Source organism: Nocardioides antri (genome assembly GCF_008373765.1).
In the GTDB taxonomy this organism is placed as follows: domain Bacteria; phylum Actinomycetota; class Actinomycetes; order Propionibacteriales; family Nocardioidaceae; genus Nocardioides; species Nocardioides antri.
On the sequence record NZ_VUJW01000010.1, the window covers coordinates 109923 to 218424 of the forward strand.

Consider the following 108502-nt stretch of genomic DNA (forward strand, 5'->3'; position numbering starts at 1 on the left):
CCGCCGCCGCGATCGAGCCGATCTGGCCGGTGCTGCCGGTGAGCTGGGTGACCAGCGGGATCTGCCGCGACCCGAACCAGCTGCTCACCAGCCGCAGCACGCAGATGAAGGTCATCGCGTCGCCGAGGCCGACGAGGACCCGCGCCGCCAGGGCCTCGGGGTACGACGTCGCCAGCGCGAACCCGGCCTGGGCGAGGCTGATCGTCACCACGCCCGCCGTCAGCACCGTGCGCGGTCCGAAGCGGTCGACCAGCAGGCCGACCGGGATCTGCATGCCGGCGTACACGAAGAGCTGGAGCATCGTGAAGGAGCCGAGCTGGCTCGCCGACAGGTCGAACCGATCGGTGGCCGCCAGGCCGGCCACCGCGAGGCTGGTGCGGTGGAAGACGGCCATCACGTAGATGGCGAGCCCCACGCCCCACACCAGCCAGGCGCGCCGCGGCGTGTCCGTCATCCCCGTCCTCCTTCCGGCAAGAGCACATCATGGGGGTGGCGACCCGACGACAGCGGAGGCACCATGACACACACCGCACCCCTGCTCGTCGTGATGGGGGTGTCCGGCTCGGGCAAGTCCACGGTCGGGGCGGCCCTGGCGCAGCGTCTCGGCGTGCCCTTCGTCGATGCGGACGACCTCCACCCGCCGGCCAACATCGCCAAGATGACGGCCGGCGAGCCGCTCGACGACGACGACCGGGGCCCCTGGTTGGACACGATCGGCGCCTGGCTCTGCCGCCACGACGCGGAGGGCGGCGTCGTCAGCTGCTCCGCGCTCAAGGTCGCCTACCGCGACCGGCTGCGGACCCACGCTCCGCGGGTGAGGTTCCTCCACCTCAGCGGCTCCCGCCAGGTCATCGCAGGCCGCCAGGCCGGTCGCCCGGGGCACTTCATGCCTGCGTCCTTGCTGGACTCGCAGTTCGCCGTCCTGGAGCCCCTCGGTCCCGAGGAGGACGGCGTGGTGATCGATGTCGGTCTGACCGTCGACGCCATCGTCCAGCAGTACGTCGACGGCACCCTCGAGCCGCCGTCCTGAGGGTCAGCGCACGCCCACCGGCAGCGAAGCCGGGCCGCGCACCGTCGTCGACGGTCGCATGGTCGGCTCGCCGACGACCCGCAGCTGAGGGACTCGCTCGGCCAGCGCACGCAGCGCGACGGTGGCCTCGAGGCGGGCGAGGGGCGCGCCGATGCAGTAGTGCGCGCCGCCGGAGAACGCGAGGTGCGCCGGGGTCGCCGCGTCGGCGTACCTGTCGATCCGGAACTCCGCCGGCGCCTCGAACACCCCCGGGTCGCGGTTGGCGCCGCCGATCAGCGCGACCACCCAGGTGCTCCTCGGGATCGGGTGCCCGCCGAGCGTCGTGTCCTCGAACGCCGCCCGGATCGTGCGTTGGACCGGTGGGTCGTAGCGCAGCGTCTCCTCGACCGCGAGCGCCGCGAGGCCCGGGTCGTCGACCAGCCGCTCCCACGCGCCGGGCGTGCGGTGCAGCGCGAGCACCGCGTTGCTGATCAGGTTCACCGTGGTCTCGAACCCGGCGACCAGCAGGAGCTGGCACATCGCCAGCAGCTCCCGCGGGGTCAGCTGCCCCTCCTTCTCGGCCGCCACCAGCGAGCTCACCAGGTCGTCGCGCGGGTCCGTGCGGCGCAGCTCGAACAGCCGCTCCAGGATCCGCTCCACCCGGAACGACGCGGTCGCGCCGCGCCGCGCGTGGTTGAGGCTGGTGATCCCGTCGAGGATCGACGCCAGCGTCTGGCCGTACTTCTCGAACGCCGCCACGTCCGCGTCCGGCAGGCCCAGCAGGTCGCTGATCACGCCGATCGGCAGCGGCGCGGCGTACGCGTGGACCAGGTCGAAGGAGCCCCGTCCCTCCACCGCGTCCAGCAGGTCCTGCACCCGCTTCTCGATGGCGACCTCGTACGACGCCAGCTGTTTCGGGCTGAAGCCGTGGGCCGCGAGCCGCCGGAGCCGGGTGTGGTCGGGTGGGTTGAGCCCGAGGATCGAGCGGTCGATGCTGTTGCCCTGGTAGACCGCGCCGTGCACGACGTCGGTGTGGGGGTCGCGGACGCCGAAGTCGCGGCGGCGCACCAGGTCGTGGCAGAGCTCGTAGTCGGCCGTCGCCGCGAAGCCGGGCATTCCCGGCACGACCCGGCCGAGCGCCCGCACGTGCTCGTGGATCGGGTACGGGTCGCGGCGGCCCTCGTCGGTGTCGAACCCCACCAGTGGTGAGCCCGACCGCTGCGCCTGCCACTCCCACGCCCGCGAGCGGAAGATGCCGACGACGAAGGCCGCGGCTTCCTTCGGGCTCTGGGGTCCCTGCCTCATGAAAGGACGGTACGGCGCCCGACAGCTCGCCGCATCCGACCGCGGTCGCAACCTCGCCCCGGACAGCACCAGTTGACCAGTCCTTCTGGCCTGAACGTGCCATGGTCCGGCGTGGTGGCTGGTGCGACCATCAGGCATGCAGCTCTTCGACGTCGCCGCCGACGCGTACGTCCGGTTCATGGGGCGCTTCTCCGGGCCGCTGGCCGAGCCGTTCGCCGAGGTCGGGCTCGTCGACGTGAAGCCCGACGCGAAGGTGCTCGACGTCGGCTGCGGTCCCGGGATGCTCACCAGCGTGCTGGCGCGCCGGCAGGGCGAGGCGAACGTGATCGCCGTCGATCCCGTCGAGGCGTTCGTGGAGGCGACCGCGGCAGCGCACCCGGCGGCCGTCGTACGCCGTGCCTCGGCGGAGGCCCTGCCGTTTCCCGACGACACCTTCGGTGCCGCGCTCGCACAGCTCGTCGTGCACTTCATGAGCGATCCGGCTGCCGGGGTGGGGGAGATGGCGCGCGTGACCGCTGCCGGCGGGCGGGTCTCGGCGTGCGTGTGGGACCACGCAGGAGGAAGAGGGGCGCTGTCCGGCTTCTGGGGGGTCGTGCAGCGCTACGACCCGACGGCGGCGGGCGAGCGCGCGCTGCCCGGGTCGACCGCCGGCGACCTGACCCGGCTGTTCGAGGAGGTCGGGTTGCGCGAGGTCGAGGAGACGCTGGTGACGATCCACCTGGAGGTCCCGACGTTCGAGGAGTGGTGGCAGCCGTTCACCCTGGGTGTCGGCCCGGCCGGGGCGTACGTCGACAGCCTCAACCAGATCGAGCGCGCCGGCCTGATGGCCGCGATGCGCGAGGAGTACGGCGACGGGCCGATCGAGGTCCATGCCGGGGCCTGGACCGCGACCGGCCTCGCCTGACGGGGTCAGGGCGGCGCTTCGGTCTTCTTCACGCGTCATGGACTAGGCGGACGTCCTACGGTCGGGGCCGTGGAAGACCCCGACCGCAGGACGTTGGCGACGCCCGCGCCAGCCGGGATCACCTTCGGCCACGGCGCGGGCGATCATCCGGCCCGCGTGCGCCACCTCCTCTCCGTTCCCGGCTGGGTGGTCAGGCCGCGGAACCGACCTTGGGAGGCCGGCCCCGCCGGGGTACGGCGGACTGCGGCTTGCCGTTCTCCAGCAGCACGCCGCCCCAGACGCCGTACTCGTCCCGCCGCAGGCCGAGCTCGAGGCAGAGCTCGCGCACGGGGCAGTCGGCGCAGAACGCCTGTGCCGCGGCGAGACCCGCCTCGTCGGTCGGGTGGAACAGGTCGGGGTCCGGGTGGTCCGCGCAGGCCCACACGAGCTTCGGGTCGTGCGGGGTCGGTGCGGTGAAGGCGATGGTCACGCCCTTCGTCTCGAACCGGTCCTCGTGGGCCAGGATCTTCCGTGCAGTCATCGCCGTTCACCTCCTTGTCGTGGCTTGGGTCGTGGCTTGGGTCGTGGCTGGCGATGGGGGATCGAAAAATGCAGAAGGGCCGCTTCTGCGCGGTTCGCGCTGAAGCGGCCCGGTGTCCGGGTGCTCTGACAGTCAGTACACCTACACGGGCAGCTCCAGCGCCGAGGGCAGCTCCAGACCTTCGGTCCTGCGCGAACGCTTTCCGAGGTCGAAGCCACCGAGCTCCGGGCACTGGTGGGCAGCACCCAGCGCGCGGACCGCACTGCGGTTCGCGTCGAGGTGGATGCGGTAGGTGCCCACGTCACTGCTCCTGTTCGGCGTGCGTGCCTGGTGGCGCGCCCGGGTCCTTCCCGGACGGGTGAAGGGTAGATGCCCCGTTCCCGGCGGGCCTAACGGATTAACGACGGTCAGATCTCGCGGCGGGCGCCGGGCATGCCGGGTGTCCCCTTCCCGCCGCTCTGCGACTTGGTCAGTCCGGTCAGCCCCAGCCGTCCCAGGAAGACAAGACCATCCGGAAGAGCCATGCAGGGGCGGGCGTCCTGCCCTAGTTTTCGACCATGGCAGACCAGCCGGATCCTCCCGACCAGTGGCGCGTCTACGAGGGTGACGACACCCCCGACCCGGAGCCACCGCAGGCCGGCGAGGCGCCGAAGACGCCGGTCGTCGTACGTCGTCGGTCCGGCGCGGGCGCGCTGATCGGGGTGATCCTCGCGGTCGTGGTCCTCGGGGTGGTCGTGGCCACCGCCGTCGCGATCTTCGTCGCCGTCGGGGGCGGCATCGACGCCAAGGACCCCGAGGACGTCGCGAAGCTGACCGAGACGCTCGAGGACGAACGGGACAGCACCGAGGTCTACTGGGTGGGTCTCTACACCGACTACGTCATCGTCGACGTGCCCTACTCCCGCGACCCGGGCGACACCCGGGAGATCAGCTACCGCTGGTCGGGCGGCGGCCTGGACGAGTCGACCAAGGGCACGTCGACCGACCAGCGGTTCGACCTCGCCGACCTCGACCTCGACGTCATCGACGGCATGTGCGACCCGGTGCTCGACCTGGCCCAAGGCGCCACGGAGGACGACTGCTACATCTTCATCTCGAAGCCGACCGGGGACGACACCAGCTGGTTCCACACCTCGGCGAGCGACGAGTTCAACCGCTCCTTCTCCATCGAGTACGACGAGAACGGCGTCGAGGTCAGCAGGTACGTCCCGACACCCTGAGTCAGTCCACGACCCCCGCGGCACGGGCGACCTCGGCGTACGCCGTCGCCAGGCTCGTGACCGTCTCGTGCGCGTTGAGGCCGCTGGGGTTGGGCACGACCCACAGCTCGGCGCCGGCCAGGTCCTCGGGCTGGCGTCCCATGACCGCCTTGGGTCGGCCGAACGCGACCCGGTAGGCGGTGATCCCGGCGACGGCGACCACCTTCGGCCGGAGCCGTTCGACGAGCGCGATGAGGGTCGCGCCGCCCTCCCTCAGCTCGGCGGTGCCGAGCTCGGACGCCTTCGCGGTCGCCCGGGGGACCATGTTGGTGATGCCGATCCCGCGGTCCCGCAGCAGGTCCCGCTCCGCCTCGGTCATCCCGGAGGCGGGGTCGATGGGCTCGGTGATCACCCCGCCCAGGTGGAGCGCCGGGTAGAAGCGGTTGCCCGGGTGGGCGAAGTGCGTCTGCGTCGCCGCCGTCCAGAGGCCGGGGTTGATGCCGACGAACAGCAGCCGCAGGTCGTGGTCGGGCCGGGTCGGCAGCAGGTCGGGCACGACGGCGTCGCGGAACGAGTCCAGCTCCGCCCGGGAGAACATACGGCGCACGGGGTCAGTGTGCCGGGCCGGAGCGGAACCCGCCGCAGACGGGTACCGTCACACTCCTATGACCCGTGTGCTTCTCCTCCTGACCCTGTCGCTGGCGCTGACCGCGTGCGGCGACGAGGCGGGCGACAGCGCCGACGACGCGGCATCGGTGCCGCCGTCGGCGACGCCCTCGTCGGACGTGGGAGAGCCGGAGGTCATCACCATCCTCTCCGGATCCGCTGCCGGCGGGGAGGTGGCCGAGGAGGCCACGCCTCTCGAGGACGAGCAGGACATCACGCGCTACGTGGAGCAGTTCGAGTCCCCGTCGTTCGCCGCCGACCTCGCCGACGCGGTGCGGGTGGTGCCGCTGGCGGAGGGCCGGGTGGCCGGTGCCGCGGTGATCGCGATCGGCTGCGACGTCCCGTCGAAGGCGACGGTCACCGAGGAGGACGGCGCGTTCGTCGTCACCCCGGGCAAGATCGTCAAGCCGCACCAGGAGTGCTACGCGCCGGTCACGAGCGTCGCGGTGCTGGACCTGCCGGTCCGCTAGCCACCGGGCTTGTAGACGACCTCGAGCCCGTTGGGCACCGACCGCTGCACGCCATCGGAGGGGGAGTTGATCACCTTGAGCGATCCCTTGCGCATCGCGGCGAGCGTGGTCGAGCCGCCGCCGTCAAGGTTGAGCGCGTCCTCGGCGCCGAGCCGCAGCATCATCTTGCCCAGCTCGACCATCGTGTAGCCGCGGCTGAAGTCCTGCCGGCCGTCGACCACGAGGAAGATCAGCTCCTTGCTGTCACGGTCCACGCCGACCGCCGTACGCGGGTGCATCTCGCCGTCGTCGCTCACCAGCAGCTGACGCTTCTTGACCAGCAGCGCGTTGCCGGTGATGGCCATCGCGACGTCGCCATCGAGCCGGTGGCGGAGCCGGACCCGGGTGCCGACGGTGAGCGCCTGCAGCCGGTCCTCGGCCTGGTCGCCCCGTGCGATGAGGAGCTTGCCGTCGATGCCCGTGCGGCTCGGGAGCGCGGTGCTGTTGGCGACGACCCTGCCGTCGACGATCTTGACGCAGCGCACCTGCCGTCGCTGGCCGTCGGTCCACCCGTAGCCCGCGGCACGGCCGAACCGCCAGTCGTAGATGCCGGTGCCGCCGATCTTGACCCGCGGCGAGTTGTAGTTCGTCACCACGATCCGGGGCCGGTCCACGACCTCGGCGACCATGGGCAGCTCGCCCACATGCCACCGGCCCGCGGTGTTGACGGAGATCGCGTTGTTCCATCCCTCGTCGATGGCGTTCCAGAGGATGCCGCCGCGCTCGCGGCCGACGCCGAGCGGGGCGCCGGTGTCGTAGATGTCGAAGAAGTCGCCGTTGATGCCCGCGACCACCTTGGGCGTCGTCGAGATCATCTCGGTCACCGGCTGCCGGCTCCGGGTCCGCTTGCCGTGGGCGTAGTCGACCGAGATGCCCGGCGCCCGCCACTTCACCCGGGTCACGAAGTAGCGCACCGGGCCGCGCCGGGTCCGTGAGTCCCAGCCGGTGATGGTCACGCCCGGCGCCGGCTCGTAGCTGAAGCGCTTGGTGCGCGACAGCACGACCCGCTGCCCGGGCTCGAGCGGCGCTGCGATCTCGCCGGGCACCTGGTCGGAGGTCTGCCACGTCCGCGGGTCGTCGGGGTCGGGCGCCGGCCCCGTGCGCGGCCCGGTCGGCGCGGTGGCGTGCTCGGCCGCCGGCGGCTCGGAGTGGTCCGCGGGATCGTCGTCGACGAAGACCAGCGCACCCGCCGCCGCCAGGAGGGAGAGCACCAGGAGTTCGGGAAGTCGGCGACGCATGGGCTCCACGCTAAGAAATTACCGGGCGCAGTCCGGGATGATGGGGCGCGTGTCGGGTCCGTGGAACAGCTTTGCCGAGGGCGACAACCTCGCCGTGCTCGCCGACCTGCCCCCAGCGTCGTACGACCTGATCTACCTCGACCCGCCCTACAACACCGGCAACGACTTCGCCTACCGCGACCGTTTCGCCTCCCACGCGGAGTGGGTCGCGATGATGCGCCCCCGGCTCGAGGCGGGGCGACGGGTGCTGGCCGACACCGGCGCGATCTTCGTCAGCATCGACGACAACGAGGTGGCGCACCTCCGGCTGCTCCTCGACGAGGTGTACGGCGAGCAGAACCTCCTCGCGCAGGTCGTCGTCAACCTCAACCCGAAGGGGCGCCAGCTGGGGCGGGGCTTCGCGACGTCGCACGAGTACCTGCTGGCCTACGCGAAGGACGCCCGACGGTGCGTGCTCGACGCGTCCAGCCCGGACCTGGTCGTGGAGGCGGACTTCCCGCTCGTCGCCGAGGACGGGCGGCGCTACCGACGGCTGCCCTTGCGCAACACCAACAAGAAGTTCAACCCGCTGACCGCGCCGACCCTCCACTTCGCGATCTGGGGCGACCCCGACACCGGCGAGGTGCGGACGACGCCGTTCGAGGGGGCCGTCGAGGTCAAGCCAGTCTTCGGCGACGGCTCACCGGCCGTCTGGCGCTGGTCGCGGCCGCGGATCGACGAGCGTCCCGGCGACCTCGTGTGCCGCCGCGTCCGAGGAGCGGTGGGGGAGCGGGTCGACGTGTTCCAGCGCGACTGGCTCCACCCCGTGGCCGGCGTACGCCGCAAGAAGCTGCGCACCATCTGGCTCTCCGAGGAGATCGGCTCGACCGACACCGCGGTCGCCGAGCTCAAGGACGTCCTCGGCCACGTCTTCGAGTCGCCGAAGCCGACCGGCCTCGTGCGGCGGATCCTCGACACGATGCCCGCGGACGCGCGCGTGCTCGACTACTTCGCCGGCAGCGGCACGACCGGGCACGCGGTCGCGCTGGCCAACGCGGCGGACGACGGGCGGCGTACCTGCCTGTCGGTCAACCACTCCGAGCCGGTGCGGCCGGGCTCCAACGCGGACCTCGCCGGCTACCGCACGGTCGCCGACATCACCCGTGCCCGGCTCCGGGCCGTCGCGGAGCGGGTGGGTGGGGGATACGCGGAGCGGGCCTAGATCCCGGCGGCCTTCTCGAGCGCCGCGATCTCGTCGTCGAGGAAGGTGAGCAGCCGCTGCAGGTGCGGCACCGTCCGGCGGCAGCCGGTCAGGCCGAAGCCCATGTCGCCGTCGTAGGACGTGCAGGTGATGTTGAGCGCCATGCCGTTGATCGGGATCGAGAGCGGGTAGTTGCCGACCAGCTTCGCGCCGTTCCAGTAGTGCGTCGTGCGCGGGCCGGGGACGTTGCTGATGATCAGGTTGTACGGCGACCGGATGATGCCCTGCAGCTTCAGTGCCGGACCGAGCAGTGCCGGTGCCTGGCCGATCGCGCTCATCGCCAGGATCTGCACGGGCGTGAGCGACTTGAGGGCGTCCTTGCCGTCCTTCATCGACTTCTGGACCGCCCGGAGCCGGTCGGCGGGATCGGCCTGGTCGGTGCCGAGCCGGGCCATGACCGCGCCCACCGCGTTGCCGCCCTCGGCCGACGGGAGGTGGGACTCCTTGGCCTTGAGCCCGATGGGGACCATCGCGACCAGCGGCGCGTCCGGGAGCGCGTCGTGCTCGATGAGGTAGGTGCGGATCGCACCTCCGCACATCGCCAGCACCACGTCGTTGATCGTCGAGCCGGTCGCCTTGCCGATGGCGCGCATCCGCTCGATCGGCCAGTCCTGGGCAGCGAACCGCCGGGCGCTGGTGATGTTGCGGTTGAACATCGTCCGCGGGGCGTGGAGCGACATCGTCGACGTCTCGTTGCGGACGCCCTTGCTGAGCGTCTTGATCAGGGCGCCCGGCATGCCGGCGGCCTCGGCGGTGACGCCGAGGGCGGTGCGGAGCGCGTCGGCGGGGAGTCCGGCGAGCCCGCGTGCGGCCTCGACGATCGGCGCCTCCGGCTCGGGCTTCTGGCTGGAGCGGAGCGCGCGCTTCGCCCACGGCGCGGCCATGTCACGCTCGTCGGGGTTGGTGGACAGCGTGCTCTGCATCAGCCGCATCGCCGAGATGCCGTCGACGAGGCCGTGGTGGATCTTGGTGTACATCGCGACCCGCCCGTCGGCGAGTCCCTCGATCAGGTGGGCCTCCCACAGCGGGCGCTCCCAGTCCAGTCGGGTGCTGTGCAGGCGCGAGCACAGCTCCAGGAGCTCGCGGACGCGGCCCGGGCTCGGCAGCGCGTTGTGGCGGACGTGGTGCTCGATGTCGAACTGCTGGTCCTCCCGCCAGAACAGCTGCCCGGCGGTCTTGACCGAGCGGTAGGGGTGCTTGAGGAAGAGCGGCATGACCTCGTCCCCGCCCGAGGTCGCGAGCTCGAAGAGCTCACGCACGAAGTCGGGACCGGCGTCCTCCGGCTTCTCGAACAGCTGGAGCCCACCGACGTGCATCGGCTGGTTCTTGCTCTCGGCGAGCAGGAAGGCCGCCGAGGGAGGGTCGATCGGCCGAGGCTTGGGGAGTGTGACCACAGGAGCACCTTTCGTTCCTGCGGATCCTCCCGTGCCGTGCCGGTCGCCACAAGTGGGCTGTCCTCGGCGTTGGCTGTTTGTCCGAGCGCCGCGCGTGGGACGATGCGCCTCATGACGATCGGTGACGGAGGCTCGGGAGCTCCGCCAGGTTGGTACCCCGACGGACCTGGCTGGGAACGACGCTGGGACGGCGCCGCGTGGACGGCGGACCGGCGGCCGGTGCCGCCCCCCTCCCCCCAGCGGCCCGGGCCGCCGCCGGGACCTCCGGGGGACAGTGCCGCTCCGCCGACCGCGTTCCGTCCGGTCGCGCCCAACGCGGGGCCGGGGCCGGTCGCTCCCAGCGGGCCGCCGCCGGGCGCGCCCTTCGGCGCGCCGGGCCCGTCGCCGTACTCCACTCCGCCGCCGGCGCGGAAGAAGAGCCTGCTGTGGCTCTGGATCGCGCTCGCGGTCGTGCTCGTGGTGGTGATCGCGAGCGTCGCGACGCTGCTCGTGGTGCAGCCGTGGTCCGACGACGACGGCGGCGAGAAGGAGGCGGGCGGCGGCGAGGAGACGACCGAGCCGACCGACGGACCGACCGACGCGGCGGTCCGCGGAGACCTCGACGGCGACGGCCGCGGCGACGTCCTCGGTCGCTACTACGACGACACAGAGAACCGGCTCACGCTGACCAACGCCGACGGCACGTTCGAGCTCGCCCAGGAGCCGACCCAGCAGGAGGAGAACCTCATCGTCGGTGACTTCGACGGCGACGGCGCCAGCGACATCGGGTCCTGGTTCGACGCCAGCGGGACGCTGCAGTTCGAGGTGGAGGACACCGAGCTGTCGCTGACGCAGGAGTTCGACCTGTGGTTCAAGGTCGCGGCGATCAAGGCCGCGTTCGGCGACTTCGACGGCGACGGCCTCGTGGACATCGCGGCCTACGGGCAGCAGCACCGCAGCCAGGTCGCGGTGTGGGTGCTCCACAACAACGGCGAGGGGTTCGACGAGCCGGAGAAGTGGGCGGCGCTGCCGAACGCGACCTACGGTTCCACCGAGCTGATCGTCGGCGACTTCAACGGCGACGCTTCCGACGACGTGATGGCCGTCGTCCCCAACGAGCCGGTGGTGCGTGGCGACTTCGACTCCTACTACTGGTACGGCGACTTCGGCGTCACGCCGCTCATCGCCGGGCCGGGATCGTTCGCCCGCGGCGGGATCGCCGCGATCGAGACCGACCTCTACGACCAGGAGTACGCCGTCGGCGACTTCGACGGCGACGGCAAGGAGACGCTGGTCGCCGACAACTACTTCGAGGACTCCTTCGTCTTCTACGAGTACGACGGCACGACCCTCCGCCCGACCGGCAGCGAGCTGTCCTACGCGGTCGCCGGTGACGGCGTGATGGACGGAGTGGTCGCCGTCGACCTCGACGGCAACCAGCTCGACGACCTGGTGTTCACCAGCGTCGACATCGACGACTACACGTTCCTCGGCGCGTGGGCGGCGCTCGCCGACCCGGAGGGCGGGCTCGACACCCCGACGGAGTGGGCGCAGATCCCACCGTGCTCGGGTGACTACTGCGAGGTCGACTACTTCGAGGCGCAGTAGTCCGGCTGGTCGCGGCCAGGAACCGTCCACAGCCGCACGGTCGGCGCCGGCCGTCCACAGCGGGACGGCCGGTGCGGCGCCGTCGTCGGCCATCGCTCCTAACGTCCGTCGCGACGCCGGAAACCGCCGGTGCGTGACTCTCGGGAGCAACCCATGCCGATCTTCGTCCGTGTCCTCGCCGCCGTCCTCCCGGTGGCCCTGCTCGCCGCCGGTGGCGCCGCCACCGCGGCCGACCCCGCTGCCGTCGTGACCGACCCCTACGTCCCGCCGCCGGACACGATCGTCCTCGTCGAGGGCGATGCGGCCAACGGCTTCGGCATCCATCGCTACGACGGATCGTGGGAGTACCCACCCACCGACTCCGAGACGATCGCGGAGTGCAACGAGTACGACCGCCGGGTGCGCCGCATCCGGTGCCGGGTCAGCACCCGCACGTGGTACCGCGCGCTCGCCGGCTTCAAGGAGACGACGCGCTACTACCGCTCGCTGCAGTAGGCCGGTGCTGGTCGAGCTTGTCGAGACCCGGCACGATCGGCCCATGGGCTGGGTGCTGCACGTCGACCTCGACCAGTTCATCGCGGCCGTCGAGGTGCTGCGGCGCCCGGAGCTGGCGGGCCTGCCGGTCGTCGTGGGCGGCCGGGGTGACCCGACCGAGCGCGGCGTCGTCGCGACGGCCTCCTACGAGGCCCGCCGGTTCGGCGTCGGCTCCGGGATGCCGCTGCGGCTCGCCGAGCGCAAGCTGCGCAAGTCGAGCACCGAGGCCGTGTTCCTGCCCGTGGACGCCGCCGCCTACGACGCGGCGTCCGCGGAGGTGATGGACACCCTGCGCAGCCTGGAGTGGGGAGGAGCTCCGGTCCTGGTCGAGGTGCTGGGCTGGGACGAGGCCTTCGTCGGGCCGGCGCCGGGGCACGGCGACCTCGACGACCCGGTGGTGTTCGCGGAGCTGATCCGCGCGACGCTGCTCGACCGCACCCAGTTGGCGAGCGCGGTCGGGATCGGCGACAACAAGCTCCAGGCCAAGCTCGCCACCGGCTTCGCGAAGCAGCGAGTCGAGGGTGCGCTCGCACGCGAGGCGGGCGCCGGGATCGGCGAGACGGCCGGACCGGGCGGCCAGGAGCGCGGACGCGGGACCTACGTCATCACCGACGCCAGCTGGTACGCCGAGATGGGCGAGCGCCCGACCAGCGCGCTGTGGGGGATCGGCAAGAAGACCGCCGACAAGCTGGCAGCCCTCGGGATCGCCACGGTGGAGGACCTCGCCCGTGCCGACCCGGCCCTGCTGGCCGAGCGGCTCGGCCCGACCACCGGGCCGTGGCTGCGCCGTCTCGGTCGCGGGGTCGCGTCGAGCGAGGTCGACGCGACGCCGTACGTCGCCCGCGGCCACGGCCGCGAGGAGACCTTCCAGGAGGACCTCACCGACTGGGCCGACGTCGAGCGGGAGACCGCCCGCATCGCCCGCCGGGTGGTGGAGGACATCGAGAAGGAAGGACGCCACGCGGTCCGGGTCGAGCTCAAGCTGCGCTACCGGCCCTTCTTCACGCTCACCCGCAGCCACAAGCTCCCGGCGCCCACCAGCGACCCCGACCTGCTCGCCGCCGAGGCCGTCGCCCTCCTCGACCGGGTCGAGAAGGACCGCCCGGTCCGTCTGCTCGGCGTCCGCCTCGAGATGGCCGACCCCGACTGACGATCGACCAGCGCCTTTGGTGTTCGAGCGTTGCTGGTCGAGCTTGTCGAGGCCCAACTCGTGCCTTGCTGGTCGAGCTTGTCGAGACCCAACTCGTGTGTTGTTGGTCGAGCTTGTCGAGACCCAACTCGTGCGGCGATCCACAGGTCCGAGCGCGCGGGTTTCAGAGCATGGCGTGCGTGACGAGATTCAACGAATGATCGGCTATTGCTACATGCTGCGGTGCGCGGACGGATCCTTCTACGTCGGCAGCACCATTGACCTCGAAGCCCGCGTTCATCGACACCAGATTGGCGAGGGTGCGGCCTACACGAGCCGGCGCAGGCCTGTCGAGCTCGTGTGGTTCGAGAAGTTCGACAGGATCTCGGACGCGTTCGCCCGGGAGAAGCAGATCCAGAACTGGGGGCGGGCCAAGCGCATCGCGCTCATCGAACAGAGGTACGCCGACCTGCCCGCCCCTTCTCAGAACTACGTTGACCGGTTCGGTACCGAATCTAGCTAGTGCGGGGTCTCGACAAGCTCGACCAGCAAGCGGGTCTCGACAAGCTCGACCAGCAAGCGGGTCTCGACAAGCTCGACCAGCAAGGGGCGAGTCGTCAGCGGAGGTCGGCCCGCAGCTCCTGGACGACGGAGTCGACGACGGCGACCAGGTCGCCGTCGGTGCGGCCGGAGACTGCGCGCTGACGCTGGTACGACGCCCCCCGCCGCGGGATGTCGAGCACGGACGCGAGCTCGGCGGAGCAGCCCAGCCGTTCCGCGACCGGCTCGAGCGCGACCACGAGGTCGGCGAGGTCCTCGGTGACGAGCCGCTCGTTGGAGTGGGCGTCGAGGATCACGATGGCGTCGACGCCGTACCTCGCGGCCCGCCACTTGTTCTCCTGGACGTGCCAGGGCGGCATGGTCGGCAGCTTCTCGCCGGCGGCGCACCGCTCGTCGAGCCAGACCACGAGGCAGTGCATGAGGGCGACGAGGGCCGCCATCTCGGCGAAGGTCGAGACGCCGTCGCAGACCCGGTTCTCAAGGGTGCCGTGGCCGATCGCGGGACGAACGTCCCAGCGGATCTCGGTCAGCTCCTCGATCACGCCGGTCTTGAGCTGGTCGCCGACGAACGCCTCGAACTCCTCCCACCGCTCGAACTGGAACGGCAGACCGGCCGTCGGCAGCTGTTGGAACATCAGCGCGCGGTTGGAGGCGTAGCCCGTGTCGACGCCCGCCCAGATCGGCGACGAAGCGGACAGGGCCTGGAGGTGGGGGTACCAGTTGAGGAGCGCGGAGAGGACCGGCATCACCCGCTCCTTCGCGGGCATCCCGACGTGCACGTGGACGCCCCAGATGAGCATCTGCCGGCCCCACCACTGGGTGCGGTTGATGAGCTCCTCGTAGCGGTGGCCCTCGGTCAGCTGCTGCCCGGTCCAGGAGGCGAACGGGTGGGTGCCGGCGCCGTACAGGTCGAGGTCGAGCTCGTCGCAGGCGGGCACGACGTACTCCAGCGCGCGGCGCAGGTCGCCCATCGCCTCGGGCACGTTGTGGCAGATGCCGGTCACGACCTCGACCGTGTTGCGGAGCAGCTCCTTGTGCAACCGGCCCGGGTCGGGCATCCGCGCCTTGGCGCGGGCGAACAGGTGGGCCGCGTCGTTGCGCAGGTCACGGGTACGACGGTCGACGAGGGCGAACTCCCACTCCACGCCGAGCGTCGGCTCCGGAGATCCGTGGAAGTCGATCCGCACCTACCCAGCGTTCCATGGCAGTGGTCGAGGTGCGAGCGCAGCGGGCTTCGAAACCAAGGCGTGGGACGATCGGCGCGTGGAGGTGCCGCTCGACCGGATGTGGGAGCGCAGCCGGCTGTCGGTGCGGGGCCGGGTGCAGCGGTGGCGCGGCAAGCTGTTCGCGATCGTCCAGTGCGCGATCGCCGCCGGCGTCGCCTGGTGGGTCGCTGCCGACCTGCTCGACCATGACACCCCCTTCTTCGCGCCCATCGCGGCGGTGGTGTCGCTGGGGACGTCGTACGGCCAGCGCCACCGGCGCGTCGTCGAGGTCGCCCTCGGGGTGGCGATCGGGGTGTTCGTCGCCGACGTGCTGGTGATCTGGATCGGCTCGGGGGCGTGGCAGCTCGCGCTCATCGTCGGCCTCGCGATGTCGACGGCTCTGCTGCTCGACGCGGGCACCCTGTTCGTCACCCAGGCCGCGGTGCAGTCCATCGTCGTCGCGACGCTCGTGCCCGACCCGGACGCGGCGCTCACCCGGTGGACCGACGCCCTCATCGGCGGCGCGGTCGCGCTCGTCGCGGCCACCGTGGTGCCGGCGGCTCCGCTGCGGAAGCCGCGCGAGCAGGCCGCGGAGGTGGCCCGCAAGATCGCCGAGCTGCTACGTGCCGCGAGCCACGTGATGGTCGACGGGAAGGCCGACCCGGCTCTCGACCTGCTGGCCGACGCCCGTGCCACCGACCGCATGGTCCGCGAGCTCCAGGCGGCCGCGAACGAGGGCATGTCGGTCGTCCGGTCCTCGCCGTTCCGGCGCCGCCACCGCGCGGGAGTACGCCGGATGGTGGAGCTCGTCGACCCGCTCGACCGCGCTCTCCGCAGCACCCGGGTGCTCGTCCGGCAGGCGGCGGTCGCGGCGTACCGGCACCGGCCGGTCCCGTCGTCGTACGCCGACCTGACGGCCGACCTCGCCCTGGCCGTCGAGGCCGTCGCCGACGAGCTCGCTGCCGAGCGGCTGCCGGAGGCTGCGCGCCCGCAGGTGCTCGCCGTGGGCCAGGCCACCAGCCTGGTCGAGCGGAGCGAGTCGCTCGCCGGCGACGCGATCCTGGCCCAGCTGCGCTCGATCGTGGTCGACCTGCTGCTCGTCACCGGGATGGGCCAGCTCGAGTCGACCGACGCGCTGCCGCCGCCACGACGCTGATCTGACGCTGATTTGGCGCTGACCCGACCGCGCGCATTACCCAGCCCGGAGTTTGATATCCGGGTTGACCTCTTCGGTGCACAGTTGTTCTCTGGAACGCATGGCGAGCACGATCCCCTGGGAACGGGTGCGGCGGTCAGCCTCGAAGCTGACCACGCCCCTGCACCCCGACGACTACCTGCGACTGGTGAACCCGCTCTGGAGCGCGCGTGAGCTGCGCGGCCGGGTCGAGGAGGTGATCCCGGAGACCGAGGATGCCGCGACGCTGGTGATCAAACCCGGCTGGGGCTGGCGCTACAACCACAAGCCGGGCCAGTACGTCGGCATCGGCATCCAGGTCAACGGCAAGTTCCAGTGGCGGTCCTACTCCGTCAGCTCGCCGCCCGAGCGGGGGCGGGGCACGATCACGATCACGGTGCGCGCCATGCCGGAGGGGAAGCTCTCCAGCCACCTGGTCAAGGGCCTCGAGCCGGGCACTATCGTCCGGCTCGCACTGCCGGAGGGCGACTTCGTCCTCCCCGACCCGCCACCCCAGCGGATCCTCTTCCTCGTCGGCGGCAGCGGTGTCACGCCGGTGATGGCGATGCTGCGCACGCTCGATCGGCGCGGAACGATGCCGGACGTCGTCATGCACTACTCCTCGCCCACCGAGGACCGGATGATCTTCCGCGACGAGCTCGACCGGCTCGAGCAGAAGCACGACGGGCTGACCCTCCACCGCCTGCACACCGACATCGACGGGATGCTCGACCTCGCCGACCTCGACCAGATCTGCCCCGACTGGCGGGAGCGGGAGACCTACGCCTGCGGGCCCGGTCCGATGCTCGACGCGATCACCGAGCACTTCGAGAGCAACGGCCTGGAGGAGCACCTGCACCTCGAGCGGTTCTCCCTCGAGCTCGGTGGCGAAGGCGGCGAGGGCGGCACGATCACGTTCCAGAACTCCGGCAAGACCATCGAGGCCGACGGCGCCACCACCGTGCTCGAGGCCGGCGAGGAGGCCGGGGTCGGGATGCCCTACGGCTGCCGGATGGGCATCTGCCACACCTGCACGCTGACCCTCATCTCGGGCAAGGTGCGCGACCTGCGCAACGGCAGCGAGTTCGACAGTCCCAACGAGCCCGTCCAGACCTGCGTCACCGCCGCTGTCGGTGACTGCACGCTCGACATCTGACAAGGAAGGAATCCCATGGCGATCTCCGACGTCAAGGAGTACACGCACCTCACCGAGGACGAGGTGGACCAGATCGGGCGCGAGCTCGACCAGATCCGCACCGAGATCGAGGAGTCGCGCGGCGCGTCCGACGCGGCGTACATCAACCGTCTCATCAAGATCCAGCGCGGCCTCGCCGCGGCCGGTCGGGTGACCCTGCTGGTGGGCACCCAGTTCAAGGAGACCCGGAAGCCGGCGTGGGTCCTGGGTGCCGGTCTCCTGGGGTTGCACAAGATCCTCGAGAACATGGAGATCGGCCACAACGTCATGCACGGCCAGTGGGACTGGATGAACGACCCGGAGATCCACTCGTCCAACTGGGAGTGGGACACCGCGCAGCCCGCCGAGCAGTGGAAGCACTCGCACAACTACATCCACCACCAGTTCACCAACGTCCTCGGCTACGACAACGACATCGGCTACGGCATCCTCCGGATGGCGCGCGAGCAGAAGTGGTCGCCGTACAACCTGGGGCAGCCGATCTACAACAGCCTGCTCGCCACGCTCTTCGAGTGGGGGGTCGCCCTCCACGACCTCGACATCGAGCGGATCCGCAAGGGCGAGAAGGACCCGAAGGAGATGAAGCGGCAGCTCAAGCAGATCTTCCGCAAGGGCCGCAACCAGATCCTCAAGGACTACGTCGTCTACCCCGCCCTCGCGGGCAAGCAGTGGAAGACCGTGCTGACGGCCAACGTCGCCGCGAACATCACGCGCAACCTGTGGTCCTACATGATCATCTTCTGCGGTCACTTCCCTGACGGGGCGGTGCACTTCACCGAGGAGGAGATCGAGGACGAGACGCGGGCGGAGTGGTACCTGCGCCAGATCCTCGGCTCGGCGAACTTCGAGGGCGGCCGGATGCTGCACATCCTCTCGGGCAGCCTCGGCTTCCAGATCGAGCACCACCTCTTCCCGGACCTGCCGAGCAACCGGTATCCCGAGATCGCCGAGAAGGTGCAGGCGCTGGCCGCCAAGTACGACATCCCCTACACGACCGGTCCGCTGTACCGGCAGTACGGTCAGGCGCTGCGCACCATCATGAAGCTCTCGCTGCCGAACTCCTGGACCTCGAGCGACCAGCCCGAGCCGCCGACGCCCTCCCACGACCGCAAGCGGCGCGGCGACGACGAGCGGCCCTCACGCAGGACCGAGCTCGGAGGGTGGTCCCGCTCGCACTCGGAGGCGCGGGGTTGATGGCGATGCAGACGCCGAACGGAATGGACGGCCCGTTCGCCTGGGACCCGTCGCCTGAGGGCGGGCTCGGCGAGCTGGTCGGGCGGCGGGTGACCCAGTGCGCGCTGAGCCGGATCTGCGGTGTGTGTGCGGAGTCGCTGGGCCGGCCCGTGGTCTTCGTCGGTACGCCGGAGGAGATCGGCCGCAACGCCTTCCATGCGCCGCCGCTCCACAGCGCCTGCGCCGACGCGCTGCTCCGCGACCCGGGCGCCGATCCCGACTGGCAGGTCGTCACGACTGCCGGCTTCGAGTTCGTCCGTCCGACCCGCGAGGACGTCGACCGGCGGCCGACGTTCCAGCCGAACTCGCTGCTCAGTACGCCGTAGCGAGCTTCGCCCGCCAGGCGTCCGCCGTGCCGTCGTACGGCGCCGCACCCTGTCGCACCGCGGCGAACACCGACGCGGCGGACTGCTCGGCCATCGCGACGACGTCCGGCGGGTAGCCGAAGACGACCCGGTGCTCGGCGAACTCGTCCTCGTCGTCGACGTACACGGTGCCGTCCTGCCGCTCGACCACGTCGAGGTCGAGGTCGACGGCCCGCAGGACCGCGCCGTCCCAGACCGCCGGCGTCGTCATGTCGACGTAGGTCCGGGCCTGCGCGTGCTCGTCGTTGAAGGCGGCCAGGTACGCGGCCCCGCGCGCCGGCACGAGCACCACGCCGCTGAACGCCGCGACGAACTCCATGCCGGGCCGGCGGTAGTGCGTGCCGGTCGGGCAGCCCAGCCACTCCCCATGCTCGTCGGAGCCCAGGTAGACGGCGTCGTACTCCCAGTGCGGCCGGTCGCCCCACTTCGTCATCACGACACGGATCGGCTGGCCGGGAGTCACCCCCCGGTGTCTACCAGAGCCATGCCAGCATGGCGCGCATGGTCGACGCCCGGGAGCTGACGCAGCGCCTCGACCTCTGCCTGCGCGTCGGCGAGATGCTGCTCGCGTCGGGTGCCGGCGCCGCCGACGTGACGGCGACGATGCGGGCCCTGGCGCACGGCCTCGGCGTCCGGCGGACCGAGGTCGACGTGACGTTCACGCAGCTGGCGATGAGCGCGCAGGCCGAGCCGGACGAGCCGGCGATCGTGCAGATCCGCTCGGTGACCCAGCGCGAGATCGACTACGACGACCTCACCAAGGTCGACCACCTGGTCCGCGACGTGCTGGCCGAGCGGGTCGGCCTGCGTGAGGCACGCGCCGAGATCGCCCGGATCGCCTCCTCCGGCCACGCGCGGCCGCGGTGGGCCGCGACGATCGGCTGGGGCCTGATGTGCGCGGGGATCGGCCTGCAGCTGGGCGGCTCACCCGCCGTGGTCGCGGTGGCGTTCGTGGCCGCGGTCTGCATCGACCGGCTCCAGCACGCGATGACGAAGCGGCGGCTGCCGGTCTTCTACCAGCAGGTCGCCGGAGGTGCGGTCGCGACGCTGCTGGCGGCCGTCGTCACCCGGGCCGCGGAGCCGGTGGTCACCATGGACGCCTCCCTCGTGGTCAGCGCGAACATCATCATGCTGCTCGCCGGCATCGGGTTCATGGGGGCGATCCAGGACGCGATGTCGGGGTTCTACGTCACCGGCAGCGCGCGGCTGCTCGAGGCCGTGCTGGCGACTGCCGGGATCATCGCGGGCGTCAGCGGTGGGTTGAGCCTCGCGACCGCCGTCGGGCTCGACCTGCCGCCGCTGGAGCCAGCGCGCGGCGACCTGGTCGGCGTCAGCGTCGCGGCGCTCGGGGCTGCTGTCGCGGCGGCGGCGTTCGCGTTCTCGTCGTACGCGCCGCTGCGGACGCTGGCGCCGGTGGGCCTGCTGGCCGGCGGCGCGCTCGGGATCACCGAGGCGGTGGCGCGCCAGGACTTCGGCCGGCCGTGGGCGGTCGGCATCGCGGCGTTCGCGGTCGGCCTGGTCAGCTACACCGTGGCCGGACGGCTGCGGGTGCCGCCGCTGGTCGTCGTGGTCTCCGCCGTGGTGCCGTTGCTGCCCGGTCTGTCGATCTACCGCGGGCTCTCGCTCCTCGGTGCCCACACCGATCCCGCCCCGGCCCAGGGCCTGCTGGCCATGGTGACGGCGGCCTCGGTGGCCACGGCGCTCGCGGCCGGCGTGATCCTGGGGGAGTACGTCGCCCAGCCGGTCAAGCGCGAAGCCCGCCGGGTCGAGACCCGGCTCGCCGGGCCGCGCCTGGTCGGCGTGACCCGGCACCGCCGGCGACGCGGGCGGGGCAGCGGGCAGTCCGAGGACTAGGGCCTCAGAGCGGCTTGGCGGGGAGGATCCGCTTCGAGCCGTACGCGACGACGTCCTGGTAGCGCGAGCCGGCCAGCTTGGCGAACGTGTGCAGCGCATGGGCGTCGAGGCCCACCAGGACCCGGGCGTGGTTGCGCTTGATGCCGCGGACGATGATCTCGGCCGCCCGCTCCGGGGTCATCCGTGCGAGCTTCTCGTCGAAGAGCTTGGCCGTCGCGGCCTTGTCCTCGTGCTCGGAGACCCGGGCGTTGCGGGCGATCGCCGTCTTGATGCCGCCGGGGTGGACGGCCGTCACGCCGACCTTGTGGCCGGAGATGAGCATCTCCTCGCGGATCGCCTCGGTCATGCCGCGGACGGCGTACTTCGATGCGTTGTACATGCTCTGCCCGGGCATCGAGACCAGGCCGAACAGCGAGGAGATGTTGACCAGGTGGCCGTCGCCGGACTCGATCAGGTGCGGGAGGAAGAACTTCGAGCCGTGCACGACGCCCCAGAAGTTGACGCCGATGATCCAGTCGATGTCCTTCATCTCGAGGTCGACGAAGTCGCCGGCCAGCGCGACGCCGGCGTTGTTGATCGCCACGTTGACCTGGCCGAAGTGCGCGGCGATCGCGGCGGCGTACGTCTCGAAGGCCGCGCGGTCGGCGACGTCGAGACGGTCGCTGCGGACCTCGGCGCCGGCCTTCTCGGCGAGGACGACGGTCTCCGCGAGCCCCTCGTCGTTCACGTCGGAGAGGGCGAGCCGGGCGCCGTTCTCGGCGAGGTTCAGGGCGAGCGCCCGGCCGATCCCCGAGCCGGCGCCGGTGATGACGACGACCTTGTCCTGCAGCGACTTCATGCGAGTGCCTCCTCGGCGACGGTGATCGGGGCCTGCGGGTAGGTGTCGTAGCGGTCGACGTCGAAGCGGGACAGGTGCCGGCGGAACGTGAACGTCTGCCCCGGCCAGAGTGTCGTGTTGTTGCCGAACTTGTCGAGGTACCAGCTCGCGCAGCCGCCGGTGGTCCACACCGTCGGCTTCATCCGCTCCCGGATGGTCGCGGTCCACTCCGCCTGCGCCTCCGCGGTCGGCTCGACCGCAGCGAGGCCCTCGCGTCGCAGCGTGCGCGCCGCGTCGACGATGTAGCGCACCTGCGACTCGATCATGAAGATCATCGACGAGTGGCCGAGAGCAGTGTTGGGCCCGACGATCTGGAACAGGTTCGGGAACCCGTGGAGGGTGGTGCCCTTGTAGGCGGCCATCCCGGCCTCGTCCCAGACCTCCGCCAGCGTCCGGCCGTCGCGCCCGGTGATGTGCTGCGCGATCGGCGGCTCGGTGACGTAGAAGCCGGTGGCGACGACGAGTACGTCGATCGGCCGCTCCGTGGTCCCTGAGCCTGTCGAAGGGTCGGCGCTCACCACGGCGTCGCCGGTGATCTTCGCGATCGGGTCGGTGACCAGGTCGACGTTGTCAGCCGCGAGGGCGGGGTACCACGCGTTGGAGATCAGGATCCGTTTGCAGCCGGCGCGGTAGTCGGGCGTGACCTTCGCGACCAGCTCGGGGTCCTTGATCGCCTTGCGGATGTTGGCCTTGCCCTGCCGCTCGACGACCTTGAGCAGCGCGGGGAAGCGGGCGAACGCCGGGACCCGCCCCTCGAGGGTCGTGTAGACACCGGCGCGGACAGCGCGCTGGAGGCCCGGCACGTGGCGGAACAAAGCCTTCTCGATGCCGGTGAACTCCCGCTCGTTGCGGGGGATGATCCAGTTCGGCGTGCGCTGGTAGACATCGAGGTGGCTGACGATCTTCTGCAGCTCGGGGACCAGCTGGACGGCCGAGGCGCCGGTGCCGATGACGGCGACCCGCTTGCCGGTGAGGTCGACGTCGAGGTTCCACCGAGCCGAGTGGAAGATCTCGCCCTGGAACGAGTCGATGCCGTCGATCTCCGGCAGTCGCGGCTCCGAGAGGCCGCCGGAGCCGGAGATGAGCGTGCGGGCGTCGTACTGCCTGGTCTCGTTGGTCGAGCCTGTCGAGACCGTGACCCGCCAGCGCTGCGCGGTCTCGTCCCAGGTCGCGTCGACGACAGCGGTGTCGAACACGAAGCGGTCGAGGACGCCGGACTCCTCGGCGACGCGCTTGGTGTAGTCCCAGATCTCCTGCTGGGGGGAGTAGACCTTCGACCAGTCCGGGTTGAGCGCGAAGGAGTAGCTGTAGAGCTGGCTCGGGACGTCGCACTCCGCGCCGGGGTAGGTGTTGACGTGCCAGGTGCCGCCGACGTCGCTGTCCTTCTCGATGACGACGAAGTCGCGCTCACCCGCCTCGTCGAGCTTGATCGCAGCGGCGAGGCCTGCGAAGCCGGCGCCGACGATCAGGTGGTCGACGGGCGTGGCTGTCGTCGTCGGGTGGGTCTTCCGGGTGGTCTTCTCGGCCATGCCCTGACCGTATTGGCGCTATTGAACATTCGTCAATAGACTGTGGACGTGACCGCCACCACCCGCACCCGGCTCTTGCCGGAGGAGCGCCGCGAGCAGCTGCTCGAGCTGGGCCTGCGGCTGTTCTCCGGCAGCACGATCGACGAGATCTCCATCGACCGGCTCACCGAGGAGGCCGGCGTCTCGCGCGGGCTGATCTACCACTACTTCGGCAGCAAGCAGGGCTTCCGGGAGGCGGTCGTGCAGCGGGCGGCCGACGACCTCATCGCCCAGACCGCGCCCCCGGAGGGTGACGACCCGATCGCCAAGCTGCTCGCGTCGCTGACGGCGTACGTCGACTACGTGATCGCGCACCACGAGGGCTACCGCTCGCTCGTGCTGGCCGCGGCCGGTGGCAACGAGGCGGTGCGCGGGATCTACGAGCGCGCCCGCGCCGCAATGATCGACCGGACGTTTGAGACGCCCGGGGTCGAGGACCTGCTCGCGGACACGCCGGCGACCCGGCTCGTCGTGCGGGGATGGGTCGCGTTCGTGGAGGACACCGTCCTCACCTGGTGCGACTCACCTCAGGGGGTCACCCGCGGGGAGCTCGCGCGGATCGTCACCGACGCGCTGCCGGCGCTCGTCGGCATCGTCCGCTGACGCGGGCTACTTCGACGGCTTCGGCGTCTTGCACTCGACCTTCGGGTTGACCCCGAAGTAGTTCAACGGGCCGGCGATGATCGTCAGCGACGTGTCGCTGAAGGTCCGGCAGTTGACCTCCCGGTCGTCCCCGAAGTAGCCGCGCTGGAACGCCGCGAGCACGCCGATCACCAACCAGATGATGACAATGGCCCCGACGATCCCACTGCTCCGATACATGGTGATTCCTCCTGGGCCGGAGGTACCCACGTCGGAGGCGGGCAGCCGTGCTGGCCTCGCCGTGCCGCCGGAGCAGCGGTCAGGTCAGCACCGCGGCGAGCTGGTCGACGCCCCAGTGCAGGTCCTCCTCGGTGATGACCAGCGGGGGAGCGAGGCGGATGGTGGAGCCGTGGGTGTCCTTGGCGAGGACGCCGCGCTCCATCAGCCGCTCGCAGACCTGGCGGCCGGTGCCGAGGGCGGGGTCGATGTCGAGGCCGGCCCACAGCCCGCGAGAGCGTACGGCGACCACGCCGTTCCCGACGAGGGCGTCGAGCCGCTCGCGGAGCACCTGGCCGAGGGTCGTCGCGCGGTCCTGGAACTCACCGGTCGCGAGCATCTCGACGACCTCGCTGCCGACCGCGCACGCCAGCGGGTTGCCGCCGAACGTGGAGCCGTGCTGTCCGGGCTTGAGGACCCCGAGCACGTCCTTGTCGCCGACGACCGCGGACACCGGGACGATGCCGCCGCCGAGCGCCTTGCCGAGGACGTAGAGGTCCGGGACGACTCCCTCGTGGTCGCACGCGAAGGTGCGGCCGGTGCGGCCGAGGCCGGCCTGGATCTCGTCCGCGGCGAAGAGGACGTTCTCGTTGGTGCAGATCGCGCGGACGTCGCGGAGGTAGCCGTCGGGCGGGATGATCACGCCGCCCTCGCCCTGGATCGGCTCGATCAGGACGGCGACGGTGTCCGGGGTGATCGCGGCTGCGAGAGCGGCGCTGTCGCCGTACGGCACCATGTCGAAGCCCGGGGCGAACGGGCCGAAGCCGTCGCGCGCGTCCGGGTCGTCGGAGAAGCCGACGATGGTCGTGGTGCGGCCGTGGAAGTTGCCGCTCGCGACGACGATCCGGGCTCGGTCGGCGGGCACGCCCTTGACCTCGTAGCCCCACTTGCGGCTGACCTTGATCGCGGTCTCCACGGCCTCGGCGCCGGTGTTCATCGGCAGCACGAGGTCCTTGCCGCACAGGTCGCCGAGGGCGGCGCAGAAGTCGGCGAACGCGTCGTGCACGAACGCGCGGCTGGTGAGCGTGAGCTTGTCGAGCTGGGCGTGCGCGGTCGCGACCAGGCGCGGGTGGCTGTGGCCGAAGTTGAGCGCGGAGTAGCCCGCGAGCAGGTCGAGGAACCGGCGTCCGTCGACGTCGGTCATCCAGGCGCCCTCGCCGTGCGCGAGCACGACCGGAAGCGGGTGGTAGTTGTGAGCGGTCCGCGCCTCGGCGCGCTCGATCTCCGACGGGGTGTTCGCCGTCGTCGGGCTGGTGATGCTCATGTTCCGCCTCCTTCGCTGCTCGTGCTCTCGTGGGTGGAGCCTTCGGGGACTGTCTATCACGGATTGTCAGACAATCTGCAAACCACGATAACGGAGTGGTGGTGAGCCGTCAGCCGATCAACCGGTTCGCGCGGCTCCCGGCCGGCGGGGGAGAATGCCCGTGCCGTGGACATCACCTACCCGCCGGAGCTGCCGGTCAGCGCCCGACGCGACGACATCGCGCGGGCGATCCGTGACCACCAGGTCGTGATCGTCGCCGGCGAGACCGGGTCGGGGAAGACGACCCAGCTGCCGAAGATCTGCCTCGAGCTCGGCCGGGGCGCGCCGGGACCGGACGGCCGGCCGCGGATGGTCGGGCACACGCAACCGCGGCGGATCGCGGCCCGCGCGGTGTCCGAGCGGATCGCCGAGGAGCTCGGCACCGCGCTCGGCGACCTGGTCGGCTACCAGGTGCGGTTCACGGACCGTACGTCGAAGGCCAGCCGGGTCAAGGTGATGACCGACGGCATCCTGCTCGCCGAGCTGCAGCGCGACCGGATGCTCAAGCGCTACGACACGATCATCATCGACGAGGCGCACGAGCGGAGCCTCAACATCGACTTCCTGCTCGGGTACCTCAAGCAGCTGCTGCCGAAGCGTCCCGACCTCAAGCTGATCATCACCAGCGCCACCATCGACCCCGAGCGGTTCGCCGCACACTTCGAGGCGGCCGACGGCACGCCCGCGCCGATCGTCCAGGTCTCCGGCCGCACCTACCCGGTCGAGGTCCGCTACCGACCGCTCGTCGAGCTGCCGGAAGCAGACGAGGAAGGCGAGCCGATCGTCCGCGACCAGACGGAGGCGGTCGTCGACGCGGTGAAGGAGCTGTCCGCCGAGGGGCCGGGCGACGTACTCGTCTTCCTGCCGGGCGAGCGCGAGATCCGCGACACCGCCGAGGCGCTCCAGCCGCTCACGATCGAAGGACGCGGCAGCCGCTCCATCGAGATACTCCCGCTGTACTCGCGGCTCTCCGCCGCCGACCAGCACCGGGTGTTCGCGCCGGCGCGCAGTTCGCGGCGCCGGGTGGTGCTGGCGACCAACGTCGCGGAGACGTCGCTGACGGTCCCCGGCATCCGCTACGTCGTCGACACCGGCGTCGCGCGCATCTCCCGCTACTCGTCGCGCACCAAGGTGCAGCGGCTGCCGATCGAGGCGATCAGCCAGGCCTCGGCCAACCAGCGCTCCGGCCGCTGCGGGCGCGTGGCCGCCGGTATCGCGATCCGCCTCTACTCGGAGGAGGACTTCGAGGGCCGGCCGGAGTTCACCGACCCCGAGATCCTGCGCACCAACCTCGCCTCAGTGATCCTGCAGATGACTGCTCTGGGACTGGGCGACATCGCGCGGTTCCCCTTCGTCGAGCCGCCGGACCGGCGCAACGTCCAGGCCGGCGAGCAGCTGCTCGAGGAACTGGGGGCGATCACCACCACAAGTCCCGACTCGGGCCGCCACAAGTCACGATTCGACCCACCACGAGGGCCGATTCGACGGTTGACGAAGGTGGGGTCGCGGCTGGCGAGGCTGCCGATCGACCCGCGTCTCGGCCGGATGCTCCTCGAGGCGGAGCGGCTGGGCTGCGTGCGCGACGTGCTCGTGATCGTGGCCGCGCTCTCGCTGCAGGACCCGCGCGAGCGGCCGGGGGCCGACCAGCCGGCCGAGCAGGCCAAGGCCGTCCAGGCGCACGCCCGGTTCAAGGCCGAGGGGTCGGACTTCCTCACCTGGCTCAACCTGTGGCGCTACCTGCGGGAGCAGCAGCGCGAGCTGTCCGGCAGCGCGTTCCGGCGGATGTGCAAGCGGGAGTACCTCCACTACCTGCGGGTGCGGGAGTGGCAGGAGTTCGAGGGCCAGCTCCGTCAGGTCGCCAAGGAGATGAAGATCCGCATCGACACGCCCGGCGGGGAGCCCGACGCGGACGGGATCCACCAGGCCCTGCTCTCCGGGCTCCTCAGCCACATCGGGCTGCGCGAGGAGCGTGAGTCTCGACAGGCTCAGGGGTCTCGACAGGCTCGACCAGCAAAGCGGCCCGGTCCCCGGGAGTACCTCGGCGCCCGTGGCGCGAGGTTCGCGATCTTTCCCGGCAGCGGGCTGGCGCGGAAGAACCCGCCGTACGTCATGGCGTTCGAGCTGGTCGAGACCGGCCGCCTGTGGGCGCGGCAGAACGCTGCGATCGAGCCGGAGTGGGCCGAGCGGCTGGGTGCGCACCTGGTGAAGCGCACGTACTCCGAGCCGCACTGGTCGGAGAAGCGGCAGTCCGTGATGGCGCGCGAGCGGGTGACCCTGTACGGCGTACCCCTCGCCACCGACCGCCTGATCTCCTACGGGAAGGTCGACCGGGAGCTCGCGCGCGAGATCTTCATCCGGCACGCCCTCGTCTACGGCGAGTGGTCGACCCGGCACGAGTTCTTCCACCACAACCGCTTGCTCCTCCAGCAGGCCGAGGAGCTCGAGCACCGTGCGCGGCGCCGCGACCTGGTCGTCGACGAGCACACGCTGTTCGACTTCTACGACGCCCGGATCGGCCCGGACGTGGTCAGCGGGGCTCACTTCGACCAGTGGTGGAAGGGCGCCCGCCGCGAGCAGCCCGACCTGCTGACCTTCGACCCGGCGATGCTCACCCACGACGCGGCGGCGGAGGTGACCGAGCAGGACTACCCGGAGCACTGGGTCGCCGACGGCGGCCTGACGTTCGACCTCGCCTACCACTTCGAGCCGGGTGCTGCCGACGACGGGATCACGGTCGACGTGCCGGTGGCGGTGCTCAACCGGGTCGGCGACGAGGACTTCTCCTGGAACGTCCCGGGCCTGCGCGAGGAGCTGGTCACGAGCCTGATCCGCAGCCTGCCCAAGCACCTGCGGGTGAGCTTCGTCCCCGCTCCCAACACGGCCCGCGAGTTCCTCGCGAACGTGCCGGCGGGGGAGGAGCCGCTGCTCGACGCCCTCGAGCGCTACCTCCGCTCGACGACCGGCGTGCACGTGCCGCGCGAGGCGTGGGGGCTCGACACCCTGGCGCCGCACCTGCGACCGACCTTCCGGGTCGTCGACGACAAGGGCCGCGAGCAGGCCCGCGGCAAGGACCTGGCCGCGCTCAAGGCGCCGCTCCGGCCGCGGTTCGAGAAGGCCATGGCGGAGGTGGCGGCCGACAGCGGCGTCGCCCGCACCGGCGAGAGGACGTGGGCGTTCGGTGAGATCGCCGCGACCGCGACGTGGACCCGGGCCGGCCACGAGGTCGAGGCCTACCCGGGGCTGGTCGACGAGGGCACCACCGTCGGGCTCCAGGTGTTCGGCTCCGCCGCCGAGCGCGACGCCCGGCACCGGCTCGGCCTGATCCGGCTGCTGCTCATCGCTCTCGACGGTGCCGCCAGGCTCGACCAGCAGGAGCTCTCCAACGAGGAGAAGCTGCGACTGGCCGGCACGACGTACCCCTCCGTGCCGGAGCTCCTCGACGACTGCCTGCGGGCGGTCGTCACCGACGCGGTCGACGCCGCGCAGGAGCAGGGGATCTTGCGTTCCGAGGAGCAGTACGACGCGCTGCTCGCCTCGCTCAGGGCCGGTCAGGGTGGCGCGGCGGGCGCCGTACGCGCGCTGCTGCCGGACCTGTTCCGAGTGCTCGACGCGCACCGCGAGACCGACCGGCTGCTGAGCGGCCGCGCCGAGATGGCGCTGCTGCCGGCCCTCTCCGACATGCAGGCCCAGCTGGGCAGGCTGGTCCCCGCCGGCTTCGTGGGCGAGGCCGGCGCTGCGCAGCTGCGGCGCTACCCCGTCTACCTCGCCGCGATCCGGCGCCGTCGCGAGCAGCTGGGCGAGGGCGGCCCGGCCGTGGCGCGCGACCGCGAGCGCCTCGACCGAGTTCGGCCGCTCCAGGAGGCCTACCTGCACCGGATCGACGCGCTCCCCGTGGGACGTCCGCCGGATGCTGCCCTCCGGCAGGTGCGCTGGCAGCTCGAGGAGTTCCGGGTCTCGCTGTGGGCGCCCCAGCTCGGCACCGCCGGCAAGGTCAGCGACGTCCGGATCCGCAAGCTCCTCGACGCGTAGTCTTGCCGGATGGGTGAGGGAGCCAGGTCGCACCACCGGCCGATCGCGCGGTCGGCGCACTTCTTCGACGCGTTCGCAGCGGGCAGTGATCCCGAGCTACTGCAGGAGGCGGCGGACCGCGCGGCGACCCTGCTGGTCCGCGGTGCTCGGGAGAGCACGGACTCCGCTGTCGCCGACCGGTTGGTTCACCTCGCCGACAGCGAGGGCATCGAGGCGATCGCCGAGGTGTGGTCGGGCTCCGCGCCCGACTCGCTCGCCGGCTGCCTGTGGCGGCTCTACCTCCTCCGGTCGTGGGTCTACGCCGAGCCGGCCGGCGTGGCGCGCGAGTTCGAGGCCGGTCGCGGCGCGGCACAGGTGGCGCGGGTCGTCGCCGGGGTCGCGGACCCGCCCGGTCCCGACGAGCTCCGGGCGATGATCGACGCGGTGCTCCGCGGGATCGCCAGCGCCGACTTCGCCGACGTGCTGTTCCGCGCCGCCGCGTTCGCCCGGGTCGTCGCGACGGGCCGGGCGACCCTGCCCGGCACCAGCGATGACGGCGTACGCCGCATGCTCGGCCTCGCCGAGCAGCTCGAGGCTGCCGGGCACGTCGAGCTCGAGCGTGGGCTGGGCTGACTGGGCTGACTGGGCTGCGGCGGACTGGGCTGAATGGCCCGCATGTCACCGCGCGTCCCTTACAGTGGACCTTCGAGTGCGCCGGGTCGCGGCAGCCCCGGGTCCCAAAATCAGCCGCTACGAGCGGCCACGCGCCGTGAGGCGCTCCCGGCCCGGCGCACTCGAACACCGCGGGGTGCGGCGCGGCATTCTTTCGGCGGCTGTCCTTACTGCTGGGTAGGGTGACGCCGGACCACGACAGGGGAGAGAGACCGCGATGTTCAGCCTGGGCCGCTTCGACTGGCGCACGTCCGCCGCCGTCGTCGTCGTGGCGATCGCTGTCGTGGTCGCGATGGTCCTCTACTCCGACGGCGAGGGTCCCGTCCGCAACGGCGGCGACGGACCGACGACGAGCACGCACGGGATGTCGCGGCTTGTGTTCGCGGTCTGGGGCAACGACGCGGAGGTCGCCGCCTATCGCGAGGTGGTGGAGGACTACAACCACGATTCGACCGTGGTCGACGTCCACGTCGAGGCCTGGCCCGACGCGAAGTCCATGCTCGCCGACATCCGGTCCGGCGAGGTGACGCCGGACCTCTACCTCCTGCCGCGCGACGAGCTCGCCGAGACGCTCGAGGCTGATCGCAACCGGCCCCTGCTCGACCTGCTCGACCCGCGCGGGGTGTCCTTCGGCGACGAGTTCCCGCGCGACGTGCTCTCGGCGTTCGCCGCCGAGGACAACCTGCAGTGCATGCCCTACGCGAGCTCGCCGATGGTCATCTACTACAACACCGACCTCATCGACTTCGAGAAGATGGCCAACCGCGACCTGCCGGTCCCGCCGGAGGACCAGGAGTACTGGTCGCTCGAGATGTTCCGTGCGGCGGCGACCTTCGCGAGCCGGCCCCGGATGGACTCCAAGGGCGTCTACATCGAGCCGACGCTGGAGGGCCTGGCGCCGTTCGTCTACGCCGGCGGCGGCCAGCTGTTCGACGACGAGGGTGACCCGTCCTCGCTCGCGCTCTCCGACGAGGACTCGGTCGACTCGCTCCGGCAGACCCTCGAGGTGCTCCGCGACCCGACGATCACCCTCACCAACCGGCAGGTGCGCCAGAAGACGGCGCTCGAGTGGTTCCAGGACGGCCGCCTCGGCATGATCGCCGGCTACCGCGACCTCACGCCGGTGCTCCGGGAGACCGAGGGCCTCGACTTCGACGTGATGCCGATGCCCGAGCTCGACGGCGACGCGACCGTCGGCGACCTGATCGGCGTGTGCGTCGCCGACGGGCCGCAGGAGCGCGTCGAGCAGTCCGCGGACTTCCTGGTCAACCTGCTCAGCAACGAGGCGCTCAGCACGATCGCGTCGACCGGCTACCTCATGCCGACGAAGATCGACGTCGCCTTCTCCGACGCGTTCCTCCAGCCGGGCCGGCAGCCCGCCAACGCCCGCGCCTTCGTGGCTGCGACCCGCTCCATCGTCCTGCCGCCGCTCCTCGACGTCTGGCCGCAGCTCGAGGCCGCGGTCGACCCCGACCTCACCCGCCTGCTCACCCAGCCGCTGTTCGAGGAGGAGCTCGACGCCGAGCTCGAGGCGATCGACGAGAAGTCGAAGGCGGTCCTCGACCCGGAGGAAACCGAGCCGACGGACGAGCAGAACCCGTCCGGATCGGTGACCTCGACTCCCTAGCCGGCGGCTACGTCTCGCTCGTCGGGGCCTCGGCGAGGAGCACGGCCTGCGCGAGCGCCGGAGCGGTGAGGCCGATCTGCCAGCTGCGCGAGCCGAGGTCGCCGAGCTGGTCGATGATCCGCTCGAGCAGCTCCACGGGGTCCCGCGTGGCCGGCGGCTCCCACATCACGCGGCGGAGGTGGTCGGGCGTCAGCAGGTTCTCGGCCGGGAGGTCGTGCTTCTCGGCGAGCGCCGCGACCGCGGCGCGCGCCAGCTCGAGCCGGCGGGCGGCCACCGGGCTCTTCTCGGCCCACGCCCGCGGCGCCGGCGGGCCGTCGCCGCGAGGGGTGCGGCTCGGCAGGTCGGCCTCGTCCATCTCGGCAGCCTTCCGCAACGCCTCCAGCCAGACCGGCGCGAAGCGCGACGCGCCGCGGCCGTGGAAGCCCGGCGTGGACATCAACGCGGCCCGGCTGGTCGGCATCGCGGTCGCGGCCGCGATGATCGAGGCGTCCGGGATCAGCCGGCCGGGCGTGACGTCCCGCTCACGGGCCAGCGCGTCGCGGGCCTCCCACAGCGCCCGGACGGCGGCGAGCGCGCGGCGCCCCCGCACCTTGTGCAGCCCCGACGTACGACGCCACGCCTCTGCCCGGACGGTCGGCTCGAACGAGCGCAGGTTGTCGAACTCCTGACGTGCCCAGTCCTCCTTGCCGGCCGCGACGAGCTGGTCGGCGAGCAGCTGGCGCAGCTCGACGAGCACCTCGACGTCGAGCGCGGCGTACTCCAGCCACGGCTCGGGCAGCGGCCGCGTCGACCAGTCGACGGCGGAGTGCTCCTTCTTCATCCGGGCGCCCAGCAGCGTCTCGACCAGGGTGGCGAGCCCGACCCGCGGGTAGTTCAGCAGCCGCCCTGCGAGCTCGGTGTCGAACAGCGACGCCGGCGTGAGGCCGACCTCCGCCAGGCAGGGCAGGTCCTGCGTCGCGGCGTGCAGGATCCACTCCGCGTCCCCGATCGCCTCCTGCAGCGGGGCGAGCGACGACAGCGGGATGGGGTCGATCAGCCCGGTGCCGGCGCCCTCCCGGCGGACCTGGATCAGGTAGGCGCGATTGGAGTAGCGGTAGCCCGACGCCCGCTCGGCGTCGATCGCGACCGGCCCGGTGCCGGCGGCCACCTTGGCGGCGTACTCCGCCAGCGCCTCGTCGGTCTCGATCACCGGTGGCAGGCCGTCGCCGAGCGCGAGCAGCGCCACCTCGGGCTCGACCTCGGGCTGGGCTTCGGGCTGGGCTTCGGGCTGGGCCGCCTCGGCCTCCGGATCGGTCTCGGGGGCGGGGACGTCTTCCGACGGCATCAGAGCGTTGAGCCTCGCTGGCCACGTCGCGAGGGCATCACCGCGACCCCGTCGGGCACCGGCTCGAGCCCGCCTGCCGTGCAGAGCAGCTCGCCCCAGGCCTCGACGTGGGCGGCCAGCTGCGGCGCGTCGGTCGGCGTCCACGACGCCCGCACCTCCAGCTGCGCCGAGCCGCCGTCGCCGGCCATGGTGCCGTAGCTGTCCGTCGCGACCCTGGTGACCGTGCCCGACAGCATGATGTGCGCCGCGCCATGCGACTCGAGCGCGTCGGTCAGCCACGTCCACCCGACGTCGGTCAGCATCGGGTCGGTCGCGAGCGCGTGGTCGATCTCGGCGCGGCAGTAGGCCACGCAGCGGTAGGTGCCGTCCCACGCGTCGTTGCCGGCAGGGTCGTGCAGCAGCACGATCCGGCCGGTCGCGACCTCCTCGCCGTCCACCGTCACATCGGCGGAGAGCGCGGTCGCGTAGGGCGCGATCCGCTGCGGCGCCGGCATCTCCTCGCAGAAGACCTCCGGCCGCAGGACAGCCGCTCGCATGCTGGCCACGGCGGCAAGGAACTCCGGGGGCTCGCCGGCAGCGCCGGACCCCTGGTGCGTCTCCTGCCGGGCGACCATAGGGCCACCATAGGAGACGCCGCGGGGATCCGACCCGCGGCGCGCCGCCCCGCAGGCCCGGTCCAGGGGCTGCGGCGGGGTCGGCAAGCGCCGCCGGCGATGTGCGCAGGACGAGGCAACCTGAGAGCCTTTCCCTGACATGGGACAGCCTCACGACCTCAGCGACAGCGCATTCCTCAAGGCGGTGCGTGGCGAGCCCGTGCCCCACATCCCGGTGTGGTTCATGCGGCAGGCCGGCCGTTCCCTCCCGGAGTACCTCGCGGTCCGCGAGGGCACCAACATGCTCGAGTCGTGCATGAACGCCGAGCTGGTGACGGAGATCACGCTCCAGCCGGTCCGCCGCTACGGCGTCGACGCCGCGATCTTCTTCTCCGACATCGTGCTGCCGCTGAAGGCAGTCGGTGTCGACCTCGACATCAAGCCCGGGGTCGGTCCGGTCGTCGCCCGCCCGGTCCGGACCGTGGCCGACGTCGAGGCGATCCCCGACCTCACGCCCGACCACGTCCCGTTCATCACCGAGGCCGTTCGCACCCTCACCGGTGAGCTCGCCGGCATGAACGGCGGCACCCCGCTGATCGGGTTCGCGGGAGCGCCGTTCACCGTCGCGTCCTACCTCGTCGAGGGCGGCCCGTCCAAGGAGCACGCCAAGACCAAGGCCCTCATGTTCGGGGCGCCCGACGTCTGGGACGCGCTGATGCGCAAGATCGCCGGGATCTCCGCTGCGTTCCTCGAGGTCCAGGTCGCAGCGGGCGCCTCCGCAATCCAGCTCTTCGACTCGTGGGCCGGCGCGCTGACGCCCGGTGACTACGAGCGCCACGTGATGCCGCACTCCGCGTCGGTGCTGGAGCGGGTGGGCGCGCTCGGCGTACCCCGCATCCACTTCGGCGTCGGTACGACGAACCTGCTCACCCTCATGGGCGAGGCGGGTGCCGACGTGGTCGGTGTCGACTGGCGCACGCCGCTGCCGACGGCGATCCCGATGGTGGGCGACCGCGCCGTGCAGGGCAACCTCGACCCGACGCTGGTGTTCGCCCCGACCGACGTGATGACCGCCCGCGCCGCGGAGATCATCGAGGCCGGCCGCGCCGCGAAGGGCCACGTCTTCAACCTCGGCCACGGCGTGATCCCGACGACGGACCCCGACCAGCTGGCCCGGCTGACGGAGTTCGTGCAGAGCTACCCGCTCCGCTAGGCCTTCTTCCTCGCGGTCGCCTTCCTCGCCGACGCCTTCTTGACGGGGGCGCTCGTCGCGGGCGCTCGTGACTTGAGGCTGACCTGCATCCCGCTGCCGCTGCCGGTGACGGTCAGGTAGGGCTCGCCCTGGAGCAGCGTCGACAGCTTCGGCTTCCCGTAGAGGCGCGGGTCGAACGACGCGCTGGCCGAGCGGAGGTAGTTGCCCAGGGCGCTCACCGACACCGCGCCGTCGTCGCCGGACGTCGCGTTGATCGCCCGGGTCAGCAGGCTCTGCAGGTTGGGCAGCGGAGCCTCGTCCGAGGTCGGGTCCCCGGTGTCGGTGGTGTCCCCGGCCTCGGCCGGCCTGCTCTGGCTGTCGTTGTCGCCGAGCACCTCCAGGTAGATGAACCGGTCGACCGCCGCCACCAGCGAGGCCGGGGTCTTCTTCAGACCGATGCCGTAGACGGTCTTGCCCGACTCCCGCAGCCGGGTGGCGAGGCCGGTGAAGTCGCTGTCGCTCGACACCAGCGCGAAGGCGTCGACGTTGCCGGTGTAGAGCAGGTCCATCGCGTCGATGATCAGGGCGGAGTCGGTGGAGTTCTTGCCGGTGGTGTAGGCGAACTGCTGCTTCGGCGCGATCGCGTGCTGGTTGAGCTCCTTCTTCCAGCCGCTGAGCTGCGGGGTCGTCCAGTCGCCGTACGCGCGCTTCACCGTCGCCACGCCGTACGACGCCAGCTCGTCGAAGAGAGCCCGGGCATGCTTGGGCGAGGTGTTGTCGGCGTCGATGAGGACCGCCAGGCGCGCGTTGGGGGTGGACATGCCCCCATCATGGCCTGCGCGTCGTCTGCCACGCTTGACCCGTGCGGCGGTTCATCGTGGTGGGTGGCGGGATCAGCGGGCTCACCGCTGCCCGCGATCTCGCGGACGCCGGCCACGACGTCCTCCTCCTCGAGGCGACCGACCGGCTCGGCGGCAAGCTGCGGCGTGGAGAGGTCGCCGGCGTGACCGTCGACGTCGGCGCGGAGGCGATGATCAACCGCCGGCCGGAGGCGGTCGCCCTCGCGACCGCGGTCGGGCTACCGGTCACGCATCCCACCGCGGCCACCTCGCGGGTCTGGACCCGCGGCGCGCTGCGTCCGCTCCCGCGGACGCTGATGGGCGCCCCCCTCGACCTCGACCAGCTCGAGGCCAGCGGGATCCTCTCCCCGGAGGGCGTCACCCGCGCGCGCCACCAGCAGGTCCCGCACCCGGACGGCGACGTCTCCGTCGGCGACCTCGTCGCCGCGCGGTACGGCGACGAGGTGGTCGATCGTCTCGTCGAGCCGCTGCTGGGCGGGGTGTACGCCGGACAGGCCCGCGCCATCTCCGCCCGCGCTGCCGTCCCGCAGCTCCTCGACCTGCTCACTCGCGACCAGATCAGCGTCCCGGATCCGCCGACGGCGGCTGCGCCGGTCTTCGCCGGCGTCCCGGGAGGGATGTGGCAGCTCCCGGAAGCGGTCGCCGCAGCCCTCGCCGGAAGCGGCCGGGTCGACGTCCGCCGGGACGTGGTCGTGCGGGAGGTGCGGCGTACTCCCGAGGGCCTCGCCGTCGTCGCCGACCAGCTCGGGATCGTCTCGGTGGAGGCCGCGGACGGCGTCGTCGTCGCGACCCCTGCCGCGCCCACCGCACGGATGCTGGCCGACCTCGCGCCGGTCGCGGCGCGTGAGCTCGCGGGGATCGACTACGCGTCGTCCGCGCTCGTCACCTTCGCGTTCCGCGCCGACCCCGACGTCACCGCCGCGATCGACGTCGGCGCCTCCGGGTTCCTGGTGCCGCCAGTCGACGGCCGCGCGGTGAAAGCCGCGACGTTCTCGTTCGCCAAGTGGGAGTGGGTGCGGGCGGCGGGTCTCGACAAGCTCGACCACCAAACGGACCTCTTGTTGTTCCGCACCTCGCTCGGCCGGCACGGCGAGGAGCAGGCCCTCCAGGTGCCCGACGACGAGCTGGTCCGGGCTTCTCTCGAGGACCTCGCTGCCGCGACCGGCTTGACGGCGGCGCCCGTCGACGCCGTCGTCCAGCGGTGGGGCGGGGGACTGCCGCAGTACGCCGTCGGCCACGTCGAACGGGTCGCCCGGATCCGGGCCGCCGTCGCCGAGGTGCCGGGCCTGGCCGTCTGCGGAGCGGCCTACGACGGCGTCGGCATCGCCGCCTGCGTCGCATCGGGGCACCGGGCGGCGGGCGAGGTCGCCGCCGCTGGTTGAGGTGCGAGCGGAGCGAGCCTCGAACCAAGGCGACGGAGGTTTCGAGGCTCGGCGCCGGGGCGCCTCGCACCTCAACCACCGACGGCGCCACAATGGAGGCATGAGCGACCCGCAGGCGCACATCAAGTCCAACGCCGCCAAGATCAACGAGCTCAACGACACCGTCCGCTTCACGATGTGGTCGGTGTTCAGGCTCGAGCGTCCGCTCGGCGGCGACGACGTCGTGCGCAAGAGCGAGGCGGCCGAGGTCGAGGCCCTGCTCGCCGATCTCGCCGGCGAGGACGTCGTGGTGCGCGGGGTCTACGACGTCGCCGGTCTCCGCGCCGACGCCGACCTCATGGTGTGGTGGCACGCGGAGTCCAGCGACCGGCTCCAGCAGGCCTATCACCGGCTCCGCCGTACGGCGTTCGGCTCGCGGCTGGCGCCGGTGTGGTCGCAGATGGCGCTGCACCGGCCGGCGGAGTTCAACCGCAGCCACCTGCCGGCCTTTCTCGCCGACGAGCGCGCCCACGCCTACGTCGCTGTCTACCCCTTCGTCCGCTCCTACGAGTGGTACCTCCTCGAGGACGCAGAGCGTCGCCGCCTGCTCGCGGAGCACGGCCAGATGGCGCGCGACTACCCCGACGTCCGGGCCAACACGGTGCCGTCGTTCGCGCTCGGCGACTACGAGTGGATCCTCGCGTTCGAAGCCGACGACCTGACCCGGATCGTCGACCTCATGCGCCACCTGCGCGGCTCCGAGACCCGCCGCCACGTGCGCGAGGAGGTGCCGTTCTACACCGGCGCCCGGGTCGACGTCGCCGACCTGATCGACCGGCTGCCCTGACCGGCCCGTGGCGGCGATTCTTTACCCGAGGCCGGCGTGATCGCACCGGCCGCTGGGTAGCCTCGGCGACATGACCTACAACGTGGAGAAGACCGACGAGGAGTGGCGCTCGGAGCTCACTCCCGAGGAGTACGCCGTGCTCCGCAAGGCCGGCACAGAGCGGGCGTTCACCGGTGAGTACACCGACGTCGAGACCAAGGGTGTCTACCGTTGCAAGGCGTGCCAGGCCAAGCTCTTCGAGTCGGACACGAAGTTCCACTCCGGTTGCGGCTGGCCGAGCTTCTACCAGCCCCTCAGCGACACGATCGAGTACATCGAGGACAACTCCCACGGGATGAAGCGCACCGAGGTCCGCTGCGCGAACTGCGGCTCGCACCTCGGCCACGTCTTCCCCGACGGCTACGGCACCCCGACGGGTGACCGCTACTGCATCAACTCGATCAGTCTGACCCTGGAGCCGGCCGACTCGGAGTGACGCGGGCTCAGCGCTCGCAGCTCTCCTCGACCTCGGCCCTGCAGAGGTCGCGACCGCGGTCGCCGGTGGCGGTGTCGCGGCCGAGGCCGCCGTACAGCTCGTCGTTCCCGGTGGTGCCGACCATCAGGTCGTCCCCACCGCCGCCCTGGGCGACGGTCCGGACCCGCTCGCACCCGCCGCTGCCGGCTGCCTGCAGGCGGTCGTTGCCGCCGCGGCCGAGCAACGAGCTGCGGCAGGCCGCGACGGAGACGTGGTTGGCGTCGTTCCCCCCGCGCACCGTGACCGCCGGCACGACGTGGGTGCCGGCGCGGACGACGTCGAGCACCTGGAAGCCGGTCGCCTCGCCGCTCGCCTTCCCGTCGATCGCGATCGTCCCGGTCTCGAGGTCGAACGACGCCGTGGAGCAGCCGCGGCAGGTGGTGGTGAGCTCGTCGGGCCCCTCGTCGCCGTCGACCACGAGCCCGGCCCGCGGGCGGTCCGCCGACAGCGTGTCCCCCTCCTTGCCCAGCTCGGCCACCACGTCGCCCGGGTACTGCCGGTCGACCTTGACGTAGTCCTTCCCGCCGTCGGTCCGGACCAGCTTGCGGTCCGCGGCCACGCCCGACCGCACGTACACCCGGTCGACCTGGGGGCCGCCGAGGAACCGGTCATCACCCGAGCTGCCCTCGACACCCGTCTCGCCGAGCACCGTCGCGAGGCGGTCGCCGCGGAACCGGGTCGCGTCGACCAGGTCGTCGCCCCCGCCGGGAACGACGTAGGCGGGGCGCAGGCGCGTCACGCAGATGACGTCGGCGCCGTTGAGCGTGCGTACGACGCTCGCGCCGTTCGTCACCACGACGTCCGGACCGGGCGTGGTCGTGAGCTCCTCGCCCGAGATGCCGACGTGGGTCGCCACCTCGCCGCGACAGGTCGGCTGGCCGGGAGCGTGGGCCTCGACGGGCTGGGGCAGGACAGTGAGGGCAGCCAGCACGAGGGCCGCCGAGAGTGTCGCCTTCACACAACCTCCGACGCGTCCTGCCGTGCAGAGGTTGCACGGCGGTCCTGGGATTTTGCCGATGATAGGGGGATACCCCTGATTCGGGATCCGGTATCCGCTTCCTAACGTGACCGGCATGACCTCGATCCTCCCGCTGCGCCGCGGGCTCTGCGCCGCCGCTCTCGCCCTCACCACTGCCGGCACCCTCCTCCCGGCGTCGCCTGCTTCGGCGGCGCCTGCCGTCGACGGGGACCTCGGCGCGTTCGCCTACGGCAGGGTCAACGTCGCCGGATGTGTCGTCGACCGGCCGCCGGCCGACGAGCAGCGGACCTTCAACGCCGCGACCGGTCGCCGGACGGCGAGCGTGGCGAGGAACTTCGTCGCGAGCGACCCGACGACCATCAGCGCGCGCGGCCGGGTCGAGAACGCGACCTCGGGCGTCGCCGACGCCGCCACCGGGGCGTTCGACAAGGTCGTGTTCTCGGCCGACCAGCTGGTCAGGGTCAACAACCTCGACCCGGTCGACTGCCGGTTCGGGGCGATCGCCGACTCGCAGTCGAGCGCCGGCCTGCACGTCGAGCGCCGTGGCCGGGTCGTCCTCGAGTGGGACCGGGGACGCGCCGGACAGATCGAGCAGATCTTCGTCTCACGCAACGGCAACCCGATCGTCGACCGGATCCGTCCGCGTCCGCACGGCGACCTGACCTTCCGGGTGCGGCCGGGCGACTACACGATGTTCGTCCAGTTCCAGACGCGTGCGAACGAGACCGACATCCCGGTCGGCACCACGCTGACCAAGCGTGCGCACTTCCGGGTGGTCGCCGACTTCCGTCGCTGAGCCGTAGGTGCCGGCCGTTAAGGTCGGCGGCATGGCGAAGAGCACTGCCGTCGAGGTGCAGGCCGGTGACCGTGCGGTGCGGATCTCCAGCGCCGACCGGGTGATCTACGAGGCCACCGAGCGCACGCCCGAGGTCACCAAGCTGATGGTGGCGGAGTACGTCGCCAGTGTGGCCGACGGTCTCATGCGGGCCCTGCGCGACCGGCCGACCGCCCTGGAGCGGTGGCCGAACGGCGTACGCGAGGGCTTCAAGCTCGCCACGGGCCCGTGGGACAAGGACGCCGAGGCGTTCTACCAGAAGCGGGTCCCGAAGGGCGCTCCCGACTACCTGGAGTCGGTGCAGATCACCTTCCCGTCCGGTCGGACGGCCGAGGAGATCTGCCCGACCGAGATCGCGGTGCCGGTGTGGTGCGCCCAGATGGGCGCGCTGACGTTCCACCCGTGGCCGGTGCGTCGTACCGACGTCGACCATCCCGACGAGCTGCGGATCGACCTCGACCCGCAGCCCGGCACGACGTTCGATGACGCGGTCCGGGTGGCCGGCCTCGCCCGCGAGGTGCTCGAGGAGCTCGGCATCCGGGGCTACCCGAAGACCTCGGGCAACCGCGGGATCCACATCTACGTGCGGATCGAGCCGCGCTGGACGTTCGAGGACGTACGGCACGCCGCGATCGGCTTCGGCCGCGAGCTCGAGCGCCGCGACGACGGCGTGACGACGGCGTGGTGGAAGGAGGAGCGGGGCGAGCGGATCTTCGTGGACTACAACCAGAACAACCGGGACCGCACGATCGCCTCTGCCTACTCCCTGCGACCGATCCCTGGCGCCCCCGTCTCCACGCCGGTGACCTGGGACGAGCTCGGCGAGCTCACCGACCCGCGTGAGTTCAACCTGTTCACCGTGCCCGACCGGGTCGCCGACGGCGACCCCTGGGCGACCATCGACGACGAGGCGTTCTCGCTCGAGCCGCTGCTGCGGCTGTGGGAGGAGCTGCCCGGCGGCGAGCTCAACTTCCCGCCCGACTATCCCAAGATGCCCGGCGAGCCGCCGCGCGTGCAGCCGAGCAAAAAGGTCGCCGAGCACTGGGACGACGAGGGCAACTGGATCGGCGGGGAGCGCCGATGAGCGAGGACCAGCGGATGGCGCGCAACAGCGAGGAGCCACCGAAGTCCGGCCCGGCCGGCGCTGCGCGCTGGGCTGACTACCTCGACTGGATCCGCAGCGAGATGATCCGCGGCGTCCTCGGGCTGACTCCCGAGCAGCAGCGCACCTCGCTCGTGCCCTCGGGCTGGACGCCCGTCGAGCTGCTCAGCCACGTCCTCCACATGGAGCAGCGCTGGTTCGTCTGGGGCTTCCTCGGCGAGCCGGTCGCCGACCCGTGGGGCGACTGGGACATCGAGGAACCCTGGCGCGACGGCGTCGAAGGCAGGTGGCAGGTGGCCGACGGCGTCAGCGCCGAGGAGCTCGCCGACCGGCTCGAGGCGATCGGAGCCCGCACCCGGGAAGTGCTCGCGTCGTACCCCCTCGACGCGCTGTCCTCCCAGGGCGGGCGCTTCGCGGCCGACCCGCCGTCGCTGGAGTGGATCTGCTTCCACGTCCTCGCCGAGTACGCCCGGCACGCCGGGCACCTCGACATCGTGGTCGAGCTGGGCGGATAGTCCGCCTGCCTGTGGACGAAGGGTCCGGGCGGCCGCTGGACGTGCGAGTCTCGGCCGGTGGATCCGTTCCTCTACGACAGTGCTCTCGACCGCGGGTCGATGCTCACCGACGCGGTCGTCCGCGTCCTCGACGCGCGAGGCGTGCAGGGTGCGGGAGGCGAGCAGTCTCGCGCTCTCGGCTGGAACCTCCGCCGCCGCCATCACCCCCTGGCGACGAGCTTCCTTGCAGGTAAGGACGTCGCGTGTGGCCACGCGCGTTGATCGTCGTGCGTCACGCAGCCATGTCGCCGACCGCGCCCCGCCAGCGACTCAGACGCCGGTCACGCCTTCGCCGCCTCCGGCCTGCTCGTCGAAGTTCTCGTGCTCGAGCAGGTGCAGCACGGGCACCCCGAGCTTGCGGCGGGCACGGGAGGTCCAGTCGACGTGGAAGAACTCCGCGACGACGTGGGGCCGGGTGAGGACGATCGCCTCGCGGCCGTCGACGGCGGCGACCTTCGCGGCGAGAGCGTCGACAGGAGGGTCGGTCACGATCGCGGCGCTGCCGATCTCGGCGCCGGCGGCGCGGAGGGCGTCGATGGTGACGACCAGGTCGTGGTCGGCCTGCTCCCGCTGCTCCTCGCGCAGGCTCGCGAGCTCGTCGGGACTCGGGGTCATCGGTGGAGCCAGCAGGTCCGCCCCGCCGATCGCGCCGAGGGACGCCTCGACGGCGGCCGCCGCGTCCACGAGCGGCATCAGCACGTGGTAGACGAGGTCGGCGTCGAAGTCCCGGTGCAGCGACCGGACCTGCTCGGCATCGCCCGCGGTGAGGGGCTGCTCGATGAGGAGGACGACGTCGTACCTCTCGGCGATGGACTCCATGATCCAGTAGTACACCCGCGGAAGGCGCTGGTCGACCTCACCCGCCGAGCACGTCCGAGAGGTCGTAGGACACCGGCTGCTCGAGCTGGTCGTACCCGCACGACTCGGGGTCGCGGTCGTCGCGCCAGCGCTTGAAGTGGGCGGTGTGCCGGAAGCGGCGACCCTCCATGGCGTCGTACTTCACCTCGAGCACGCGCTCCGGCCGCAACGGGGTGAACGACAGGTCCTTGCCCTGGCTCCAACGGCTCTGGGTGCCGGGCTGGCGGCCCGGGTTGGCCACCAGGAACTCCTGCCACCGCCCCCACGGGTGGTCCTCGATCGGTACGACGAGGGCCTGCATCTCCTCCCACAGCTCCGCCCGCCGCTTCTCGGTGAAGCTGGCGCTGACGCCGACGTGCTGGAGCTCGCCGTCGTCGTAGAGGCCGAGCAGCAGGCTGCCGAGGAGCGGTCGCTCGGGGGTGCTGGTCTTGTGCTCGCGCATGCCAGCGACCACGACGTCGGCGGTGCGCTCGTGCTTGATCTTGAGCATAGTGCGCGCGTTGGGCTGGTACGGCGCACCCATCGGCTTCGCGACCACGCCGTCCAGGCCGGCGCCCTCGAACTGGTGGAACCAGCGCTCGGCCACCGCCGGGTCGCGGCTGGTGCGGGTCAGGTGGCACGGGCCCTCGATGCCGAGGCCGGCGAGCGCCTGCTCGAGGGTCGCGCGACGATCGGCGAACGGCCGGTCGACGTACGACGTGTCGTCGAGGGCGAGCAGGTCGAACGCGACGAAGCTCGCCGGCGTCTGCTCGGCCAGCAGGTCGATCCGGCTCTTCGCGGGGTGGATCCGTTCCTGCAGCACCTCGAACTCCAGCCGTCGCTTCGCGCCGTCCCTGCTGAGGGCCACGAAGATCTCGCCGTCCAGCACGCACCGCGCGGGCAGCTGCTCGCGCGCGGCGGCCACGAGCTCAGGGAAGTAGCGGGTCAGGGGCTTGGTGTTGCGACTGGCCAGCTCGACCTCATCGCGGTCCTTGAAGAGCAGGCAGCGGAAGCCGTCCCACTTCGGCTCGAAGCTCAGCCCCAGTCCGTCGTACCGGCCTTCGGGGTCGAACTTGGCCGGATCCGGCACGCCGGTCACCGCCTTGGCGAGCATCGGCTGGACGGGCGGCATCACGGGCAGGTCCACGACGCTTGAGACTAGTCGGACGCCACCAACTCATCGGGCCGCGTCGGCAGCACCGACGCGATGTAGTCGGCGGCGGACTCGAAGATGTCGATCTCGTGCCCGGCCCGCTCGGAGAGGAACCACCGGTGCACCAGCACCTCGTGGAAGAACTCGGCCGGCTCGAGCTTGCCGCGCTGGTCCGCCGGCATCATCGCGACCAGCGGCTCGTAGACCGTTGTCAGCCACTGGTTGGCCACGACCGCGCGGTCCTCCCGGCCGAGGTCGTGGTGGGCGGTGTAGGCCGCCAGGTCGTTGAGGAGCCGGCGCGCCTGGGCGTCCTCGACGCCGAGCCCGGTCAGCCCCTGCAGCTCGCGGGAGTAGTGGCCGGCCTCGACGACCTTCGGCTGGATCCGCACGGTGTCGCCGCCGAGGTCGGTCACGATGTCGAGCTCGTCGACGTCGAAGCCGAGCTCGTTGAGCCGCTCGATCCGCTGCTCGATCCGCCACATCTCGTCGGTCCCGAACTCCTCGGCGGCGGTGAGCTCGTTCCACAGTGCGTGGTAGCGCTCGTCGAGCAGGTCCACGATCTCGTGCGCCCGCACGTCGGGGTCGAGCTCCTCTCCGGCCTGCAGGTCGAGCAGCTCGGCGAACACGTTCTCGCAGGCCACCGTGACGTCGTACTCCCGCATCTGGTCCGACAGCGTCGGCTTGAGCTCGCCGGTCTCGGCGTCGACGAGGTAGGCGGCGAAACCCCCGGCCGCACGGCGGAACAGCACGTTCGAGAGGGAGACGTCGCCCCAGAAGAAGTCGGCGAGGTGCAGCCGCACGAGGAGTACGACGAGCGCGTCGACCAGTGCCGGCAGGTTCTCGGCCTCCAGCCCGTGCCGGAACAGGCTGCGGTAGGGGAGCGAGAACCGGAGGTGCTCGGTCACCAATGCAGCCGGAAGCCCCTCGCCCGCGGGGTCGGTCCGCCCGGTCACCACGCCCTTCGGCACCACCGTCGGCAGCTCCAGCCGGCGCAGGTCGCGGAGCAGCCGGTACTCCCGCAGCGCGATGTCCGGCTCGGTCTCCTTCACCGCCAGGGTCTGCTGACCGGCACGCACGATGCGGACGACGTGCCGCGACAGGCCGCGCGGCAGCGGCACGAAGTACTCCTCCGGCCAGTCCTCGAGCGAGGTCGACCAGGGCAGGGTCAGCAGGGCCGTCTTCTCGGCCGGCCCGGCCCGGCTGGCGATCACGTGCAGCGCCATACCGGCACCGTACGCCGTCACGGCTCCAGCAGCACCGCGCCCTTGCCGCCCTGCTCGCCGACGACGTCACCGGGGTTCATCAGCGAGCAGCTCTTGAGGCTGAGGCACCCGCACCCGATGCAGCTGTCCAGCCGCTGCTCCAGGAGCCGGATCCGGCGGATCTGCTCCTCGAGCCGCGGCTTCCACTCCCGGCTGATCTTGTGCCAGTCGGACTTCGTCGGGGTCCGGTTGTCCGGCAGCGTCGCGAGCGCCTCCGCGACCTCCTCGAGCGTCAGCCCCACCCGCTGCGCGGCTCGCACGAACGCCACCCGTCGCAGCGTGGACTGCGGGTAGCGGCGCTGGTTGCCCGTCGTCCGCGTCGAGTGCACCAGTCCCTTCTCCTCGTAGAAGCGAATGGCGCTCGTCGCGACGCCTGCGCGCTCCGCGAGCTGGCCGATGGTCAGCATGGTCATGGCTGCGATCGTGCCGTGGCGGACGCCATTCTTCAAGTGAGGTTGAAGATGGTGGGGAGCCGGTGACAGGAGTCGAACCCGCGACATCCTCTTTACAAGAGAGGCGCTCTACCAACTGAGCTACACCGGCGCGCGCCTCGTCGAGGCGCGCGGACATCGTAGTCAGCGCAGCTGCCGGGCGCCGAACCGCACGCGTGGATCGGCGATGAAGTCCTGGGCCTCGACCAGCTGCAGCTCGCGGGTGGCGGCGGCCAGCGTCGCCTCGAGCACGGCGAACACCGCGCCGGTCGTGCGCTCCAGCGCGCTCGCGGGCGAACCGGTGTCCAGCAGGTGCGCGAGGTAGAGCGCGGCCGTCAGGTCGCCCCCTCCGTTGGGGCTGATCGGAAGCAGGGGAGTGGTGACCGCCCAGGCGCCCCGGTCCGACACCGCGACGACGTCGATCTCGCTCGCGGCCTCCGGGTAGCGGACCGAGGTCACCAGCACGTCCCGAGGTCCCACTGCCCGCAGCTCGTCGACGGCCGCGAGCACCTCCTCGGGCGTCGTGGTGGTCCGGCCGGTCAGGAAGTCGAGCTCGAAGTGGTTGGGGGTGAGGATGTCGGCCATCGGCACCACCGAGTCCCGGATGAACTCCGGGATCCCCGGCCGCACGAACACCCCGCGGCCGACGTCGCCGATCACGGGGTCGCAGCAGTAGACCGCCGCCGCGTTGAGCGACTTCACCTCTGCGACCGCCTCCAGGATGACCGCGCCCATCGCGGGGTCGCCCTGGTAGCCGGAGAGGACGGCGTCCGCCGTACCGAGGACCCCGCGGTCCCCGATGCCGGCGATCACCTCCCGGACGTCGGCTGGCGCGAGCAGCGGCCCGCGCCAGGCGCCGTAGCCGGTGTGGTTCGAGAAGTGAACGGTCAGGACCGGCCACACCTCGTGGCCCAGCCGCTGGAGCGGGAACACCGCGGCGGAGTTGCCGACGTGGCCGTAGGCGACCGAGGACTGGATCGACAGGATGCGCACCCGATGATCCTCTCAGCGTCGCAATACGAAACCCTTTCGTAAGAGAACTAGAACAAGTTACAGTTATCGGACGCCGGTGGACGACGAGCAGGAGACAAGCAGCCAATGGGCCAGCGAATGGGCAGGGCACAGCGCGCAGCGCAGCGCAGCAACGAGGCCGACTACGTGGTGGTCGGCTCGGGGAGCTCCGGCTCGATCGTCGCCGCCCGGCTCGCCCAGTCGGGCGCGAGCGTCATCCTGCTCGAGGCGGGCAAGACCGACGAGCAGATGCTCACCAAGATCCCCGGGATGATCGGCCCGATGCACTCCGAGCCCAAGCTCAAGAGGCTCAACGACTGGGGCTTCTACTCCGTGCCGCAGGTGGGCCTGGACGGTCGACGGATGCCGACCCCGCGCGGCAAGGTGCTCGGCGGCTCGAGCTCGGTCAACGGGATGGTGTACGTGCGGGGCAACCGCGCCAACTACGACTCCTGGGCGGCCGAGGGCAACACCGGCTGGAGCGCCGACGAGGTCAACGACGCGTTCAAGCGCTACGAGGACTTCGAGGACGGTGAGAACGACTACCGCGGTGCCGGCGGGCCGATCCGGATCACCCGCAACAAGACCCCGCAGGAGGCCAGCCTCCAGTTCATCCAGGCGACCGCCGACACGCTCGGGGTGAAGATCCTCGACGACTACAACGCCGCCGAGCAGGAGGGGATCGCCCGGATGCAGCAGAACGCTGCTGACGGGCTCCGCTACTCCTCGGCGCGCGGCTACGTCCACCACCTCGCCCCGCCGACGCTCGAGGTGCAGACCCGCGTCCAGGCGACGCGGGTCGTGATCGAGAACGGCCGGGCAACCGGCGTCGAGGTGGTGGAGCTGGACCGGGCCGGGGGGCTGCCGAGGGGCGGCGGCGTACGCCGCTTCATCCGCGCCGGCAAGGAGGTCGTCCTCTCCGCCGGCTTCATCGGCAGCCCGCAGCTGCTCATGCTCTCCGGCATCGGCCACCCCGACCACCTCGCCACGGTCGGCATCGACTGCGTCGCGGACCTGCCGGTCGGCGACAACCTGCACGACCACCTGTTCCACCCGCTGACGTTCCACGTGCCGACCGTCCAGCACCGCGGCACGCCGCTCTACTTCGGCAAGGCGCTGCTCAAGGAGAGGGCCCGCGGCGGCTCGTTCCTGGGCAACTCGGTCTTCGAGTCGGTCGGGTTCGTGCGGACGTCGTACGCCACCGACGTCCCGGACCTGCAGCTCCACATGCTGCCGTGGTCCTACCCCACGCCCAACCAGGACGCCCCGATCCGGCACCAGGTCGACCCGCGGCCGAGCGCGACCGTGTTCTCGACCCTGATCTACCCGCGCAGCCGCGGCACGCTCCGGCTCGCCTCGTCCGACCCGCTGGCGGCCCCGCTGATCGACTACGGCTTCCTCCGCGAGAAGGACGACGTCGAGGTGCTCGCCGAGGGCACCGAGATGATCCGCGAGATCATGGCCGGCGCCGCGTTCGGCGGCACGGTCAAGGAGGAGATCCACCCCGGCGCGGGTCTCAAGGGCGCGGAGCTCCGCAAGGCCCTCAAGCTGCGCTCGACGTCGGTCTACCACGGCGTCGGCACCTGTCGGATGGGCGTCGACGAGCGTGCGGTGGTCGGTCCCGACCTCAAGGTGCGCGGCGTCGACGGGCTGCGGGTCGCCGACGCGTCGATCATGCCGTCGATCACCGGGGGCAACACGAACGCGCCGTGCTACATGATCGGGGAGAAGGCCGCCGAGATCATCCTGGGCGGCGTCCGATGAGTACGACGACCCGCCCCGCCACGGTCACCGACGAGCTCCTCGAGCGCCTCGTCGCCCGGGTGCCCGGCTCGTCGGGTGCGACCTGGAAGCTCACCGAGGTCTACACCGGCGAGGTGCTCGTCGAGCTCCCGCAGTCGACGCCGGAGGACATCGAGCGGGCGTTCCACGAAGCGCGCGCGGCCCAGCGCCTCTGGGCACAGTGGCCGGTCCGGAAGCGGCTGGAGGTCTTCGAGCGGGCGCACACCCTGCTCATCGACAACGCGCTCACGACGGCGGACCTGATCCAGGTGGAGAGCGGCAAGAACCGGCGGATGGCGATCGAGGAGACCTGCGACCCGCCGATGGTCATCAGCCACTACCTGAAGCGCGCGCCCAAGCTGCTCGCGCCGAAGAGGCGCGGTGGCCCGGTCCCGTTCCTGTCCACCTCGACGGAGGTGCACGTCCCCAAGGGCGTGGTCGGGATCATCGCCCCCTGGAACTTCCCGTTCGCGACCGGCCTGTCCGACGCCATCCCGGCGCTGATGGCCGGCAACGCCGTCGTCGTGAAGCCCGACAACAAGACCGCCCTCAGCCCGCTCTTCGGCATCAGCCTGCTCGAGGAGGCCGGCCTGCCGAAGGGCCTGTTCCAGGTCGTCTGCGGCGAGGGCCCCGACGTCGGCCCGACCCTCATCGACAACGCCGACTACGTCATGTTCACCGGCTCCACCGCGACTGGCCGGGTGATCGGCGAGCGCGCCGGCCGCAACCTCATCGGCTGCTGCCTGGAGCTCGGGGGCAAGAACCCGATGGTCGTCCTCGACGACCTGGATGACGCAGCCGTCGAGGAGTGGGTGGAGTCCGCAGTGTTTGGCGTCTTCGGCAACACCGGGCAGATCTGCATGCACATCGAGCGGATCTACCTCCCCGAGAGCCGGTACGACGAGCTGCGGGACGCCTTCGTCCGGCGGGCCTCCGGGCTGCGGATCGGTGCGTCGTACGACTTCGGGCCGGAGATCGGCAGCCTGGTCTCCACCGACCACCGCGACCGGGTCGCCTCCCACGTGGAGGACGCGGTGACGAAGGGAGCGACCGTCCTGACCGGTGGCCGCGCCCGTCCCGACCTCGGGCCGGCGTTCTTCGAGCCGACGGTGCTCGAAGGCGTCACCAAGGACATGCTGGCCGGAAAGACCGAGACGTTCGGCCCGGTCGTCGGCCTCTACCGCTACCGGACCGTCGACGAGGCGATCAAGCTCGCCAACGACACCGACTACGGCCTCAACGCCTCGGTCTGGAGCGGCGATATCGCTCGCGCCGAGGAGGTCGCCGCGAGGATCGAGTCCGGCAACGTCAACGTCAACGACGCGCTCGCCACGGCGTACGCGTCCAAGGGCACGCCTTCCGGCGGTGTGAAGAGCTCCGGCGTCGGCGCCCGCCACGGCGACCAGGGCCTCCTCAAGTACACCGACGTCAAGAACGTCGCGGTGCTGAAGAGGCAGGTCCTCGGGGCCCGGCCGGGCCAGAACTACGATGCGTACGTCAAGCAGATGCTCAGCTCGCTGAAGCTGATGCGACGACTCCGGGTGCGCTGAAGACAGACTCCAGGCCCGGTCGAGCGTGTCGACCGAGCCTGGAGTCAGCCGATCAGGCCTCGATGGCCTCCGTGGTCGGCGTGGCGCCGGCGATCTCGACCTTGCGCGGCTTCGCCTTCTCGGCGACGGGGACGACGAGCCGCAGCACGCCGTTGTCGTAGCCGGCCTCGATCCGGTCGAGGTCGAGGTTGTCACCCAGGACGAGCTGGCGGCTGAACTGGCCGTGGGTGCGCTCGGACGCGAGCCGCTGCCAGTCGCCGTTGCCCGCCACGCGCTCTGCCTTCACCGTCAGCACGTTGCGCTCGACGTCGATGTCGATGCTGTCCTTGCTGGCGCCCGGGAGGTCGAACTCGATGACGAAGCGGTCGCCCTCACGCCAGGCGTCCATCGGCATCACGGCGGGCCGGTTGGTCGTGCCCCAGCTGTTGCCGAGCAGGTGGCCGGCGAGGCGGTCGAAGTCGCGGAACGGGTCGGTGGTGCGCAGCAACATGGTTCCTCCTTCGAGTGGGTCGGACGGGTCTCGTCCGATTGCTTCAAGATCTGTAATGACTGTTATAGATTATCTGTCCCGCTAGAATCAAGCCCCAATCCGGAGGAGGTGCCCATGGCTGGTGAGCAGGCGCGCGGGGTCTACGCGATCTCGGTCGCTGCCGACCTGGTCTCGATGGAGATCCAGAACCTCCGCGTCTACGAGCGACGCGGCCTGGTGGCACCGTCGCGGACGCCGGGAGGGTCGCGGCTCTACAGCCGTGCCGACATCGAGCGTCTCCACCGGATCCGCGAGCTGCTCGCGGACGGCCTCAACCTCGCCGGCATCGGCCGGGTGCTCGAGCTCGAGGCAGAGGTCAAGCGGCTCCGGCGGGAGAACGCATCGCTCCGCGGCCGCCGGTGAGCGGCCGGACGGTCAGGCGACCTCGAGCGAGCGCTTGGACAGACCCATCCAGAAGCCGTCGATGACCTGGGTGCCCGGTGTGCCGGGATCGGTCGCGGCGCCGAGGGTCACGAACAACGGGCTGTAGTGCTCGACGGTCGGGTGGGCGTAGGGCATGCCCGGCGCCTTCGCGCGGTACGACGCCAGCTCGTCCACGTCGCCGCGCGCCATCGCCTCGCCGGCCCAGGCGTCGAAGTCGGCGGACCACTGCGGGACGGAGGCGTCGATCCGCCACTCGGTGAGGAACGGCAGGCCGTGGGTGAGGAACCCCGAGCCGATGATGAGCACGCCCTCGTCGCGGAGGGGACGCAGCCGCTCGCCGAGCTTGAGGAGCCGCTCGGGGTCGTGGGTGGGCAGCGACATCTGCAGGACCGGGATGTCCGCGTCGGGATACATGATCTTGAGTGGGACCCAGGCCCCGTGGTCGAGACCGCGTGAGGTGTGCTGGTGCACCGGCTCGGTGTCCGGCATCAGCTGCGCGACCTGCGCCGCGAGCGCGGTGGCGTCCGGGGTGCGGTAGGTCATCTGGTAGTACTTCGGCGCGAAGCCGCCGAAGTCGTAGACGAGCTCGGCGCCGCTCGCGGTGAGCGAGACGGGCGCGGACTCCCAGTGCGCGCTGACGATGAGGATCGCCTTGGGCCGCGGCAGTTCGGACGCCCAGTGGGCGAGCTCGGAGGACCACGCCGGGTCGTCCAGCAGCGGCGGTGCGCCGTGGCCGATGTAGAGCGCGGGCATGCGCTCGATCGCGGTGGTGCCTGCAGTCATGTCCACCCCAATAGTTGAGGATTCAACTTTATTCCATCGGGAGCGGCCAGTCCACCGGATCGCCGCCGCGCTCGACGAGCAGCTGGTTGACCCGGCTGAACGGACGCGACCCGAAGAACCCGCGGCTCGCGGACAGCGGCGACGGGTGTGCGGACTCCACCCACGGGATCGGCCCGAGGTGCGGCTTGAGCGTCCCCGCGTCCCGCCCCCACAGGATCGCGGCGATCGGCGCACCGACCTCCGCGCGTCGTACGACGGCCGCGATCGCGCACGCGGTGACGTGCTCCCAGCCCTTGCCGCGGTGCGATGCGGGCCGGCCGGGCTCCACGGTGAGCACCCGGTTCAGCAGCATCACGCCCTGCTCGGTCCAGGCCGTCAGGTCGCCGTGCGGCGGCGGCGTGACGCCGACGTCGGTGGCCAGCTCCTGGTAGATGTTCGCCAGGCTGCGGGGGATCGGCCGCACGTGTGCGTCGACCGCGAAGCACAGCCCGATCGGGTGGCCGGGTGTCGGGTACGGGTCCTGCCCGACGATCAGCACCCGCACGTCGGCCAGCGGGCGACGGAAGGCGCGGAACACGGCGTCCCCCGCCGGGAGGTACGGCCGTCCCGCCGCCAGCTCGTCGCGGAGGAACCGGCCCAGGGCACCGATCCGGTCGTCCACCGGCGCCAGCGCCTCCGCCCAGTCCGGAGCCATCAGCCCCTTGTCGACGAGTCCAGCCAGCGCGCTCATCGGGCCATTCTCGCTGCCCCTAGGCTCGAGTCATGACCGACACCCAGGTGAGCAACAACGTCGAGCGCAACAGGTTCGAGATCCACGCCGAGGACGGGCGAATGGCCGGCTTCACCGAGTATGTCGCCGGCGAGGGCGTCCGGGACTTCGTGCACACCGTCGTCAAGGACGAGTTCGAGGGGCAGGGCATCGGTAGCAAGCTCGCCCGTGCGGCGCTCGACCAGACCCGCGCCGACGGCCTGAAGGTCAAGGCGACCTGCCCGTTCATCAAGGGCTGGATCGGGAAGCACCCGGACTACGAGGACCTGCTGGCCTGAAAAGCCGTTCAGCGGCGCCCCTCTCCCTCCAAGGGGCGCCGCCGGTTGGCTAGCTCCGACACGGGCCACGAGGAAAAGTTCCTGGACCACCGGCAGCGCACGAGGCGCCAGCCTGGCGGGCTCCCTCCAGGGAGTCCCCGTGGCCCGCGTCGGTGATGTCGACTCTAGGGGCGGCGGACCTATCCGGGGATCGGGCAGCCGGTCCGAACGTATAGTCAGAATTGACTAGGTCACTTCTTCAGTGCTCGCGAGGCTGACGAGGTGTGCCGGCGCTGGGGATTGGTGCCGATCCCGGAGCCGGACTTCGAAGAGGCGGACTTCGCGGAGGAGCTCTTCGTGGACGACCGCTTCGTCGTGGCGGTCTTCTCGTCGGTCGACCACTGGGTGATCCACTCGTCCATCACGACCCAGGTCGTCTGGCGTGCGGCCCGGCCGGTCAGCATGCCGAGGTGGCCGCCGGGGACGATGTCGAACCGGACCTCGGCCGAGCCGGTCAGTAGTGGGGCGATCGCCTCCACGGCCGGGACCGGGGCGATGCCGTCGGTCGAGCCGCCGAAGATCAGCACCGGCACCTTGATGTCGGCCAGCCGGATGGTGCGGTCGTCGAGGTCGAACTCGCCCTGGGCGAGCTGGTTGCCCTTCGCGAAGCGGTGGTAGAGCTGCCCGAACGTGCGGCCGGGGTAGGCGATCATGTTCTCGGTGAACCGGTCGACCGCCTCGATCTGGGCGAGGAACTCGGTGTCGTCGATGTGGGTGGCGATCGCGAGCGGCTTCGTCACCATCTTCTGGAACGACGAGAGCTGGAACGCCCACTTCACCAGCGGCTTCGGGGCTCCGCCGAGCAGCTGGTAGCCCTTCGTGATCGGGCCCCTGCCGTTGACCCAGTTGAGCAGCGGCCGCAGCGGCGCGACCAGCGGCACGAGCGACACGTCGATGGGCGACCCGACCGCGGTCAGCGACGCGATCGGCAGGTCCGGCTGGTCGGCGGCGGAGAGCAGCGAGAAGATCCCGCCGAGGCTCCACCCGATGACGTGCACCGGGCGGCCGCCGGCGTGGGCGGAGACCTCACGGATCGCGGTGGGCACGACCTCGTCGATCCAGTGCTCCATGCCGAGGTTGCGGTCGCGGAAGGACACCTCGCCGTACTCCACGAGGTACGTCGGCCGCCCTCCGGTCACGAAGTGCTCCACCAGGGAGCACCCGCGGCGCAGGTCGTAGCAGATCGCCGGGGCGGCCAGCGGCGTCACCAGCAGCACCGGGTCGCCGGTCTCCTTGACGGTGCCGGACGGACGGTAGTGGTAGACCTCGCGGAGGATCCCGTCGTCGATCAGGGTGCGCGGCATGGGGCGCAGGTCGGCGAGGCCGCCGTAGAGCATCTTGTGCGCCACGTTGCTGGCCGCGGACACGACCTGATCAGGCTTGGGGATCAGATCCATGGGCGAAAAGTACCCTCCGCGGCCCGTCCTGGGCAGCAGGGTCCACCGGCCGGTGCGGCCCCGCTCAGGAACGGCTGATCGGCCGCGGGTTCTTCGTGTGGTGCGGGACGTCCTCGAGCTCGGTCATGAAGCTCGCGGCCCACGCCTTCACGTCGTGCTGGCTGATCGTCTTGCGCATCGCCCGCATCCGGCGGCTGAGCTCCTTGCCGTCGGCCCTGTAGGCCTCGAGCAGCGCCGCCTTCATGCCGTTGATGTCGTAGGGGTTGACCAGCCAGGCCTGCTTCAGCTCGTCGGCAGCGCCCGCGAACTCCGAGAGCACGAGCGCGCCGTCCTCCTCGACCCGGCAGGCGACGTACTCCTTGCAGACGAGGTTCATCCCGTCGCGGTACGGCGTCACCACCATGATGTCGGCCGCGCGGTAGAGCGCGGCCATCTCGTCGCGGGGGTAGGACGTGTGCAGGTAGCTGATCGCGGGCCGGCCGATCCGGCCGAGGTCGCCGTTGATCCGGCCGACCAGGCGCTCGATCTCGTCGCGCAGGATGCGGTACTGCTCCACCTGCTCGCGGGACGGGACGGCGACCTGGACGAAGACGGCGTCCTCGACGTCGAAGTGGCCGTCGTTGATGAGCTCGCTGTAGGCACGCAGTCGGGCGTAGATGCCCTTCGTGTAGTCGAGCCGGTCGATCCCGAGGAAGATCCGCCGGGGGTTGCCGAGGGCCTCGCGGATCGCCTTGGCCCGCTCGACGACCTCGGGGGAGCGGGCGAGCTCCTCGAAGCCGGCGGAGTCGATCGAGATCGGGAACGCCGCGGCCCGGACCGTGCGCCCGTCGGGGAGGTAGACCAGGTCGCGGTGCGTCTTGTGGCCGACGCGCTGCCGGACCAGGCGGACGAAGTTGGCGGCGGCCTCGGGCAGCTGGAAGCCGACGAGGTCGGCGCCGAGCAGCCCCTCGAGCAGCTGGCGCCGCCACGGCAGCTGCCGGAACAGCTCGGCCGGGGGGAACGGGATGTGGAGGTAGAAGCCGATCCGGAGGTCGGGGCGGAGGTCGCGGAGCATCTGCGGCACCAGCTGGAGCTGGTAGTCGTGCACCCACACGGTGCCCTTCTCGGCGGCCAGCTCCGCGGCCTTCTCGGCGAACCTCCGGTTGACCTTGACGTACTCGTCCCACCACTCGCGGTGGAACGCCGGCTTGGCGACGACGTCGTGGTAGAGCGGCCAGAGGGTGGCGTTGGAGAAGCCCTCGTAGTGGCCCTCGATCTCCTCGGCGCTCATCGACATCGGGACCAGGGAGAGGCCTTCGTCCTCGAACGGCTTCAGCTTCTGGTTGGTGCCACCGGCCCAGCCGATCCACACGCCACCGCCGTGGGTGCGCATCACCGGCTCGATCGCGGCGACGAGGCCGCCGGGGGACTTGCGCCAGACCTTCCGGCCGGACGGCAAGGTGACCCGGTCGACCGGCAGGCGGTTGGCAACGATCACGAGGTCGTGGGCCACGTCGGTCACCTTAACCATCTCTGGAGCTCAAAGCGCGGCAGCGTGTCGCACGGCGGCGAAGCCGCGACGTATGCGACACGCTCGCGCAAGTCTGATTGTCGGGGTGGCTGGCTGGTACCCACTCGGGCGAGTTCCTAGCGTCGAGGTCATGACCGAGACGATGCTGATGCCCGTGGTCCCCCTGCCCGCCCGATCCGCGACGCACCGCGTGGTGCTCGACAGCGCCTACGCGTTCTCGGCCTTCGTCCTCGCGCTACCGGCGTTCGTCGTCGTGGTCGCGGGCCTCGCCGCCGGCACCGGGACGCTCGTGGTCGCGGGTGTCGGGCTGCTCGTCCTGGTCGCCACGGGGTACGCCGCCCGCGGGTTCGCGCACGTCGAGCGGATCCGGCTCCGCTCGATGGCAGGGGTCGCGGCGCCGTACCCCTCCTACCTGCGGGCAGCGCCGGGCGACGGCCGGGTCCGCGCCCTGCTGACCCCGCTGCGCGACGTGCAGACCTGGCTCGACTGGCTCTGGTGCCTGGTCGCGCTGCTGACGGCGGCCTTCGCATCCGCCGTGACGGTCGCGTGGTGGGCGGCGAGCCTCGGCGGACTCACCTACTGGTTCTGGGAGCGGTTCATCCCCCGCGGCCCGGACGGCACCTCGCTGGCCCAGCTGATCGGGCTGGGCAGCAGCCGCAGCGCGGACATCTTGCTCCAGACGACCATCGGTGTCCTCGCGCTCCTCACCCTGCCGGTCGCCGTGAGGTTCGCCGCCGCCACGCATGCCGCGGTCTCCCGGGTGCTGCTGTGCAGCCGCGGGGAGCTGGTCGGACGGATGGTCCGGATGGAGGAGAGCCGGGAGTCGGCGCACCGCGCGGAGGCCCGGTCGCTGCGAAGGCTCGAGCGGGACATCCACGACGGGCCGCAGCAGCGGCTGATCCGGCTCGGCATGGACCTCGGCCGCGCGCGGCGGCAGCTCGCCGACGACCCGGACCAGGCCGCGACGACGATCGACGCCGCGCTCACGCAGACGCTGGAGACGGTCGAGGAGCTGCGGGCGCTCTCCCGCGGGATCGCCCCGCCGCTGCTCGTCGACCGGGGCCTCGCGGTCGCCGTCCGCGAGATGGCGTCCGGACAGGCGATCCCGGTCCACGTCGTCGCCGAGGCGGAGCCGCTGCCCCCGCAGGCCGAGACGGCGGCGTACTTCGTCGTCGCCGAGGCGCTGACCAACATCGCGAAGCACAGCCAGGCGAGCCGCGCCGACGTCGCACTGCGGGTCGACGACGGCCGGCTGGTGGTGACCGTCGACGACGACGGGCGGGGTGGGGCGCAGGTGGCCGCCGGACGCGGTCTCGACGGCCTCCGCGAGCGGCTCGCCGGCGTCGACGGCACGCTCGAGGTCGCGTCCCCCGACGGCGGGCCCACCCGGGTCCGCGCCGAGGTGCCGCTCGGGTGAGGCCTGCCCTGTGAGGATCGTGCTCGCCGACGACTCCGTGCTGCTGCGCGAGGGTCTCCAGCTGCTGCTCGTCGAGGCCGGCCACGACGTCGTCGGCGCGGTCGGCGACGGGCCGTCGCTCGTCGAGGCGGCGCTGGCCGAGCGGCCCGACCTGCTCGTGGTCGACGTACGGATGCCCCCGACCCACACCGACGAGGGGCTGCGCGCCGCGTTGGAGGTGCGCCGCCGCTGGCCGGAGGCGCGGCTCCTCGTGCTGTCGCAGTACGTCGAGGTGTCGTACGCCGACGACCTGCTCGCGACGGGCGCCGCCGGCATCGGCTACCTCCTCAAGGACCGGGTCACCCACGTCGACGAGTTCCTCGGCGCGGTCGAGGCCGTCGCGGCCGGCGGCAGCGCGCTCGACCCGCTGGTCGTCCGTCAGCTCATGACCCGGCGCGCCGACCCGATCGCGCGGCTGACGCCCCGCGAGCGCGAGGTCATGTCGCTGATGGCGGAGGGCCGGTCGAACTCCTCGATCGCGGAGGCGATGTTCATCTCGCTCGGTGCGGTCGAGAAGCACACCCAGCGGATCTTCGCCAAGCTCGACCTCCCGCCGGACGACGACGCGGCCCACCGGCGGGTCCTCGCGGTCGTCCGTTTTCTGTCCCGCGCCTACACGCCGGGGGTTTGAATGACATCCGTGTGATTCGCCGTCTACAGTGGGGCCAGACCACTGTCGACATCGGGGGAGAAGAGCATGGACCCGCAGCGGAGCAATCCGGCGCCGGAGTCAGCCGCAGCCCACGGGGCGGCTGGTGCATCCGGGACCGAGCTGAGCGACCGCGATCGCGAGATCCTGGAGTTCGAGCGCCAGTGGTGGAAGTACGCCGGCGCCAAGGAGACCGCGGTCCGCGAGAAGTTCGGCATGAGCTCCACCCGCTACTACCAGGTCCTCAACGCGCTGATCGACCGTCCCGAGGCGCTCGCCTCCGACCCGCTGCTCGTCCGGAGACTGCGCCGGCTGCGCTCGCAGCGGCAGCGGCAGCGCTCCGCCCGCCGTCTCGGCTTCGAGGTCTGAGAGGTCTGAGCCCATGAATGGTCGTCCTTCCCCCGACCAGAACCGCCCGTCCGGCCGCTCCCGCCGCGACCAGCGCGGCGCCGTGCTCCCGTCGCCCGTGGTGCTGCTGAGCATCGTCGCCGTCGTCGTCGCCGCGGTCGCCTTCGTCGTCACGCGCGACGAGGCCCCGAACGAGCGCGAGATCACGACCTCCTCGGTCAACGAGGAGCCGTCTGCCACGCAGACGACCGACGACGAGGTGACCGAGCCGAGCGAGACCGAGACCCCGGAGGAGCCGAAGAAGACCAAGCCGCCGGTCGAGCGCGGCGAGGTCGGCGTGGTCGTCTTCAACAACACCAGCATCACCGGACTCGCGAGCGAGGTCCTGGCACAGGTCGACGAGATCGGGTGGAACGCCGTCGCCGCCGACAACTGGTACGGCACCATCCCGGCGACCACGGTCTACTTCCCGCAGGGCATGCGCGACGCCGCGCAGAAGCTGGCCCTCGACCTGGGTGTCCAGCGGATCATCCCGGCGGACGCGGGGATGAGCGACACCAACCTGACCGTGATCCTCACGGGCGCGCTCGCCTGATCCCGATCGCGGGATCGGCGGGACATCGACCCTGCGGCGAGCACCCGCACCCGCTTCCGTGATTGGCTGGGGGCGTGCAGTTCTCGTCCTTGGAGGGTGAACATCGCTACGCGGACCTGGTCCGCGTGGCCGACCGCACGATCGTCGGGCTCGACTTCGACGGCACGCTGGCCCCGATCGTCGACGACCCGACGAAGGCTCACATCCACCCCGACGCAGCCGACGCCCTGACCGAGCTGGCGCCACAGGTGGCGGCCATCGCGGTGATCACCGGCCGCCCGGCCCGCCAGGCGCTCGACCTCGGCGGGCTCGAGGAGCTGGGCGACGCCATCCAGGCCGCCGGCAAGGAGCTCCACCTCTACGGCCAGTACGGCAACGAGCGCTGGACCTCGAGCCACCGCCGGATCGTCAGCCCGCGGCCGCCGCGCGGGCTGGCCACCTTCGAGCGCGACCTGCCGCGGACCCTGCGCCTCGCCGGCGCGTCCGACGCCTACGTCGAGGACAAGGGCCTGGCGGTCGCCGTGCACACGCGCCGACTCCCCGACCCGCAGGACGCCTTCGAGCGGCTGCTGCCGCCGCTGCGCGACCTCGCCGGCCGGCACGGCATGGTGATCGAGCCGGGCCGCAACGTCATCGAGGTGCGCTCCCCGGGGGCCCACAAGGGCATGGTCGTGGAGAAGCTCGCGGCCGAGCTCGGGGCGCTCGGCTTCCTCTTCGCCGGGGACGACCTCGGCGACCTCGAGGCGTTCGAGGCGGTCGTCGAGCTCGAGAAGCAGGGGCTGGCCGCGCTCCGGGTCTGCTCGGCGTCGGAGGAGCAGAGCGCGCTGCTTCCGCTCTCCGACGTCGTGGTCAAGGGGCCTGCGGGTGTGGTCGACTTCCTGCGCCGGCTGCGGCTCGACATCCTGCAGGGCTCGGAGCCAGGCTGATTCAGGCCCCCAGGAGCGCGCGGCGGCGCTCCAGGTGGGCGCGCTCGGCGGCGTTGCCGCAGAGGGCGATCGCGGCGTCGTACGACGCGCGCGCGGCCTCGGGGTCGCCGGTCCGGGCGAGGAGCTCGGCGCGGGCGGCGGGAAGCCGGTGGCCGCGGAGGGCGACCCCCTCGAGTGCGGCCAGCCCCGCCTCCGGCCCGTTCGCCTCGGCGACCGCGATCGCCCGGGCCAGCCGCACCACCGGGCTGTCGCGGAGCGCCAGCAGCTCGTCGTAGCGGGCGACGATCCGGTTCCACGCCGTGGTGTCCGACGAGGCGGCGACGGCGTGCTCGGCGGCGATCAGGGCCTGGAGGAGGTAGGGCGCCGGCGGGGCGGCCGTGAGCGGCCGGAGGATGTCGACCGCCTCCAGGATCTCGTCGTGGTGCCAGCGGGAGCGGTCCTGGTCGGGCAGGAGCACGAGCGCGCCGTCGGCGACCCGTGCGTCCCGCCGCGAGTGCTGGAACAACATCAGCGCCTGGAGCGCGGCGAGCTCCTGGTCGTCGTACGGCAGCAGGGTGCGGAGCACGCGGACCAGCCGGATCGCCTCTCCGGCGAGGTCGGCGCGCACGACGTCGCTCCCCGAGCCAGGTGCGTAGCCGGCGGTGAACGCCAGGTAGGCGACGTCGGCCACCACGCCGACCCGGTCCACCAGGTCGGCTCCGGAGGGTACGGCGAACGTCTCGCCCGCCAGCTTCTTGCGGGCTCGCGTGAGGCGGGCCGCCATCGTCGCCGTGCTCTGCAGGAACAGCCGCGCGACGTCCTCGGTGCTGATGCCGAGGACCAGGCGGAGCGTGAGCGCGGCCGCCGCCTCCCGGGACAGGCGCGGGTGCGCGCAGAGCAGCACCAGCCGCAGCCGCTCGTCGAGCAGCTCGTCACCGGGATCGGCCATCGCCCGCTGCGCCTGCTCCGTCAGCTCGGCCTCGACCGCGAGGAGCGGCATCGACCGGGCGAGCACCGCGTCCGACCGGAGCCGGTCCAGAGCCCGGCGGCGTGCCGCGGTGAGCAGCCAGCCGGCCGGGTTGCCGGGGACGCCGTCGCCGGGCCAGGTCCTCGCGGCCGCCTCGAAGGCGTCCGCGAGCGCGTCCTCGGCGAGGTCGAGTCGGCGGAACCGCGCGACGAGCAGGGCCAGCAGCCGGCCCCACTCGTCGCGCAGCGCCCGGTCGAGCGCGTCGTCGGCGCCGTTCAGGTCAGACCTCGCTGTCCCCGCTGTGGTCGACGGCGGCTCGCACCTCGACCGGCGGCCCGCCGACGTCGGCGAGGATCGCGCAGACCTGGACCAGGTCGTCGAGGTCGTCGGACTCGACCAGGTAGAAGCCGCTCAGCTGCTCGACCGTCTCGGCGTAGGGGCCGTCGGTCACGGCCACCCCGCCGTCGGCGTTCCTTCGCACCTGGCGGGTGGTGCGCGAGTGGGTGAGCTCGGCTCCGCCGGTGACGGTGTGGCCGCGCTCGGCCAGCGCTCGGCTGAACTCCTCGTGCCTGGCGAATACGGTGCCCTGCTCCTCGGGGGAGAGCGCCTCCCAGGCGTCCTCGTCACCGGGCAGGAGTACGACGTAGGTGGTCATGGTGGCAACCTCTCAGCTGTCGGTCGGATCTGTCACCGGGATGACGTGCGGGAGACCACGGGATCGACAACCGCCCACGGGAAGTCCCGCGCCGACAGATGATCTCGAATGGTGGACGCCCATCTCGGATGCCGGGATCTCGATTCGTTCGGGCGACCGCCCTCCCGATAGTTTGTGAACCGCTCATCCAGAGGGACTGAGGGAACGGCCCGTTGAAGTCCCGGCAACCGCCACGAGCCTCCGCCTCCCGGCAACGGGGATCGGACGTGGAAACGGTGCCAAATCCGACCCGCACGACGGACGTGCCGGGGCAGATGAGAAGGAGGAACTGTGAGCGCTGTCGTGACCGAGGCCGACTGTCCCGTCGAGGAGACCCCGGCATCCGGACCCCGTGAGGGCGCGTTCGGCAATGCCGTCGGGCTGGCCTGCCGGGAGTGTGGCCACCAGGTGGCGCTCGGCCCCTTCTACGCGTGCCCGGAGTGCTTCGGCCCGCTCGAGGTCGCCTACGAGTTCCCGGAGGTGACCCGCGAGCAGATCGAGGCCGGCCCGCGCAACATCTGGCGCTACAAGGCGCTGCTGCCGGTGCCGACCGACATCGAGGCCAGCCCCAACACCGAGCCCGGCTTCACCCGGCTGCTCCGGGCGGACAACCTCGGCCGCGAGCTCGGGATCGAGACCCTGTGGGTCAAGGACGACTCGACCAACCCGACGAACTCCTTCAAGGACCGGGTCGTCGCCTGCGCGCTGAGCGCCGCCCGTGAGCTCGGCTCGAAGGTCTTCGCGTGCCCGTCGACCGGCAACCTCGCCAACGCGGTCGCCGCCGCCGGTGCCCGCGCCGGGATCAAGACCGTCGTGTTCATCCCGAGCAACCTCGAGCAGCCCAAGCAGGTCAACTCGGCGATCTTCACCGAGAACCTCGTCGCCGTCGACGGCAACTACGACGACGTCAACAAGCTGGCCTCCGAGATCGCCGGCGAGGAGGACGGCTGGGCGTTCGTGAACGTCAACGTCCGGCCCTACTACGCCGAGGGCTCCAAGACGCTCGGCTACGAGATCGCCGAGCAGCTCGGCTGGCGGCTGCCCGACCAGATCGTCATCCCGGTGGCTTCCGGCTCCCAGCTGACCAAGGTCGACAAGGCGTTCCAGGAGCTCATCAAGCTCGGCCTGGTCGAGGAGAAGCCCTACCGCATCTTCGGCGCGCAGGCCGAGGGCTGCGGCCCCGTCGCCACGGCGTTCAAGGCCGGCACCGACGCGATCCGGCCGGTGAAGCCCGACACGATCGCCAAGAGCCTCGCGATCGGCAACCCGGCCGACGGCATCTACGTCCTCGACATCGCGCGCCGCACCGGTGGCGCGGTCGAGGAGGTCACCGACGAGGAGATCCGCGCGGGGATCGTGCTGCTCGCCCGGACCGAGGGCATCTTCACCGAGACCGCCGGCGGCACGACGCTCGCCGTCACCAAGAAGCTGGTGGAGACCGGCGTCCTCGACCCGACCCAGGAGACCGTGGTGATCAACACCGGTCACGGGCTCAAGACCCTCGACGCGGTCTCCGGCCAGGTCGGCGCGGCGGCCACCATCGCCCCGACGTACTCCGCCTTCAAGGCCACCGGTCTCTGACCGCGCCGTCCCCCAACGAAAGAGAGAGCAAGCGAATGAGCGTCAGCGTCCGGATCCCGACGATCCTGCGCACCTACACCGGCGGCGAGTCCGAGGTGAGCGCCACCGGCGCGACCCTCGCCGAGGTCCTCGACGACCTCGACGCCAACTTCGCCGGCATCAAGGGCCGGATCGTCGACGAGGACGGGAAGCTGCGCCGCTTCGTCAACGTCTACGTCGGCAACGACGACGTCCGGTTCCAGGACGACCTCGCCACGCCGACGCCGGACGGCACCGAGATCTCGGTCATCCCCGCCGTCGCCGGGGGCTGAGCGAGACTGGTCCGGTGACGGACCACCACTACGCCCTCGGGCTCACCTGGCAGGGCAACCGCGGCACCGGCACCAGCGGCTACCGCGACTACAGCCGCGACTGCGTGCTCACGGCGGACGGCAAGCCGGACCTGCTCGGGTCGGCGGACGTCCCGTTCCGCGGCGACGGCAGCCGGTGGAACCCCGAGGAGCTCCTCCTCGCGGCGCTGTCGCAGTGCCACCTGCTGTCCTACCTGCACTCGGCGGTCAACCACGGCATCGTCGTCACGGCGTACGACGACGCGCCGGTCGGCACGATGAGCCAGGTCGGGCAGGGCGGCCGCTTCACCTCGGTCGTGCTGCGACCGCGGGTCACCATCGCCGACCCCGCCCAGCTCGACCTCGCGCGGGAGATCCACCGCGAGGCGAGCGAGAACTGCTTCATCGCCGCCTCGGTGAGCTTCCCGGTCACCCACGAGCCGGAGATCCTGGTCGCCTGACACCGGCGCGCCATCGCACTGCCACCGCCGGTTCAGGTTCCTCTGATTGACAGGCGCCATGATGCGCAAGCGCACGGTGGCCGGAGCGGCGGTCGTCCTCGCCGGCCTCGGCGTCACCGCCGGCGGCGGCCGGGAGCTGCTGCGCCGGCAGGCGGCGATCGCTCGCCGCCGGATCGGAAAACCGCTGGGTGAGGACGCGATCGACGCCGACAAGGTCTGGAAGAAGACATACGGCGACCCGCTGCGACTCCTGCTCCTCGGCGACTCCATCGCGGCCGGGCTCGGCGCCGAGCGACGCAAGGACACGCTCGGGGCGCGGGTCGCCCGCGGGCTGGCCAAGGAGCTGCACCGATCCGTCGACCTCCGCACCGCCGCCGTCGTGGGCTCGGAGTCGTCGGCGCTCGCGGGACAGCTCGACGGGCTTCCGGCGTCGTACCGCCCCGATGTCGCGATCATCGTCATCGGCGGCAACGACGTCACCCACCGGGTGCCGGTCGGCGAGTCGGTGCGGCACCTCGAGGACGCGATCACCCGCCTGCGCGTCCTCGGCGCGGTGGTCGTCGTCGGGACCTGCCCGGACCTCGGCGCGCTGCGCGAAGTCCCCCAGCCGCTCCGTGCCCTCGGCTCGCGGATGTCACGGCAGCTCGCGATCGCCCAGCGGGACGCCGCGGTCCGCAGCGGCGCGCACGCGGTCGCCCTCGCCACCATCGTCGGGCCGTTCTTCATCACGAACCCCGACGAGATGTTCAGCCTCGACCGGTTCCACCCCAGCGCGCTGGGCTACAAGCGCACGGCGAAGGCCTTCGTCCCGTCGGTGCTCACCGCCCTCGGGCTGCGCGACGACGTCCCGTTCGGCCACCACCTCCCGCGTCCTGCCTAGGATCGCCCGCATGCCCTCGGTCCTCCTCGTCACGTTCAACCTGATGCCCGACGGCGAGCCCGGCGGCTCCGTCCTGGTCCCGGCGCTCGAGGAGCGCGGGATCGACGCCCGGTGGGTGTGCTGGGACGACGCCGACGTCGACTGGGCAGACGCGGACCTGGTCGTGGTGCGGTCGACCTGGGACTACCACCGCCGGCTGCCCGCCTTCCTGGCCTGGGCGCGCGACGTCGAGGCGGTCACCCCGGTGCTCAACGGCGCTGACGCGTTCGCCTGGAACGCCGACAAGGCCTACCTGATCGAGCTCGGCGAGGAGGTCCCGGTCGTGCCGACCGCGCTGGTCGACGACGCCTCCCTGATCACCGGGCTGTCGGCGGCGTTCGAGCGGTGGGGGACCGCCGTGATCAAACCGCGGGTCGGCGCGGGCGGGCGCGGAGTGGTGGTCGTCGAGGCGCTCGACGACTGGCGGCTCTTCGACCTGGCGGCCGGCCCGTGGGTGGTGCAGCCGCTGGTGGAGTCGGTGCGGACGGTCGGCGAGACCTCCGTCTACGTCCTCGGGGGTCGTGCCGTCTCCCAGGTCGACAAGGCGGTGGCGGGCGACGAGGTGCGGGTGCACGAGGCGTACGGCGGCAGCAGCCGTCCCGTCCCGCTCGACCCGGATCGCGCCCGGACCGCCGAGACCGCCGTCCGCTGCGCTGCCGCGCTGCGCGACGCCGACCTCGCCTACGCGCGGGTGGACCTGATGATGTGGGAGGGGCAGTGGGTCGTCAGCGAGCTCGAGCTGATCGAGCCCGGGCTCTACCTCGACGTCGAGCCGGGGATCGCGGAGCCGTTCGCCGACCTGGTGGCCTCCCGCCTCTGACGCCCTCGGAGCGCCCGACCTCTTCTTGCACTCTCGGGGGTCGAGTGCTAAACATGACGCTGGCACTCTCCTCACGAGAGTGACAACGAACCTGGCTCGGAGAGTCGAGGTCAGCAGCGACGGCGGGAAGGGTCCGCCGGTCGGTCTGATCGTCCGTCGCGGGCGACGATCCGGGCTCGCCAGACATCTCTATTGCGAAGGAATCGCAGGAGTCATGCCGAAGCTGATTGCTTTCAACGAGGAGGCCCGGCGCGGTCTCGAGCGAGGAATGAACACCCTCGCCGACGCCGTCAAGGTCACCCTCGGTCCCAAGGGCCGCAACGTCGTGCTCGAGAAGAAGTGGGGAGCCCCCACGATCACCAACGACGGTGTCTCCATCGCCAAGGAGATCGAGCTCGAGGACCCCTACGAGAAGATCGGCGCCGAGCTGGTCAAGGAGGTCGCGAAGAAGACCGACGACGTCGCCGGTGACGGCACGACGACGGCGACCGTCCTGGCCCAGGCGATGGTCCGCGAGGGTCTGCGCAACGTGGCCGCGGGTGCGAACCCGATGGGCCTGAAGCGCGGCATCGAGGCTGCCGTCGAGGCCGTGTCCGAGCAGCTGCTCGGCATGGCGAAGGAGATCGAGACCAAGGAGCAGATCGCCTCCACCGCGTCCATCTCCGCTGCTGACACCACGGTCGGCGAGATCATCGCCGAGGCGATGGACAAGGTCGGCAAGGAGGGCGTGATCACGGTCGAGGAGTCGAACACGTTCGGCCTCGACCTGGAGCTCACCGAGGGCATGCGCTTCGACAAGGGCTACATCTCGGCCTACTTCGTCACCGACCCGGAGCGTATGGAGACCGTGCTCGAGGACCCCTACGTCCTCATCGCCAACTCCAAGGTCAGCAGCGTCAAGGACCTGCTGCCGCTGCTGGAGAAGGTCATGCAGTCCGGCAAGCCGCTGGTCATCATCGCCGAGGACGTCGACGGCGAGGCGCTGTCGACCCTGGTCGTCAACAAGATCCGGGGCACCTTCAAGTCCGTCGCCGTCAAGGCTCCGGGCTTCGGTGACCGCCGCAAGGCCATGCTGCAGGACATCGCGATCCTCACCGGTGGCCAGGTCATCTCCGAGGAGGTCGGCCTCAAGCTGGAGTCCGCCGGCATCGAGCTGCTCGGCCAGGCCCGCAAGGTCGTCATCACCAAGGACGAGACCACCATCGTCGAGGGTGCCGGCGACGCGGCCCAGATCGAGGGCCGGGTCAACCAGATCCGGGCCGAGATCGAGAAGTCGGACTCCGACTACGACCGCGAGAAGCTCCAGGAGCGCCTCGCCAAGCTGGCCGGCGGCGTGGCCGTCATCAAGGTCGGCGCGGCCACCGAGGTCGAGCTCAAGGAGCGCAAGCACCGCATCGAGGACGCCGTCCGCAACGCGAAGGCTGCTGTCGAGGAGGGCATCGTCGCCGGCGGTGGCGTCGCCCTGCTGCAGGCCGCCGAGGGTGCGTTCGGCAAGCTCGAGCTCGAGGGTGACGAGGCCACCGGCGCCAACATCGTGCGCTACGCGACCGAGGCCCCGCTCAAGCAGATCGCGATCAACGCCGGCCTCGAGGGCGGCGTCGTGGCGGAGAAGGTGCGCAACCTGGAGGCCGGTCACGGTCTCAACGCGGCCACCGGTGAGTACGTCGACATGATCGCCGAGGGCATCATCGACCCCGCCAAGGTGACCCGGTCCGCGCTTCAGAACGCCGCCTCCATCGCGGCGCTCTTCCTCACCACGGAGGCCGTCGTGGCCGACAAGCCGGAGAAGGCTGCCCCCATGGGTGGCGACCCGACCGGCGGCATGGGCGGCATGGACTTCTGAGCCCAGCGAAGAAGCATCGGCTCAGCTGAGTCCGACCGTTTCGTCAGCATCACCACAGGGCCTCTCGCTCCGGCGAGGGGCCCTGTGGCATGTTCGACGCATCGTCACCGGTCTGCTGCTCGCTGCCGGTGCCGGGCGGCGCATGGGGTTGCCGAAGGCTTGGTCGACACCTACCTCTGCGACCGGTGATCGCCGCTCACCAGTTGTACTCGGAGTAGTCGCGCTCGCGGTCTGCCTCCTCGTCGTCGTGCTCCTGCTCCTCCTCGATCGCTTCCTCGTTGCGCTCCTCGAGCCGACGCTCCTTGCGCTCCTGCTCGCGTTGCTCCTGGCGCTCCTCCGGTGTTTGCGGCTGGTTCGGTGGCTGGTTCTCCTGCTCCTGCTGCTCCTGCTGTTGCTGCTGCTTGGCCCGCAGCCGCTGGTCGACGGTGGCGGCGTCCTCGGTCTGGGCCTCGCCGCCGCCGGCATCGGTGGGGCAGTCGCCCTCGGCCAGGGTGTCGATGCCGGCCTGCCAGTGGCGGGTGGCCTGGTCGGCGTCGCCCTCCTCCGCGGCGAGGTCACCGAGGGTCTCGTGCGCCAGCGCCTCGTTGATCCGGACCGTGCACTCCTCCTCGACCGGCACGTCCTCGAGCGCGCGGACGTAGAGGTCGATCGCGCCCTCCAGGTCGCCGTCGGCGTGCCGCGAGGCACCCTCGTCGAAGGAGGCGATCCACGTCTCGAACCAGTTGAGGGAGCCGTTCGCCGCGAACTCGTCGGCCGCGGCGACGAAGTCGCCGGCGTCGAACTGGGTGCGGCCGTCGCCGTCGTGGGACAGCATCGTCATCACCTTGACTGCGAACGCCAGGGCCACCAGCGCCGGCAGCAGGCCGGCGAGCACGAGGACCATCCGCAGCCGGGCCCTCGTCGGTCGAGCCGGTCGAGACCTCACGTGACCTCCCGGCGTGGCTGGAGCACGGTGTGGGACGTCCAGAGCGCGCGCCACCACGTGCGCAGCTCGAGCAGCACCAGGCCGAGCAGGACCAGCCCGAAGAGCCAGGTCAGGTCGTGCTTCGCCGGGGCGCCGTCGCCCTCCTCGAAGGCGTACGTCGCCTCGAAGTCCTCCGCGACGGCACCCATGCCGCCGGGCTCGGTGCGGTGGGCGTAGTCGATGCCGAGCTCGTCGGCGATCGCCTGGAGGTTGTTCTCGTCGATCCTCGAGATCGCGTCCTCGCCGCGGTCCTGGTCGTAGACGTAGCCGTCCTCGGTCGAGAGGTCGGCCGCCTGCGGCATCTTCGCGCCGTCCTCGGTGCCGTAGCCGAGGACGATGCCGCCGTCGACCAGGTCCTCGAGCTCCTCGTAGGAGCGCTGTTCGCCGTCGGCGGTGTTCTCGCCGTCGCCGACGAAGACCACCATCCGGCGCCGTTCGGGATACTGCGCGTCGGCGCGCTCGAGGACCTCCCGCATCGCGTCGAGCGGCCGGTCGGCCATCGAGCCGCTGCCGTCGAAGGGTCCCTCCAGCCGGAGCGTCTCGACCGCGGTGGCGAACGTCGTCCCGTCGCTGGTGAACGGCAGCTCGAGCGCGACGTCGCTGCCGTAGGTCAGCAGCGAGAACCGGGCCCCCGGCAGCGCCTCGCTGAGGTCGGCCAGGTCCTGCTGGGCGCCGTGGATCCGCGGGCCGCCCTGGTGGTCGAGCGCCGCCATCGACCGGGTCCGGTCGACGACGACGAGGACCTCGATGTCGGCCGCCTGGCTGGGGGCCGCTCGGGTCCCGAACCCGGGCTGCAGCAGCACCACCACGAGGACGACGAGGATCGCCGCCCGGCGGACGAGGGTGAGGACGGCGGGGGTCATCGTCCCGACCTCCGCCCGGCCATCGAGATCAGGCCCTGCAGCGCCCACACCAGCACCAGGAGCGCCACCCCGATCCCCGCGAGGACCTGCCCCGCGCGCGGCTCGTCGAGCGTCTGGACCAGCGGCGGCCGCTCGATCTTCGCGGCCTCGAGCTCGTCGATCTCCTCGACGACGTCCTCGGCCGACCCCCCGGTGCCGAGCTGGGCGAAGGTCCCGCCGGTCACCGACGCGGCGGCCTGGAGGCCGTCGATGTCGCCGTCCGTGTCGGGCTCGCCCGGGTTCGCGATCACGTGGACGACGACGTCGTCCTCGGCGGCGTACGCGCCGGCCTCCTCGAGGTCGTAGACGCCGCGCCCGCGCTGCTCGCCGTCGGTCGCGAGGATCAGCGCGCGGCCTCGGTCCTCGTCGAGGCGGTCGAACCGCTGGACGCAGGAGACGAGGCCGTCGGCGACCAGCGAGGACTGGTACTGCCGCTCCTCGCTCCACGTGCCGGCGGTGTAGTCGTCGAACTCCTCGCTCGGGTAGACCTCGCTCCAGCTCGCGAACGCGTCCTCCGCCTCGTCGAGCCGGTCGAGGACGAACGCGTAGTCGTCGGTGAGCGGGAACTTCGTGATCGCGGCGTTGTTCCACACCGTCAGCCCGATCCGCTCGCCCTCGAGTTCCTCGACGATGTGGCGGAGCTCCTGCACGACGTCGACGTTCCACGGCGCCGTCGACCCGGAGGCGTCGAGGCAGAGCATGATGTCGCGCGCCACCTCGTCGCGGTCGATCACCTGGGTCTCCTGCACCCGGCCGCCGAGGACGATGCCGCCGACGCAGGCGACGAGGGCGGCGACCGAGCCGAAGCCGCCCAGCAGCTGCCGCTGCTGCACCAGGGCGCGGTAGCGGGGGAGGGAGCGGAGCCGCGCGGTGTGGGCGACGTACGCCGCCCCGGCCGGCCGCCGTCGCCGCCAGGTGCGCACCCACGCCACCAGCAGCCCGACCAGGAGCAGGGTGAGCAGGACGACGAGCCACGGCCACCGGAGCTCGGTGCCGCTGGTGACCCAGGTGGTCCGGATCAGCTCCACGACGCCACCAGCCCTCGGGCCTGGGCGACCGCGTCGTCGAACCGCTCCCGTGCCTGGCCGGCGTCGTCGGGGGCGAACTCCGGCGGGTACATGAGTGCGATGGCGTCGACGAGCGGTCGCGGCGCCTGGCGCCGGAAGTCGGCGAGCGTCATCGTCGGCGCCGGCAGCGTGCTGACCGCGGCGACGTAGGAGCGGACCGTCTCGCTGAGCTGCTGGTGACCGACCCGCGCCGACAGCTGGCCGGACCGGACCTCCGCCTCGATGCGCTCGATCCGGTCGAGGTGGAGCCGCCGCGCGGATGGCACGTCGGCGCGGCTCCACGAGACGGCCGGGGCCGGCGCGCGGTCGCGGGTCAGCCAGATCACGGCGAGGTAGTAGGCCGCCACCAGCACCAGACCGAGCAGGGCGAGCCACAGCCACCGGTCGGCGTAGGCCACCGGACCGTTGAACTCCTCCTGGAGCTCGGCCGGCGCGAGGCTAGCGATGGCGGGCATGGCGGTGCCTCTCGAGCACGCGGAACACCGCGCGGATCGCCGACTCGGTGTCGCGCACCCGCTCGTGGACCACCGCGAGCTGGTCGAGCCGGCGGCGCAGCTGCGACTCCTCGCCCGCGACGAGCGCGGCGTACTCCTCCTGGAGCCGGACGTCGCCGCGCAGCCAGGACGGCACCTCGGTCGCCACGTCGACGTCGACCAGGCGGCGCGGGGCTCCGGCCGTGATCGTCGGGTCGAGGTCGCCGATGGTCAGGAAGAGCACCTCGTGCTGGGCGGTGAGCCGGCGCAGCGACTCGGCAAGCTCGTCGGAGACGTGCGTCTCGTCGGACACCACCACCAGGATCGCCCGCCGGCGGATCGCGCGCGCCACGTAGTCGAGCACCGCGGTCAGGTCGCTGGCGGGCGCGTCCGGGCTGATGGCGTCGTGGACCAGCCCCAGCAGGCGCTCGAGGTAGAGCTCGCCGTTGTCGGGCGGCCGCACGTGCTGGCGCCGCGCGTCGCCGTACACCAGCGCGACGAGGTCGCCGTGGCGTACGGCGAGGTAGCCCATCACGCCGGTCACGAAGACGGCGAGGTCGCGCTTGGAGTGCTGCGCGTCGTTCATCGCCGCCATGCTGCGGCCGGTCGACACCGCGAGGACGACGGTGTGCTTCCGCTCGGCGACGTAGCGCCGCACCAGCAGCATCCGGCTGCGCGCCGACGCCTTCCAGTCGATGTCCTTCACGTCGTCGCCGCGGACGTACTCGCGCAGGTCGTTGAAGTCGATGCCGCGCCCGACCTGGAGCGCGGCGTACTCGCCCTCGAGGAGGCCGCGCACCTTGCGGTGAGCGTGGATCGAGAGGCGGGTCTTGACCCTGGTCAGGTGAGCCGTCATGGTGCGGCTCCCCTCATGGCGTCGGCACGGCCCGGAACACCGCGTCGATGATGCTCTCGGGCTGCACCCGGTCGGCCAGCGCCTCGAAGCTGAGGTGGAGCCGGTGCCGGAGCACGGCGTGCCGAAGCTCGCGCACGTCCTCGGGGATCACGTAGTGACGGCCCTGGACGATGGCCATCGCCCGGGCGGCCTGGAAGAACGCGATGCTGCCGCGCGGGCTCGCGCCGATCTCGACGTAGGCACCGAGCTCGCTGCCGAGCAGCTGGCCGACGTGCCGGGTCGCGCGGACGAGCGTGACGACGTAGCGGCGGATCGCCGGGTCGACGTAGACCCGGCGGACCATCGCCTGCAGGTCGATCACGTCGGCGATGGTGGCGACCGGCACGACCTGCTCCGCGTGCTGGCCGAGGGTGCCGTCACCGATCCGGTCGAGCACCATCAGCTCGTCGGACTCGTCGGGGTAGTCGACGACCTCCTTGAGCAGGAACCGGTCCATCTGCGCGTGGGGGAGGACGTACGTGCCCTCCTCCTCGATCGGGTTCTGGGTGGCCAGCACCATGAACGGGCTCGGCAGCGGGTGGATCGTCCCGGCGATCGACGTCTGCCGCTCCTGCATCGCCTCGAGCATCGCGGACTGGGTCTTGGCGCTGGCCCGGTTGATCTCGTCGAGGAGGACGAAGTGCGCGTGGACCGGCCCGAGCTGGGTCTCGAACTCGTGGCTGCGGGGGTCGTAGACCTGGGTGCCGATGATGTCGCTCGGCAGCAGGTCGGGCGTGCACTGGATGCGGGAGAACTCGGCGCTCACCGCCTGCGCCAGCGTCGAGGCGGCGAGGGTCTTCGCCAGGCCGGGCACGCTCTCGAGCAGGACGTGTCCCTCGGAGAGCAGCGTGACCAGGAGGGCGGTTCGGATCCGCTCCTGTCCGACCACCCGGCTCGAGAACGCTGCGGAGATCCGGTCGACGGCATCCGTCGCGCGGGCGACGTCGTCCGCGGACAGCGGAGCACTGGGGACGGTCCGGGTGGTGGTCATCGCGGCCAACCTACCCGGGCCGGGTGCGGCTCATTCCCGGTTGGCGAGGCGGGACCGGAACTCGTCGTCGCGCCGCAGCCGGGCGAGGTCGCGCTCGCGCCGCTCGGCGATGACGGCGGCGAGGACGACCTCCGGGGGAGCGTCGCTCGGAGGGGCCGGAGCGACGTACCTCCGCACCTCGGTGAGCAGGTCGAGGCCGACCCGCTGGCGGGAGTGCGGGTCGAGGGTGGGGACCCGCCCGAGGTACTGGCGTACGGCGAGCGCGAGCCCCGTCGGCAGCGTCGTCAGGTCCGCGGTGCGGGCCCACTGCGCGAGCGCCGGCGGCATCGGCGGCGGCAGCGGGAGGCGGAGCGCGACCCGGTCGCGGACGACGTAGGTGCCGGCTGCGAGGTCGCCGAGCCGCTTGCCGCGCTGGTTGATCAGCACGCAGAAGAAGTAGGGCACGCCGAGGAGGAGGAAGACCTCGATGAACCCGACCAGCGCCCGGACGAGCGCGTGGTGGAAGGTGACCGGGCCGGCGTCGTCGCGGACCACGCGCAGCCCGAGGGCGAGCTTGCCGAGCGACCGGCCGCGGGTGAGCGTCTCGAGCAGGGTCGGGAAGACCGCGAAGGTGACGATCGCCGCCGCCACGCTGGTCAGCTGGACGAGCGCGTCGGACGCGCTGATCGTCGCGATGAGGAGCACGAACAGGCTGGCGAGGAAGATCGCCACCGTGACGACGTAGTCGATGAGTCCGGACGCGAGCCGCAGGCCGAGACTGGCCGGCGGCAGGTCGAGCGCGACGCCCTCGCCGGTGACGAGGTCGTCGGTCGTGACGGTGGCGAACTCCGACACGGAGGGGGCCGGTCCCTGCGTCGACATCGCTCACAGGGTAGGCGACGCGAACGCCGTACCCTGTCCCCGTGCCGCGCATCGACCTCGACGCCTACGTCGTCGCCCATGCGCACGAGTGGGCGCGGCTCGAGGAGCTGGTCCGGGTCCGCCGGCCGAGCGGTCCCGAGAGCGACGAGCTCGTCGACCGCTACCAGCAGGTCGCGACCCAGCTGTCGGTGATCCGTACGTCAGCGCCCGATGCCGAGGTGGTCGCCTACCTGTCCTCGCTGCTCCACAAGGCGCGGATCTCGATGCTCGCGGCGCGGGTGCTCAGCTGGCGGGCGGTCGGGCTGTTCTTCACCCACCAGTTCCCGGCCGCGCTCTACCGGCTGCGCTGGTGGTGGCTGGGCTGCATGGCCGGCAACATCCTCGTCACCGCCGTGCTGATGTGGTGGCTCGTGGACCATCCCGAGGTGGAGCAGACCCTGCTCTCGCCCGAGGAGGTCGACCGGCTGGTCAACAGCGACTTCGAGAGCTACTACAGCGAGAACCCGGCTCAGGACTTCGCTGCCCGGGTCTGGATCAACAACGCGTGGGTGAGCGCGCTGGTCCTCGTCTCCGGGATCACCGGAGTCCTCGCGATCTACTTCCTCTTCACGAACGTGCTCAACCTCGCGGTGGTCGGCTCGATCATGACCCGCCACGACCGCGCGGACCTGTTCTGGGGGCTGATCCTCCCGCACGGGCTCCTCGAGCTCACCGCGGTCTTCGTCGCCGGCGGGGTCGGGCTGCGGCTGTTCTGGTCGTGGGTCGAGCCGGGCGGGGTGAGTCGCACCAACGCTCTCGCCCAGGCGGGTCGGATCACCATCACCTGCGCCCTGGGGCTGGCGGCGGTCCTCTTCGTCAGCGGCATCATCGAGGCGTTCGTGACGCCCTCGCCGCTGCCGACCTGGGCCCGGATCGGCATCGGCGTGCTGGCCGAGGTGGTCTTCTTCCTCTACGTCTTCATCCTCGGCCGGCAGGCGGTCCGCCAGGGCCACACCGGCGACATCAGCGCCGACCTGCTCGAGGACCGGGTCGCCACCCAGGCCTGACCCCGCCGCTACAGCAGGCCCTGCGCCTTGAGGGCGAGGTAGTGGTCGGCCAGGGCGGGCGGGAGCCGCTCGGCATCGGCGTCGACGACGTGCACGCCGAGCCGGTGCAGCACCTCGGAGGTCCACTCGCGGCGCCGGAGCTCCTGCTCGGCGGCCGCGGCGTCGTACACCCCGTCGACGGTCTCGCGGTCCTCCGCCAGCCTGTTGAGCTCGGGGTCGCGGACGGAGGCGAGGACCACCCGGTGGTGGCGGGTCAGGGCCGGGAGGACGGGCAGGAGGCCCTGCTGGACGGCCGAGGGCTCCACCGGCGTCAGGAGCACGACGAGCGCCCGCTGCTTGCCGAAGCCCTGCACCGCACCGGCGAGCGTGTCCCAGTCGGCCTCGGCGATGACCGGCTCGAGATCGGCCATCGACTCCTGCAGGCGGGCGGCGATGTCGCGCGCGCCGGCGGCGCGGAGCCGGGCCCGCACCCGCCGGTCGCCGGCGACGAAGTCGACCCGGTCGCCGGCGCGGGACGCGAGGGCGGCGAGCAGCAGCGCGGCGTCCATCGCCGCGTCGAGCCGGGGCACGCCGTCGGCGCCGCCGACCCGCGCGGCCGCGGTGCGCGAGGTGTCGAGGACGAGCACCACCCGTCGATCGCGCTCGGGCTGCCAGGTGCGGACGACCACGTGCGGGGTGCGGGCGGATGCGCGCCAGTCGATCGACCGGACGTCGTCGCCCCGGACGTACTCGCGGAGCGAGTCGAACTCGGTGCCGGCGCCGCGGATCCGCACGGCCGAGCGGCCGTCCAGCTCGCGGAGCTGCGCGAGCCGCGACGGGAGGTGCTTGCGCGACTCGAACGGAGGGAGCGACCGGACCGTGCCGGGAAGGTCGTAGGTGTGCTGCTTGGCGGCGAGGTGGAGCGGCCCCCACGAGCGAACCGTCACGCCGAAGGCCCGCAGGTCGCCGCGCCGCCACGGCCGCAGCGTCGTGCGCACCACCCTCCGGTCGCCCGCGGGCAGCGTGATCCGGTGCCGGTTGCCGGTCGCGCCGGCGGTCGGCTGCCAGGCGTCGCGGACCTCGAGCCGAAGGGTCCGGCCGCCGTCGTTGGAGACCGTCACCGCCGACTCGGCCGGATAGCCGAGCCGGACCGTGCCCGGCGACCGGCGGACCAGGCCCGCCGCAGCGGTCGACGGCGCGAGCAGCAGGTCGGCGCCGACGACGAGCGCGACCGCGAGCAGCCAGAGCAGGACCGTGCCACCCGACGGCCGCAGCACGACGGCCACGATGCCGAGGAGCACCAGCAGGGGGACCCGCCCCGAAACGACCATGGCGCTAGCGGGGGACCGGGACCGAGCCGAGCGCGGACGAGAGGACCTTCGCCACGTCGACCCCCTCCAGCTCCGCCTCCGGCCGCAGCCCGAGCCGGTGGACGAGGGTGGCGTGGGCGAGCGCCTTGACGTCGTCGGGGGTCACGAAGTCGCGTCCGGAGAGCCACGCCCAGGCACGCGACGCGCGGAGCAACGCGGTCGCGCCGCGGGGGCTGACGCCGAGCGACAGCGACGGCGACTCACGGGTGGCCCGCGCGATGTCGACGATGTACGTCGCCACCTCGGGCGACACCTGCACGGACTTGACCGCGGCCTGGGCGTCCTGGATGTCCGCGCCGGACGCGACCGCGGTGACGCCCGCGCCGGCGACGTCGCGAGGGTCGAAGCCGTCGGCGTGGCGGGTCAGGATCGCGATCTCGTCGGTGCGCGGCGGCACCGGGAGGACCACCTTGAGCAGGAACCGGTCGAGCTGCGCCTCCGGGAGCGGGTAGGTGCCTTCGTACTCGATCGGGTTCTGCGTGGCCGCGACCAGGAACGGGCGGGGAAGCGGCCGGGTGACGCCGTCGGCCGAGACCTGGCCCTCCTCCATCGCCTCCAGCAGCGCCGACTGCGTCTTCGGGGGCGTCCGGTTGATCTCGTCGGCCAGCAGCAGGTTCGTGAAGACGGGACCCTCCCGGAACGAGAGCCTGCCGCCCTGGCTGCCCGTGCTGTCGATCACCAGCGAGCCGGTGATGTCACCGGGCATCAGGTCGGGTGTGAACTGCACCCGCCGCGCCTCGACCGCCAGCGACGCGGCCAACGTGCGCACGAGGAGCGTCTTCGCCGTACCCGGCACGCCCTCCATCAGCACGTGGCCGCTGCAGAGCAGCGCGACGAGCAGGCCCGACACGGCGGCGTCCTGGCCGACGACGGCCTTGCCGACCTCGTGTCGTACGGCGAGCAACCGCTCCCTCAGGGCGTCGTTGTCTGCTGTGTCGGGGGTCATCCGCGGCGTACCTCTCTGTCGAGCTGGGTGAGTTCCTGGGCGAGCCGGACGAGGCCGTCGTCCGTGCTCGGGGCGGGGGCGCGGAGGGCGAGCAGCCCGCCGATCTCGTCGTCGCGACGGCCGAGGTGGCGGGCCACCGCGCTGATCACCTCGGCCTCGGACGCCCCCCGCCCGAGCCGGAGGCTGTCGGCCAGCCGGCGCCGGGCTGCCGTCCGCAGCGCCCCGGCGGCGTAGGCGCGGTCGTCGGCGCGACGGTACATCCGGCCGCGGCTGCGGGTCGTCTCGACGGCCCGGACGACGACCGGGAGCGGCTCGGAGGCGAGCCTGCCGAGGCGCCGGCCGCGCCACCACATCAGCGCGATCACGGCGACGAACGCGAGCCACAGCGACGGCGCCAGCCAGCCGGGGGCGAAGGTCCACAGGCTGACCGCCTCGTCCTCGGCCGCGTCGTCGTAGGTCGGGAGGTACCAGACGAGCCGGTCGTTCCCGCCCAGCAGCCGGAGCACCACCGCGGCGTTGTCGTCCCGCAGCACCTGGTCGTTGCTGAGGGCCTGCCCGGCGCCGAAGTACGTCGTCCCGCCGCCGCCCTCCGCCAGCACGTAGCCGTCGCCGGCGGGGAAGCACCCGTCCGCGGTGTCGTAGGCGAACGCGCTGTCGACGGTCAGGGAGAGCGCGTCGAAGCGCTCGTCGCCGCAGTCGCCGGACGTCTCGTCGGAGGCGTACGACGCCTCGACGCCCTTCTCGACCTCCCTCAGCACGTGGTGCGGCGGCTCGACCAGGACGACGTCGGCGCCGCGGGTGTCGCGGTCGAGACGCTCGACCGTGCTCGGCGCGAGCTGGTCGGCGCCGGTGACGACCACGGTCGTGCCCGGGCCGGCGCCCGCGGCGTGGAGCTCGGCGGCGGAGCGCGCGATCGTCACGTCGACGCCCTCGTCCCCGAGCACCTGGGCGAGCGCCTGCGCACCCTCGGGGTCGGGGTTCTGCGGGTCGAGCGGGGCGGAGTACTCCTGGTCCCCGCCGCCCGTCCACACCGCGACGGCCAGCGCCAGTGCCAGGGCCAGGCCGACGACGAACCAGATCCGGTTGCGCCGGAAGAACCCTGCCTCCGCAGCGGTCGTCGGGTCGTCGGTGGTCGCCGGGGGAGCGGTGTCCGTCGTCATCGGGCCCGCTCCCGGCGGCGGCCGGCGAGCTCGTCGTCGAGCGCCAGCACGTCGGCAGCCTGCTCGCGGGTCGCCGGGTGGTCGCCGTACAGGACGGAGTCGAAGAGGTCGGCGCTGCGGTCGATGAGGTGCCGCTGCGCCGGGAACTCCCGCCCGAGGGATCCGGCGAGCTCGTGGGCGGTCGCCTGCGGGAGGTCCTCGATCCGGCCGCGCTCGACCTGGCGTACGGCGAGCGCCCGGAAGCCGTCGACGAGCGCGTCGTCGTGGTGCCCCTCCGCCAGTGCGGCCTCCGCCCGGGCGCGCAGCTCCGCGGCGCTGACGACCTCGCCGGTCAGGGCGGGCGCCCGATCGACCCCGACCCTCGCGGTCCGTCGGGCACGCGAGACGAGCAGCCCGATGCCGACGGCGAGGAGGACACCGATCAGGATCGCCGCGAACCACCCCAGCGACGGGATCCGCTCGGCGGCGCCCACTCCGTCCGCGAAGCGGCGCTCGATCCAGTGCTGGATCCGCTCGAGCAGGTCGGCGTCGTGGTACTCCGGCTTCGCGAGCTCGCGGCGCAGCAGCGAGCGCCCGTCGTCGCCGCTCGGGTCGAGCGGCGGGTCGGCGAGGCGCGTCGCGGCGGCCGGGAGGGCAGGGGTCACCGCGGGATCAGCCCGGCCTCGGCCATCAGCTCGACGTCGTACGCCTCCTTGCGCATGCGCTGGTCGAGGTACTGCAGCGACGTCACCGCGGCCGTGAACGGCGCGACGAAGGCGTTCTGGATCACCAGGGAGACCGCCTGGGTGAGCACCAGGATCAGGACGACGTACTCCGGCACGAGGGCGCCGGCGATCTGCCCGCCGACGGACACCGGGAGCGTGAGGAGGTAGCCCGCGGTGCCGGTCATCAGCAGGGTCAGCAGGCCGATCCCGAGCGTCCGCCAGAACTGGCCGGCCGTGAGCCGCCAGTTGCGGCCGAACGACCCGAAGACCCCGATCGGCTCGAGCATCAGGGCCGGGGTCGCCAGGTAGACGACCTTCACCCACAGCCACACGAGCAGCGGGATGGACCCGAGCGTGAGCACGATCGCGAGCAGCACGGTGACCAGGACGTCCTCGGTCACGACGGCGACCACGACCACGATCGCGACGAGGAGCAAGATCGCGAAGGTGGCGGCGAAGCCGACGAGGAACGCCTGGCCGACGAGCCGCCAGCGCTTGCCGTACGTCGCCGCCCAGGCCTCCGCCAGGGTGAGCCGGCGGCCGACGGCCGCGGCGTGCGTGACGTGGGCGACCATCCCGGTGACGAAGATGACGCCGAGCTGGGCGGCGTAGATCCCGAGGACGAGGGACCCGAAGGACCCCAGCAGCCCGAGCGCCTCGGCCGTGCCGGCGTCGTCGGACACCTCGCCGTCGGCGCCGAGGCCGGTACCGACGGTGAACGCCGTGACCGTGCTGACGACGACCGGGATCAGCATCGCGACCGCCGTGACGAGGACGGCAGCACCGACGGTCGCCTTCGGGTTGAAGCGGATGATCCGGAAGGCGCCGTCGTAGATGTTGCCGAGCGTCAGCGGCCGCAGGGGCACCGCGCCGGGCTTGTGCGCAGCGCCGAGCATCCCGGGGACGGGCAGCCGCGGCGCCGGGGGCGCGGAGGCCCCCCAGGCCGGCGCTTCGGGCGGTGGACCACCCGGACCGGGCGGCTCCTCGGGGAGGGGCGCGCCGGGCGGGGGGAAGTGGTGCGGTGAGCCGGTCATCGCACTCCTTCTTGCTCGCTCGGTCGGTGAGGGAAACCCCGACCGAGCGGAGGCGTCGCCCGGGATCGCCGCCCATCCTTCCACCAGGGGCCATTCCAATTTGGTGCGGCGCCCGGACCTCTGCCAAGATATCCAGGTTGCTCCGGCGGGTTGCCGGGGTGCGGCACATCTTGACTACTGAATCGCGTCTCCCGAGCAGGTGACCTGGAGTGATCTCCGGGTGCCGCTCCTGGATGAGGTCAGTGGTGCGGTGCGCCGGACCCAGGGAGACCCGATCAGCCTGACGAACCGTCGGGCGTCCCACACAACAGCATTGATCCGCAGGGCGGACGTGCGCGCCGAACAGAGTTTGATTTCTGGGCAGCGACACGCCCGACCTCGGGGGTCGGAGCTGCGGGGCGAGGAACAGGGCGGGACCGACTCAAACCCGAGGACGTCTCCACACAGTGGCGGAGAGAAGAAGGACGAGAGAGACCTATGGCGGGACAGAAGATCCGCATCAGGCTCAAGGCCTATGACCACGAGGTGATCGACACCTCGGCGCGGAAGATCGTGGACACCGTCACCCGTACGGGTGCGAAGGTCGCCGGCCCGGTGCCGCTGCCGACCGAGAAGAACGTCTTCTGTGTCATCCGCTCGCCCCACAAGTACAAGGACTCGCGCGAGCACTTCGAGATGCGCACCCACAAGCGCCTCATCGACATCATCGACCCGACCCCGAAGACCGTCGACAGCCTCATGCGGCTCGACCTGCCGGCGGGCGTCGACATCGAGATCAAGCTCTGAGGAAGTTGCTCATGACGATCGAACGCAATGTGAAGGGCCTGCTGGGCACGAAGCTCGGCATGACCCAGCTGTGGGACGAGAACAACCGCATCGTCCCCGTGACCGTGGTCGCGGCCACCACCAACGTGGTGACCCAGGTCCGCCAGCCCGAGCCGGACGGCTACAACGCCATCCAGATCGGCTACGGCGAGATCGAGGGCCGCAAGGTCAACCAGCCGCAGGCGGGTCACTTCGCCAAGGCCGGCACGACCCCGCGCCGTCACCTCATCGAGATCCGCACGGCGGACGCCCCGACCTACACCGTCGGCCAGGAGATCCCGGTCGACACCTTCGAGCCGGGCCAGGTCATCGACGTGACCGGCACCAGCAAGGGCAAGGGCTTCGCGGGTGTCATGAAGCGCCACGGCTTCGCCGGTGTCAGCGCCTCGCACGGTGCCCACCGCAACCACCGCAAGCCGGGCTCGATCGGCGCCTGCGCCACGCCCGGCCGGGTCTTCAAGGGCATGCGGATGGCCGGCCGGATGGGTAGCGACACCGTCACCACCCAGAACGTCACCGTCCACGCGGTCGACGTCGAGAAGGGCCTGATCCTGCTCAAGGGTGCCGTCCCCGGCCCCAAGGGCGGCGTCGTCGTCCTCCGGACCAGCGCGAAGAAGGGTTGATCGCCATGGCCATCAAGACCGTCAAGGTTGAGCTCCCCGCCGAGATCTTCGACGTCGACGTCAGCGTCCCGCTGATCCACCAGGTCGTCGTCGCCCAGCAGGCCGCTGCGCGTCAGGGCACCCACGCCACCAAGACCCGCGCCGACGTGCGCGGTGGTGGCCGCAAGCCCTACAAGCAGAAGGGCACCGGCCGCGCCCGCCAGGGCTCGACCCGCGCGCCGCAGTTCGCCGGCGGTGGCGTCGTCCACGGCCCGCAGCCGCGTGACTACAGCCAGCGGACCCCGAAGAAGATGAAGGCCGCCGCGCTGCGCGGCGCCCTCACCGACCGGGCCCGCAACGAGCGGATCCACGTGGTGGAGGGCCTCGTCTCCGGCGACAAGCCGTCGACGAAGGCCGCGCTCGCCGCGCTGGGCTCGCTCACCGACCGCAACAACTACCTCGTGGTCCTCGAGCGCACCGACACCGTCACCTGGCTGTCGCTGCGCAACGCACCCGAGGTGCACCTGGTCGCCGTCGACCAGCTGAACACCTACGACGTCCTCGCGAGCGACGACGTGGTCTTCAGCAAGGGCGCGTACGACGCGTTCGTCTCCGGCGCGGCCTACGGCAAGAAGACTGCGTCGGCTGAGGAGGCGGACAAGTGAGCACCCTGCACAAGGACCACCGCGACATCCTGATCGCGCCGGTGGTGTCGGAGAAGAGCTACAGCCTGCTCGACTCGAACAAGTACACCTTCCTGGTGCACCCGGACGCCAACAAGACCGAGATCAAGATCGCGGTGGAGAAGGTGTTCAAGGTCAAGGTGACCTCGGTCAACACCCTCAACCGCCCGGGCAAGACCCGGCGCACGCGGTACGGCATCGGCAAGCGCAAGGACACGAAGCGCGCGATCGTCAGCCTCGCCGAGGGGCACCGCATCGACATCTTCGGAGGACCGAACTGATGGCTATCCGCAAGTACAAGCCGACCACCCCGGGCCGTCGCGGCTCCTCGGTGGCCGACTTCGTCGAGATCACCCGGACCACGCCGGAGAAGTCGCTCACGCGCCCGCTCCCGAAGAAGGGCGGCCGCAACAACCAGGGCCGGATCACCACCCGGCACCAGGGCGGCGGTCACAAGCGGGCCTACCGGATCATCGACTTCCGTCGCTACGACAAGGACGGCATCCCGGCGAAGGTCGCTCACATCGAGTACGACCCGAACCGCACCGCTCGCATCGCGCTGCTGCACTACGCCGACGGCGAGAAGCGCTACATCATCGCGCCGAAGGACCTGGTCCAGGGCATGCGCGTGGAGGCCGGCGTCGGGGCCGATATCAAGCCCGGCAACAACCTGCCGCTGCGCAACATCCCGGTCGGCACGACGATCCACTGCGTCGAGCTGCGCCCGGGCGGGGGTGCCAAGATGGCCCGCTCCGCCGGCAACAGCGCCCAGCTCGTCGCCCGTGAGGGCTCGCGCGCCACGCTGCGTCTGCCCTCGGGCGAGATGCGGTTCGTCGACGTGCGCTGCCGCGCGACGGTCGGCGAGGTCGGCAACGCCGAGCAGTCGAACATCAACTGGGGCAAGGCCGGCCGGATGCGGTGGAAGGGCAAGCGCCCGACCGTCCGCGGTGTCGTCATGAACCCCGTCGACCACCCGCACGGCGGTGGTGAGGGCAAGACGTCCGGTGGTCGCCACCCGGTCTCGCCCTGGGGCAAGGCCGAGGGCCGTACGCGCAAGCGCAAGGCCTCCGACGCCCAGATCATCCGTCGTCGCAAGTCCGGCAAGGGTAGGAAGTAACTGAGATGCCTCGCAGCCTGAAGAAGGGCCCCTTCGTCGACGACCACCTGATGAAGAAGGTGGACGCCGAGAACGAGAAGGGCAGCCACAACGTCATCAAGACCTGGTCGCGCCGCTCGATGATCGTCCCCGCGATGATCGGTCACACGATCGCGGTCCACGACGGTCGCAAGCACGTGCCGGTGTTCGTGTCCGACTCGATGGTCGGCCACAAGCTGGGCGAGTTCGCCCCCACCCGCACCTACCGCGGCCACGTCAAGGAAGACCGGAAGGGGCGTCGTCGATGACCGCCACTGACCGCCGGCGCACGAGCGCCCGGCGCGAGTCGCTGCTCGGTGACCAGCCGGGCGCGTTCGCGAGCGCTCGCTTCGTCCGGATCACCCCGATGAAGGCCCGCCGGGTCGTCGACATGGTCCGCGGCATGCCCGTGGACGAGGCTCAGTCGATCCTCGCCTTCAGCCCCCAGGCGGCCTCCAAGACCGTCGCCAAGGTGCTCGACAGCGCGATCGCCAACGCCGGGACCACCGAGGGCCTGCCGACCGGAGACCTCGTGGTCTCCGTCGCCCAGGTCGACGAGGGCCCCACGATGAAGCGCTGGCGTCCGCGTGCGCAGGGCCGGGCCACCCGGATCAACAAGCGCACCAGCCACATCACCATCGCGGTCCAGCCGGCCGACGTCGTCGCCGGGAAGGGCGGTAAGAAGTAATGGGTCAGAAGATCAACCCGAACGGCTTCCGTCTCGGCATCTCCACCGACCACAAGTCGCGGTGGTACGCCGACAAGCTGTACAAGTCGTACGTCGGCGAGGACGTCGCCATCCGCAAGCTGCTCTCGAAGGGCATGGAGCGCGCCGGCATCGCCAAGGTCGAGATCGAGCGCACCCGTGACCGGGTCCGCGTCGACATCCACACCGCCCGGCCGGGCATCGTCATCGGCCGTCGCGGCGCGGAGGCCGACCGGATCCGCGGCGAGCTCGAGAAGCTGACCGGCAAGCAGGTCCAGCTCAACATCCTCGAGGTCAAGAACCCCGAGGTCGACGCCCAGCTCGTCGCCCAGGGTGTGGCCGAGCAGCTGTCGGGCCGTGTCCAGTTCCGCCGCGCGATGCGCAAGGCCATGCAGACCTCGATGCGGTCCGGTGCCAAGGGCATCCGGATCCAGTGCTCCGGCCGCCTCAACGGCGCCGAGATGTCGCGCACCGAGTTCTACCGCGAGGGCCGCGTCCCGCTGCACACGCTGCGTGCCGACATCGACTACGGCTTCTACGAGGCCCGCACCACCTTCGGCCGTATCGGCGTCAAGGTGTGGATCTACAAGGGCGAGGTCGCCGGCACCCGTGCCGAGCGCCAGGCCCAGGCCGCTGCCCGCGCCGGTGTCCCCGGCCGGGGTGGCCGTCCCAGCCGTGGCGGTGACCGTCCGACCCGTGGGTCGCGCGGGGACCGTCCCACCCGCTCGGACCGCGACTCCGCCCCCGCGGCGGACGCGCCGGCTGCCGAGCCGACTGCTTCCACCAGCGGAACGGAGTCCTGAGCCATGTTGATGCCGCGTCGCGTCAAGCACCGCAAGCAGCACCACCCGAAGCGTCGGGGTGCCGCGAAGGGTGGCACCACGCTCGCGTTCGGTGAGTACGGGATCCAGGCAGTCGAGGGTCACTACGTGACCAACCGGCAGATCGAGTCCGCCCGTATCGCCATGACCCGTCACATCAAGCGTGGCGGCAAGGTGTGGATCAACATCTACCCGGACCGCCCGCTCACCAAGAAGCCGGCCGAGACCCGCATGGGTTCCGGTAAGGGCTCGCCCGAGTGGTGGGTCGCCAACGTCAAGCCCGGTCGCGTCATGTTCGAGCTGTCCGGTGTGCCGGAGGACGTCGCCCGCGAGGCGATGCGCCGTGCCATCCACAAGCTGCCCATGAAGTGCCGCTTCATCACGCGAGAGGCTGGTGAGTTCTGATGAGCCAGAGCCTGCAGGCCCACGAGCTCGACGAGCTCAACGACATCGACCTCGAGGCCAAGCTGCGCGAGGCCAAGGAGGAGCTGTTCAACCTCCGGTTCCAGGCGGCCACCGGCCAGCTGGAGTCGCACGGTCGGCTTCGCACGGTCAAGAAGGACATCGCCCGGATCTACACCGTGGTGCGGGAGCGCGAGCTCGGCATCCGGACCGCGCCGGGCTCGGAGGAGGAGAGCGCATGAGCGAGCAGACTGTGGAGCGCAACTCGCGCAAGACCCGCGAGGGCCTGGTCGTCAGCGACAAGATGGACAAGACCGTGGTCGTGTCCGTCGAGGACCGCGTCAAGCACGCCCTGTACGGCAAGGTCATGCGCCGCAACACCCGGCTCAAGGCGCACGACGAGCAGAACGAGTGCGGCGTCGGTGATCGCGTCCTGATCATGGAGACCCGGCCGCTGTCCGCCACCAAGCGCTGGCGCGTCGTCGAGATCCTCGAGCGCGCCAAGTAAATCCCGTTCGGCCAGGCTCACCGCTCTGCGTGGCGCTGAGAACCGGCACGACAACCAGGAGAAGAAATGATTCAGCAGGAGTCGCGACTGAAGGTCGCCGACAACACCGGTGCCAAGGAGATCCTTTGCATCCGTGTGCTCGGTGGCTCGGGTCGTCGCTACGCCGGGATCGGCGACGTCATCGTCGCCACCGTCAAGGACGCGATCCCCGGTGGCAACGTGAAGAAGGGTGACGTCGTCAAGGCGGTCATCGTGCGCACCGTCAAGGAGCGCCGCCGGCCCGACGGCTCGTACATCCGCTTCGACGAGAACGCCGCCGTGATCCTCAAGAATGACGGCGAGCCCCGTGGCACCCGCATCTTCGGCCCCGTCGGCCGCGAGCTGCGAGAGAAGAAGTTCATGAAGATCATCTCGCTCGCCCCGGAGGTGCTGTGATGGCCCAGTCCAAGAACGGGTCCAAGAAGGCTCCGAAGATCGCGATCAAGAAGGGCGACACCGTCAAGGTGATCGCGGGCAAGGACAAGGGCGCCGAGGGCAAGGTCATCAAGGTGCTCCGTGAGGAGCAGCGGGTGGTCGTCGAGGGCGTCAACCGGATCAAGAAGCACACCAAGGTCGTCAACCAGGGCGGTCGCTCCGGCACCACCGGCGGGATCATCACGACCGAGGCCCCCATCCACGTGTCCAACGTGATGCTGGTCGAGGGCGACGACGTCACCCGCATCGGCTACAAGCGGGTCGAGGTCACGAAGCGCCGCCCCGACGGCTCGGAGTACCAGTCGACGCGCAGCGTCCGGATCTCCCGCAAGACCGGGAAGGAAATCTGATGAGCGAGACCACCACGGCGGCCCCTGCGGACTCGGCGAAGGTGACCCCGCGACTCAAGACGAAGTACCGCGAGGAGATCCTCCCGGCGCTGCGGTCGGAGTTCGAGATCGCCAACGTCATGCAGGTCCCCGGCCTGACCAAGGTCGTCGTCAACATGGGCGTCGGCGAGGCGGCCCGCGACTCGAAGCTGATCGAGGGCGCGATCCGCGACCTGACGGCGATCACCGGCCAGAAGCCGGCGGTCACCAAGGCCCGCAAGTCGATCGCCCAGTTCAAGCTCCGCGAGGGCATGCCGATCGGCACGCACGTCACGCTGCGCGGCGACCGGATGTGGGAGTTCCTCGACCGGCTGCTGTCGCTGGCGCTGCCGCGCATCCGTGACTTCCGCGGTCTGAGCCCGAAGCAGTTCGACGGCCAGGGCAACTACACCTTCGGTCTCACCGAGCAGGTCATGTTCCACGAGATCGACCAGGACAAGGTCGACCGGCAGCGGGGCATGGACATCACCATCGTCACCACCGCCACCAACGACGAGCAGGGTCGCGCGCTGCTGAAGCAGCTCGGCTTCCCCTTCAAGGAGAACTGACATGGCGAAGACTGCGCTCAAGGTCAAGGCCGCTCGCAAGCCCAAGTTCGCGGTGCGTGGCTACACCCGTTGCCAGCGCTGCGGCCGTCCCAAGGCGGTCTACCGCAAGTTCGGCCTGTGCCGGATCTGCCTGCGGGAGATGGCCCACCGGGGCGAGCTGCCCGGCGTCACCAAGTCGAGCTGGTAATCACCACTAACAGCTGAAGGTCCTCTCCTCGCCTCCGGGTGCGGGCGGAAACCGCAGCAGAAGGAAAAACACACACCATGACGATGACCGACCCGATCGCAGACATGCTGACTCGTCTGCGCAACGCCAACCAGGCGTACCACGACGCGGTGACCATGCCCTACAGCAAGCTGAAGCAGGGCGTCGCGGAGATCCTCAAGCAGGAGGGCTACATCACCTCCTTCGACGTGGCCGACAACGAGAACGGCGTCGGCAAGACGCTGACCATCACGCTCAAGTACGGCCGCAACCGTGAGCGCTCGATCGCCGGCGTACGCCGGATCAGCAAGCCGGGCCTCCGGGTCTACGCCAAGCACACGGGTCTCCCGAAGGTGCTCGGCGGCCTCGGCGTCGCGATCATCTCGACGAGCCAGGGTCTGCTCACCGACCGCCAGGCAAACCAGAAGGGCGTGGGTGGGGAAGTCCTCGCCTACGTCTGGTAACGAGACCAGGAAGAGAGGCACAGCACAATGTCCCGCATTGGCAAGCTCCCCGTCCCGGTCCCGGCCGGCGTCGACGTGGCCCTCGACGGCCCCGTCGTGACGGTGAAGGGCCCGAAGGGCACCCTCACCCACACCGTGGCGGCCCCGATCGTGGTGGAACGCAACGACGAGGGCGACTCGACCGTCCTGGACGTCAAGCGTCCCGACGACGAGCGCATCAGCAAGTCGCTCCACGGCCTGACCCGCACCCTGATCAACAACATGGTCGTGGGCGTCACCGAGGGCTACGAGAAGAAGCTCGAGATCGTGGGCGTCGGTTACCGCGTCCTGTCGAAGGGCCCGACCCAGCTGGAGTTCCAGCTCGGCTACTCGCACTCGATCATCTTCGACGCGCCGGAGGGCATCACCTTCACCGTCGATGGTCCGACCAAGCTCGGTGTGGTCGGCATCGACAAGCAGCAGGTCGGCGAGGTTGCGGCCAACATCCGCAAGCTCCGCAAGCCCGAGCCCTACAAGGGCAAGGGTGTCCGGTACGCCGGCGAGCATGTCCGTCGCAAGGTCGGAAAGGCTGGTAAGTGACCATGGCGATCACCCTCAAGCACCAGCGGCACCTGTCGGCACGCGCGAAGTCGCGCCTGCGCCGTCAGATCCGTGGCCGCAAGAAGATCTCTGGTACCGCGGAGCGCCCGCGGCTGGTGGTCACCCGGTCGAGCAAGCACATCACCGTGCAGGTCGTCGACGACCTCGTCGGCAAGACGCTGGCGTCCGCCTCCACCATGGAGGGCGACCTGCGGTCGTTCGACGGCGACAAGACCGCCAAGGCGAAGAAGGTCGGCGAACTCGTCGCGGCCCGTGCCAAGGAGCTCGGTGTCGACTCGGTCGTGTTCGACCGGGCCGGCAACAAGTACCACGGTCGCATCGCGGCCCTGGCCGACGGTGCCCGCGACGGCGGACTGACCTTCTAATCGCTTCTAGCTTGGACTGAGGAGAAATCATGAGCGGACCCCAGCGCGGACAGCGTTCGGGTGGCGACCGCGGCGGACGCGGTCGTGACGACCGTCGTGGCGGCGCGGACAAGAGCCAGTACGTCGAGCGGGTCGTCGCGATCAACCGTGTTGCCAAGGTCGTGAAGGGTGGTCGTCGCTTCAGCTTCACCGCCCTCGTGGTCGTCGGTGACGGTGACGGTCTGGTCGGCGTCGGCTACGGCAAGGCCAAGGAGGTGCCTGCGGCGATCGCCAAGGGTGTCGAGGAGGCGAAGAAGAACTTCTTCCGCGTCCCCCGCATCCAGGGCACCATCCCGCACCCGGTGCAGGGCGAGAAGGCGGCCGGAGTCGTCTTCCTGCGTCCGGCCGCGCCCGGTACCGGTGTGATCGCCGGTGGCCCGGTGCGCGCCGTGCTCGAGTGCGCCGGCATCCACGACGTGCTCAGCAAGTCGCTGGGCTCGTCCAACCAGATCAACATCGTGCACGCGACCGTCGCGGCGCTCCAGATGCTGGAGATGCCCGAGTCCGTGGCCTCGCGCCGCGGCCTCCCGGTCGAGGACGTCGCCCCGTCGGCGCTCCTCAAGGCCAAGGCCGAGGGTGAGGCCGAGGCGGCTGCTGCCGCCAAGGCTGCCGCGGGGGTGAGCTCCTGATGGCGCAGCTCAAGGTCCAGCAGAAGAAGTCGTCGATCGGCTGCAAGCAGAACCAGCGCGACACGCTGCGGAGCCTCGGCCTGAAGCGCATCGGCGACGTGGTCGTCAAGGAGGACCGTCCCGAGATCCGGGGCATGGTCCAGACCGTCCGTCACCTCGTGACGGTTGAAGAGGTGGAGTGACATGACGCTCAAGCTGCACCACCTGCGTCCGGCGCCGGGTGCCAAGAAGGCCAAGACCCGCGTCGGCCGCGGTGAGGGTTCGAAGGGCAAGACCGCTGGTCGCGGTACCAAGGGAACCAAGGCCCGCTACCAGGTCCCGGTCGCCTTCGAGGGTGGCCAGATGCCGCTGCACATGCGGCTGCCGAAGCTCAAGGGCTTCAAGAACCCCTTCAAGGTGACCTACCAGGTCGTCAACCTCGACCGGATCAGCGCGCTCTTCCCGGAGGGTGGCGAGGTCACCCCGCAGGAGCTCGTGGCCCGCGGCGCCGTTCGCAAGGGCGAGCCCGTCAAGGTGCTCGGCCAGGGCGAGCTGTCGGTCAAGGTCGCGGTGAGCGCCAACGCCTTCTCGTCCTCCGCCAAGGAGAAGATCGAGAGCGCCGGCGGCAGCGTCACCGTCCTGTGACGAGATCGTGAGTTGAGGCGCGGCTGGCCTGGTCACACTGTGACATTCAGGGCCGGTCGCGCCTTTCTCGCTCCCTGTTAGGCTTCCCGACGGCCCTCAGGTGTGGATGGCCCCGTCAGAAAGAGGACCCTCAGTGCTCAGCGCGTTCGTGAACGCATTCCGGACTCCGGACCTGCGGCGCAAGCTGCTGTTCGTCCTGTTCATCATCGTGATCTTCCGGCTGGGCTCGCAGATCCCGGCCCCCGGCGTGCACGTCGCGAACGTCCAGCACTGTCTCGGCGACGAGGCCAACAACACCGGCATCTACAACCTGATCAACCTGTTCTCTGGCGGAGCGCTGCTCCAGCTCACCGTGTTCGCGCTGGGGATCATGCCCTACATCACCGCGAGCATCATCCTGCAGCTGCTCGTCGTGGTGATCCCGCGGCTCGAGGCCCTCAAGAAGGAGGGCCAGTCCGGTCAGACCAAGATCACGCAGTACACCCGGTACCTCACCCTCGGCCTCGCGCTGCTCCAGGCAACCGGCATCGTCGCGCTTGCCCGCACCGGCAGCCTGCTCCAGAACTGCGACACGGAGACCTACCCGCTGCTGCACCACGACAACACCACGACGTTCCTGGTCATGGTGACGACGATGACGGCCGGCACCGCGGTCATCATGTGGCTGGGTGAGCTGATCACCGAGCGGGGCATCGGCAACGGCATGTCGATCCTGATCTTCTGCCAGGTGGTCGCGACCTTCCCCGCCTCGCTGTGGGAGGTCCAGAAGAGCCAGGGCTGGTGGACCTTCGGTGTCGTGATCGCGATCGGACTCGTGATCGTCGGCGGCGTCATCTTCATCGAGCAGGCGCAGCGCCGGATCCCGGTGCAGTACGCCCGCCGGATGGTCGGCCGCAAGATGTTCGGCGGCAGCTCGACCTACATCCCGCTCAAGGTCAACCAGGCCGGCATCATCCCGGTCATCTTTGCTTCGTCGTTGCTCTACCTGCCCGCGATGGCGGTGCAGTTCAACCAGACCAGCGACGCTGCCTGGGTGAAGTTCGTCGCCGACTACTTCGTCGTCGGCGACCACCCGCTCTACATGGCGACGTACTTCCTGCTGATCATCTTCTTCACCTACTTCTACGTCTCGATCACCTTCAACCCACAAGAGGTGGCCGACAACATGAAGAAGTACGGCGGCTTCATCCCCGGGATCCGGGCGGGCAAGCCGACCCAGGACTACCTGTCCTACGTCCTCTCCCGCATCACGTTGCCGGGGGCTCTCTACCTGGGTCTGATCTCCCTCGTCCCGCTGATCGCGCTGGTCATGATCGACGCCAACCAGAACTTCCCGTTCGGCGGCACCTCCATCCTGATCATGGTTGGCGTTGCCCTGGACACGGTGAAGCAGATCGAGAGCCAGCTCCAGCAGCGCAACTACGAAGGATTCCTGCGGTAACGCTATGAGGCTGATTCTGATGGGCCCCCCGGGCGCCGGTAAGGGCACCCAGGCCAAGTTCGTCGCCGAGCACTTCGGCGTCCCGGCGATCTCGACCGGTGACATCTTCCGCGCCAACGTCTCCCAGGGCACGCCGCTGGGTGTCGAGGCGAAGAAGTACATGGATGCGGGGGAGTACGTCCCCGACTCGGTCACGAACCAGATGGTGCGCAACCGGATCTCCGAGCCCGACGCGGACCCCGGCTTCCTGCTCGACGGCTACCCGCGGACGCTGGCGCAGGTCGAGGAGCTCGACAGCATGGTCGCCGCGACCGGTCACCAGCTCGACGCGGTCGTCGTCGTCGTCGTCGACAAGGACGTGCTCGTCGAGCGACTCCTGGCGCGCGCCGCGACCGAGGGTCGCGCCGACGACACCGAGGACGTGATCCGACGCCGCCAGGAGATCTACCTGGAGGAGACCGCTCCGCTGATCACCGTCTACCAGGAGCGGGGCCTGGTCCACGAGATCGACGGCATGGGCGAGGTCGAGGTGGTCACGAAGCGCATCTTCGAGGCCCTCGACGTCGTCGAGCAGAGCTGAGCTGGATTTGCCCGAGCGTGTCGCAGATGGTGCGCCGCCGCCGAGGCCATCGCTTCGCTCGGCCCCGGGACGACGCACCATGCGGCTGCGCCGCCATGCGACACGCTGCCGGGCCGCGGTCGAGGTTTGCTGAGGTGCTCGCCGTCGGCGACCTCAGGTCGCCAGCTCGGACTACCCGGGCGTGCCGGGCGGCTAGGAGGTAGGCGTGTTCGGTAGCGGGCTGGAGATCAAGACCCCTGAGCAGATCCTGCTCATGCGGGAGGCGGGGCTCGTGGTCGCCGACGCGCTCGCAGCGGTGCGCGACGCCGTACGCCCGGGGATCACGACCGGGGAGCTCGACCGGGTCGCCGAGGACCTGATCCGGTCCCGAGGCGCGACCCCGTCGTTCCTCGGGTACGGCGTCCCGCCGTTCCCGGCGACGATCTGCGCGTCGGTCAACGAGGCCGTCGTGCACGGGATCCCGGGGTCGCAGGTGCTCGCCGAGGGAGACGTCGTCTCGATCGACTGCGGGGCGATCGTGGACGGCTGGCACGGCGACGCGGCGGTGACCGTCGCGGTCGGCGACGTCCCCGACGAGGTGGTCGAGCTGATGCGGGTGACCGAGGAGGCCCTGTGGCAGGGACTCGCCGCAGCCCGGCCAGGCGGCCGGGTCGGCGACATCTCCCACGCTATCGAGCACTACGTGCGTGACGCCGGGGACTACGGCATCGTCGAGGACTACACCGGCCACGGCATCGGCACCGCGATGCACCTGCCGCCCGACGTGCCGAACTACGGCCGCGCAGGTCGCGGGCCGCGGCTCAAGCGTGGCCTCGCCCTCGCGGTCGAGCCGATGATCACGCTCGGCGCGAAGGAGACGGCGGTCACCGAGGACGACTGGACCGTCGTCACGACCGACGGGTCGGTGGCCGCCCACTTCGAGCACACGTTCGCGCTCACCGACGACGGCGTCTGGGTGCTGACGGCCCACGACGGCGGGAGGGCGGACCTGGAGCGGCTCGGGGTCCCGTACGGCGGCCCCGCATGAGCGTCACCGCCGCCGATCTATCATCGAGCATGGCCCTGCCCGCGCGTCCGCTGCTCTTCGCCTCCGGCGAGGACGCCTACATCGCAGACCGCGTGCTCCACACCTGGACCACCCCCGACGGCGCCGACCCCGACTGGGCCGACGGGGTCGTCGCGGCGTTGGAGCCGGGGGAGCGGGCGCTGGGTGCGCTTTCCTTCGCCGCCGGCGCCCCGGGGATCCTGCACCACGTCGTCGGCTCCGAGCGGCCACTGCGCGGCCCCGTCGCGAAGCCGCGGGAGCGGACCTACGACGTCCGCGAGTTCCCCACGGCCGAGGCCTACGCCGACATGGTGCGCGCCGTGCTCGACAAGATCGCCGCGGGTGTCGTTCGCAAGGTCGTCCTCGGGCGCTGCCTCGACGTGACCAGCGACCCCCCGCTCGAGCCTGCCGAGATCATCGACCGGCTGCTCGTGACCCGCCCCGGCCGCTACGTCTTCTCGGTGCCGCTGACCGAGAGCCTCAGCGAAGGCCCGCTGCTGGTGGGTGCCAGCCCGGAGCTGCTCGTCAGCCGCTCGGGCGACCGGATCGCCTGCACGCCGCTGGCCGGCTCGGTTCCGCGCTCGCCCGACCCCGAAGAGGACGCCCGTCGAGCCGCCGCCCTGCGGGCCTCGGACAAGGACCTCGCCGAGCACGCGTTCGTCGTCGACGCCATCGTCCACGCGCTCAAGGAGGTGTGCGTCGACGTCGAGCCGCCCACCGGGCCAACCCTGCTCGCGACCGACACCGTCTGGCACCTCGCCTCTCCGATCTCAGCCCGGCTCGAGGAGCCCGCCACCGGCCCGAGCGCCCTCCGGCTCGCCCAGATGCTGCACCCGACCCCGGCAGTCGGGGGAGTGCCGGCCGCGGCCGCCGCCGAGGCCATCGCCGACATCGAGGGCGACCTGCGCGACTACTTCGCCGGCTGCGTCGGCTGGGTCGACGGCTCCGGCGACGGCGTCTTCGCGATCACCATCCGTGCCGCCGTCATCGACGGCGCCCGGATGCGCCTGTTCGCCGGCGCCGGCATCGTCGCCGGCTCCGACCCCGACTCCGAGGTCCGCGAGACAGGCGCCAAGCTGCAGACGATGACGAGAGTGGCCGGCCTGGGATAGGGGCGCTGCGCTGTTCAGCTTCAGAAGAGCGCGACCAGCCCCGAGACCGATCCCCTCATCCGAGGAGCCGGAGCCGCGTAGGTATCGCGCGTCGACTGCGGGCGGTGCCGGGAGGTCACCGTGGGGCAACCGGGGTGCCGCCGGCGAACCGGCCCATCAGCTTTGTCTCAGCGCACGAGGTCCAGGTTCGCGCCTGGCAGGTCCGACCGGGCCCCAGGCGAGGGGGCCGGCGGCAGGGTCCCCGCTCTTGTCCCGCGGTGACCTCCCGGCACCGCCCCCACCCACGCGCGCCACACCCGAACGGCTCAGCCAAGAACAGCCCGCGCAGCGCCGTACCCCCTCCCTCGAATCGGTCCCTCGGGCCGGATGTGGGAGCATGGGCACACCACGAGGGGAGTATTCCTCCGCTGCGTGTCTCGTCATCACGGCCGGCTGTCGCCGGTCCGGGACCGTAGGTCGCCGGTAGGCGGCGGAAGAGACCTCGGGTGACCGGCCCCACCCGATCAACCGGAGGACCCACCTCGTGGATGTAACCAGCCTGGAATGGACCATCACCATCGCCGCCACCGTCGGCGTGCTGCTCTTCGATGTCGTCGTCATCGCGCGCGACCCGCGGGAGCCGTCGATGAAGGAGTGCGCGGTCGCGCTGTGCTTCTACGTCGGGGCGGCCCTGGGGTTCGGCCTCTTCGTGTGGCTGCACCACGGGCAGGGCTACGGCATCGAGTTCTACACCGGGTGGCTGACGGAGTACTCGTTGTCGATCGACAACCTCTTCGTCTTCATCATCTTGATGGCGGCGCTCAAGGTGCCCCGGAAGTACCAGCAGGAGGCGCTGCTCGTCGGCATCGTGCTGGCGCTGATCTTCCGCGGCATCTTCATCGCCCTGGGCTACGCGCTCATCGAGAACTTCAGCTGGGTCTTCTACATTTTCGGCGCGTTCCTGGTCTACACCGCGTACGGCCTGGTGAAGTCCTACCGGACGCACGAGGACGAGCACCCCGAGGACAACGCGGTCGTGAAGTTCGCCCGCTCCCACCTGCGGGTCGGCGAGGCCTACCACGGGCTCAAGCTCTGGTACCACGAGAACGGCGTCCGGTTCGTCTCCCCGATCGTGATCGTGATCATCGCGCTCGGTGTCACCGACATCCTGTTCGCGCTCGACTCGATCCCGGCGATCTTCGGCATCACCCAGGAGCCGTACCTCGTCTTCACGGCCAACGTGTTCGCGCTGATGGGTCTGCGGCAGCTCTACTTCCTGCTCGGCGGGCTCCTGGAGCGCCTGGTCTACCTGTCGCTGGGCCTGGCGTTCATCCTCGCCTTCATCGGCGTGAAGCTGGTCCTGCACGCGCTGCACGAGAACGAGCTGGCCTTCATCAACGGCGGCCACCACGTTGAGGCGGCTCCCGAGATCTCGTCGCTGCTCAGCCTGGGTGTGATCGTGGCGACGCTGGTGATCACGGCCGTGGCCAGCCTGCTCAAGTCGAGCAAGGAGCCAGAGGCCATCGAGGAGCAGATCCCGGTCGAGGTCGACGAGACTCCCGGCGCGGACTGGAAGGACTGACCCCGCCGGCGGGCGCGCACGGCTAGGGTGCTGCCGTTCCCGCACCCGAGCTCCCCGAGGCCCATGACCAGCGCACCCAGCCGTCCCGACGGCCAGCACCTGCTGCAAGTGGAGTGGGCGGGAGCGACGAAGACGTACGACGGCGACCGGGTCGTGGTCGGCCGCGAGGCCGACTGCGACGTCGTCGTCACCGAGCCCGCCGCCTCGCGCCACCACGCCGTCATCCAGCGTGAGGGCGGCGCCTGGGTCGTGGTGGACACCAGCAGCAACGGGACGTTCGTCCGGGGGCAGCGGATCAGCCGCCTCGAGGTACCGATGAGCCCGCTGAGCCTTCACCTCGGGGGCCCGGCGAGCGAGCCCGTCGTCGTCTCCCTGGTCACCCAGGTCGCGCCTCCGCCATACCGACCGGCTCCGGCGCCCGCGGCGCCCGCTCCGGCGCCGCCCGCGCCACCTGCGGCGGAGTGGTGGCGCAACCTGCCGCCGCCTCAGCTGCCTGCGGGAGCACCCTCGGTGGACGCCTGGCGGGCGCAGGAGGTGGTGCCGCCCGGACAGCTCGCGCACGGCCAGTCGGTCGTGCTGCCGCAGCAGGTCGCCGCCGGCCGCAGCCTCACCATCGGGCGCGAGCAGGGCAACGACGTCGTGCTCGAGGACGCGCTGGTGAGCCGCCGGCACGCGCGACTCGACCCCGGCGGCCCGGACCGGCCAGCGGTCCTCCACGACCTCGGCAGCTTCAACGGCACCTTCGTCAACGGCCACCGGGTCGAGGGTGCGGTCCAGCTCGCCGTCGGCGCCGAGGTGATCTTCGGCAACCAGACCTTCCGCTGGGACGGCACCCAGCTGCTGGCGTCGGCGACGACCCACGAGTTCACGCTCTATGCCGACGGCCTGACGACGGTGCTCCCCGACGGGCGGCAGCTGCTGCAGCACGCGTCGTTCCAACTCAAGCCGTCGAGCCTGACCGCCGTCATCGGCCCGTCCGGCGCCGGCAAGTCGACGCTCCTCGGCGCGCTGACCGGGCTCCGGCCGGCGACCCACGGCCGGGTCATCTGGCAGGGCCACGACCTCTACGCGCACTACGACCAGCTCCGGTTCCAGATCGGCCTGGTGCCCCAGCAGGACATCCAGCACCCGCAGCTCAAGGTGCGCCAGGCGCTGAGGTACGCCGCCGAGCTCCGGCTCCCGCCCGACACCACCCGCCGGGAGCAGGAGCACCGGGTGCACCAGGTCGCCGAGCAGCTCCAGCTGACCTCGCGGCTGGACAACCGGATCGGCACCCAGCTGTCGGGTGGCCAGAAGAAGCGGGTCTCGATCGCGACCGAGCTGCTGACCGCGCCGCCGCTGCTGTTCCTCGACGAGCCGACGTCCGGCCTCGACCCGGGCCTCGACCTCGAGGTCATGAAGCAGCTCCGGGCGCTGGCCGACGGCGGCCGCGTGGTCATGGTGGTCACCCACTCCGTGCTCGCGCTCGACGTCTGCGACAACGTGATGGTGCTGGCGCCGGGCGGACGGATCGCCTACTTCGGGCCGCCCGAGGGTGTCCTCGCGCATTTCGGCCGGGCGAGCTACCCGGAGGTGTTCGACCTCCTCGACGAGCCCGACCTCTGGCAGCGGATCCCGGCGCCCGCCCAGCGGGCCGCGACGACGGGCTCGCTGCCGGCAGCCGCGGCCGGCGTACCCGCCCCGCCCCGGCAGTCGCTCGGCCGTCAGCTGTCGACCCTGGTCCGCCGCAACACGGCGGTGGTCGTCAGCGACCGGCTGCTGCTCGGCATGCTCCTGCTGCTGCCGCTGGTCCTCGGCGGGCTCAGCCGGCTGGTCCCCGGCAACAGCGGGCTGTCCCTCGACGACACCCTGCGGTGTCCGGGCCAGACCGAGCAGATCGGCAACGGCCGGTGCCAGGCGATGCAGGACGGCACGCCGGTCGGTGAGGTCGTCCGGATGGTCTTCCAACCGGGCGAGGCCACCCAGCGCCTGATCGTGCTCATCGTCGCGGCGTGCCTGATGGGCACGGCGATCGCAATCCGCGAGCTGGTGGGGGAGCGACCCATCTTCCGGCGTGAGTACGCCGTCGGCCTGTCACCCGGCATCTACTTCCTCAGCAAGGTGCTGGTGCTCGGCACCGCCGCCTTCGTGCAGGGCCTGCTGGTCACGTTCATCGCGACGGTGGGCCTGCCCGGCGCCGACGGCACCCTCGGCACGCTCCGGGTCGCGTTCACCATCGCCGCCCTCGCCCTGACCATGGCGGTCGTCGGGCTCGCGCTGTCCGCGCTGGTCACGAGCACCGAGCAGACGATGCCGACCCTGGTCGGCGTGATCATGATCCAGCTCGTGCTGTCGGGGTCTCTGTTCGCGATCGCGGGCCGGCCGGTGCTCGAGCAGGTCGCCTGGCTCTCGCCCTCCCGGTGGGGCTACGCCGCCAGCGCGTCCGCCATGGGCCTGGTCCGGGGTCAGGCCGACCGCGAGGACGAGGACTGGATCGCGCTCGACGGTGCGTTCCACTACTTCATGGACCTCGGCGTCCTCGCGCTCCTCTGCGCGGTCGCGTTCGGCGTCGGGATGTGGCTCACCTACCGGAGCGCCACCGAGGACTGACCGGTCGCCCGGGAATGCCCGGGCCGGTGCCGGGCTTGGAACGGAAGATGTCGTCTCCCGCGCTCTCCGTCCTGGACCTGGTGCCGGTCCGCTCCGACCAGACCTCCGCCAACGCCGTCGCCGCGACCCTCGACCTGGCGCGCGCCGCCGACCGGCTCGGCTACGTCCGCTACTGGGTCGCCGAGCACCACAACATGCCGGCCGTGGCCGCGACCAACCCGCCGGTGCTGATCGGGCTGATCGGCGGGCAGACGTCGCGCATCCGGGTCGGGTCGGGCGGCGTGATGCTGCCCAACCATGCCCCGCTCGTGGTGGCGGAGCAGTTCGCCCTCCTCGAGGCCGCTTTCCCCGGCCGGGTCGACCTCGGGCTCGGCCGGGCGCCCGGGACCGACCCGATCACGCGCTGGGCGCTGCGGCACGGCGCCGGCGGCGTGGACGACGGCGCCGTCGAGCGGTTCGGCGAGTACGTCGACGACGTGCTGACGATGATGGAGCCGGCCGGGGCCGGGCTCGACCTGCGCGGGCGCACCCACGTCCTCAAGGCGACACCGGCCGCGCAGTCGGTCGCCACGCCCTGGCTGCTGGGCTCCTCCGACTACTCCGCCCGGCTCGCCGCGGAGAAGGGCCTCCCCTACGTCTTCGCCCACCACTTCTCCGGGTCCGGCACCGCCGAGGCGCTCGCGCTCTACCGGTCGTCCTTCCGGCCCTCCGAGCTGCTCGCCGAGCCGCGGACCTTCCTCACCGTCAACGCGGCGGTCGCCGAGACGGCCGAGGAGGCCGAGCGCCTCGCCCTGCCGCAGCTGCTGCAGATGGTCGCGCTGCGGACAGGCCAGCCGCTCACCCCGCAGCCGCTGGTCGAGGAGGCGGAGCGGGCCGTCGCCGACGGGCTGCCCGAGTCCCACGAGGGCCTGATCGGCGCGATGCGCCGGCGGTGGGTGATCGGCGACGCGGCGGGTGCCCGGGCCGAGATCGAGCGGCTCGCGGCGTCGTACGACGTCGACGAGGTGATGGTCCACCCGGTCGCCGGTGCCGTCTCCGGCACCGGACCGGCCAGCGCGCCGGCGCGGGTGCGGACCCTCGAGCTCCTCTCGGGATGACGGCCGCCGGGCTGCGTCCGCCCCTGCGGTCGCGATTGGGAGTTCGTGAACGGGTCTGACTAAACTGGTGTGTCGGCCCAACGTGGGTCTGTGTCGTCATGCTCGCGGCTGCTCGCCCGGATCACTTTTTCCGGGCGGGAGGAGCGCGTCGACACGGCTGCACGAGGTCCACCGCCCCGCCACGGCAGGACGGAGGTTCCCGGGCCACCGGTAGACAACCCCAACCCGAAGGACGGCATGGCGAAGAAAGAAGGCGTCATCGAGATGGAGGGCTCCGTCGTGGAGGCCCTTCCTAACGCGATGTTCCGTGTCGAGCTGAGCAACGGCCACAAGGTCCTCGCTCACATCAGCGGAAAGATGCGCCAGCACTACATCCGGATCCTCCCCGAGGACCGGGTCGTCGTGGAGCTCTCGCCGTACGACCTCTCGCGGGGCCGGATCGTCTACCGCTACAAGTAACCAAGCCGCTAACCCAGGAAAGGGCTGACAGTGAAGGTCAACCCGAGCGTCAAGCCGATCTGTGACAAGTGCAAGGTGATCCGTCGCCACGGCCGCGTCATGGTGATCTGCGAGAACCCCCGCCACAAGCAGCGCCAGGGCTGAGGGTCTCGAGGCTCGACCACCGAGCCGACAACTGAATACCTCTGCAGCGTGATCGCACCTTCGGCGTACGTCGAAGTCCACCGTCGGAACTGAGGCCGGCGCCGTCCCGCGGACGGACGCATCACGCACGACACCTCAGTGGAATCCAAGGAGATCGCCACACATGGCACGCCTCGTCGGAGTCGACCTGCCGCGCGACAAGCGCATCGAGGTCGCACTCACCTACATCTACGGCATCGGCCGTACCCGCGCCCAGAAGCTGCTGGAGGCCACCGGGGTCAGCCCCGACCTGCGCGTCCACGAGCTGGGTGACGAAGAGCTGGTCAAGCTTCGCGACGCGATCGACGGCGCGGACATCAAGATCGAGGGAGACCTCCGTCGTGAGGTCCAGGCCGACATCCGTCGCAAGATCGAGATCGGCAGCTACCAGGGTCGCCGCCACCGCCAGGGCCTTCCGGTCCGCGGGCAGCGCACCAAGACCAACGCTCGCACCCGCAAGGGCCCGAAGCGCACGGTTGCCGGCAAGAAGAAGGCCAAGTGATAGACGCCTCCGGCGTCTCACTGGCTCATCGACCAGCTTTCTCAAGGAGATAACGCATGCCTCCCAAGGCTCGCGCGGCGAAGAAGGTCCGCCGCAAGGAGAAGAAGAACGTCGCTCAGGGCGAAGCCCACATCAAGAGCACGTTCAACAACACGATCGTCACGATCACCGACCCCACGGGGGCCGTGATCTCGTGGGCGTCCGCCGGCACCGTCGGCTTCAAGGGCTCCCGTAAGTCCACCCCGTACGCCGCGCAGATGGCCGCCGAGGCCGCCGGTCGCCGGGCGATGGAGCACGGAATGAAGAAGATCGACGTCTTCGTCAAGGGCCCCGGCTCGGGACGCGAGACGGCGATCCGCTCGCTGGGTGCGATCGGCCTCGAGGTCGGCACCATCCAGGACGTGACCCCCGCCCCGCACAACGGCTGCCGCCCGCCCAAGCGCCGGCGCGTCTGACCACCGAGACCTAAGGAGAGCGATCATGGCCCGTTACACCGGACCGATCACCAAGAAGTCGCGCCGTCTCGGTGTCGACCTCATCGGGGGCGACGCCGCCTTCGAGAAGCGCCCCTACCCGCCGGGCCAGCACGGCCGCGCGCGGATCAAGGAGAGCGAGTACCGCAACCAGCTGCAGGAGAAGCAGAAGGCGCGCTACACCTACGGCATCCTCGAGAAGCAGTTCCACAAGTACTACGTGGAGGCCGCTCGTCGCCAGGGCAAGACCGGCGACAACCTGCTCCAGCTGCTCGAGTGCCGCCTGGACAACGTCGTCTACCGCGCCGGGTTCGCCCGGACCCGCCGCCACGCCCGCCAGCTGGTGACCCACGGTCACTTCCTGGTCAACGGCAAGAAGGTCGACATCCCGTCCTTCCAGGTGACGCAGTACGACATCATCGACGTGCGCGAGAAGTCGCTGGAGATGACGCCGTTCATCGTCGCCCGCGAGACCCACGGCGAGCGGATCGTGCCCGCGTGGCTCGAGGCGCTGCCGACACGGATGCGCATCCTGGTGCACCAGCTGCCGGTCCGGGAGCAGATCGACCTCCCGATCCAGGAGCAGCTCATCGTCGAGTACTACTCGAAGAAGTGAGGTGAGCGGGGGCCCTGCACGATCAGGCCCCCGCCATCTACCCCTAGCTCCAACCGTCCAAGCACCACGTCTGGGCCTTCATATAGCGGTCGGTCCGGAAAGGATAGGAACACAGTGCTCATCGCACAGCGCCCCACCCTGTCGGAGGAAACCGTCGACCAGTTCCGGTCGCGGTTCGTCATCGAGCCCCTCGAGCCTGGCTTCGGCTACACGCTCGGCAACTCGCTGCGTCGTACCCTCCTGTCGTCCATCCCCGGCGCCTCGGTCACCAGCATCAAGATCGACAGCGTGCTCCACGAGTTCTCGACGATCGAGGGCGTCAAGGAGGACGTCACCGAGATCATCCTGAACCTCAAGGGCCTCGTCGTCTCCTCGGAGCACGACGAGCCCGTGACCATGTACCTCCGCAAGTCCGGTGCCGGCGACGTCACCGCGGCTGACATCGCGCCCCCGGCCGGTGTCGAGGTGCACAACCCCGACCTCAAGATCGCCACCCTGGGCGACAACGGCAAGCTCGAGATGGAGCTCGTCGTCGAGCGCGGCCGCGGCTACGTCTCGGCCGTCCAGAACAAGGGCGCCGACAACGAGATCGGCCGGATGCCGGTCGACTCGATCTACAGCCCGGTCCTCAAGGTGACCTACAAGGTCGAGGCCACCCGTGTCGAGCAGCGCACCGACTTCGACAAGCTCGTCATCGATGTCGAGACCAAGCCGTCGATCCTGCCCCGCGACGCCATCGCGTCGGCCGGCAAGACGCTGGTCGAGCTCTTCGGCCTGGCCCGCGAGCTCAACGTCGAGGCCGAGGGCATCGACATCGGCCCGTCGCCCGTCGACGAGCAGCTCGCCGCCGACCTGGCCCTGCCGGTCGAGGACCTGCAGCTCACCGTCCGGTCCTACAACTGCCTCAAGCGCGAGGGCATCCACACCGTGGGTGAGCTCATCAGCCGCTCGGAGCAGGACCTGCTCGACATCCGCAACTTCGGTGCGAAGTCGATCGACGAGGTCAAGGCGAAGCTGCACGAGATGGGCCTGTCCCTCAAGGACAGCGCTCCCGGCTTCGACCCGCACGCCGCCCTCGCGTCGTACAGCGACGACGACGACGACACCTTCGTCGAGGACGAGCAGTACTGAGTTGGATGGGGCGAGCGTGTCGGACACGACACGCTGCCGCCCTCGCAGCTGACGTAGACACAAGTACAGATTGACTGGCGTCTGCGGACCGAAACTACGGTTGAGGCTCGCAGGCACCTCACGGGTCGGGGCTCTTGCTCCGGCTGCCACTAGCTCCGGTACCTGGTACGGCCGGGGAGAAATGAGATTCAGAGATGCCCAAGCCCAAGAAGGGCCCCCGCCTCGGCGGTAGCCCGGCCCACCAGCGGCTCATCCTCCGCAACCTGGCCACCGCGCTCTTCGAGCACGGCCGGATCACGACCACGGAGGCGAAGGCCCGCACCCTGCGGCCGTACGCCGAGAAGCTGATCACCAAGGCCAAGAAGGCGCACCTGGGGGAGAACCCGCTGCACAACCGCCGCGAGGTGCTGAAGAGCATCACCGACAAGGGCGTCGTGCACCACCTCTTCACCGAGATCGCGCCGGCGTACGCCGAGCGTCCGGGTGGCTACACCCGGATCACCAAGATCGGTCCGCGCCACGGCGACAACGCCCCCATGGCCGTGATCGAGCTGGTGACCGAGGCCTACGAGCCGAAGACGATGCCGTCGAAGTCCAAGGCTGCTCCGGCCGCGACCGTCTCCAAGGACGCGGACGTCGCTCCGGCCGAGGTCGAGGCGACCAACGAGGCCGGCGACATCGAGGTCCTCTCCACCGAGGCCACCGAGGTGGAGACGGCCGAAGCCGAGTCGAACGCCGAGGAGGCTCCCGCCGAGGAGACTGCCGGCGAGGAGACCGACGACAAGGCCTGATCTTCTGCACGTCTGCCGGGTCGGCTCATCCCAGGATGAGCCGGCCCGGCGCATTTTTTCGAGGTCACGAGGCCGAGTCGGCGTTTTCGAGTGGGGTCGGGGGCGCCCGTAGACTGGCAGGCATGACGATCGACCTGGGCCATCCGCGCGTGCTGTCGCCCGACGACCGGCAGGTGCTGCTGGCCGACCCGCGGGGCTACTGCGCCGGGGTCGACCGCGCCGTGGTGACGGTCGAGGAGGCGCTCGACCTCTACGGCGCGCCGGTCTACGTCCGCAAGCAGATCGTCCACAACAAGCACGTCGTCTCCAACCTCGAGAAGCGTGGCGCGATCTTCGTCGAGGAGCTCGACGAGGTCCCCGTCGGCGCCACCGTGGTCTTCTCCGCCCACGGCGTCTCGCCGGCGGTGCACGCCCAGGCCGCCGACCGCGAGCTCAAGACCATCGACGCGACCTGCCCGCTGGTGACCAAGGTCCACCACGAGGCGAAGCGGTTCGCGCGGGAGGGCTACACCATCCTCCTGATCGGTCACGCCGGCCACGAGGAGGTCGAGGGCACGGCGGGCGAGGCTCCGGAGCAGACGGTGCTGGTCGAGCACCCCGACGACGTCGACGCGCTGGAGTTCCCGGCCGACGCGAAGCTCGCCTGGCTGTCCCAGACCACCCTCAGCGTCGACGAGACGATGGAGACCGTACGCCGGTTGCGGGCCAAGTTCCCCCAGCTCGAGGACCCGCCGAGCGACGACATCTGCTACGCCACCCAGAACCGCCAGGTCGCGGTCAAGGAGATCGGCGCCGACGCCGACCTCGTTATCGTCGTCGGCTCCGGCAACTCATCCAACTCGGTCCGCCTGGTCGAGGTGGCGCTCGAGGCCGGCGCGAAGGCGTCCTACCGCGTCGACGACGCCTCGGAGATCGACGAGGCCTGGCTCGACGGCGTGGAGAAGGTCAGCGTGACCTCGGGTGCGTCCGTGCCGGACGACCTCGTGCAGGGCGTGCTGGGCTTCCTGGCCGAGCGCGGCTACCCCGACGCCCGGCCCGTGCTGACTGCCGAGGAGTCGCTGACGTTCTCGCTCCCCAAGGAGCTGCGCCGCGACCTCAAGGCGGCCGGCCGCCCCTGATGGCGCGCTTCCTCGACGTCCACCCGGACAACCCCCAGCCCCGCCTGCTCCAGCAGGTCGTGGACGCCCTCCACGACGACGCGCTGATCGCCTACCCGACCGACTCCGGCTACGCCCTCGGCTGCCGAGTCGGGAACCGGGACGGCCGCGACCGGATCCTCAAGATCCGTGGCCTCGACGACCGGCACCACTTCACCCTGGCGTGCCGGGACTTCTCCCAGCTGGGTCAGCTCGTCCACGTCGACAACGCGGCGTTCCGCGCGATCCGGGCGGCGACGCCCGGCCCCTACACGTTCATCCTGCAGGCCATGCCCGAGGTGCCACGTCGCCTCATGCACCCCAAGAAGCGCACGGTCGGCGTGCGGATCCCCGACCACGGCGTGGTCCGGGCGATCCTCGACCTCATGGGTGAGCCGCTGCTGTCGAGCTCACTGATCCTGCCGGGGGAGGACGAGCCGCGGACGATGGGCTGGGAGATCAAGGAAGAGCTCGACCACGCGGTCGACGTCGTCGTCGAGGCGGGGGAGACCCCGGCCGAGCCGACGACGGTCGTGGACTGGTCGGAGGGCTACCCGGAGGTGCTGCGGCGCGGCGCCGGGGACCCCGACCGCTTCGCCTGAGCCTGGTTGCGCACGGCGAGCACGCCGAGGCACAGGAGGTATCCGATCACCAGGGCGATCGCGTGCCGGGACAGCCCGGAGACGGTGGCCTGGACGACGCCGTCCTGCTCGTGCGCGATCGAGCCGGGCTCCGCGATCGCCAGCAGGGTCACCGTGACCAGCATCGCCAGCGGGGGAAGGACGCCGACCGTGAAGAAGTCGGCAGGCCGGACGCGCAGCGCGGCAGCGGCGCAGACGGTGACGAACACGAGGTCGAAGAGCAGCCCCAACCGGGCGCCGAGCAGCAGGTCGACGGTCGTCGCGGTCAGCAGCAGTGCGACGGCGAGCGCGGCCACCTGGTAGCCGGGCTCGTCGCCCTCCTCCCAGAGGGTGCGCGATGCGCTCGTCACGGTTCCACGCTAGGTCGGCGGGTGCGCGTGAGGGGCGCGGCACGCCGTACCTTCACGCGCTGAGGCGGGCCCCGGTCGCGGTGTCGAAGAGGTGGGCCGCCCGGGCGGGTACGGCGAGGTGCAGCGTGGTGCCGACCGCGGCCGGGTCGCGGCGGGGAAGCCGCACCGCGACGGTGACGGTCCGGTCGCCGAGGTCGGCGGACCCGTAGGCGAAGCTGTCCGACCCGAGCTCCTCGACCAGGTCGACCCGGACCGGGAGCCCGTTCCCGGCGCCGACCAGCTCCCAGCCGTCGGGGCGGACCCCGACGGTGACCCGTGGGCCGGACGCTCCCGCCGGCTTGTCGAGCCCGAGCCGGTGGCCGCCCACCGTGAGCCCGTCGCCGTCGGCCCTGGCCTCGAGCAGGTTCATCTGGGGGGACCCGATGAAGCCGGCGACGAACAGGTTCGCCGGCCGGTCGTAGAGGGCCAGCGGGGTGTCGACCTGCTGGATCTCGCCGTCGTTCATGACCGCGACCCGGTCGCCGAGCGTCATCGCCTCGACCTGGTCGTGGGTCACGTAGACCGTGGTCACCCCGAGCTCGCGCTGCAGCCGGGCGATGTCGCCGCGGGTCTGCACCCGCATCTTCGCGTCGAGGTTGGAGAGCGGCTCGTCCATGCAGAACACCTGCGGCTGGCGCACGATCGCGCGACCCATGGCGACGCGCTGGCGCTGGCCGCCGGAGAGCGCCTTCGGCTTCCGGTCGAGGTGCTCGGTGAGCCCCAGCATCTCGGCGACCGCGGTCGCCCGCCGGTCGCGCTCGGCAGGCGGGACCTTGCCCATCTTGAGCGGGAAGGCGAGGTTCTCCCGGACCGACTTGTGCGGGTAGAGCGCGTAGCTCTGGAAGACCATCGCGATGTCGCGGTCCTTGGGCGCCACGCGTGTCACGTCGCGGTCGCCGATGAGGATCCGGCCGTCGTCGACCGGCTCCAAGCCCGCGAGCATGCGCAGCGTCGTCGTCTTGCCGCACCCCGAGGGCCCGACGAGGACGAGGAACTCGCCGTCGGCCACCTCCAGGTCGATGCCGGGTACGGCGGGACGGTCGGTCCCGGCGTACCAGCGCTGTGCGTTCGCGAATGTGATGGCCGTCATACCTAGACAGCGTATATGTAAGTATGCTGAACTAACAAACATGTCCTGGCGAAGCCCGACCGACAGACCGTCCCGCGGGCGCATCAAGCTCCAGCGCGCCGACTCCCGGCGCCACCACCGGTCGATGCTGCTCCAGGAGCTCTTCGCCGAGGGCCCCGCCAGCCGGGCCGACCTGGCGCGGGCCAGCGGCCTGACCCGGGTCACCGTCTCCGAGCTGGTCGGGGAGCTGCTGGCCGACGGCCTGGTCGAGGAGCTGGGCGCGCCCACCGAGACCAGGGTGGGCAAGCCGCCGACGATGGTCGGCCTGGTTCCGGACGCCAAGCACGTCCTCGCGATCGACCTCTCGGTCGACGACCACGTCGCCGGGGCAGTCCTCAACCTCGCCGGCCAGGTGATCACCCGCGACGCACGCCCGCTCGAGGGCCGCCGGGGCGACGCGGCGGTCGAGGCCGTCCGCGCGTTCGCCGCCGACCTGATCACCGGCGCGACGTCCCCGGTGCTGGGCGTCGGCGTGGCCAGCCCGGGCGTGGTGAGCCCGGACGGCGTCGTGCTCGACGCGCCCAACCTGGGCTGGCACGACGTCAAGCTCGCCGAGACGCTCGGCACCGCGCTCGACCTCCCCGTCTACGTCGCGAACGACGCCAACACCGCGGTCCTGGGGGAGTTCACCTTCGGTGGCGGCGCCGAGGGCGGCCTGATGCTGATGCGGCTCAGCACCGGTGTCGGTGCGGGTCTGGTGCTCGGCGGCACCCTTCTCCACGGGGACGGCGGAGCAGCGGGGGAGATCGGACACGTCCAGGTCGTCGCCGACGGCGAGGAGTGCGCGTGCGGGCGTCGAGGGTGCCTGGAGACCTACCTGTCGGTGCCGCGCCTGCGGCGACGGATCGCCGGCGGCGGCAGCGACGAAGGCGTGCTGACCGAGGCCGCCGGTCATCTCGCAGGAGCACTGGCGCCCGTGGTGGCCACGCTCAACCTCGGCGAGCTGGTCCTCAGCGGACCGCTCGACCTCGTCGAGCCCTTGGCGCGCATCGCCGCGCCGCTCATCCGCGACCGGGTCATGCCGGTGAGCGCGGAGCAGTTCGTGGTCCGGGCGACGGCGCTCGGCGACGACGGAGTCCTCGTCGGCGCGACCGGTCTGGTCCTCGCCGCCGAGCTGGGGGTGTCGTGACTGACCTGACGACCTCCAGCAACGCGACCCAGGGCGGGGCGCGTGTTTTCAGGTCCCAGCAAGGAAGCAGAGGGAACTAGTGGTGCGCAACAAGAGGTTACTGGCCATCGCGGCCATCGCCGCCCTGCTGAGCGTGACCAGCGCGTGCGGCTCCGACGACAAGGAATCCGCCACCAGCGGTGGACCGGAAGAGGCGGACATGGTGGTGTGGCTCAACGGAGCCGACACCCCCCAGGCAGCACGGGACTGGCTCAAGGAGACGTTCGAGAAGGAGCACCCGGGCTCCACGCTCACGATCGAGGAGCAGGAGTGGGACGGCCTGGTCGAGCGCCTCACCACGGCACTGTCGTCGGAGGACCAGACGCCTGACGTCGTCGAGGTCGGCAACACGCAGGCGCCCACCTTCACGACCGCCGGCGCGTTCAGCGACCTCACCGACGACCTCGAGGAGCTCGGTGGCGACGACCTGCTGCCGGGGTTCGTCGAGGGCGCGACGGTCGACGGCAGGACCTACGCCGTGCCCTACTACGCCGGCTCGACGTACGTCTTCTACCGCAAGGACCTGTTCGACAAGGCGGGTCTCGAGGTGCCGAGGACGATGGACGAGTTCGTCGCGACGGCGACCGCGCTCAAGGCGGCCAACCCCCAGGACGACTTCTCCGGCTACTGGCTGCCGGGCCAGGACTGGCGCGACGGTGCGGCCTTCCTGTGGGACGCCGGTGGCGACTTCGCCGCTCCTGACGGGGACGGTTGGAAGGGCACGCTCTCCACGCCCGAGTCGATCGAGGGCCTGACCACGTTCCAGACCCTGTTCGAGGACGCGTCGGGCGCGCCTGCCGACGCCAACGAGGCCGACCCGGTGACGCCGTTCTGTGCGGGGAAGATCGGCATGATGTCGCGGCCGGGCTGG

124 protein-coding genes, 1 tRNA gene and 1 riboswitch (2 of these 126 only partly in view) are annotated in these 108502 nt (G+C 71.1%); of the genes, 81 read left to right on the forward strand and 44 right to left on the reverse strand.

Annotated elements, in window-relative coordinates; genetic code table 11:
• Positions 1 to 454: the beginning of an MFS transporter gene (locus F0U47_RS16190; RefSeq protein ID WP_149751512.1), read on the reverse strand. It extends 839 nt beyond the left edge of the window; 454 of the gene's 1293 nt are visible here — the first part of the coding sequence; its start codon is at positions 452 to 454; its stop codon lies beyond the left edge, outside the window.
• A 63-nt stretch (positions 455 to 517) separates the two neighbouring features.
• Here F0U47_RS16190 and F0U47_RS16195 point away from each other — a divergent pair, with 63 nt between their 5' ends.
• Positions 518 to 1030 (forward strand): gluconokinase, encoded by a 513-nt coding sequence (locus F0U47_RS16195; RefSeq protein WP_246159663.1) that lies wholly within the window; start codon positions 518 to 520, stop codon positions 1028 to 1030.
• A gap of 3 nt (positions 1031 to 1033) precedes the next feature.
• On the opposite strand, the gene F0U47_RS16200 is transcribed toward F0U47_RS16195, so the two are convergent.
• Positions 1034 to 2314 carry a cytochrome P450 gene (locus tag F0U47_RS16200; protein WP_149751513.1) on the reverse strand — a complete coding sequence of 427 codons (1281 nt, stop codon included), beginning with the start codon at positions 2312 to 2314 and terminating at the stop codon, positions 1034 to 1036.
• A 136-nt stretch (positions 2315 to 2450) separates the two neighbouring features.
• Here F0U47_RS16200 and F0U47_RS16205 point away from each other — a divergent pair, with 136 nt between their 5' ends.
• A complete protein-coding gene (locus tag F0U47_RS16205; RefSeq protein ID WP_149751514.1) occupies positions 2451 to 3218 on the forward strand; it encodes a class I SAM-dependent methyltransferase in 768 nt (255 codons plus the stop codon).
• 190 nt (positions 3219 to 3408) lie between these two features.
• Here F0U47_RS16205 and F0U47_RS16210 read toward each other — a convergent pair whose 3' ends face one another.
• Both F0U47_RS16210 and F0U47_RS21315 read right to left on the reverse strand, forming a co-directional pair.
• Positions 3409 to 3738, reverse strand: coding sequence for a WhiB family transcriptional regulator (locus tag F0U47_RS16210; RefSeq protein WP_149751515.1), 330 nt, complete (start codon positions 3736 to 3738; stop codon positions 3409 to 3411).
• Between the two features lie 141 nt (positions 3739 to 3879).
• On the reverse strand, positions 3880 to 4038 hold the full coding sequence (locus F0U47_RS21315; protein ID WP_188111390.1) for a hypothetical protein: 159 nt from the start codon (positions 4036 to 4038) through the stop codon (positions 3880 to 3882).
• A gap of 257 nt (positions 4039 to 4295) precedes the next feature.
• On the opposite strand from F0U47_RS21315, the gene F0U47_RS16215 reads away from it, so the two are divergent.
• Positions 4296 to 4958: a hypothetical protein gene (locus F0U47_RS16215; protein WP_149751516.1), complete on the forward strand. Its 663-nt coding sequence runs from the start codon at positions 4296 to 4298 to the stop codon at positions 4956 to 4958.
• A gap of 1 nt (position 4959) precedes the next feature.
• Here F0U47_RS16215 and F0U47_RS16220 read toward each other — a convergent pair whose 3' ends face one another.
• Complete coding sequence (locus F0U47_RS16220) at positions 4960 to 5535, reverse strand: mismatch-specific DNA-glycosylase (RefSeq protein ID WP_149751724.1); 576 nt, start codon at positions 5533 to 5535, stop codon at positions 4960 to 4962.
• Between the two features lie 67 nt (positions 5536 to 5602).
• Here F0U47_RS16220 and F0U47_RS16225 point away from each other — a divergent pair, with 67 nt between their 5' ends.
• Entirely contained in the window at positions 5603 to 6073 is a 471-nt protein-coding gene (locus tag F0U47_RS16225; protein ID WP_149751517.1) for a hypothetical protein, read from the forward strand.
• Here F0U47_RS16225 and F0U47_RS16230 read toward each other — a convergent pair.
• A complete protein-coding gene (locus tag F0U47_RS16230) occupies positions 6070 to 7350 on the reverse strand; it encodes a phosphodiester glycosidase family protein (protein WP_149751518.1) in 1281 nt (426 codons plus the stop codon). The genes F0U47_RS16225 and F0U47_RS16230 overlap by 4 nt on opposite strands.
• Positions 7351 to 7399: 49 nt before the next feature.
• Between F0U47_RS16230 and F0U47_RS16235 the strand changes: the two genes are divergently transcribed.
• The gene (locus F0U47_RS16235; protein ID WP_149751519.1) at positions 7400 to 8551 is read left to right on the forward strand and encodes a site-specific DNA-methyltransferase; all 1152 of its coding nucleotides are present in this window, start codon (positions 7400 to 7402) and stop codon (positions 8549 to 8551) included.
• Here the strand turns inward: F0U47_RS16235 and F0U47_RS16240 are convergent.
• Positions 8548 to 9984 carry a WS/DGAT/MGAT family O-acyltransferase gene (locus tag F0U47_RS16240; RefSeq protein ID WP_246159664.1) on the reverse strand — a complete coding sequence of 479 codons (1437 nt, stop codon included), beginning with the start codon at positions 9982 to 9984 and terminating at the stop codon, positions 8548 to 8550. The genes F0U47_RS16235 and F0U47_RS16240 overlap by 4 nt on opposite strands.
• A 111-nt stretch (positions 9985 to 10095) precedes the next feature.
• On the opposite strand from F0U47_RS16240, the gene F0U47_RS22060 reads away from it, so the two are divergent.
• The 4 genes from F0U47_RS22060 (at position 10096) to F0U47_RS16260 (ending at position 13757) form a co-directional block, all read left to right on the forward strand.
• Positions 10096 to 11571 carry an FG-GAP-like repeat-containing protein gene (locus tag F0U47_RS22060; protein ID WP_149751520.1) on the forward strand — a complete coding sequence of 492 codons (1476 nt, stop codon included), beginning with the start codon at positions 10096 to 10098 and terminating at the stop codon, positions 11569 to 11571.
• Positions 11572 to 11724: 153 nt separating this feature from the next.
• Positions 11725 to 12066, forward strand: a complete 342-nt coding sequence (locus F0U47_RS16250) for a hypothetical protein (protein WP_149751521.1) — start codon at positions 11725 to 11727, stop codon at positions 12064 to 12066.
• 4 nt (positions 12067 to 12070) lie between these two features.
• Positions 12071 to 13255: a DNA polymerase IV gene (locus tag F0U47_RS16255; protein ID WP_246159665.1), complete on the forward strand. Its 1185-nt coding sequence runs from the start codon at positions 12071 to 12073 to the stop codon at positions 13253 to 13255.
• A gap of 175 nt (positions 13256 to 13430) precedes the next feature.
• A complete protein-coding gene (locus F0U47_RS16260; protein ID WP_246159666.1) occupies positions 13431 to 13757 on the forward strand; it encodes a GIY-YIG nuclease family protein in 327 nt (108 codons plus the stop codon).
• A 94-nt stretch (positions 13758 to 13851) separates the two neighbouring features.
• Here F0U47_RS16260 and F0U47_RS16265 read toward each other — a convergent pair whose 3' ends face one another.
• Positions 13852 to 14982, reverse strand: a complete 1131-nt coding sequence (locus F0U47_RS16265; RefSeq protein ID WP_149751522.1) for a glutamate--cysteine ligase — start codon at positions 14980 to 14982, stop codon at positions 13852 to 13854.
• Positions 14983 to 15058: 76 nt separating this feature from the next.
• Between F0U47_RS16265 and F0U47_RS16270 the strand changes: the two genes are divergently transcribed.
• From F0U47_RS16270 to F0U47_RS16285, 4 genes are all read left to right on the forward strand, one after another.
• Positions 15059 to 16156: an FUSC family protein gene (locus F0U47_RS16270; RefSeq protein ID WP_149751523.1), complete on the forward strand. Its 1098-nt coding sequence runs from the start codon at positions 15059 to 15061 to the stop codon at positions 16154 to 16156.
• Between the two features lie 100 nt (positions 16157 to 16256).
• Positions 16257 to 17330 carry a ferredoxin reductase gene (locus tag F0U47_RS16275; protein WP_149751524.1) on the forward strand — a complete coding sequence of 358 codons (1074 nt, stop codon included), beginning with the start codon at positions 16257 to 16259 and terminating at the stop codon, positions 17328 to 17330.
• Positions 17331 to 17345: 15 nt separating this feature from the next.
• A complete protein-coding gene (locus tag F0U47_RS16280) occupies positions 17346 to 18563 on the forward strand; it encodes a fatty acid desaturase family protein (RefSeq protein WP_149751525.1) in 1218 nt (405 codons plus the stop codon).
• On the forward strand, positions 18563 to 18928 hold the full coding sequence (locus F0U47_RS16285; protein WP_149751526.1) for a hypothetical protein: 366 nt from the start codon (positions 18563 to 18565) through the stop codon (positions 18926 to 18928). The genes F0U47_RS16280 and F0U47_RS16285 overlap by 1 nt, the downstream gene beginning before the upstream one ends.
• Here the strand turns inward: F0U47_RS16285 and F0U47_RS16290 are convergent.
• Positions 18915 to 19430 carry a ribonuclease FAU-1 family protein gene (locus F0U47_RS16290; protein WP_149751527.1) on the reverse strand — a complete coding sequence of 172 codons (516 nt, stop codon included), beginning with the start codon at positions 19428 to 19430 and terminating at the stop codon, positions 18915 to 18917. The two genes, F0U47_RS16285 and F0U47_RS16290, sit on opposite strands and share 14 nt — an antisense overlap.
• Positions 19431 to 19468: 38 nt before the next feature.
• Between F0U47_RS16290 and F0U47_RS16295 the strand changes: the two genes are divergently transcribed.
• Complete coding sequence (locus F0U47_RS16295; protein ID WP_149751528.1) at positions 19469 to 20821, forward strand: threonine/serine exporter family protein; 1353 nt, start codon at positions 19469 to 19471, stop codon at positions 20819 to 20821.
• Between the two features lie 4 nt (positions 20822 to 20825).
• Here the strand turns inward: F0U47_RS16295 and F0U47_RS16300 are convergent, their stop codons facing one another.
• Together F0U47_RS16300 and F0U47_RS16305 are read right to left on the reverse strand one after the other, a co-directional pair.
• On the reverse strand, positions 20826 to 21659 hold the full coding sequence (locus tag F0U47_RS16300) for an SDR family NAD(P)-dependent oxidoreductase (protein ID WP_149751529.1): 834 nt from the start codon (positions 21657 to 21659) through the stop codon (positions 20826 to 20828).
• Entirely contained in the window at positions 21656 to 23227 is a 1572-nt protein-coding gene (locus tag F0U47_RS16305; RefSeq protein ID WP_149751530.1) for a flavin-containing monooxygenase, read from the reverse strand. Before F0U47_RS16305 ends, F0U47_RS16300 begins: the two co-directional genes overlap by 4 nt.
• Before the next feature lie 48 nt (positions 23228 to 23275).
• Here F0U47_RS16305 and F0U47_RS16310 point away from each other — a divergent pair, with 48 nt between their 5' ends.
• Positions 23276 to 23869, forward strand: a complete 594-nt coding sequence (locus F0U47_RS16310) for a TetR/AcrR family transcriptional regulator (RefSeq protein ID WP_149751531.1) — start codon at positions 23276 to 23278, stop codon at positions 23867 to 23869.
• Between the two features lie 6 nt (positions 23870 to 23875).
• Here the strand turns inward: F0U47_RS16310 and F0U47_RS16315 are convergent, their stop codons facing one another.
• Both F0U47_RS16315 and rocD read right to left on the reverse strand, forming a co-directional pair.
• Positions 23876 to 24088, reverse strand: coding sequence for a hypothetical protein (locus F0U47_RS16315; protein WP_149751532.1), 213 nt, complete (start codon positions 24086 to 24088; stop codon positions 23876 to 23878).
• Between the two features lie 79 nt (positions 24089 to 24167).
• Entirely contained in the window at positions 24168 to 25388 is a 1221-nt protein-coding gene (gene rocD, locus F0U47_RS16320; protein WP_149751533.1) for an ornithine--oxo-acid transaminase, read from the reverse strand.
• 165 nt (positions 25389 to 25553) lie between these two features.
• Here rocD and hrpA point away from each other — a divergent pair, with 165 nt between their 5' ends.
• From hrpA to F0U47_RS16335, 3 genes are all read left to right on the forward strand, one after another.
• Positions 25554 to 29456: an ATP-dependent RNA helicase HrpA gene (gene hrpA / locus F0U47_RS16325; protein ID WP_149751534.1), complete on the forward strand. Its 3903-nt coding sequence runs from the start codon at positions 25554 to 25556 to the stop codon at positions 29454 to 29456.
• Positions 29457 to 29465: 9 nt separating this feature from the next.
• A complete protein-coding gene (locus F0U47_RS16330; RefSeq protein ID WP_149751535.1) occupies positions 29466 to 30068 on the forward strand; it encodes a hypothetical protein in 603 nt (200 codons plus the stop codon).
• A 256-nt stretch (positions 30069 to 30324) separates the two neighbouring features.
• Positions 30325 to 31734, forward strand: coding sequence for an extracellular solute-binding protein (locus tag F0U47_RS16335; protein WP_149751536.1), 1410 nt, complete (start codon positions 30325 to 30327; stop codon positions 31732 to 31734).
• A gap of 7 nt (positions 31735 to 31741) precedes the next feature.
• Here the strand turns inward: F0U47_RS16335 and F0U47_RS16340 are convergent, their stop codons facing one another.
• Together F0U47_RS16340 and F0U47_RS16345 are read right to left on the reverse strand one after the other, a co-directional pair.
• A complete protein-coding gene (locus F0U47_RS16340; protein ID WP_149751537.1) occupies positions 31742 to 33058 on the reverse strand; it encodes an HRDC domain-containing protein in 1317 nt (438 codons plus the stop codon).
• Positions 33058 to 33672, reverse strand: a complete 615-nt coding sequence (locus F0U47_RS16345; RefSeq protein WP_149751538.1) for a DUF3000 domain-containing protein — start codon at positions 33670 to 33672, stop codon at positions 33058 to 33060. Before F0U47_RS16345 ends, F0U47_RS16340 begins: the two co-directional genes overlap by 1 nt.
• A gap of 139 nt (positions 33673 to 33811) precedes the next feature.
• Between F0U47_RS16345 and hemE the strand changes: the two genes are divergently transcribed.
• Positions 33812 to 34864, forward strand: coding sequence for a uroporphyrinogen decarboxylase (hemE, locus tag F0U47_RS16350; RefSeq protein WP_149751539.1), 1053 nt, complete (start codon positions 33812 to 33814; stop codon positions 34862 to 34864).
• Here hemE and F0U47_RS16355 read toward each other — a convergent pair.
• On the reverse strand, positions 34861 to 35664 hold the full coding sequence (locus F0U47_RS16355; RefSeq protein WP_149751540.1) for an NYN domain-containing protein: 804 nt from the start codon (positions 35662 to 35664) through the stop codon (positions 34861 to 34863). The two genes, hemE and F0U47_RS16355, sit on opposite strands and share 4 nt — an antisense overlap.
• A 41-nt stretch (positions 35665 to 35705) precedes the next feature.
• Here F0U47_RS16355 and F0U47_RS16360 point away from each other — a divergent pair, with 41 nt between their 5' ends.
• The 3 genes from F0U47_RS16360 to msrB all read left to right on the forward strand — a co-directional run bounded on the left by F0U47_RS16360 (position 35706) and on the right by msrB (position 38386).
• The gene (locus F0U47_RS16360) at positions 35706 to 37085 is read left to right on the forward strand and encodes a protoporphyrinogen/coproporphyrinogen oxidase (protein ID WP_149751541.1); all 1380 of its coding nucleotides are present in this window, start codon (positions 35706 to 35708) and stop codon (positions 37083 to 37085) included.
• Positions 37086 to 37185: 100 nt separating this feature from the next.
• A complete protein-coding gene (gene hemQ, locus F0U47_RS16365) occupies positions 37186 to 37911 on the forward strand; it encodes a hydrogen peroxide-dependent heme synthase (protein WP_149751542.1) in 726 nt (241 codons plus the stop codon).
• A 70-nt stretch (positions 37912 to 37981) separates the two neighbouring features.
• Positions 37982 to 38386 (forward strand): peptide-methionine (R)-S-oxide reductase MsrB, encoded by a 405-nt coding sequence (gene msrB, locus F0U47_RS16370; protein WP_149751543.1) that lies wholly within the window; start codon positions 37982 to 37984, stop codon positions 38384 to 38386.
• Positions 38387 to 38393: 7 nt separating this feature from the next.
• Here msrB and F0U47_RS16375 read toward each other — a convergent pair whose 3' ends face one another.
• Positions 38394 to 39383: a hypothetical protein gene (locus F0U47_RS16375; protein ID WP_149751544.1), complete on the reverse strand. Its 990-nt coding sequence runs from the start codon at positions 39381 to 39383 to the stop codon at positions 38394 to 38396.
• Positions 39384 to 39498: 115 nt separating this feature from the next.
• Here F0U47_RS16375 and F0U47_RS16380 point away from each other — a divergent pair, with 115 nt between their 5' ends.
• Genes F0U47_RS16380 through F0U47_RS16395 form a run of 4 tightly spaced genes read left to right on the forward strand, consistent with a single transcriptional unit; the run spans position 39499 to position 42117 of the window.
• A complete protein-coding gene (locus F0U47_RS16380) occupies positions 39499 to 40200 on the forward strand; it encodes a hypothetical protein (protein WP_149751545.1) in 702 nt (233 codons plus the stop codon).
• Between the two features lie 31 nt (positions 40201 to 40231).
• Positions 40232 to 41323, forward strand: coding sequence for a DNA polymerase domain-containing protein (locus F0U47_RS16385; protein WP_149751546.1), 1092 nt, complete (start codon positions 40232 to 40234; stop codon positions 41321 to 41323).
• On the forward strand, positions 41320 to 41856 hold the full coding sequence (locus F0U47_RS16390) for a mycothiol transferase (protein WP_246159667.1): 537 nt from the start codon (positions 41320 to 41322) through the stop codon (positions 41854 to 41856). The genes F0U47_RS16385 and F0U47_RS16390 overlap by 4 nt, the downstream gene beginning before the upstream one ends.
• Before the next feature lie 57 nt (positions 41857 to 41913).
• Positions 41914 to 42117: a hypothetical protein gene (locus tag F0U47_RS16395; RefSeq protein WP_149751547.1), complete on the forward strand. Its 204-nt coding sequence runs from the start codon at positions 41914 to 41916 to the stop codon at positions 42115 to 42117.
• A gap of 48 nt (positions 42118 to 42165) precedes the next feature.
• Here F0U47_RS16395 and F0U47_RS16400 read toward each other — a convergent pair whose 3' ends face one another.
• The 6 genes from F0U47_RS16400 to pdxY all read right to left on the reverse strand — a co-directional run bounded on the left by F0U47_RS16400 (position 42166) and on the right by pdxY (position 46571).
• Complete coding sequence (locus F0U47_RS16400) at positions 42166 to 42714, reverse strand: hypothetical protein (RefSeq protein WP_149751548.1); 549 nt, start codon at positions 42712 to 42714, stop codon at positions 42166 to 42168.
• 37 nt (positions 42715 to 42751) lie between these two features.
• Positions 42752 to 43879, reverse strand: coding sequence for an ATP-dependent DNA ligase (locus F0U47_RS16405; RefSeq protein WP_188111391.1), 1128 nt, complete (start codon positions 43877 to 43879; stop codon positions 42752 to 42754).
• An 11-nt stretch (positions 43880 to 43890) separates the two neighbouring features.
• Positions 43891 to 45108: a DUF4032 domain-containing protein gene (locus tag F0U47_RS16410; RefSeq protein ID WP_149751549.1), complete on the reverse strand. Its 1218-nt coding sequence runs from the start codon at positions 45106 to 45108 to the stop codon at positions 43891 to 43893.
• A gap of 17 nt (positions 45109 to 45125) precedes the next feature.
• On the reverse strand, positions 45126 to 45560 hold the full coding sequence (soxR, locus tag F0U47_RS16415) for a redox-sensitive transcriptional activator SoxR (protein WP_149751550.1): 435 nt from the start codon (positions 45558 to 45560) through the stop codon (positions 45126 to 45128).
• A gap of 57 nt (positions 45561 to 45617) precedes the next feature.
• Positions 45618 to 45690 (reverse strand) — tRNA-Thr (locus tag F0U47_RS16420).
• 32 nt (positions 45691 to 45722) lie between these two features.
• Positions 45723 to 46571 (reverse strand): pyridoxal kinase PdxY, encoded by an 849-nt coding sequence (gene pdxY / locus F0U47_RS16425; RefSeq protein WP_149751551.1) that lies wholly within the window; start codon positions 46569 to 46571, stop codon positions 45723 to 45725.
• Between the two features lie 117 nt (positions 46572 to 46688).
• On the opposite strand from pdxY, the gene F0U47_RS16430 reads away from it, so the two are divergent.
• Positions 46689 to 48353 carry a GMC family oxidoreductase gene (locus F0U47_RS16430; RefSeq protein WP_149751552.1) on the forward strand — a complete coding sequence of 555 codons (1665 nt, stop codon included), beginning with the start codon at positions 46689 to 46691 and terminating at the stop codon, positions 48351 to 48353.
• Positions 48350 to 49921: a succinic semialdehyde dehydrogenase gene (locus F0U47_RS16435; RefSeq protein WP_149751553.1), complete on the forward strand. Its 1572-nt coding sequence runs from the start codon at positions 48350 to 48352 to the stop codon at positions 49919 to 49921. The genes F0U47_RS16430 and F0U47_RS16435 overlap by 4 nt, the downstream gene beginning before the upstream one ends.
• Positions 49922 to 49973: 52 nt before the next feature.
• Here F0U47_RS16435 and F0U47_RS16440 read toward each other — a convergent pair whose 3' ends face one another.
• Complete coding sequence (locus tag F0U47_RS16440) at positions 49974 to 50411, reverse strand: Hsp20/alpha crystallin family protein (protein WP_149751554.1); 438 nt, start codon at positions 50409 to 50411, stop codon at positions 49974 to 49976.
• A 114-nt stretch (positions 50412 to 50525) separates the two neighbouring features.
• Between F0U47_RS16440 and F0U47_RS16445 the strand changes: the two genes are divergently transcribed.
• Positions 50526 to 50813: a MerR family transcriptional regulator gene (locus F0U47_RS16445; protein ID WP_149751555.1), complete on the forward strand. Its 288-nt coding sequence runs from the start codon at positions 50526 to 50528 to the stop codon at positions 50811 to 50813.
• A gap of 12 nt (positions 50814 to 50825) precedes the next feature.
• Here the strand turns inward: F0U47_RS16445 and F0U47_RS16450 are convergent, their stop codons facing one another.
• Both F0U47_RS16450 and F0U47_RS16455 read right to left on the reverse strand, forming a co-directional pair.
• Complete coding sequence (locus F0U47_RS16450) at positions 50826 to 51617, reverse strand: dioxygenase family protein (protein WP_246159668.1); 792 nt, start codon at positions 51615 to 51617, stop codon at positions 50826 to 50828.
• 28 nt (positions 51618 to 51645) lie between these two features.
• Entirely contained in the window at positions 51646 to 52347 is a 702-nt protein-coding gene (locus F0U47_RS16455; protein ID WP_149751556.1) for a uracil-DNA glycosylase, read from the reverse strand.
• Between the two features lie 32 nt (positions 52348 to 52379).
• On the opposite strand from F0U47_RS16455, the gene F0U47_RS16460 reads away from it, so the two are divergent.
• Positions 52380 to 52664, forward strand: coding sequence for a GNAT family N-acetyltransferase (locus tag F0U47_RS16460; protein WP_149751557.1), 285 nt, complete (start codon positions 52380 to 52382; stop codon positions 52662 to 52664).
• 230 nt (positions 52665 to 52894) lie between these two features.
• Here F0U47_RS16460 and F0U47_RS16465 read toward each other — a convergent pair whose 3' ends face one another.
• Together F0U47_RS16465 and F0U47_RS16470 are read right to left on the reverse strand one after the other, a co-directional pair.
• Entirely contained in the window at positions 52895 to 54100 is a 1206-nt protein-coding gene (locus F0U47_RS16465; protein ID WP_149751558.1) for an alpha/beta fold hydrolase, read from the reverse strand.
• A 64-nt stretch (positions 54101 to 54164) separates the two neighbouring features.
• Complete coding sequence (locus F0U47_RS16470) at positions 54165 to 55601, reverse strand: alpha,alpha-trehalose-phosphate synthase (UDP-forming) (RefSeq protein WP_246159669.1); 1437 nt, start codon at positions 55599 to 55601, stop codon at positions 54165 to 54167.
• 139 nt (positions 55602 to 55740) lie between these two features.
• On the opposite strand from F0U47_RS16470, the gene F0U47_RS16475 reads away from it, so the two are divergent.
• From F0U47_RS16475 to otsB, 5 genes are all read left to right on the forward strand, one after another.
• Positions 55741 to 57027: a sensor histidine kinase gene (locus tag F0U47_RS16475; protein ID WP_188111392.1), complete on the forward strand. Its 1287-nt coding sequence runs from the start codon at positions 55741 to 55743 to the stop codon at positions 57025 to 57027.
• 10 nt (positions 57028 to 57037) lie between these two features.
• On the forward strand, positions 57038 to 57697 hold the full coding sequence (locus tag F0U47_RS16480; protein WP_149751561.1) for a LuxR C-terminal-related transcriptional regulator: 660 nt from the start codon (positions 57038 to 57040) through the stop codon (positions 57695 to 57697).
• 66 nt (positions 57698 to 57763) lie between these two features.
• Positions 57764 to 58084 (forward strand): DUF3263 domain-containing protein, encoded by a 321-nt coding sequence (locus F0U47_RS16485; protein ID WP_246159670.1) that lies wholly within the window; start codon positions 57764 to 57766, stop codon positions 58082 to 58084.
• Between the two features lie 13 nt (positions 58085 to 58097).
• Positions 58098 to 58658: a LytR C-terminal domain-containing protein gene (locus F0U47_RS16490; RefSeq protein WP_149751562.1), complete on the forward strand. Its 561-nt coding sequence runs from the start codon at positions 58098 to 58100 to the stop codon at positions 58656 to 58658.
• Between the two features lie 74 nt (positions 58659 to 58732).
• Positions 58733 to 59584 carry a trehalose-phosphatase gene (gene otsB / locus F0U47_RS16495; protein WP_149751563.1) on the forward strand — a complete coding sequence of 284 codons (852 nt, stop codon included), beginning with the start codon at positions 58733 to 58735 and terminating at the stop codon, positions 59582 to 59584.
• A gap of 1 nt (position 59585) precedes the next feature.
• Here otsB and F0U47_RS16500 read toward each other — a convergent pair whose 3' ends face one another.
• Together F0U47_RS16500 and F0U47_RS16505 are read right to left on the reverse strand one after the other, a co-directional pair.
• Entirely contained in the window at positions 59586 to 60809 is a 1224-nt protein-coding gene (locus F0U47_RS16500) for an RNA polymerase sigma factor (protein ID WP_149751564.1), read from the reverse strand.
• 1 nt (position 60810) lies between these two features.
• The gene (locus tag F0U47_RS16505) at positions 60811 to 61185 is read right to left on the reverse strand and encodes a YciI family protein (protein WP_149751565.1); all 375 of its coding nucleotides are present in this window, start codon (positions 61183 to 61185) and stop codon (positions 60811 to 60813) included.
• A gap of 180 nt (positions 61186 to 61365) precedes the next feature.
• A riboswitch (SAM riboswitch) is annotated at positions 61366 to 61506 on the forward strand.
• Between the two features lie 9 nt (positions 61507 to 61515).
• On the opposite strand from F0U47_RS16505, the gene thrC reads away from it, so the two are divergent.
• From thrC to groL, 6 genes are all read left to right on the forward strand, one after another.
• The gene (thrC, locus tag F0U47_RS16510) at positions 61516 to 62805 is read left to right on the forward strand and encodes a threonine synthase (protein WP_246159671.1); all 1290 of its coding nucleotides are present in this window, start codon (positions 61516 to 61518) and stop codon (positions 62803 to 62805) included.
• Positions 62806 to 62840: 35 nt separating this feature from the next.
• Entirely contained in the window at positions 62841 to 63116 is a 276-nt protein-coding gene (locus tag F0U47_RS16515; protein ID WP_149751566.1) for a MoaD/ThiS family protein, read from the forward strand.
• A 14-nt stretch (positions 63117 to 63130) separates the two neighbouring features.
• Positions 63131 to 63595 carry an OsmC family protein gene (locus tag F0U47_RS16520; protein ID WP_149751567.1) on the forward strand — a complete coding sequence of 155 codons (465 nt, stop codon included), beginning with the start codon at positions 63131 to 63133 and terminating at the stop codon, positions 63593 to 63595.
• A 61-nt stretch (positions 63596 to 63656) separates the two neighbouring features.
• A complete protein-coding gene (locus F0U47_RS16525; RefSeq protein WP_149751568.1) occupies positions 63657 to 64475 on the forward strand; it encodes an SGNH/GDSL hydrolase family protein in 819 nt (272 codons plus the stop codon).
• A 10-nt stretch (positions 64476 to 64485) separates the two neighbouring features.
• Positions 64486 to 65334, forward strand: coding sequence for an ATP-grasp domain-containing protein (locus F0U47_RS16530; protein ID WP_149751569.1), 849 nt, complete (start codon positions 64486 to 64488; stop codon positions 65332 to 65334).
• Between the two features lie 214 nt (positions 65335 to 65548).
• Positions 65549 to 67177: a chaperonin GroEL gene (gene groL, locus F0U47_RS16535; RefSeq protein ID WP_149751570.1), complete on the forward strand. Its 1629-nt coding sequence runs from the start codon at positions 65549 to 65551 to the stop codon at positions 67175 to 67177.
• A gap of 196 nt (positions 67178 to 67373) precedes the next feature.
• Here the strand turns inward: groL and F0U47_RS16540 are convergent, their stop codons facing one another.
• From F0U47_RS16540 to F0U47_RS16570, 7 genes are read right to left on the reverse strand one after another with little or no spacing between them, the layout of a single operon-like run.
• The gene (locus F0U47_RS16540; protein ID WP_149751571.1) at positions 67374 to 68102 is read right to left on the reverse strand and encodes a hypothetical protein; all 729 of its coding nucleotides are present in this window, start codon (positions 68100 to 68102) and stop codon (positions 67374 to 67376) included.
• A complete protein-coding gene (locus tag F0U47_RS16545; RefSeq protein WP_149751572.1) occupies positions 68099 to 69004 on the reverse strand; it encodes a vWA domain-containing protein in 906 nt (301 codons plus the stop codon). The genes F0U47_RS16540 and F0U47_RS16545 overlap by 4 nt, the downstream gene beginning before the upstream one ends.
• A complete protein-coding gene (locus F0U47_RS16550) occupies positions 69001 to 70071 on the reverse strand; it encodes a vWA domain-containing protein (RefSeq protein ID WP_149751573.1) in 1071 nt (356 codons plus the stop codon). Before F0U47_RS16550 ends, F0U47_RS16545 begins: the two co-directional genes overlap by 4 nt.
• On the reverse strand, positions 70062 to 70565 hold the full coding sequence (locus tag F0U47_RS16555; RefSeq protein WP_149751574.1) for a hypothetical protein: 504 nt from the start codon (positions 70563 to 70565) through the stop codon (positions 70062 to 70064). Before F0U47_RS16555 ends, F0U47_RS16550 begins: the two co-directional genes overlap by 10 nt.
• Complete coding sequence (locus tag F0U47_RS16560; protein WP_149751575.1) at positions 70549 to 71439, reverse strand: DUF58 domain-containing protein; 891 nt, start codon at positions 71437 to 71439, stop codon at positions 70549 to 70551. Before F0U47_RS16560 ends, F0U47_RS16555 begins: the two co-directional genes overlap by 17 nt.
• 13 nt (positions 71440 to 71452) lie before the next feature.
• Entirely contained in the window at positions 71453 to 72469 is a 1017-nt protein-coding gene (locus F0U47_RS16565; protein ID WP_149751576.1) for an AAA family ATPase, read from the reverse strand.
• A gap of 30 nt (positions 72470 to 72499) precedes the next feature.
• Positions 72500 to 73330, reverse strand: a complete 831-nt coding sequence (locus tag F0U47_RS16570; protein ID WP_149751577.1) for an RDD family protein — start codon at positions 73328 to 73330, stop codon at positions 72500 to 72502.
• A 41-nt stretch (positions 73331 to 73371) separates the two neighbouring features.
• Between F0U47_RS16570 and F0U47_RS16575 the strand changes: the two genes are divergently transcribed.
• Positions 73372 to 74376 (forward strand): stage II sporulation protein M, encoded by a 1005-nt coding sequence (locus tag F0U47_RS16575; RefSeq protein ID WP_246159672.1) that lies wholly within the window; start codon positions 73372 to 73374, stop codon positions 74374 to 74376.
• 8 nt (positions 74377 to 74384) lie between these two features.
• Here F0U47_RS16575 and F0U47_RS16580 read toward each other — a convergent pair whose 3' ends face one another.
• From F0U47_RS16580 to F0U47_RS16600, 5 genes are read right to left on the reverse strand one after another with little or no spacing between them, the layout of a single operon-like run.
• On the reverse strand, positions 74385 to 75686 hold the full coding sequence (locus F0U47_RS16580) for a DUF58 domain-containing protein (RefSeq protein ID WP_149751578.1): 1302 nt from the start codon (positions 75684 to 75686) through the stop codon (positions 74385 to 74387).
• A gap of 4 nt (positions 75687 to 75690) precedes the next feature.
• Positions 75691 to 76671 carry an AAA family ATPase gene (locus F0U47_RS16585; protein ID WP_149751579.1) on the reverse strand — a complete coding sequence of 327 codons (981 nt, stop codon included), beginning with the start codon at positions 76669 to 76671 and terminating at the stop codon, positions 75691 to 75693.
• Positions 76668 to 77831 (reverse strand): DUF4350 domain-containing protein, encoded by a 1164-nt coding sequence (locus tag F0U47_RS16590; RefSeq protein ID WP_149751580.1) that lies wholly within the window; start codon positions 77829 to 77831, stop codon positions 76668 to 76670. The genes F0U47_RS16585 and F0U47_RS16590 overlap by 4 nt, the downstream gene beginning before the upstream one ends.
• Positions 77828 to 78475: a DUF4129 domain-containing protein gene (locus F0U47_RS16595; protein WP_149751581.1), complete on the reverse strand. Its 648-nt coding sequence runs from the start codon at positions 78473 to 78475 to the stop codon at positions 77828 to 77830. Before F0U47_RS16595 ends, F0U47_RS16590 begins: the two co-directional genes overlap by 4 nt.
• Positions 78472 to 79569, reverse strand: a complete 1098-nt coding sequence (locus F0U47_RS16600; protein WP_149751582.1) for a hypothetical protein — start codon at positions 79567 to 79569, stop codon at positions 78472 to 78474. Before F0U47_RS16600 ends, F0U47_RS16595 begins: the two co-directional genes overlap by 4 nt.
• Positions 79570 to 80046: 477 nt before the next feature.
• On the opposite strand from F0U47_RS16600, the gene rpsJ reads away from it, so the two are divergent.
• The 37 genes from rpsJ (at position 80047) to F0U47_RS16785 (ending at position 104906) form a co-directional block, all read left to right on the forward strand.
• Positions 80047 to 80355, forward strand: a complete 309-nt coding sequence (gene rpsJ / locus F0U47_RS16605) for a 30S ribosomal protein S10 (RefSeq protein WP_007078637.1) — start codon at positions 80047 to 80049, stop codon at positions 80353 to 80355.
• Between the two features lie 11 nt (positions 80356 to 80366).
• Complete coding sequence (gene rplC, locus F0U47_RS16610; protein WP_149751583.1) at positions 80367 to 81017, forward strand: 50S ribosomal protein L3; 651 nt, start codon at positions 80367 to 80369, stop codon at positions 81015 to 81017.
• A 5-nt stretch (positions 81018 to 81022) separates the two neighbouring features.
• A complete protein-coding gene (gene rplD / locus F0U47_RS16615) occupies positions 81023 to 81661 on the forward strand; it encodes a 50S ribosomal protein L4 (protein WP_149751584.1) in 639 nt (212 codons plus the stop codon).
• A complete protein-coding gene (gene rplW / locus F0U47_RS16620; protein WP_149751585.1) occupies positions 81658 to 81960 on the forward strand; it encodes a 50S ribosomal protein L23 in 303 nt (100 codons plus the stop codon). Before rplD ends, rplW begins: the two co-directional genes overlap by 4 nt.
• Positions 81960 to 82796 (forward strand): 50S ribosomal protein L2, encoded by an 837-nt coding sequence (gene rplB / locus F0U47_RS16625; RefSeq protein ID WP_149751586.1) that lies wholly within the window; start codon positions 81960 to 81962, stop codon positions 82794 to 82796. Before rplW ends, rplB begins: the two co-directional genes overlap by 1 nt.
• Positions 82797 to 82801: 5 nt before the next feature.
• Positions 82802 to 83083: a 30S ribosomal protein S19 gene (gene rpsS, locus F0U47_RS16630; protein WP_109694766.1), complete on the forward strand. Its 282-nt coding sequence runs from the start codon at positions 82802 to 82804 to the stop codon at positions 83081 to 83083.
• Positions 83080 to 83502 (forward strand): 50S ribosomal protein L22, encoded by a 423-nt coding sequence (gene rplV / locus F0U47_RS16635; RefSeq protein ID WP_149751587.1) that lies wholly within the window; start codon positions 83080 to 83082, stop codon positions 83500 to 83502. The genes rpsS and rplV overlap by 4 nt, the downstream gene beginning before the upstream one ends.
• Positions 83502 to 84323 carry a 30S ribosomal protein S3 gene (rpsC, locus tag F0U47_RS16640; RefSeq protein WP_149751588.1) on the forward strand — a complete coding sequence of 274 codons (822 nt, stop codon included), beginning with the start codon at positions 83502 to 83504 and terminating at the stop codon, positions 84321 to 84323. The genes rplV and rpsC overlap by 1 nt, the downstream gene beginning before the upstream one ends.
• 3 nt (positions 84324 to 84326) lie before the next feature.
• A complete protein-coding gene (gene rplP, locus F0U47_RS16645) occupies positions 84327 to 84746 on the forward strand; it encodes a 50S ribosomal protein L16 (RefSeq protein ID WP_149751589.1) in 420 nt (139 codons plus the stop codon).
• The gene (gene rpmC, locus F0U47_RS16650; protein WP_149751590.1) at positions 84746 to 84985 is read left to right on the forward strand and encodes a 50S ribosomal protein L29; all 240 of its coding nucleotides are present in this window, start codon (positions 84746 to 84748) and stop codon (positions 84983 to 84985) included. The genes rplP and rpmC overlap by 1 nt, the downstream gene beginning before the upstream one ends.
• On the forward strand, positions 84982 to 85251 hold the full coding sequence (gene rpsQ, locus F0U47_RS16655; protein WP_149751591.1) for a 30S ribosomal protein S17: 270 nt from the start codon (positions 84982 to 84984) through the stop codon (positions 85249 to 85251). The genes rpmC and rpsQ overlap by 4 nt, the downstream gene beginning before the upstream one ends.
• A 66-nt stretch (positions 85252 to 85317) precedes the next feature.
• The gene (rplN, locus tag F0U47_RS16660; protein ID WP_017932847.1) at positions 85318 to 85686 is read left to right on the forward strand and encodes a 50S ribosomal protein L14; all 369 of its coding nucleotides are present in this window, start codon (positions 85318 to 85320) and stop codon (positions 85684 to 85686) included.
• Positions 85686 to 86075, forward strand: a complete 390-nt coding sequence (gene rplX, locus F0U47_RS16665) for a 50S ribosomal protein L24 (RefSeq protein ID WP_223162809.1) — start codon at positions 85686 to 85688, stop codon at positions 86073 to 86075. Before rplN ends, rplX begins: the two co-directional genes overlap by 1 nt.
• The gene (gene rplE, locus F0U47_RS16670) at positions 86075 to 86662 is read left to right on the forward strand and encodes a 50S ribosomal protein L5 (RefSeq protein WP_149751592.1); all 588 of its coding nucleotides are present in this window, start codon (positions 86075 to 86077) and stop codon (positions 86660 to 86662) included. Before rplX ends, rplE begins: the two co-directional genes overlap by 1 nt.
• A 1-nt stretch (position 86663) precedes the next feature.
• On the forward strand, positions 86664 to 86849 hold the full coding sequence (locus F0U47_RS16675) for a type Z 30S ribosomal protein S14 (protein ID WP_011757321.1): 186 nt from the start codon (positions 86664 to 86666) through the stop codon (positions 86847 to 86849).
• 77 nt (positions 86850 to 86926) lie between these two features.
• Positions 86927 to 87331: a 30S ribosomal protein S8 gene (gene rpsH / locus F0U47_RS16680; protein ID WP_149751593.1), complete on the forward strand. Its 405-nt coding sequence runs from the start codon at positions 86927 to 86929 to the stop codon at positions 87329 to 87331.
• 27 nt (positions 87332 to 87358) lie between these two features.
• Positions 87359 to 87910, forward strand: coding sequence for a 50S ribosomal protein L6 (rplF, locus tag F0U47_RS16685; protein ID WP_149751594.1), 552 nt, complete (start codon positions 87359 to 87361; stop codon positions 87908 to 87910).
• Between the two features lie 2 nt (positions 87911 to 87912).
• On the forward strand, positions 87913 to 88296 hold the full coding sequence (gene rplR, locus F0U47_RS16690) for a 50S ribosomal protein L18 (RefSeq protein WP_149751735.1): 384 nt from the start codon (positions 87913 to 87915) through the stop codon (positions 88294 to 88296).
• 29 nt (positions 88297 to 88325) lie between these two features.
• Positions 88326 to 88964, forward strand: coding sequence for a 30S ribosomal protein S5 (rpsE, locus tag F0U47_RS16695; protein WP_149751595.1), 639 nt, complete (start codon positions 88326 to 88328; stop codon positions 88962 to 88964).
• On the forward strand, positions 88964 to 89146 hold the full coding sequence (rpmD, locus tag F0U47_RS16700) for a 50S ribosomal protein L30 (protein ID WP_149751596.1): 183 nt from the start codon (positions 88964 to 88966) through the stop codon (positions 89144 to 89146). Before rpsE ends, rpmD begins: the two co-directional genes overlap by 1 nt.
• A 1-nt stretch (position 89147) precedes the next feature.
• The gene (gene rplO / locus F0U47_RS16705; RefSeq protein ID WP_149751597.1) at positions 89148 to 89588 is read left to right on the forward strand and encodes a 50S ribosomal protein L15; all 441 of its coding nucleotides are present in this window, start codon (positions 89148 to 89150) and stop codon (positions 89586 to 89588) included.
• Positions 89589 to 89721: 133 nt separating this feature from the next.
• A complete protein-coding gene (gene secY, locus F0U47_RS16710; RefSeq protein WP_149751598.1) occupies positions 89722 to 91029 on the forward strand; it encodes a preprotein translocase subunit SecY in 1308 nt (435 codons plus the stop codon).
• Between the two features lie 4 nt (positions 91030 to 91033).
• Complete coding sequence (locus F0U47_RS16715; protein ID WP_149751599.1) at positions 91034 to 91609, forward strand: adenylate kinase; 576 nt, start codon at positions 91034 to 91036, stop codon at positions 91607 to 91609.
• Between the two features lie 205 nt (positions 91610 to 91814).
• Entirely contained in the window at positions 91815 to 92636 is an 822-nt protein-coding gene (gene map, locus F0U47_RS16720) for a type I methionyl aminopeptidase (RefSeq protein WP_149751600.1), read from the forward strand.
• On the forward strand, positions 92633 to 93766 hold the full coding sequence (locus F0U47_RS16725) for an isochorismate synthase (protein ID WP_149751601.1): 1134 nt from the start codon (positions 92633 to 92635) through the stop codon (positions 93764 to 93766). The genes map and F0U47_RS16725 overlap by 4 nt, the downstream gene beginning before the upstream one ends.
• 523 nt (positions 93767 to 94289) lie before the next feature.
• The gene (locus F0U47_RS16730) at positions 94290 to 95327 is read left to right on the forward strand and encodes a TerC family protein (protein ID WP_149751602.1); all 1038 of its coding nucleotides are present in this window, start codon (positions 94290 to 94292) and stop codon (positions 95325 to 95327) included.
• A 63-nt stretch (positions 95328 to 95390) separates the two neighbouring features.
• The gene (locus F0U47_RS16735) at positions 95391 to 97916 is read left to right on the forward strand and encodes an FHA domain-containing protein (RefSeq protein ID WP_149751603.1); all 2526 of its coding nucleotides are present in this window, start codon (positions 95391 to 95393) and stop codon (positions 97914 to 97916) included.
• A 47-nt stretch (positions 97917 to 97963) separates the two neighbouring features.
• Positions 97964 to 99013 carry an LLM class flavin-dependent oxidoreductase gene (locus F0U47_RS16740; RefSeq protein WP_149751604.1) on the forward strand — a complete coding sequence of 350 codons (1050 nt, stop codon included), beginning with the start codon at positions 97964 to 97966 and terminating at the stop codon, positions 99011 to 99013.
• A gap of 237 nt (positions 99014 to 99250) precedes the next feature.
• The gene (gene infA / locus F0U47_RS16745; protein ID WP_028656368.1) at positions 99251 to 99472 is read left to right on the forward strand and encodes a translation initiation factor IF-1; all 222 of its coding nucleotides are present in this window, start codon (positions 99251 to 99253) and stop codon (positions 99470 to 99472) included.
• 30 nt (positions 99473 to 99502) lie between these two features.
• Positions 99503 to 99616, forward strand: a complete 114-nt coding sequence (gene rpmJ / locus F0U47_RS16750; protein WP_004008316.1) for a 50S ribosomal protein L36 — start codon at positions 99503 to 99505, stop codon at positions 99614 to 99616.
• 163 nt (positions 99617 to 99779) lie between these two features.
• On the forward strand, positions 99780 to 100157 hold the full coding sequence (gene rpsM, locus F0U47_RS16755) for a 30S ribosomal protein S13 (RefSeq protein ID WP_118925179.1): 378 nt from the start codon (positions 99780 to 99782) through the stop codon (positions 100155 to 100157).
• A 56-nt stretch (positions 100158 to 100213) separates the two neighbouring features.
• Entirely contained in the window at positions 100214 to 100612 is a 399-nt protein-coding gene (rpsK, locus tag F0U47_RS16760; protein ID WP_149751605.1) for a 30S ribosomal protein S11, read from the forward strand.
• A 25-nt stretch (positions 100613 to 100637) separates the two neighbouring features.
• Positions 100638 to 101246, forward strand: coding sequence for a 30S ribosomal protein S4 (rpsD, locus tag F0U47_RS16765; RefSeq protein WP_118925178.1), 609 nt, complete (start codon positions 100638 to 100640; stop codon positions 101244 to 101246).
• 114 nt (positions 101247 to 101360) lie between these two features.
• On the forward strand, positions 101361 to 102377 hold the full coding sequence (locus F0U47_RS16770; RefSeq protein ID WP_149751606.1) for a DNA-directed RNA polymerase subunit alpha: 1017 nt from the start codon (positions 101361 to 101363) through the stop codon (positions 102375 to 102377).
• A 194-nt stretch (positions 102378 to 102571) separates the two neighbouring features.
• Complete coding sequence (rplQ, locus tag F0U47_RS16775) at positions 102572 to 103168, forward strand: 50S ribosomal protein L17 (protein WP_149751607.1); 597 nt, start codon at positions 102572 to 102574, stop codon at positions 103166 to 103168.
• 122 nt (positions 103169 to 103290) lie between these two features.
• On the forward strand, positions 103291 to 104286 hold the full coding sequence (locus F0U47_RS16780; RefSeq protein WP_149751608.1) for a 4-hydroxy-3-methylbut-2-enyl diphosphate reductase: 996 nt from the start codon (positions 103291 to 103293) through the stop codon (positions 104284 to 104286).
• Complete coding sequence (locus F0U47_RS16785) at positions 104286 to 104906, forward strand: L-threonylcarbamoyladenylate synthase (protein ID WP_149751609.1); 621 nt, start codon at positions 104286 to 104288, stop codon at positions 104904 to 104906. Before F0U47_RS16780 ends, F0U47_RS16785 begins: the two co-directional genes overlap by 1 nt.
• On the opposite strand, the gene F0U47_RS16790 is transcribed toward F0U47_RS16785, so the two are convergent.
• Both F0U47_RS16790 and F0U47_RS16795 read right to left on the reverse strand, forming a co-directional pair.
• On the reverse strand, positions 104855 to 105295 hold the full coding sequence (locus F0U47_RS16790; protein WP_149751610.1) for a DUF6542 domain-containing protein: 441 nt from the start codon (positions 105293 to 105295) through the stop codon (positions 104855 to 104857). The two genes, F0U47_RS16785 and F0U47_RS16790, sit on opposite strands and share 52 nt — an antisense overlap.
• 52 nt (positions 105296 to 105347) lie before the next feature.
• On the reverse strand, positions 105348 to 106424 hold the full coding sequence (locus F0U47_RS16795; protein WP_149751611.1) for an ABC transporter ATP-binding protein: 1077 nt from the start codon (positions 106422 to 106424) through the stop codon (positions 105348 to 105350).
• A gap of 40 nt (positions 106425 to 106464) precedes the next feature.
• Between F0U47_RS16795 and F0U47_RS16800 the strand changes: the two genes are divergently transcribed.
• Together F0U47_RS16800 and F0U47_RS16805 are read left to right on the forward strand one after the other, a co-directional pair.
• Entirely contained in the window at positions 106465 to 107592 is a 1128-nt protein-coding gene (locus F0U47_RS16800; protein ID WP_149751612.1) for an ROK family transcriptional regulator, read from the forward strand.
• An 82-nt stretch (positions 107593 to 107674) separates the two neighbouring features.
• Positions 107675 to 108502, forward strand: the 5' portion of a protein-coding gene (locus F0U47_RS16805) for an extracellular solute-binding protein (RefSeq protein ID WP_149751613.1). 447 nt of this gene lie beyond the right edge of the window; only the first 828 of its 1275 coding nucleotides appear in the window; the start codon lies at positions 107675 to 107677; its stop codon lies off the right edge, out of view.

Bases quoted from the DNA above. Each gene is read 5' to 3' on its own strand.
- F0U47_RS16195 (WP_246159663.1), top strand. From the start codon at position 518: ATGACACACACCGCACCCCTGCTCGTCGTGATGGGGGTGTCCGGCTCG.
- F0U47_RS16200 (WP_149751513.1), bottom strand. From the start codon at position 2,314: ATGAGGCAGGGACCCCAGAGCCCGAAGGAAGCCGCGGCCTTCGTCGTC.
- F0U47_RS16205 (WP_149751514.1), top strand. From the start codon at position 2,451: ATGCAGCTCTTCGACGTCGCCGCCGACGCGTACGTCCGGTTCATGGGG.
- F0U47_RS16210 (WP_149751515.1), bottom strand. From the start codon at position 3,738: ATGACTGCACGGAAGATCCTGGCCCACGAGGACCGGTTCGAGACGAAG.
- F0U47_RS16215 (WP_149751516.1), top strand. From the start codon at position 4,296: ATGGCAGACCAGCCGGATCCTCCCGACCAGTGGCGCGTCTACGAGGGT.
- F0U47_RS16220 (WP_149751724.1), bottom strand. From the start codon at position 5,535: ATGTTCTCCCGGGCGGAGCTGGACTCGTTCCGCGACGCCGTCGTGCCC.
- F0U47_RS16225 (WP_149751517.1), top strand. From the start codon at position 5,603: ATGACCCGTGTGCTTCTCCTCCTGACCCTGTCGCTGGCGCTGACCGCG.
- F0U47_RS16230 (WP_149751518.1), bottom strand. From the start codon at position 7,350: ATGCGTCGCCGACTTCCCGAACTCCTGGTGCTCTCCCTCCTGGCGGCG.
- F0U47_RS22060 (WP_149751520.1), top strand. From the start codon at position 10,096: ATGACGATCGGTGACGGAGGCTCGGGAGCTCCGCCAGGTTGGTACCCC.
- F0U47_RS16250 (WP_149751521.1), top strand. From the start codon at position 11,725: ATGCCGATCTTCGTCCGTGTCCTCGCCGCCGTCCTCCCGGTGGCCCTG.
- F0U47_RS16275 (WP_149751524.1), top strand. From the start codon at position 16,257: ATGGCGAGCACGATCCCCTGGGAACGGGTGCGGCGGTCAGCCTCGAAG.
- F0U47_RS16280 (WP_149751525.1), top strand. From the start codon at position 17,346: ATGGCGATCTCCGACGTCAAGGAGTACACGCACCTCACCGAGGACGAG.
- F0U47_RS16285 (WP_149751526.1), top strand. From the start codon at position 18,563: ATGGCGATGCAGACGCCGAACGGAATGGACGGCCCGTTCGCCTGGGAC.
- F0U47_RS16295 (WP_149751528.1), top strand. From the start codon at position 19,469: ATGGTCGACGCCCGGGAGCTGACGCAGCGCCTCGACCTCTGCCTGCGC.
- F0U47_RS16300 (WP_149751529.1), bottom strand. From the start codon at position 21,659: ATGAAGTCGCTGCAGGACAAGGTCGTCGTCATCACCGGCGCCGGCTCG.
- F0U47_RS16305 (WP_149751530.1), bottom strand. From the start codon at position 23,227: ATGGCCGAGAAGACCACCCGGAAGACCCACCCGACGACGACAGCCACG.
- F0U47_RS16315 (WP_149751532.1), bottom strand. From the start codon at position 24,088: ATGTATCGGAGCAGTGGGATCGTCGGGGCCATTGTCATCATCTGGTTG.
- rocD (WP_149751533.1), bottom strand. From the start codon at position 25,388: ATGAGCATCACCAGCCCGACGACGGCGAACACCCCGTCGGAGATCGAG.
- F0U47_RS16330 (WP_149751535.1), top strand. From the start codon at position 29,466: ATGGGTGAGGGAGCCAGGTCGCACCACCGGCCGATCGCGCGGTCGGCG.
- F0U47_RS16335 (WP_149751536.1), top strand. From the start codon at position 30,325: ATGTTCAGCCTGGGCCGCTTCGACTGGCGCACGTCCGCCGCCGTCGTC.
- F0U47_RS16340 (WP_149751537.1), bottom strand. From the start codon at position 33,058: ATGCCGTCGGAAGACGTCCCCGCCCCCGAGACCGATCCGGAGGCCGAG.
- F0U47_RS16345 (WP_149751538.1), bottom strand. From the start codon at position 33,672: ATGGTCGCCCGGCAGGAGACGCACCAGGGGTCCGGCGCTGCCGGCGAG.
- hemE (WP_149751539.1), top strand. From the start codon at position 33,812: ATGGGACAGCCTCACGACCTCAGCGACAGCGCATTCCTCAAGGCGGTG.
- F0U47_RS16355 (WP_149751540.1), bottom strand. From the start codon at position 35,664: ATGTCCACCCCCAACGCGCGCCTGGCGGTCCTCATCGACGCCGACAAC.
- hemQ (WP_149751542.1), top strand. From the start codon at position 37,186: ATGAGCGACCCGCAGGCGCACATCAAGTCCAACGCCGCCAAGATCAAC.
- msrB (WP_149751543.1), top strand. From the start codon at position 37,982: ATGACCTACAACGTGGAGAAGACCGACGAGGAGTGGCGCTCGGAGCTC.
- F0U47_RS16380 (WP_149751545.1), top strand. From the start codon at position 39,499: ATGACCTCGATCCTCCCGCTGCGCCGCGGGCTCTGCGCCGCCGCTCTC.
- F0U47_RS16385 (WP_149751546.1), top strand. From the start codon at position 40,232: ATGGCGAAGAGCACTGCCGTCGAGGTGCAGGCCGGTGACCGTGCGGTG.
- F0U47_RS16390 (WP_246159667.1), top strand. From the start codon at position 41,320: ATGAGCGAGGACCAGCGGATGGCGCGCAACAGCGAGGAGCCACCGAAG.
- F0U47_RS16400 (WP_149751548.1), bottom strand. From the start codon at position 42,714: ATGGAGTCCATCGCCGAGAGGTACGACGTCGTCCTCCTCATCGAGCAG.
- F0U47_RS16410 (WP_149751549.1), bottom strand. From the start codon at position 45,108: ATGGCGCTGCACGTGATCGCCAGCCGGGCCGGGCCGGCCGAGAAGACG.
- soxR (WP_149751550.1), bottom strand. From the start codon at position 45,560: ATGACCATGCTGACCATCGGCCAGCTCGCGGAGCGCGCAGGCGTCGCG.
- F0U47_RS16430 (WP_149751552.1), top strand. From the start codon at position 46,689: ATGGGCAGGGCACAGCGCGCAGCGCAGCGCAGCAACGAGGCCGACTAC.
- F0U47_RS16435 (WP_149751553.1), top strand. From the start codon at position 48,350: ATGAGTACGACGACCCGCCCCGCCACGGTCACCGACGAGCTCCTCGAG.
- F0U47_RS16440 (WP_149751554.1), bottom strand. From the start codon at position 50,411: ATGTTGCTGCGCACCACCGACCCGTTCCGCGACTTCGACCGCCTCGCC.
- F0U47_RS16445 (WP_149751555.1), top strand. From the start codon at position 50,526: ATGGCTGGTGAGCAGGCGCGCGGGGTCTACGCGATCTCGGTCGCTGCC.
- F0U47_RS16450 (WP_246159668.1), bottom strand. From the start codon at position 51,617: ATGACTGCAGGCACCACCGCGATCGAGCGCATGCCCGCGCTCTACATC.
- F0U47_RS16455 (WP_149751556.1), bottom strand. From the start codon at position 52,347: ATGAGCGCGCTGGCTGGACTCGTCGACAAGGGGCTGATGGCTCCGGAC.
- F0U47_RS16460 (WP_149751557.1), top strand. From the start codon at position 52,380: ATGACCGACACCCAGGTGAGCAACAACGTCGAGCGCAACAGGTTCGAG.
- F0U47_RS16465 (WP_149751558.1), bottom strand. From the start codon at position 54,100: ATGGATCTGATCCCCAAGCCTGATCAGGTCGTGTCCGCGGCCAGCAAC.
- F0U47_RS16475 (WP_188111392.1), top strand. From the start codon at position 55,741: ATGACCGAGACGATGCTGATGCCCGTGGTCCCCCTGCCCGCCCGATCC.
- F0U47_RS16485 (WP_246159670.1), top strand. From the start codon at position 57,764: ATGGACCCGCAGCGGAGCAATCCGGCGCCGGAGTCAGCCGCAGCCCAC.
- F0U47_RS16490 (WP_149751562.1), top strand. From the start codon at position 58,098: ATGAATGGTCGTCCTTCCCCCGACCAGAACCGCCCGTCCGGCCGCTCC.
- F0U47_RS16505 (WP_149751565.1), bottom strand. From the start codon at position 61,185: ATGACCACCTACGTCGTACTCCTGCCCGGTGACGAGGACGCCTGGGAG.
- F0U47_RS16515 (WP_149751566.1), top strand. From the start codon at position 62,841: ATGAGCGTCAGCGTCCGGATCCCGACGATCCTGCGCACCTACACCGGC.
- F0U47_RS16525 (WP_149751568.1), top strand. From the start codon at position 63,657: ATGCGCAAGCGCACGGTGGCCGGAGCGGCGGTCGTCCTCGCCGGCCTC.
- F0U47_RS16530 (WP_149751569.1), top strand. From the start codon at position 64,486: ATGCCCTCGGTCCTCCTCGTCACGTTCAACCTGATGCCCGACGGCGAG.
- groL (WP_149751570.1), top strand. From the start codon at position 65,549: ATGCCGAAGCTGATTGCTTTCAACGAGGAGGCCCGGCGCGGTCTCGAG.
- F0U47_RS16545 (WP_149751572.1), bottom strand. From the start codon at position 69,004: ATGACCCCCGCCGTCCTCACCCTCGTCCGCCGGGCGGCGATCCTCGTC.
- F0U47_RS16555 (WP_149751574.1), bottom strand. From the start codon at position 70,565: ATGCCCGCCATCGCTAGCCTCGCGCCGGCCGAGCTCCAGGAGGAGTTC.
- F0U47_RS16560 (WP_149751575.1), bottom strand. From the start codon at position 71,439: ATGACGGCTCACCTGACCAGGGTCAAGACCCGCCTCTCGATCCACGCT.
- F0U47_RS16565 (WP_149751576.1), bottom strand. From the start codon at position 72,469: ATGACCACCACCCGGACCGTCCCCAGTGCTCCGCTGTCCGCGGACGAC.
- F0U47_RS16570 (WP_149751577.1), bottom strand. From the start codon at position 73,330: ATGTCGACGCAGGGACCGGCCCCCTCCGTGTCGGAGTTCGCCACCGTC.
- F0U47_RS16580 (WP_149751578.1), bottom strand. From the start codon at position 75,686: ATGGTCGTTTCGGGGCGGGTCCCCCTGCTGGTGCTCCTCGGCATCGTG.
- F0U47_RS16585 (WP_149751579.1), bottom strand. From the start codon at position 76,671: ATGACCCCCGACACAGCAGACAACGACGCCCTGAGGGAGCGGTTGCTC.
- F0U47_RS16590 (WP_149751580.1), bottom strand. From the start codon at position 77,831: ATGACGACGGACACCGCTCCCCCGGCGACCACCGACGACCCGACGACC.
- F0U47_RS16600 (WP_149751582.1), bottom strand. From the start codon at position 79,569: ATGACCGGCTCACCGCACCACTTCCCCCCGCCCGGCGCGCCCCTCCCC.
- rpsJ (WP_007078637.1), top strand. From the start codon at position 80,047: ATGGCGGGACAGAAGATCCGCATCAGGCTCAAGGCCTATGACCACGAG.
- rplC (WP_149751583.1), top strand. From the start codon at position 80,367: ATGACGATCGAACGCAATGTGAAGGGCCTGCTGGGCACGAAGCTCGGC.
- rplD (WP_149751584.1), top strand. From the start codon at position 81,023: ATGGCCATCAAGACCGTCAAGGTTGAGCTCCCCGCCGAGATCTTCGAC.
- rplB (WP_149751586.1), top strand. From the start codon at position 81,960: ATGGCTATCCGCAAGTACAAGCCGACCACCCCGGGCCGTCGCGGCTCC.
- rpsS (WP_109694766.1), top strand. From the start codon at position 82,802: ATGCCTCGCAGCCTGAAGAAGGGCCCCTTCGTCGACGACCACCTGATG.
- rplV (WP_149751587.1), top strand. From the start codon at position 83,080: ATGACCGCCACTGACCGCCGGCGCACGAGCGCCCGGCGCGAGTCGCTG.
- rpsC (WP_149751588.1), top strand. From the start codon at position 83,502: ATGGGTCAGAAGATCAACCCGAACGGCTTCCGTCTCGGCATCTCCACC.
- rplP (WP_149751589.1), top strand. From the start codon at position 84,327: ATGTTGATGCCGCGTCGCGTCAAGCACCGCAAGCAGCACCACCCGAAG.
- rpmC (WP_149751590.1), top strand. From the start codon at position 84,746: ATGAGCCAGAGCCTGCAGGCCCACGAGCTCGACGAGCTCAACGACATC.
- rpsQ (WP_149751591.1), top strand. From the start codon at position 84,982: ATGAGCGAGCAGACTGTGGAGCGCAACTCGCGCAAGACCCGCGAGGGC.
- rplN (WP_017932847.1), top strand. From the start codon at position 85,318: ATGATTCAGCAGGAGTCGCGACTGAAGGTCGCCGACAACACCGGTGCC.
- rplX (WP_223162809.1), top strand. From the start codon at position 85,686: ATGGCCCAGTCCAAGAACGGGTCCAAGAAGGCTCCGAAGATCGCGATC.
- rplE (WP_149751592.1), top strand. From the start codon at position 86,075: ATGAGCGAGACCACCACGGCGGCCCCTGCGGACTCGGCGAAGGTGACC.
- F0U47_RS16675 (WP_011757321.1), top strand. From the start codon at position 86,664: ATGGCGAAGACTGCGCTCAAGGTCAAGGCCGCTCGCAAGCCCAAGTTC.
- rpsH (WP_149751593.1), top strand. From the start codon at position 86,927: ATGACGATGACCGACCCGATCGCAGACATGCTGACTCGTCTGCGCAAC.
- rplF (WP_149751594.1), top strand. From the start codon at position 87,359: ATGTCCCGCATTGGCAAGCTCCCCGTCCCGGTCCCGGCCGGCGTCGAC.
- rplR (WP_149751735.1), top strand. From the start codon at position 87,913: ATGGCGATCACCCTCAAGCACCAGCGGCACCTGTCGGCACGCGCGAAG.
- rpsE (WP_149751595.1), top strand. From the start codon at position 88,326: ATGAGCGGACCCCAGCGCGGACAGCGTTCGGGTGGCGACCGCGGCGGA.
- rpmD (WP_149751596.1), top strand. From the start codon at position 88,964: ATGGCGCAGCTCAAGGTCCAGCAGAAGAAGTCGTCGATCGGCTGCAAG.
- rplO (WP_149751597.1), top strand. From the start codon at position 89,148: ATGACGCTCAAGCTGCACCACCTGCGTCCGGCGCCGGGTGCCAAGAAG.
- F0U47_RS16715 (WP_149751599.1), top strand. From the start codon at position 91,034: ATGAGGCTGATTCTGATGGGCCCCCCGGGCGCCGGTAAGGGCACCCAG.
- F0U47_RS16725 (WP_149751601.1), top strand. From the start codon at position 92,633: ATGAGCGTCACCGCCGCCGATCTATCATCGAGCATGGCCCTGCCCGCG.
- F0U47_RS16735 (WP_149751603.1), top strand. From the start codon at position 95,391: ATGACCAGCGCACCCAGCCGTCCCGACGGCCAGCACCTGCTGCAAGTG.
- F0U47_RS16740 (WP_149751604.1), top strand. From the start codon at position 97,964: ATGTCGTCTCCCGCGCTCTCCGTCCTGGACCTGGTGCCGGTCCGCTCC.
- infA (WP_028656368.1), top strand. From the start codon at position 99,251: ATGGCGAAGAAAGAAGGCGTCATCGAGATGGAGGGCTCCGTCGTGGAG.
- rpsM (WP_118925179.1), top strand. From the start codon at position 99,780: ATGGCACGCCTCGTCGGAGTCGACCTGCCGCGCGACAAGCGCATCGAG.
- rpsK (WP_149751605.1), top strand. From the start codon at position 100,214: ATGCCTCCCAAGGCTCGCGCGGCGAAGAAGGTCCGCCGCAAGGAGAAG.
- rpsD (WP_118925178.1), top strand. From the start codon at position 100,638: ATGGCCCGTTACACCGGACCGATCACCAAGAAGTCGCGCCGTCTCGGT.
- rplQ (WP_149751607.1), top strand. From the start codon at position 102,572: ATGCCCAAGCCCAAGAAGGGCCCCCGCCTCGGCGGTAGCCCGGCCCAC.
- F0U47_RS16780 (WP_149751608.1), top strand. From the start codon at position 103,291: ATGACGATCGACCTGGGCCATCCGCGCGTGCTGTCGCCCGACGACCGG.
- F0U47_RS16785 (WP_149751609.1), top strand. From the start codon at position 104,286: ATGGCGCGCTTCCTCGACGTCCACCCGGACAACCCCCAGCCCCGCCTG.
- F0U47_RS16795 (WP_149751611.1), bottom strand. From the start codon at position 106,424: ATGACGGCCATCACATTCGCGAACGCACAGCGCTGGTACGCCGGGACC.
- F0U47_RS16800 (WP_149751612.1), top strand. From the start codon at position 106,465: ATGTCCTGGCGAAGCCCGACCGACAGACCGTCCCGCGGGCGCATCAAG.